This is a genomic window from Devosia sp. FKR38 (assembly GCF_005222805.1).
Taxonomy (GTDB): Bacteria; Pseudomonadota; Alphaproteobacteria; order Rhizobiales; family Devosiaceae; genus Devosia.
Genome location: NZ_STGC01000005.1, coordinates 1,946,033 through 2,059,558, shown reverse-complemented (window position 1 = coordinate 2,059,558; position 113,526 = coordinate 1,946,033). Strand labels below are relative to the sequence as shown.

General features: G+C 64.5%; 106 protein-coding genes, 1 pseudogene and 1 other annotated feature (2 of these 108 only partly in view). Of the genes and pseudogenes, 34 read left to right on the top strand and 73 right to left on the bottom strand.

The annotated features are described in order from the left end of the window. The 5 genes from E8M79_RS14910 to ugpC all read left to right on the top strand — a co-directional run. Nucleotides 1-145 carry the end of a LacI family DNA-binding transcriptional regulator gene (locus E8M79_RS14910; protein ID WP_137152650.1) on the top strand. 911 nt of this gene lie to the left of the window's left edge, so only the last 145 of its 1,056 coding nucleotides appear in the window; the start codon falls outside the window, past its left edge; it ends in the stop codon at nt 143-145. A 111-nt stretch (nt 146-256) separates the two neighbouring features. Further along, complete coding sequence (locus E8M79_RS14905) at nt 257-1,483, top strand: sugar ABC transporter substrate-binding protein (RefSeq protein ID WP_137152649.1); 1,227 nt, start codon at nt 257-259, stop codon at nt 1,481-1,483. Nucleotides 1,484-1,553: 70 nt separating this feature from the next. Continuing rightward, the gene (locus E8M79_RS14900; RefSeq protein ID WP_137152648.1) at nt 1,554-2,456 is read left to right on the top strand and encodes a sugar ABC transporter permease; all 903 of its coding nucleotides are present in this window, start codon (nt 1,554-1,556) and stop codon (nt 2,454-2,456) included. Next, the gene (locus E8M79_RS14895) at nt 2,453-3,280 is read left to right on the top strand and encodes a carbohydrate ABC transporter permease (protein WP_137152647.1); all 828 of its coding nucleotides are present in this window, start codon (nt 2,453-2,455) and stop codon (nt 3,278-3,280) included. Before E8M79_RS14900 ends, E8M79_RS14895 begins: the two co-directional genes overlap by 4 nt. Further along, complete coding sequence (gene ugpC, locus E8M79_RS14890) at nt 3,277-4,344, top strand: sn-glycerol-3-phosphate ABC transporter ATP-binding protein UgpC (RefSeq protein WP_137152646.1); 1,068 nt, start codon at nt 3,277-3,279, stop codon at nt 4,342-4,344. Before E8M79_RS14895 ends, ugpC begins: the two co-directional genes overlap by 4 nt. A gap of 62 nt (nt 4,345-4,406) precedes the next feature. Here the strand turns inward: ugpC and E8M79_RS14885 are convergent, their stop codons facing one another. Further along, the gene (locus tag E8M79_RS14885; protein WP_137152645.1) at nt 4,407-5,018 is read right to left on the bottom strand and encodes a LysE family translocator; all 612 of its coding nucleotides are present in this window, start codon (nt 5,016-5,018) and stop codon (nt 4,407-4,409) included. Between the two features lie 80 nt (nt 5,019-5,098). Continuing rightward, nucleotides 5,099-6,040 (bottom strand): nucleoside hydrolase, encoded by a 942-nt coding sequence (locus E8M79_RS14880; protein WP_137152644.1) that lies wholly within the window; start codon nt 6,038-6,040, stop codon nt 5,099-5,101. Between the two features lie 142 nt (nt 6,041-6,182). Here E8M79_RS14880 and E8M79_RS14875 point away from each other — a divergent pair, with 142 nt between their 5' ends. The 9 genes from E8M79_RS14875 (at nt 6,183) to E8M79_RS14835 (ending at nt 21,417) form a co-directional block, all read left to right on the top strand. After that, on the top strand, nt 6,183-7,439 hold the full coding sequence (locus E8M79_RS14875) for an AI-2E family transporter (RefSeq protein WP_137152643.1): 1,257 nt from the start codon (nt 6,183-6,185) through the stop codon (nt 7,437-7,439). An 80-nt stretch (nt 7,440-7,519) separates the two neighbouring features. Beyond that, nucleotides 7,520-9,385: a monovalent cation:proton antiporter-2 (CPA2) family protein gene (locus E8M79_RS14870; RefSeq protein ID WP_137152642.1), complete on the top strand. Its 1,866-nt coding sequence runs from the start codon at nt 7,520-7,522 to the stop codon at nt 9,383-9,385. 96 nt (nt 9,386-9,481) lie between these two features. Continuing rightward, the gene (locus E8M79_RS14865; protein WP_137152641.1) at nt 9,482-11,959 is read left to right on the top strand and encodes a glycogen/starch/alpha-glucan phosphorylase; all 2,478 of its coding nucleotides are present in this window, start codon (nt 9,482-9,484) and stop codon (nt 11,957-11,959) included. A gap of 100 nt (nt 11,960-12,059) precedes the next feature. Continuing rightward, nucleotides 12,060-14,255 carry a 1,4-alpha-glucan branching protein GlgB gene (gene glgB, locus E8M79_RS14860; protein WP_248305009.1) on the top strand — a complete coding sequence of 732 codons (2,196 nt, stop codon included), beginning with the start codon at nt 12,060-12,062 and terminating at the stop codon, nt 14,253-14,255. A 54-nt stretch (nt 14,256-14,309) separates the two neighbouring features. Then, nucleotides 14,310-15,581 (top strand): glucose-1-phosphate adenylyltransferase, encoded by a 1,272-nt coding sequence (glgC, locus tag E8M79_RS14855; RefSeq protein ID WP_137152639.1) that lies wholly within the window; start codon nt 14,310-14,312, stop codon nt 15,579-15,581. Further along, a complete protein-coding gene (gene glgA / locus E8M79_RS14850; RefSeq protein ID WP_205747952.1) occupies nt 15,581-17,041 on the top strand; it encodes a glycogen synthase GlgA in 1,461 nt (486 codons plus the stop codon). The genes glgC and glgA overlap by 1 nt, the downstream gene beginning before the upstream one ends. After that, nucleotides 17,022-18,656 (top strand): alpha-D-glucose phosphate-specific phosphoglucomutase, encoded by a 1,635-nt coding sequence (locus tag E8M79_RS14845; protein ID WP_137152637.1) that lies wholly within the window; start codon nt 17,022-17,024, stop codon nt 18,654-18,656. Before glgA ends, E8M79_RS14845 begins: the two co-directional genes overlap by 20 nt. Nucleotides 18,657-18,672: 16 nt before the next feature. Next, a complete protein-coding gene (gene glgX / locus E8M79_RS14840) occupies nt 18,673-20,676 on the top strand; it encodes a glycogen debranching protein GlgX (protein ID WP_248305008.1) in 2,004 nt (667 codons plus the stop codon). A gap of 3 nt (nt 20,677-20,679) precedes the next feature. Continuing rightward, nucleotides 20,680-21,417 carry a metallophosphoesterase gene (locus E8M79_RS14835; protein WP_137152636.1) on the top strand — a complete coding sequence of 246 codons (738 nt, stop codon included), beginning with the start codon at nt 20,680-20,682 and terminating at the stop codon, nt 21,415-21,417. A 21-nt stretch (nt 21,418-21,438) separates the two neighbouring features. On the opposite strand, the gene ureG is transcribed toward E8M79_RS14835, so the two are convergent. The 19 genes from ureG to urtA form a co-directional block, all read right to left on the bottom strand. Continuing rightward, nucleotides 21,439-22,071 (bottom strand): urease accessory protein UreG, encoded by a 633-nt coding sequence (ureG, locus tag E8M79_RS14830; RefSeq protein ID WP_137152635.1) that lies wholly within the window; start codon nt 22,069-22,071, stop codon nt 21,439-21,441. Further along, nucleotides 22,068-22,499: a DUF3995 domain-containing protein gene (locus E8M79_RS14825; protein WP_137152634.1), complete on the bottom strand. Its 432-nt coding sequence runs from the start codon at nt 22,497-22,499 to the stop codon at nt 22,068-22,070. Before E8M79_RS14825 ends, ureG begins: the two co-directional genes overlap by 4 nt. After that, on the bottom strand, nt 22,496-23,158 hold the full coding sequence (locus tag E8M79_RS14820) for an urease accessory UreF family protein (RefSeq protein WP_137152633.1): 663 nt from the start codon (nt 23,156-23,158) through the stop codon (nt 22,496-22,498). The genes E8M79_RS14825 and E8M79_RS14820 overlap by 4 nt, the downstream gene beginning before the upstream one ends. Next, complete coding sequence (locus tag E8M79_RS14815; protein WP_137152632.1) at nt 23,155-23,625, bottom strand: urease accessory protein UreE; 471 nt, start codon at nt 23,623-23,625, stop codon at nt 23,155-23,157. The genes E8M79_RS14820 and E8M79_RS14815 overlap by 4 nt, the downstream gene beginning before the upstream one ends. 21 nt (nt 23,626-23,646) lie before the next feature. Then, a complete protein-coding gene (locus tag E8M79_RS14810) occupies nt 23,647-24,234 on the bottom strand; it encodes a hypothetical protein (RefSeq protein ID WP_137152631.1) in 588 nt (195 codons plus the stop codon). Nucleotides 24,235-24,239: 5 nt separating this feature from the next. Then, a complete protein-coding gene (locus E8M79_RS14805) occupies nt 24,240-24,620 on the bottom strand; it encodes an MliC family protein (RefSeq protein WP_137152630.1) in 381 nt (126 codons plus the stop codon). Nucleotides 24,621-24,669: 49 nt separating this feature from the next. Beyond that, the gene (locus E8M79_RS14800) at nt 24,670-24,966 is read right to left on the bottom strand and encodes a putative quinol monooxygenase (protein WP_137152629.1); all 297 of its coding nucleotides are present in this window, start codon (nt 24,964-24,966) and stop codon (nt 24,670-24,672) included. Between the two features lie 136 nt (nt 24,967-25,102). Further along, nucleotides 25,103-25,987, bottom strand: coding sequence for a methyltransferase (locus E8M79_RS14795; RefSeq protein WP_137152628.1), 885 nt, complete (start codon nt 25,985-25,987; stop codon nt 25,103-25,105). A 54-nt stretch (nt 25,988-26,041) separates the two neighbouring features. Beyond that, nucleotides 26,042-27,751, bottom strand: coding sequence for an urease subunit alpha (gene ureC, locus E8M79_RS14790; RefSeq protein ID WP_137152627.1), 1,710 nt, complete (start codon nt 27,749-27,751; stop codon nt 26,042-26,044). A 16-nt stretch (nt 27,752-27,767) separates the two neighbouring features. Beyond that, a complete protein-coding gene (locus E8M79_RS14785; RefSeq protein WP_137152626.1) occupies nt 27,768-28,166 on the bottom strand; it encodes a hypothetical protein in 399 nt (132 codons plus the stop codon). A 60-nt stretch (nt 28,167-28,226) separates the two neighbouring features. After that, nucleotides 28,227-28,535: an urease subunit beta gene (locus E8M79_RS14780; RefSeq protein ID WP_137152625.1), complete on the bottom strand. Its 309-nt coding sequence runs from the start codon at nt 28,533-28,535 to the stop codon at nt 28,227-28,229. 51 nt (nt 28,536-28,586) lie between these two features. After that, nucleotides 28,587-28,889 (bottom strand): urease subunit gamma, encoded by a 303-nt coding sequence (locus tag E8M79_RS14775; RefSeq protein WP_015314510.1) that lies wholly within the window; start codon nt 28,887-28,889, stop codon nt 28,587-28,589. An 8-nt stretch (nt 28,890-28,897) separates the two neighbouring features. Further along, nucleotides 28,898-29,701, bottom strand: coding sequence for an urease accessory protein UreD (locus E8M79_RS14770; protein WP_248305007.1), 804 nt, complete (start codon nt 29,699-29,701; stop codon nt 28,898-28,900). Nucleotides 29,702-29,844: 143 nt separating this feature from the next. Continuing rightward, on the bottom strand, nt 29,845-30,546 hold the full coding sequence (urtE, locus tag E8M79_RS14765) for an urea ABC transporter ATP-binding subunit UrtE (RefSeq protein ID WP_137152623.1): 702 nt from the start codon (nt 30,544-30,546) through the stop codon (nt 29,845-29,847). Then, nucleotides 30,543-31,616 (bottom strand): alpha/beta hydrolase, encoded by a 1,074-nt coding sequence (locus tag E8M79_RS14760; RefSeq protein ID WP_137152622.1) that lies wholly within the window; start codon nt 31,614-31,616, stop codon nt 30,543-30,545. Before E8M79_RS14760 ends, urtE begins: the two co-directional genes overlap by 4 nt. 4 nt (nt 31,617-31,620) lie before the next feature. Continuing rightward, nucleotides 31,621-32,370 carry an urea ABC transporter ATP-binding protein UrtD gene (gene urtD, locus E8M79_RS14755; RefSeq protein ID WP_137152621.1) on the bottom strand — a complete coding sequence of 250 codons (750 nt, stop codon included), beginning with the start codon at nt 32,368-32,370 and terminating at the stop codon, nt 31,621-31,623. Between the two features lie 4 nt (nt 32,371-32,374). Next, complete coding sequence (gene urtC / locus E8M79_RS14750; protein WP_137152620.1) at nt 32,375-33,550, bottom strand: urea ABC transporter permease subunit UrtC; 1,176 nt, start codon at nt 33,548-33,550, stop codon at nt 32,375-32,377. Beyond that, nucleotides 33,547-35,181: an urea ABC transporter permease subunit UrtB gene (gene urtB / locus E8M79_RS14745; protein ID WP_171015878.1), complete on the bottom strand. Its 1,635-nt coding sequence runs from the start codon at nt 35,179-35,181 to the stop codon at nt 33,547-33,549. Before urtB ends, urtC begins: the two co-directional genes overlap by 4 nt. Nucleotides 35,182-35,256: 75 nt before the next feature. Then, nucleotides 35,257-36,513 (bottom strand): urea ABC transporter substrate-binding protein, encoded by a 1,257-nt coding sequence (urtA, locus tag E8M79_RS14740; RefSeq protein WP_137153396.1) that lies wholly within the window; start codon nt 36,511-36,513, stop codon nt 35,257-35,259. Between the two features lie 281 nt (nt 36,514-36,794). Between urtA and E8M79_RS14735 the strand changes: the two genes are divergently transcribed. Both E8M79_RS14735 and E8M79_RS14730 read left to right on the top strand, forming a co-directional pair. Then, on the top strand, nt 36,795-40,169 hold the full coding sequence (locus E8M79_RS14735; protein WP_137152619.1) for an ATP-binding protein: 3,375 nt from the start codon (nt 36,795-36,797) through the stop codon (nt 40,167-40,169). Further along, the gene (locus tag E8M79_RS14730; protein WP_137152618.1) at nt 40,156-41,085 is read left to right on the top strand and encodes a response regulator; all 930 of its coding nucleotides are present in this window, start codon (nt 40,156-40,158) and stop codon (nt 41,083-41,085) included. The genes E8M79_RS14735 and E8M79_RS14730 overlap by 14 nt, the downstream gene beginning before the upstream one ends. 15 nt (nt 41,086-41,100) lie before the next feature. Here the strand turns inward: E8M79_RS14730 and E8M79_RS14725 are convergent, their stop codons facing one another. Further along, complete coding sequence (locus E8M79_RS14725) at nt 41,101-41,619, bottom strand: MarR family transcriptional regulator (protein WP_248305006.1); 519 nt, start codon at nt 41,617-41,619, stop codon at nt 41,101-41,103. A 135-nt stretch (nt 41,620-41,754) separates the two neighbouring features. Here E8M79_RS14725 and E8M79_RS14720 point away from each other — a divergent pair, with 135 nt between their 5' ends. Next, on the top strand, nt 41,755-42,645 hold the full coding sequence (locus tag E8M79_RS14720; RefSeq protein ID WP_137152617.1) for a branched-chain amino acid aminotransferase: 891 nt from the start codon (nt 41,755-41,757) through the stop codon (nt 42,643-42,645). Between the two features lie 70 nt (nt 42,646-42,715). On the opposite strand, the gene E8M79_RS14715 is transcribed toward E8M79_RS14720, so the two are convergent. The 13 genes from E8M79_RS14715 to E8M79_RS14655 all read right to left on the bottom strand — a co-directional run bounded on the left by E8M79_RS14715 (nt 42,716) and on the right by E8M79_RS14655 (nt 54,068). Beyond that, on the bottom strand, nt 42,716-43,306 hold the full coding sequence (locus E8M79_RS14715; protein WP_137152616.1) for an ABC-type transport auxiliary lipoprotein family protein: 591 nt from the start codon (nt 43,304-43,306) through the stop codon (nt 42,716-42,718). Between the two features lie 9 nt (nt 43,307-43,315). Then, nucleotides 43,316-44,911 (bottom strand): MlaD family protein, encoded by a 1,596-nt coding sequence (locus E8M79_RS14710; RefSeq protein WP_137152615.1) that lies wholly within the window; start codon nt 44,909-44,911, stop codon nt 43,316-43,318. A 3-nt stretch (nt 44,912-44,914) separates the two neighbouring features. Beyond that, the gene (locus E8M79_RS14705; protein ID WP_137152614.1) at nt 44,915-45,679 is read right to left on the bottom strand and encodes an ATP-binding cassette domain-containing protein; all 765 of its coding nucleotides are present in this window, start codon (nt 45,677-45,679) and stop codon (nt 44,915-44,917) included. A 2-nt stretch (nt 45,680-45,681) separates the two neighbouring features. After that, a complete protein-coding gene (locus E8M79_RS14700) occupies nt 45,682-46,809 on the bottom strand; it encodes an ABC transporter permease (protein ID WP_137152613.1) in 1,128 nt (375 codons plus the stop codon). Nucleotides 46,810-46,926: 117 nt separating this feature from the next. Next, the gene (locus E8M79_RS14695) at nt 46,927-47,373 is read right to left on the bottom strand and encodes a molybdenum cofactor biosynthesis protein MoaE (protein ID WP_137152612.1); all 447 of its coding nucleotides are present in this window, start codon (nt 47,371-47,373) and stop codon (nt 46,927-46,929) included. A gap of 2 nt (nt 47,374-47,375) precedes the next feature. Next, nucleotides 47,376-47,627, bottom strand: a complete 252-nt coding sequence (moaD, locus tag E8M79_RS14690) for a molybdopterin converting factor subunit 1 (protein ID WP_137152611.1) — start codon at nt 47,625-47,627, stop codon at nt 47,376-47,378. Beyond that, nucleotides 47,624-48,190, bottom strand: a complete 567-nt coding sequence (pgsA, locus tag E8M79_RS14685) for a CDP-diacylglycerol--glycerol-3-phosphate 3-phosphatidyltransferase (RefSeq protein WP_137152610.1) — start codon at nt 48,188-48,190, stop codon at nt 47,624-47,626. Before pgsA ends, moaD begins: the two co-directional genes overlap by 4 nt. A 63-nt stretch (nt 48,191-48,253) precedes the next feature. Further along, the gene (locus E8M79_RS14680; RefSeq protein WP_171015876.1) at nt 48,254-48,628 is read right to left on the bottom strand and encodes a nuclear transport factor 2 family protein; all 375 of its coding nucleotides are present in this window, start codon (nt 48,626-48,628) and stop codon (nt 48,254-48,256) included. Nucleotides 48,629-48,632: 4 nt separating this feature from the next. Next, on the bottom strand, nt 48,633-49,706 hold the full coding sequence (locus tag E8M79_RS14675) for a 3-deoxy-7-phosphoheptulonate synthase (RefSeq protein ID WP_137152608.1): 1,074 nt from the start codon (nt 49,704-49,706) through the stop codon (nt 48,633-48,635). A 223-nt stretch (nt 49,707-49,929) separates the two neighbouring features. Beyond that, nucleotides 49,930-50,730 carry an ABC-2 family transporter protein gene (locus E8M79_RS14670; protein WP_137152607.1) on the bottom strand — a complete coding sequence of 267 codons (801 nt, stop codon included), beginning with the start codon at nt 50,728-50,730 and terminating at the stop codon, nt 49,930-49,932. A gap of 2 nt (nt 50,731-50,732) precedes the next feature. Then, complete coding sequence (locus E8M79_RS14665; protein WP_137152606.1) at nt 50,733-51,539, bottom strand: ABC-2 family transporter protein; 807 nt, start codon at nt 51,537-51,539, stop codon at nt 50,733-50,735. Then, nucleotides 51,536-52,540: an ATP-binding cassette domain-containing protein gene (locus E8M79_RS14660; RefSeq protein WP_137152605.1), complete on the bottom strand. Its 1,005-nt coding sequence runs from the start codon at nt 52,538-52,540 to the stop codon at nt 51,536-51,538. Before E8M79_RS14660 ends, E8M79_RS14665 begins: the two co-directional genes overlap by 4 nt. A gap of 511 nt (nt 52,541-53,051) precedes the next feature. After that, nucleotides 53,052-54,068: a helix-turn-helix domain-containing protein gene (locus E8M79_RS14655; RefSeq protein ID WP_137152604.1), complete on the bottom strand. Its 1,017-nt coding sequence runs from the start codon at nt 54,066-54,068 to the stop codon at nt 53,052-53,054. 149 nt (nt 54,069-54,217) lie between these two features. Here E8M79_RS14655 and E8M79_RS14650 point away from each other — a divergent pair, with 149 nt between their 5' ends. Beyond that, nucleotides 54,218-57,031, top strand: coding sequence for an autotransporter serine protease (locus E8M79_RS14650; RefSeq protein WP_137152603.1), 2,814 nt, complete (start codon nt 54,218-54,220; stop codon nt 57,029-57,031). A gap of 58 nt (nt 57,032-57,089) precedes the next feature. Here the strand turns inward: E8M79_RS14650 and uvrC are convergent, their stop codons facing one another. Next, the gene (uvrC, locus tag E8M79_RS14645) at nt 57,090-58,976 is read right to left on the bottom strand and encodes an excinuclease ABC subunit UvrC (RefSeq protein WP_137152602.1); all 1,887 of its coding nucleotides are present in this window, start codon (nt 58,974-58,976) and stop codon (nt 57,090-57,092) included. Continuing rightward, nucleotides 58,973-59,755, bottom strand: coding sequence for an SDR family oxidoreductase (locus E8M79_RS14640; RefSeq protein ID WP_137152601.1), 783 nt, complete (start codon nt 59,753-59,755; stop codon nt 58,973-58,975). Before E8M79_RS14640 ends, uvrC begins: the two co-directional genes overlap by 4 nt. A gap of 244 nt (nt 59,756-59,999) precedes the next feature. Between E8M79_RS14640 and E8M79_RS14635 the strand changes: the two genes are divergently transcribed. Beyond that, nucleotides 60,000-60,923 (top strand): DMT family transporter, encoded by a 924-nt coding sequence (locus E8M79_RS14635; protein WP_137152600.1) that lies wholly within the window; start codon nt 60,000-60,002, stop codon nt 60,921-60,923. On the opposite strand, the gene E8M79_RS14630 is transcribed toward E8M79_RS14635, so the two are convergent. From E8M79_RS14630 to E8M79_RS14620, 3 genes are all read right to left on the bottom strand, one after another. Then, on the bottom strand, nt 60,924-61,319 hold the full coding sequence (locus E8M79_RS14630; RefSeq protein WP_137152599.1) for a DUF2177 family protein: 396 nt from the start codon (nt 61,317-61,319) through the stop codon (nt 60,924-60,926). 133 nt (nt 61,320-61,452) lie between these two features. Beyond that, nucleotides 61,453-61,902 carry an SH3 domain-containing protein gene (locus tag E8M79_RS14625; protein WP_171015875.1) on the bottom strand — a complete coding sequence of 150 codons (450 nt, stop codon included), beginning with the start codon at nt 61,900-61,902 and terminating at the stop codon, nt 61,453-61,455. Between the two features lie 95 nt (nt 61,903-61,997). Beyond that, nucleotides 61,998-62,420, bottom strand: coding sequence for a MarR family transcriptional regulator (locus E8M79_RS14620; RefSeq protein ID WP_137152597.1), 423 nt, complete (start codon nt 62,418-62,420; stop codon nt 61,998-62,000). A 144-nt stretch (nt 62,421-62,564) separates the two neighbouring features. Between E8M79_RS14620 and E8M79_RS14615 the strand changes: the two genes are divergently transcribed. The 3 genes from E8M79_RS14615 (at nt 62,565) to hemH (ending at nt 66,295) form a co-directional block, all read left to right on the top strand. After that, nucleotides 62,565-63,464, top strand: a complete 900-nt coding sequence (locus tag E8M79_RS14615) for a LysR family transcriptional regulator (protein WP_137152596.1) — start codon at nt 62,565-62,567, stop codon at nt 63,462-63,464. Between the two features lie 14 nt (nt 63,465-63,478). Continuing rightward, nucleotides 63,479-65,173 carry a DUF1007 family protein gene (locus E8M79_RS14610; protein ID WP_137152595.1) on the top strand — a complete coding sequence of 565 codons (1,695 nt, stop codon included), beginning with the start codon at nt 63,479-63,481 and terminating at the stop codon, nt 65,171-65,173. Between the two features lie 96 nt (nt 65,174-65,269). Further along, nucleotides 65,270-66,295, top strand: coding sequence for a ferrochelatase (gene hemH, locus E8M79_RS14605; protein WP_137152594.1), 1,026 nt, complete (start codon nt 65,270-65,272; stop codon nt 66,293-66,295). Between the two features lie 37 nt (nt 66,296-66,332). Here hemH and E8M79_RS14600 read toward each other — a convergent pair whose 3' ends face one another. The 7 genes from E8M79_RS14600 to E8M79_RS14570 form a co-directional block, all read right to left on the bottom strand. Then, entirely contained in the window at nt 66,333-67,061 is a 729-nt protein-coding gene (locus E8M79_RS14600; protein ID WP_137152593.1) for an FCD domain-containing protein, read from the bottom strand. Nucleotides 67,062-67,130: 69 nt separating this feature from the next. Then, a complete protein-coding gene (locus E8M79_RS14595) occupies nt 67,131-68,330 on the bottom strand; it encodes an aminotransferase class V-fold PLP-dependent enzyme (RefSeq protein ID WP_137152592.1) in 1,200 nt (399 codons plus the stop codon). 1 nt (nt 68,331) lies between these two features. Next, a complete protein-coding gene (locus E8M79_RS14590; RefSeq protein WP_137152591.1) occupies nt 68,332-69,234 on the bottom strand; it encodes an ABC transporter permease in 903 nt (300 codons plus the stop codon). After that, nucleotides 69,231-70,160 (bottom strand): ABC transporter permease, encoded by a 930-nt coding sequence (locus E8M79_RS14585; protein WP_137152590.1) that lies wholly within the window; start codon nt 70,158-70,160, stop codon nt 69,231-69,233. Before E8M79_RS14585 ends, E8M79_RS14590 begins: the two co-directional genes overlap by 4 nt. A gap of 70 nt (nt 70,161-70,230) precedes the next feature. Further along, nucleotides 70,231-71,988, bottom strand: a complete 1,758-nt coding sequence (locus E8M79_RS14580) for an ABC transporter ATP-binding protein (protein ID WP_137152589.1) — start codon at nt 71,986-71,988, stop codon at nt 70,231-70,233. A 70-nt stretch (nt 71,989-72,058) separates the two neighbouring features. Further along, complete coding sequence (locus E8M79_RS14575; protein WP_171015874.1) at nt 72,059-73,663, bottom strand: peptide ABC transporter substrate-binding protein; 1,605 nt, start codon at nt 73,661-73,663, stop codon at nt 72,059-72,061. A gap of 236 nt (nt 73,664-73,899) precedes the next feature. Then, nucleotides 73,900-76,260 (bottom strand): transketolase, encoded by a 2,361-nt coding sequence (locus E8M79_RS14570; protein ID WP_248305005.1) that lies wholly within the window; start codon nt 76,258-76,260, stop codon nt 73,900-73,902. Between the two features lie 130 nt (nt 76,261-76,390). On the opposite strand from E8M79_RS14570, the gene E8M79_RS14565 reads away from it, so the two are divergent. Further along, a complete protein-coding gene (locus tag E8M79_RS14565; RefSeq protein ID WP_137153393.1) occupies nt 76,391-76,849 on the top strand; it encodes an Lrp/AsnC family transcriptional regulator in 459 nt (152 codons plus the stop codon). Nucleotides 76,850-76,860: 11 nt separating this feature from the next. Here the strand turns inward: E8M79_RS14565 and E8M79_RS14560 are convergent, their stop codons facing one another. The 5 genes from E8M79_RS14560 to E8M79_RS14540 all read right to left on the bottom strand — a co-directional run bounded on the left by E8M79_RS14560 (nt 76,861) and on the right by E8M79_RS14540 (nt 79,697). Continuing rightward, complete coding sequence (locus E8M79_RS14560) at nt 76,861-77,157, bottom strand: SH3 domain-containing protein (protein ID WP_137152587.1); 297 nt, start codon at nt 77,155-77,157, stop codon at nt 76,861-76,863. A gap of 63 nt (nt 77,158-77,220) precedes the next feature. Further along, nucleotides 77,221-77,727, bottom strand: a complete 507-nt coding sequence (locus tag E8M79_RS14555) for a pyridoxamine 5'-phosphate oxidase family protein (protein WP_137152586.1) — start codon at nt 77,725-77,727, stop codon at nt 77,221-77,223. A gap of 176 nt (nt 77,728-77,903) precedes the next feature. Continuing rightward, the gene (locus E8M79_RS14550; protein ID WP_137152585.1) at nt 77,904-78,326 is read right to left on the bottom strand and encodes a hypothetical protein; all 423 of its coding nucleotides are present in this window, start codon (nt 78,324-78,326) and stop codon (nt 77,904-77,906) included. A gap of 48 nt (nt 78,327-78,374) precedes the next feature. Then, nucleotides 78,375-78,686, bottom strand: a complete 312-nt coding sequence (locus E8M79_RS14545; protein ID WP_137152584.1) for a hypothetical protein — start codon at nt 78,684-78,686, stop codon at nt 78,375-78,377. Between the two features lie 621 nt (nt 78,687-79,307). Next, on the bottom strand, nt 79,308-79,697 hold the full coding sequence (locus tag E8M79_RS14540) for a hypothetical protein (RefSeq protein ID WP_137152583.1): 390 nt from the start codon (nt 79,695-79,697) through the stop codon (nt 79,308-79,310). A 667-nt stretch (nt 79,698-80,364) separates the two neighbouring features. Between E8M79_RS14540 and E8M79_RS14535 the strand changes: the two genes are divergently transcribed. After that, nucleotides 80,365-80,574, top strand: coding sequence for a hypothetical protein (locus E8M79_RS14535; protein ID WP_171015873.1), 210 nt, complete (start codon nt 80,365-80,367; stop codon nt 80,572-80,574). Between the two features lie 158 nt (nt 80,575-80,732). After that, nucleotides 80,733-81,311 carry an SH3 domain-containing protein gene (locus E8M79_RS18425; RefSeq protein ID WP_171015872.1) on the top strand — a complete coding sequence of 193 codons (579 nt, stop codon included), beginning with the start codon at nt 80,733-80,735 and terminating at the stop codon, nt 81,309-81,311. Between the two features lie 55 nt (nt 81,312-81,366). On the opposite strand, the gene E8M79_RS14525 is transcribed toward E8M79_RS18425, so the two are convergent. Then, nucleotides 81,367-82,833, bottom strand: a complete 1,467-nt coding sequence (locus E8M79_RS14525; protein WP_137152581.1) for a hypothetical protein — start codon at nt 82,831-82,833, stop codon at nt 81,367-81,369. After that, nucleotides 82,805-83,776 carry a winged helix-turn-helix domain-containing protein gene (locus tag E8M79_RS14520; protein WP_137152580.1) on the bottom strand — a complete coding sequence of 324 codons (972 nt, stop codon included), beginning with the start codon at nt 83,774-83,776 and terminating at the stop codon, nt 82,805-82,807. The genes E8M79_RS14525 and E8M79_RS14520 overlap by 29 nt, the downstream gene beginning before the upstream one ends. 996 nt (nt 83,777-84,772) lie before the next feature. On the opposite strand from E8M79_RS14520, the gene E8M79_RS14515 reads away from it, so the two are divergent. Next, on the top strand, nt 84,773-84,979 hold the full coding sequence (locus tag E8M79_RS14515) for a hypothetical protein (protein ID WP_137152579.1): 207 nt from the start codon (nt 84,773-84,775) through the stop codon (nt 84,977-84,979). A gap of 47 nt (nt 84,980-85,026) precedes the next feature. Next, nucleotides 85,027-85,725: a ceramidase domain-containing protein gene (locus E8M79_RS14510; protein ID WP_171015871.1), complete on the top strand. Its 699-nt coding sequence runs from the start codon at nt 85,027-85,029 to the stop codon at nt 85,723-85,725. 202 nt (nt 85,726-85,927) lie between these two features. Here the strand turns inward: E8M79_RS14510 and uvrB are convergent. From uvrB to E8M79_RS14490, 4 genes and pseudogenes are all read right to left on the bottom strand, one after another. Then, nucleotides 85,928-88,462 (bottom strand): annotated as a pseudogene (uvrB, locus tag E8M79_RS14505) (excinuclease ABC subunit UvrB); the annotation flags it as partial. Between the two features lie 367 nt (nt 88,463-88,829). Then, nucleotides 88,830-89,393, bottom strand: a complete 564-nt coding sequence (locus E8M79_RS14500; RefSeq protein WP_137152577.1) for a GNAT family N-acetyltransferase — start codon at nt 89,391-89,393, stop codon at nt 88,830-88,832. 52 nt (nt 89,394-89,445) lie between these two features. Continuing rightward, nucleotides 89,446-89,820 carry a hypothetical protein gene (locus E8M79_RS14495; RefSeq protein ID WP_137152576.1) on the bottom strand — a complete coding sequence of 125 codons (375 nt, stop codon included), beginning with the start codon at nt 89,818-89,820 and terminating at the stop codon, nt 89,446-89,448. Nucleotides 89,821-90,091: 271 nt separating this feature from the next. Further along, nucleotides 90,092-93,673: a DNA methyltransferase gene (locus tag E8M79_RS14490; RefSeq protein ID WP_137152575.1), complete on the bottom strand. Its 3,582-nt coding sequence runs from the start codon at nt 93,671-93,673 to the stop codon at nt 90,092-90,094. Between the two features lie 276 nt (nt 93,674-93,949). On the opposite strand from E8M79_RS14490, the gene E8M79_RS14485 reads away from it, so the two are divergent. Beyond that, nucleotides 93,950-94,162, top strand: coding sequence for a cold-shock protein (locus E8M79_RS14485; RefSeq protein ID WP_137152574.1), 213 nt, complete (start codon nt 93,950-93,952; stop codon nt 94,160-94,162). A gap of 641 nt (nt 94,163-94,803) precedes the next feature. Here the strand turns inward: E8M79_RS14485 and E8M79_RS14480 are convergent. The 3 genes from E8M79_RS14480 to E8M79_RS14470 all read right to left on the bottom strand — a co-directional run bounded on the left by E8M79_RS14480 (nt 94,804) and on the right by E8M79_RS14470 (nt 96,629). Continuing rightward, nucleotides 94,804-95,457: an SH3 domain-containing protein gene (locus tag E8M79_RS14480; protein ID WP_171015870.1), complete on the bottom strand. Its 654-nt coding sequence runs from the start codon at nt 95,455-95,457 to the stop codon at nt 94,804-94,806. A gap of 180 nt (nt 95,458-95,637) precedes the next feature. Further along, complete coding sequence (locus tag E8M79_RS14475; protein ID WP_137152572.1) at nt 95,638-96,033, bottom strand: acyl-CoA thioesterase; 396 nt, start codon at nt 96,031-96,033, stop codon at nt 95,638-95,640. Then, the gene (locus tag E8M79_RS14470; protein ID WP_137152571.1) at nt 96,030-96,629 is read right to left on the bottom strand and encodes a thymidine kinase; all 600 of its coding nucleotides are present in this window, start codon (nt 96,627-96,629) and stop codon (nt 96,030-96,032) included. Before E8M79_RS14470 ends, E8M79_RS14475 begins: the two co-directional genes overlap by 4 nt. A 111-nt stretch (nt 96,630-96,740) precedes the next feature. Here E8M79_RS14470 and E8M79_RS14465 point away from each other — a divergent pair, with 111 nt between their 5' ends. The 3 genes from E8M79_RS14465 (at nt 96,741) to E8M79_RS14455 (ending at nt 98,244) form a co-directional block, all read left to right on the top strand. Then, on the top strand, nt 96,741-97,190 hold the full coding sequence (locus tag E8M79_RS14465) for a GNAT family N-acetyltransferase (RefSeq protein WP_137152570.1): 450 nt from the start codon (nt 96,741-96,743) through the stop codon (nt 97,188-97,190). A gap of 191 nt (nt 97,191-97,381) precedes the next feature. After that, a complete protein-coding gene (locus E8M79_RS14460; protein ID WP_171015869.1) occupies nt 97,382-97,855 on the top strand; it encodes a DUF2147 domain-containing protein in 474 nt (157 codons plus the stop codon). After that, nucleotides 97,852-98,244 carry a DUF2147 domain-containing protein gene (locus E8M79_RS14455; protein WP_137152568.1) on the top strand — a complete coding sequence of 131 codons (393 nt, stop codon included), beginning with the start codon at nt 97,852-97,854 and terminating at the stop codon, nt 98,242-98,244. The genes E8M79_RS14460 and E8M79_RS14455 overlap by 4 nt, the downstream gene beginning before the upstream one ends. A 6-nt stretch (nt 98,245-98,250) precedes the next feature. Here the strand turns inward: E8M79_RS14455 and E8M79_RS14450 are convergent, their stop codons facing one another. From E8M79_RS14450 to E8M79_RS14440, 3 genes are all read right to left on the bottom strand, one after another. After that, nucleotides 98,251-99,156: a DMT family transporter gene (locus tag E8M79_RS14450; RefSeq protein WP_137152567.1), complete on the bottom strand. Its 906-nt coding sequence runs from the start codon at nt 99,154-99,156 to the stop codon at nt 98,251-98,253. Between the two features lie 177 nt (nt 99,157-99,333). Then, nucleotides 99,334-100,581: an aminotransferase class V-fold PLP-dependent enzyme gene (locus E8M79_RS14445; protein ID WP_137152566.1), complete on the bottom strand. Its 1,248-nt coding sequence runs from the start codon at nt 100,579-100,581 to the stop codon at nt 99,334-99,336. 177 nt (nt 100,582-100,758) lie between these two features. After that, a complete protein-coding gene (locus tag E8M79_RS14440; protein ID WP_171015868.1) occupies nt 100,759-101,439 on the bottom strand; it encodes a Spy/CpxP family protein refolding chaperone in 681 nt (226 codons plus the stop codon). Between the two features lie 165 nt (nt 101,440-101,604). On the opposite strand from E8M79_RS14440, the gene E8M79_RS14435 reads away from it, so the two are divergent. Further along, nucleotides 101,605-101,949 carry a GNAT family N-acetyltransferase gene (locus E8M79_RS14435; protein ID WP_248305068.1) on the top strand — a complete coding sequence of 115 codons (345 nt, stop codon included), beginning with the start codon at nt 101,605-101,607 and terminating at the stop codon, nt 101,947-101,949. Here E8M79_RS14435 and E8M79_RS14430 read toward each other — a convergent pair. Then, nucleotides 101,946-104,156 (bottom strand): heavy metal translocating P-type ATPase, encoded by a 2,211-nt coding sequence (locus E8M79_RS14430; RefSeq protein WP_137152564.1) that lies wholly within the window; start codon nt 104,154-104,156, stop codon nt 101,946-101,948. The genes E8M79_RS14435 and E8M79_RS14430 overlap by 4 nt on opposite strands. Before the next feature lie 70 nt (nt 104,157-104,226). Between E8M79_RS14430 and E8M79_RS14425 the strand changes: the two genes are divergently transcribed. Beyond that, on the top strand, nt 104,227-104,643 hold the full coding sequence (locus E8M79_RS14425; protein WP_137152563.1) for a helix-turn-helix domain-containing protein: 417 nt from the start codon (nt 104,227-104,229) through the stop codon (nt 104,641-104,643). 1 nt (nt 104,644) lies between these two features. Here the strand turns inward: E8M79_RS14425 and E8M79_RS14420 are convergent, their stop codons facing one another. The 4 genes from E8M79_RS14420 to E8M79_RS14405 all read right to left on the bottom strand — a co-directional run bounded on the left by E8M79_RS14420 (nt 104,645) and on the right by E8M79_RS14405 (nt 108,554). Then, nucleotides 104,645-105,325, bottom strand: a complete 681-nt coding sequence (locus E8M79_RS14420; RefSeq protein ID WP_137152562.1) for a class I SAM-dependent methyltransferase — start codon at nt 105,323-105,325, stop codon at nt 104,645-104,647. Nucleotides 105,326-105,407: 82 nt separating this feature from the next. Next, nucleotides 105,408-106,436 carry a betaine/proline/choline family ABC transporter ATP-binding protein gene (locus E8M79_RS14415; protein ID WP_248305067.1) on the bottom strand — a complete coding sequence of 343 codons (1,029 nt, stop codon included), beginning with the start codon at nt 106,434-106,436 and terminating at the stop codon, nt 105,408-105,410. Nucleotides 106,437-106,516: 80 nt separating this feature from the next. Next, entirely contained in the window at nt 106,517-107,386 is an 870-nt protein-coding gene (locus E8M79_RS14410; protein ID WP_137152560.1) for a proline/glycine betaine ABC transporter permease, read from the bottom strand. A 136-nt stretch (nt 107,387-107,522) separates the two neighbouring features. Next, complete coding sequence (locus E8M79_RS14405) at nt 107,523-108,554, bottom strand: glycine betaine ABC transporter substrate-binding protein (protein WP_137152559.1); 1,032 nt, start codon at nt 108,552-108,554, stop codon at nt 107,523-107,525. A gap of 427 nt (nt 108,555-108,981) precedes the next feature. Next, nucleotides 108,982-109,037: a sequence feature (sul1 is cis-regulatory element that is thought to sense ions involved in sulfur or methionine metabolism; They are found in Alphaproteobacteria), on the top strand. 69 nt (nt 109,038-109,106) lie between these two features. Between E8M79_RS14405 and E8M79_RS14400 the strand changes: the two genes are divergently transcribed. Beyond that, the gene (locus E8M79_RS14400; RefSeq protein WP_137152558.1) at nt 109,107-110,591 is read left to right on the top strand and encodes a SulP family inorganic anion transporter; all 1,485 of its coding nucleotides are present in this window, start codon (nt 109,107-109,109) and stop codon (nt 110,589-110,591) included. A 2-nt stretch (nt 110,592-110,593) separates the two neighbouring features. On the opposite strand, the gene E8M79_RS14395 is transcribed toward E8M79_RS14400, so the two are convergent. The 4 genes in view from E8M79_RS14395 to E8M79_RS14380 are tightly spaced (at most 1 nt apart) and all read right to left on the bottom strand, a layout consistent with a single transcriptional unit that may run on beyond the window. Continuing rightward, the gene (locus tag E8M79_RS14395; protein WP_137152557.1) at nt 110,594-111,334 is read right to left on the bottom strand and encodes a FadR/GntR family transcriptional regulator; all 741 of its coding nucleotides are present in this window, start codon (nt 111,332-111,334) and stop codon (nt 110,594-110,596) included. 1 nt (nt 111,335) lies between these two features. Then, nucleotides 111,336-112,313 (bottom strand): galactofuranose ABC transporter, permease protein YjfF, encoded by a 978-nt coding sequence (gene yjfF / locus E8M79_RS14390; RefSeq protein WP_137152556.1) that lies wholly within the window; start codon nt 112,311-112,313, stop codon nt 111,336-111,338. Then, on the bottom strand, nt 112,310-113,314 hold the full coding sequence (locus E8M79_RS14385) for an ABC transporter permease (RefSeq protein WP_137152555.1): 1,005 nt from the start codon (nt 113,312-113,314) through the stop codon (nt 112,310-112,312). Before E8M79_RS14385 ends, yjfF begins: the two co-directional genes overlap by 4 nt. Continuing rightward, nucleotides 113,311-113,526, bottom strand: the end of a protein-coding gene (locus tag E8M79_RS14380) for a sugar ABC transporter ATP-binding protein (RefSeq protein WP_137152554.1). The gene runs 1,302 nt beyond the window's last position; 216 of the gene's 1,518 nt are visible here — the last part of the coding sequence; its start codon lies off the right edge, out of view — the gene reads right to left on this strand; its stop codon occupies nt 113,311-113,313. Before E8M79_RS14380 ends, E8M79_RS14385 begins: the two co-directional genes overlap by 4 nt.

Here is a 113,526-nt window from a genome sequence, read left to right as displayed (position 1 = left end):
CGGACGACTGATTTTGCAGCTGGCGGAGGGCAAGGCTGTACCAGCCGGCATCCGTAAGCTGCCATGCAAGCTCCTGGTTCGCCAATCCTGTGGCAGCGCGCTGCGCGCCAGTCACAGCAATGGGGAGGCGCGCCTGGGGATATGAGCAAGCGCCACCGTGAACGTTGCAGCGTTCACGATGGCTTTGGTGGGCCGCGCGGGAAGAGGAAACCCCAGCGGCTTGGATCGCGGCGCTACGCCGCAAAGGGAGGATATAATGCAGTTTACCAAACTCGGTCTATTGGCTGGCCTGGCGCTCGGCGCTTTGGTCGCAGCCACGCCGGCCATGGCTCAGACCGTCGTCAAGGTCTGGTCGATCGACGGCATCGACCGTCCGGGCATCGCGGACACCTTCTCCAAGGAGTTCAACGAGCAGAACACGGACATCCAGATCGAATACCGGGCCATTCCGTTCGATGATCTGGTCAACGAAACCCTGCGTGCCTTTGCCACCGGCAATGCGCCCGACATCGTGTCGTTCGACAATCCCGACTTCGCCCTGTTCTCGTCGCGTGGCGCGATGCTCGACATCACCGACCGCGTCAAGGCGTCGGAGATCATCGGCAAGGCCCAGTATTTCGAAGGCCCGCTGAATTCGGTGAGTTGGGATGGCAAGCTGTTCGGCGTGCCGAAGTACACCGACACCATCGGCGTGTTCTACAACAAGGACATGTTTGCCAAGGCCGGCATCACCGAGCCGCCGCAGACCTGGGCGCAGTTCGCCGAATATGCTGAAAAGCTGACCGACACCGCCAACAAGGTCTATGGCGCCACCTTCTCGGCCAAGGCCGGCGAAGAAGGCACCTTCCAGTTCCTGCCCATCATCCAGGCTTCGGGCGGCGGCTATAAGGAAGTCAACACGGCCGGCGCCGCCGAAGTGCTCGACCTGTGGAAGAAGATGGTCGACAATGGCTGGGCGTCCAAGGACGTGCTGACCATGGGTCAGTGGGATTCGACCGGTACGTTCAACTCCGGCAATGCCGCCATGGCCGTGTCCGGTCCGTGGGAAATCGACCGCATGGTCGAAGACGCCAAGTTCGATTGGGGCGTGACCCTGCTGCCCACCATCACCGAGGGTGGCGAACGCTCCTCGGCTCTGGGCGGTTTCGACTGGGGTATCATGTCGACCACCCAGCATCCGGACGAGGCCTTCAAGGTCCTCGAATATTACGTGAGCCAGGATAACCGCCTGTTCCCCGAGTTCGGCAATCTGCCGGCCCGTGGCGATATCGAGCTGCCGGTCACCGGCGTCGAGAAGAAGGACGCTGCGCTCAAGGTGTTCCAGGAACAGCTCCAGTATGCCCAGCCGCGTGGTCCGCACCCGGAATGGCAGAAGATCTCGAAAGCAATCTACGATGCCATGCAGGCAGCCATGACCGGCCAGATGTCGGCCAAGGACGCGCTTGATCAGGCCCAGGCCACCATCAAGGGCATCGTCGGCTAAGGTCCTCCCTGACCTGGACCGGCCGGAGCAATCTGGCCGGTTCTTTTATTGAATATGTGCGGAGGGGCCCATGGCCAGATTTTTCAACAGCATGCGGGACGGGATCGGCTTCGACCTGATCCTGGTCGGCGCCGCCATGGTCTTCCTGCTGGCGCTGGCCGGACTGCCACTGGTCTATAACATCCTGATGAGCTTTCAGCAGGTGGACATGTTCACGCTCGGTGACCTGTTCCGGCCGCTGGCGGGCCTCACCAATTATGTGGCTGTGGTCAACGCGCCAGAGTTCTGGCTGGTGACCAAGAACACGCTGATCTTTGTGTTTACTTCAATGGCCGGCCAATTCGTGCTCGGCTTTTCACTGGCGCTGTTCTTCGCGCAGAACTTCCCTGGAGCGGCAACGATCCGCGGGCTGTTCCTGGTGTCCTGGGTTATGCCGGGCCTGGTGGTCGGCGCGATCTGGAGCTGGATCCTGGCCGGCGACTTTGGCGTGCTCAACACGATCCTGAAGGCGATGGGGATCATTGAGGCGCCGATCTTTTGGAAATCGGACCCGAATTTTTCCATCTGGGCCGTGGTGATCGCCAATATCTGGCTGGGCCTGGCCTTCAACATGCTGCTGCTCTCTGTGGGGCTGGCGGCCATTCCGCGCGACCTCTACGAGGCCGCCGAACTGGACGGCGCCAATGCCTTCCAGCGCTTCTGGACCATCACGCTGCCCATGATGCGCTCGACCATCGGCGCAGTGCTGTCGCTGGGCCTGATCGGCACGCTGCAGCAGTTCGACCTGTTCCCGGCGCTGACCGAGGGCGGACCGGCCAACACGTCCAACGTGGCCGGCTACTGGGCCTGGCAGATGAGCTTCAAGCTCTATGACTTTGCCAAGGGGGCGACCATTTCGGTGATGATGTTCGTGCTGGTGCTGATTGCATCGGTTGTCTATGTCCGCTCGACCCGCCATGAGGTGCGCGGATGACCCGGCCCTATGTTCCCTGGTTCCTGCTGGCCATCGCGTTGACGCTGGCGGCAGTCTATCTGTTCCCGCTGTACTGGATGTATGTGACGAGCCTGAAGTCAGGTTCGGAGATCTTCGCCAATCCACCGACCTTCTGGCCGGTGGAGCCGGACCTGAGCATCTATCCGTCGGTGTGGTTCCGCCGCACCATGCAGACCTTCATGTGGAACTCGGTGCTGATCGCCTCGGGCGTCACCGCCATCACGGTGCTGCTGGGCACGGGCTGCGCCTATGTGCTGGCCCGCTATCGCAGCGGCTGGATCGACTTTGGCCTGTTCATGATCCTGATGCTGCAGGTGCTGCCCGCATCGGTGATGATCACGCCGCTGTTCGTGGGCTTCAACCAGCTGGGCCTGCTCAACTATCCGCGGACAGCCGTTGTGCTGGCGGCGGCGGCCAAAGCCATGCCGTTCTTTGTGGTTCTGGTGCGGGCCACTTTCATGAGTGTGCCGCGCGAACTGGAAGAAGCCGCCCTGGTGGATGGCAATTCCCGCATCGGCGCCTTCTTCAACATCGTGCTGCCGCTGGCCCGCAACGGCATCCTGGTCTGCGCGATCCTGACTTTCATGAGTTCATTCGGCGAATATATCTACTCCAAGTCGATCATCCAGAACGGCGCGATGCAGCCGGCCAGCGTGGGCCTCTCCGGCTTCCTGGGCCCCAATTCGAGCGACTGGAATTCCATCATGGCCTATTCGGCGATCTATGTGACCCCGATCCTGGCTGTCTTCGTCCTTCTGCAGCGCCGTATCGTTTCCGGCCTTACTTCGGGAGCCCTCAAATGAGTGCCCAGATAGAACTGAGCAATATCGACAAGCACTATGGTGCCTTCCACGCCCTCAAGGACGTGAGCCTGAGCATCGAGAAGGGAAGCTTCGTGGCGCTGGTGGGGCCGTCGGGCTGTGGCAAGTCCACGCTGCTGCGGTCCATCGCCGGGCTCGAGACTATCACCTCGGGCACGCTCAAGATCGCCGGGCAGACCATGAATGGCGTGCCGCCACGCAAGCGCGACGTGGCCATGGTGTTCCAGAGCTATGCGCTCTATCCGCATATGACGGTGGAGGAAAACCTCACCTATTCGCTGCGGCTGCATGGCGTGGGCAAGGCGGAAGCCAAGGTGAAGGCGGCCGAAGTCGCGGCGACGACGGGGCTGTCGGCTCTGCTCAAGCGCTACCCGCGCGAGCTCTCGGGCGGGCAGCGGCAGCGCGTGGCCATGGGCCGTGCCATTATCCGCAACCCCAAGGCCTTCCTGTTCGACGAACCGCTGTCGAACCTGGATGCGGCGCTGCGCGTGCATATGCGCAAGGAAATCCGCGCGCTGCATGACCGGCTGGGCGCGACCTCGGTCTATGTGACGCACGACCAGATCGAGGCCATGACCATGGCCGACCATGTGGTGGTGATGCGCGATGGCGTGATCGAGCAGCAGGGCTCGCCGCTTGAGCTCTATGACCGGCCCGTGAGCAAGTTCGTGGCGGGCTTTATCGGTTCGCCGGCGATGAACTTCGTGCCGGGCACGATCGGTCCGGACGGCATGACCGTGGCGCTCGAGATCGCCCAGAGCCTGTCGCTGCCGCTGGCCAGGCACCAGGAGCCGGGCCGCAAGGTGCTGGTGGGCCTGCGCCCAGAGCATCTGGTGATCGGCGAGCCGGAACAGGCAACGCTGCGCCTGCCGGTAGCGGTGGTGGAATCAACGGGGTCGATGACCTTTGTCACCACCAGCACAGAGCCGGAGATGACGGTGGTGGAGACGCGGCGCACCACGGTGCGGCCGGGCGACACCATCGGGGTGAGCATTGCGCCAAACCAGGTGCATCTGTTCGATCCGGCGACCGAGAAGGCTATCTAGGCGATCGATAGCAAGACGACCCAGGCCCGGTGCAGCATGCTGCGCCGGGCTTTTTGCCGGGCTCAGTGCTGGAACAGCACCAGGCCGGCGGCGGTGGCCATCATGGCGCCGGCGGTCTTGTTGAGGCGGCCGAGGGCCTTTTCGCTGCGGAACATCTCGCGCGCCGCCGAGGCCAGCCAGGCATAGCCGCAGCCGATGATGAGCAGCACGGTGACCACGATAATGGTCAGCTCGGTGAAGGCGACGGCATTCATCTGGTCGAGCGGAATGACGGTGGGCAGGATGGCGAGGTAGAAGACGATGGTCTTGGGATTGCCCAGGGTCAGCGAAAAGCCGGCGAGGAAGGTCTTGAAGGCGTCTTCGTTTCTGGGCTTCATCTGTTCGGCGCCGGGGCGGGCCGTCCAGAACCTGTAGGCGATATAAAGCAGATAGGCCGCACCGGCCCAGCGGACCACGACAAAGACCGCGCCAAACCAGGTGGCGATGGCGGCAAGGCCGAAGACGGCAAAGACGAAATAGACAAGATCGCCGGCCAGAATGCCCAGCACCATGGGGAAGGCGCCCTTGAAGCCGCCGCCCAGAGCGCGGGCCACCACTGCCGCGACGCCGGGGCCCGGCACCAGAACGGCAATGGCATAGGCAATGGTGAAAGTGGTGAGGGTGATCGGGTCCATGGTGTCCGCCTGAAGAAGGTGGCGGACACTACGCCGGACACGGAAAGAGGGCAATTGCCCGCGCGCGGCGGGCAATCGGATCAGGGCAGGCGGGCGAGCCGCTCGGTGAGCAGCTTGAAGAAGCCGTCGGCATTGCCATTGCGCAGATAGGTGGCGTTGCGGACGCGGCCGGTGACATGCCAATAGTCCACCACGGTCATGCCGATGGTCAGCTCGCTCGCCGTCTCGATGACCACGTTGCAGTGGCGACCCTCGAAGAGCTCGGGCTGCAGCAAGTAGGCGATGACGGTGGGATCATGCAGCGGGGCGCCGGACCAGCCATACTTGGCCAGATCGAAGGTCTCCGAGAACGTCAGCATGTCATAGACGGCCTTGCCCGACTTGTTGCCCAGGCCACGGATGGCGGCGAGGCGTTCGGGCGTCGACTGGATCTGGTGCGTGACATCGAGCGGCAGGATGGTGATCGGCACACCGCTGCGCATGACCACGTCGGCCGCCTCGGGATCAACATAGATGTTGAATTCGGCCGCTGGGGTGATGTTGCCGACCTCGAAATAGGCGCCGCCCATCATGACGATCTCGGCGATGCGCTCGGCAATGGCGGGCTGCTTGACCAGGGCCATGCCGATATTGGTCAGCGGACCCAGGGTGCACAGGGTAATGGTGCCCGGTTCAGCCGCCATGATGGTATCGATGATATAGTCGACGCCATGCTGGGGCTGGAGGGCGATGGAGGGCTCGGGCAGGTCGGGGCCGTCAAGGCCGGTGGGACCATGCACATGTTCGGCAGTGACCAGATGGCGGCGCATGGGACGCGAGCAGCCGGCATAGACCGGAATGTCCGGCCGACCGGCCAGTTCAACCACCTTGCGGGCATTGGTGGCATTGTGCTCGAGGCCGACATTGCCGGCGACGGCCACAATGCCCAGGACCTCGAGTTCTGCGGGGGAGGCCAGCGCCAGCAGAATGGCGACGGCGTCGTCCTGCCCGGGATCGGTATCGATAATAATCTTGCGTGCCATAGGTGACTCGGCTGGGTGTTGATCTTGGCGCGACACTATCGAAAGGCTTTGATACGGTCGACACGCAACGGCGATTTCGCAGTGAGACATTTGGGCGCCGCAATCGTTTGCGATAGGGGCCCAATCGACAACAGGAACCGCAATGGCCCGTACTCCCCCTGCGCCGAACCCCAAGGATATGAGCGAGAGCCAGTTCGAGCGGATCACCGCGACGGCGGCCCGCATGGCGACGGTGCTGGTGGGCTTTCTGGCTTTGCTGGTGGCACTCAAGGTGGGCGAGGTTTTCCTGGCCCCCATTACGCTGGCCATTGTGGTGGGCCTGATGTTCGGGCCGGTCGCTGATCGCGTGGAGCGCTTCGGCGTGCCGCCGGCGCTGTCGGCCGGCGTGGTAGTGCTGATGCTGCTGTGCCTGATCGGGGGCGGCATGGCGCTGTTTGCCGTGCCGCTGTCGGAATGGGTGGCACGGGCGCCGCTGATCTGGGACAAGCTGCAGCAGCAACTGATCAATCTGCAGGGCTCGATCGAGGCGCTGGGCGCCTTCCAGGAGCAGATCGCCTCGATCTTTGCCAATAGCAATGCCATGGCTGTGACGGTTGAAGACGGCGGGCAGGTGATGGGCGTAGCGATGATCGCGCCGGCCATCCTGGCGCAGATGCTGATCTTCCTGGCGAGCCTTTATTTCTATGTCGCCACGCGCGAGCATATTCGCATCTCGGTGCTGTCGCTGTGCGTGAGCCGACGGGTGCGCTGGCGCACGGCGCATGTATTCCGCGATGTGGAGAATCGGGTCAGCCGTTTTCTGCTGTCGATTTCGCTGATCAATCTGTGCGTGGGCGCAGCGGTGTCGCTGGTGATGTGGATCATCGGCATGCCGACGCCCCTGCTGTGGGGCGCCATGGCGGCTGTGCTCAACTATATCCCCTATGTCGGCCAGGGCGTGATGCTGCTGGTGCTGCTGTCGGTGGGGCTGGGCACGCAGACGGGGCTGGAGAGCATCCTGCTGCCGGCAGGGTGCTACCTGGCCATCAATTTCATCGAAGGCCAGGTGCTGACGCCACATCTGATCGGGCGGACAATGACGCTCAACCCCTTCGTCATCTTCCTGTCCATCACCTATTGGCTGTGGGCCTGGGGGCCGGTGGGCGGGCTGGTGGCGGTGCCGACGCTACTGGTCGTGACCTCTATCCTCGAACATCTGCTGCCCAGAAAGCCGCTGGTGCCCAACAAGCCCGTGCGGCGTACGGCGCGCATGACGGCGCGCGAGGAATTGCTGGCCAATGCCGCTCAGGCCATTCGCGAGCAGTCCGAGGAGGCCGGGACGGACAACGGCAAGCGCAAGGACGAACGCTTCGAGCCGCCCGAGGGCACGGCGCCGAGCGGGGTGGAGACCTCGCGGTAGGGCTCCCATGCCGGCGCCCGGCTTGACGAGGCGCGCCGCTTTCGCGGACAGTCCTGGCGGATTCGAACCGGGGGCTGTTTGTGGCAGGTGATGTAGTCGGACACGCAGCAGAGGCAGCTGCGCATGGCGTTGACCTGATCCCGGTGGTGGCGCTGCTGGGCGCCGCGGTGATCGGCGTGCCGCTGTTCAAGCGGCTGGGCCTGGGCTCGGTGCTGGGCTATCTCGCCGCCGGGCTGTTGCTGGGGCCCTCGGGCATCGGGCTGATCAATGACCCGGAATCAGTGCTGACCACGGCCGAGCTGGGCGTGGTGATGTTCCTGTTCATCATCGGGCTCGAAATGGAGCCATCGCGCCTGTGGGCGCTGCGCAAGCAGATCTTCGGGCTGGGCGTGCTGCAGGTCGCCGTATGCGGCCTGCTGCTGACCGGGGTGGGCGTGCTGCTGGGCTTTGCGCCGGCGGTGGCCTTCATCTTCGGCATGGGCTTTGTGCTGACCTCGACGGCTATCGTCATGCAGATCCTGGGTGAACGGGGCGAGCTGAGCAGCGAGAGCGGCCAGCGCATCGTCTCGATCCTGCTGCTGGAGGATCTCGCCATCGTGCCGCTTCTGGCCGTGGTTGCCTTTCTCGCGCCTTCAACGGGCGGCGAGGTGGCGCTGACGACGCGGCTGGTCGGCATTGCGCTGCCCATCGGGGTGGTGGCGCTGCTGATATTCCTCGGCCAGCGCATCATGAACCCGTTCTTTGCCGTTTTGGCTTCGGCCAAGCTGCGCGAGGTGATGACCGCAGCAGCGCTGCTGGTGGTGCTGGGGGCGGCGCTGCTGTTCCATGCGGTGGGCCTGTCGATGGCCATGGGCGCGTTCCTGGCCGGCGTGCTGCTGTCGACCTCGACCTTCCGGCATCAGCTGGAAGCCGATGTGGAGCCGTTCCGCGGCATCCTCTTGGGGCTGTTCTTCCTCGCCGTGGGCATGTCGCTCAACCTGGACACGGTGTTGGGCAGCTGGCAGATCATCGCGCTGAGCGTGGTGGCCTATATGGCGGTCAAGGCCTTGGCGATCTATGCGATTGCCCGGGCGCTGCGCGCGAGCCATGCCGAGGCGCTGGAGCGGGCGGTGCTGATGGGGCAGGGCGGCGAATTCGCCTTCGTGCTCTATACCACTGCGGCCGCGGCCGGGATTATCGACGGACCGACCAATGCGGTGTTCACTGCCACGGTGATCGTCTCGATGGTGCTAACGCCGTTCCTGCTGATCGGGATGCGGCGCCTGATGCCCCAGGCTGAACAGTCCATGGATGGCATCGAGACGGTCACGGGGTTGCATGAGCGCATCCTGGTGATCGGCTTCGGGCGGTTCGGGCAGATCGCAACGCAGACCCTCTTGGGCCAGGGACACCGGCTGTCGATCATCGACAATGACACCGACATGATCCGGGCGGCGGCCCAGTTCGGCTTCAAGGTCTATTATGGCGATGGCACCCGGCTGGACATCCTGCATGCGGCAGGTGCTGGCAATGTCGACCTGGTGCTGATCTGCGTCAACGACAAGGCCGCCGCCACCATGATCGCCGAGCTGTTCCGCGACGAGTTCCCGCTGGTCAAGGTCATGGCGCGCGCCTTTGACCGCGTGCATGCCATCGAGCTGATCAAGGTCGGGGTGGACTATCAGCTGCGCGAGATGTTCGAATCTGCGCTGACCTTCGGTGCACAGGCCATCCGCGAGCTTGGCGCCAGCGAGGACGAGGTGGCCCAGACCATCGAGGGCGTGCGCGACCGCGATGCGCAGCGCTTCAAGATGCAGCTGATGGATGACGTGAGCGCAGTGGATGCGGCGCGCAACCTGCTGCTCAAGAACGCCGCCGAGCAGGCGCGCGAGGGCGGCGTCGATATTGCTGAAGAGGCCGTCGAGGAGGAAGTGGCCAAGAGTACGCAGTCGGCACCGCCGGCCTAGGATCGGGCATGCGCAAGAGGGCTTTCCCCTGCCGAAATTAAGTGCAAGACTGCATTATCTGAGGGGATAACATCGTCATGAAATCTGGATTGCGAAATGCCGCAAAAGCCGATCGTTTACGACGCCCCTACGCCGGAACCGCGCGCCACCTCAGTTGAAGCCATTCAGTCTGAAATCCTTGAAAGGCTGATCTATTCGGTCGGCAAGGATCCCATTGTCGCACGGCCGCACGACTGGCTGGCGGCAACGATCATGGCGGTGCGCGACCGCGTGATGGACCGCTGGATGGAGTCCTCGCGCGAGACGTGGCGGACATCGAACAAGCGGGTCTATTACCTGAGCCTCGAGTTCCTGATCGGCCGGCTCATGCGCGACGCCATGAGCAATGTCGGGCTGATCGAACCGGTGCGCGACGCGCTCAAGAATCTCAATGTCGACCTGGGCGATCTGATCAACCTGGAGCCCGATGCGGCGCTGGGCAATGGCGGCCTCGGGCGTCTGGCGGCGTGCTTTCTGGAATCGATGTCCTCGATCAAGATCCCGGCCTATGGCTATGGCATCCGCTATGTGCATGGCCTGTTCCGCCAGGAAATGAGCGAAGGCTGGCAGGTTGAACTGCCCGAAGACTGGCTGGCGCATGGCAATCCCTGGGAGTTCGAGCGCCGCGAGAGTGCGTACGAAGTCGGCTTCGGCGGGCATGTCGAGCCGGTGACCGATCCCGATGGCACGGTGCGGCAGGAGTGGCGTCCCAATGACCATCTGCTGGCCGTGGCCTATGACACCCCGATCGTGGGCTGGCGCGGCGCGCGGGTGAACACGCTGCGGCTGTGGAGCGCGCAGCCGATCGACCCGATCCTGCTCGACAAGTTCAATGCCGGTGACCATATCGGCGCGCTGCAGGAAAGCGCGCGGGCCGAGGCGATCACGCGCGTGCTCTATCCGGCCGATTCGACGGCTGCGGGGCAGGAGCTGCGGCTGCGTCAGGAGTTCTTCTTCTCCTCCGCTTCACTGCAGGACATCGTGCGGCGTCATCTGCAGCAGTATGGCGATCTGGGCTCGCTGCCCGACAAGGTGGCCATCCAGCTCAATGATACGCATCCGGCTATTTCGATTGCCGAGTTGATGCGCATCCTGGTCGATATCAACGGGATGAAATGGGCCCAGGCCTGGAAGCTGTGCCGTGGCACCTTCGGCTATACCAACCACACGCTGCTGCCCGAGGCGCTGGAAAGCTGGCCGGTGGCCCTGCTGGAGCGGCTGCTGCCGCGCCATATGCAGATCATCTACCAGATCAACGCCGATGTGCTGACCGATGCGCGGCAGCGGGCCAAGTTCAACGATGCCCAGATCGCCAATGTGTCGCTGATCGACGAGGCCGGCGGCCGCCGCGTGCGCATGGGCCAGCTGGCCTTTGTGGGCTCGCACTCGATCAATGGCGTTTCGGCGCTGCATACCGAGCTGATGAAGCAGACGGTGTTCTCGGACCTGCACAAGCTCTATCCGGACCGCATCAACAACAAGACCAATGGCATTACGCCACGGCGCTGGCTGATGCAGTGCAATCCGGGCCTGACCAAGCTGATCACTGACCGCATCGGTCCAGACTTTCTCGACAATATCGACCTGCTGCAGGGGCTCAATGCCCATGCCGAGGACCCGACATTCCAGGGGCAGTTTGCTGAGGTGAAGCTGGAGAACAAGCGCCGGCTGGCCAAGCTGATCAAGGACCGGCTCAATATCGTGGTGTCGCCCGATGCGCTGTTCGACGTGCAGATCAAGCGCATCCACGAATACAAGCGGCAGCTGCTCAACGTCATCCAGGCGGTGGCGCTGTATGACGAGATCCGCGCGCATCCCGAGCGCGACTGGGTGCCGCGCGTCAAGATTTTCGCCGGCAAGGCAGCGCCGGGCTATTGGAACGCCAAGCTGATCATCAAGCTGATCAATGACGTGGCCAAGGTGATCAACAATGATCCGGCGGTGCGCGGCCTGCTCAAGGTGGTGTTCCTGCCCAATTACAATGTGAGCCTGGCCGAAGTGATCGTGCCTGCGGCCGATCTGAGCGAACAGATCTCGACGGCGGGCATGGAAGCCTCAGGCACGGGCAACATGAAGTTCATGGCCAATGGCGCCATCACCATTGGCACCATGGATGGCGCCAATGTGGAAATGCACAAGGAAGTGGGTGCGGACAATATCGTCATCTTCGGATTGAGCACCGAAGAGGTCGGCGAGAAGCGCAGTAGCGGCGACAAGCCGGCTGCAACCATTGCGGCTTCGCCCCGGCTGAACGAGGCGCTGGAGTCGATCGCCAGCGGCGTGTTCTCGCCCGATGACCCGGGCCGCTATCGCGACCTGATCGGCGGCCTGCGCGAGCACGACTGGTTCATGGTGGCGCGCGACTTCGACGCCTATGCAGCAGCGCAGGCCCAGGTGGACGAGATCTGGCTGGACAAGGCCCGCTGGAACGCCATGGCCATCCGTAACACTGCGCGCGTGGGCTTCTTCTCGTCCGACCGGACGATCGCCCAGTATGCCCAGGACATCTGGGGAGTCACGGTGCCAACCACATGAGTGGCCATGGCGGGGCCAAGCTGACAGCAATAGTCAGACCCGCCGGGCCTTTGGATTTTCGACGGGACGGCGCAACGCAATGCGCCCGGGGAGAGCAGGCGTGAACAAAGAAGTCTGGCAGGCCGATTCGCAGGACGTTGAGGCGGTCGTCGAAGGCCGGCACGCCAATCCGTTCGCCTTTCTGGGACTGCAGCAGGTTGGCGAGCACTGGGTGCTGCGGGCGTTCATTCCGCATGCCGAGCTGGTGACCGCCTATACGCTGGACGGCGCCGAGCTGGGCCACCTGATTCCGCGGCATGCCGCCGGGTTCTTTGAAGGCAAGGTGAGCATTTCGGCACGGCAGCCGATCCGCTATCGCGCCAAGAATGCCGGCGGGGAATGGGATGTCTATGACCCCTATTCCTTCGGGCCTGTGTTGGGGCCGATGGACGACTATTACATCGGCGAGGGCAGCCATCTCCGGCTGTTCGACAAGCTGGGCGCCCATGAAATGGAATTCGAGGGCATCCATGGCACCCATTTTGCCGTCTGGGCCCCCAATGCCAAGCGCGTAAGCGTGGTCGGCCCTTTCAACGAGTGGGACGGGCGGCGCCATCCGATGCGCAACCGCTTCGAGAACGGCATCTGGGAAGTGTTCATCCCGGTGCTGGGCACGGGGACGCTCTACAAGTTCGAGATTGTTGGCGCTGACGGGGTGACGCAGCCACTCAAGGCGGACCCCTTTGCCCGCCAGTCGGAAATGCGGCCCAAGACGGCATCGGTGGTGCCGGACCCGACGGCGTTCACCTGGACGGACAGCCGTTATATCGAAGAGCGCGCCAGCCACGACTGGCGGCGGACGCCGATGTCGATCTATGAGGTTCACCTGGGCAGCTGGCGCAAGCGGCCCGATGGCGGCTTCATGAGCTATGACCAGCTCGCCGAGCAGCTGGTGCCCTATGCGGCCGACATGGGCTACACCCATATCGAGCTGTTGCCGATTACCGAGCATCCCTATGATCCGAGCTGGGGCTACCAGCCGACGGGCATGTATTCCCCCACGGCGCGCTTTGGCGATCCCGCCGGCTTTGCCCGCTTCGTCAACGCGGCGCATGAGGCCGGGCTGGGGGTGATCCTGGACTGGGTGCCGGCGCATTTCCCCACCGATGCGCATGGGCTGGCGCATTTCGACGGCACGGCGCTCTACGAACATGCCGATCCGCGCCAGGGGTTCCATCCGGACTGGAACACGGCGATCTATAATTTCGGCCGCCGCGAAGTGGTGAGCTTCCTGGTCAACAATGCGCTCTATTGGCTGGAGAAGTTCCACATCGACGGGCTGCGCGTGGATGCCGTGGCGTCCATGCTGTACCTCGATTACTCGCGCCAGAGCGGGCAGTGGGTGCCCAACAAATTCGGCGGCAACGAGAACCTGGAGGCCGTCGACTTCCTCAAGCGGGTCAATACCGAGACCTATCGGCTGCATCCGGGCACGTTCATGATCGCCGAGGAAAGCACCTCCTGGCCGGGGGTCAGCAAGCCGGTCGACGTGGGCGGGCTGGGGTTCGGGTTCAAGTGGAACATGGGCTTCATGAACGACACGCTGCGCTTCATGAGCCGCGAGCCGGTGCATCGCAAGTTCCACCACAACGACATGACCTTCGGGTCGGTCTATGCCTTCAGCGAGAATTTCGTGCTGCCGCTCAGCCACGACGAAGTGGTGCATGGCAAGGGCTCGATGCTTGAAAAGATGCCGGGCGACGACTGGCAGAAGTTCGCCAATCTGCGGGCCTATTACGCCTTCATGTGGGGCCACCCGGGCAAGAAGCTGCTGTTCATGGGCCAGGAATTCGCCCAGCGCGAGGAATGGGCCGATGGACGGGCGCTGGACTGGCATCTGCTCGACGCGGGCATGCACGAGGGCGTGCGGCGGCTGATCGCCGACCTCAATCTGGCCTATCGCGAGCTGCCGGCGCTGCATGAGCGCGATTGTGAGCCGGACGGCTTTGAGTGGGTGATCGGCAATGACCACGGCAATTCGGTGTTTGCCTGGCTGCGCAAGGCGCCGGGCCATGCGCCGATCCTGGTGGTGAGCAATTTCACACCGGTGCCACGGTCTGGCTACAAGATACCCATGCCGCTGGCCGGAAAATGGGTCGAACGTATCAATACTGACGCCGAATGGTATGCCGGGTCCAACACCGGCAACCAGGGTGCGGTAACCGCCTATGCCGTTGAGGGACGGCATTGGCCGGCGGAGGCGGAACTCTATCTGCCGCCGCTGTCGACATTGTTTCTCAAGTTCGAACCGGCGTGAACCGACGGGTCAGGATACGTCCCGGGAACCGGGCACTAGTGGAGGGTTAGAAGAATGGCAGACTACAGAGTACCATCACCGCTGGCCCGCGAGGCCATGGCTTATGTGCTGGCCGGGGGGCGCGGTACGCGACTGATGGAGCTGACGGACCGGCGCGCCAAGCCGGCCGTGTATTTCGGCGGCAAGTCGCGCATCATCGACTTCGCGCTGAGCAATGCCATCAATTCGGGCATTCGCCGCATTTCGGTGGCGACGCAGTATCAGGCGCACAGCCTGATCCGGCATCTGTCGCGCGGCTGGAACTTCCTGCGGCCGGAGCGCAATGAGAGCTTTGACGTGCTGCCGGCCAGCCAGCGGGTGCGCGAAGACATGTGGTATGCCGGCACGGCGGACGCTGTGTACCAGAACATGGACATCATCGAGGATTCGGGCGCGCGCTATATCGTGATCCTGGCGGGCGACCATATCTACAAGATGGACTATGAAATCATGCTGCGCCAGCATGTGGACACCGGGGCCGATGTGACCATCGGCTGCCTGGAAGTGCCGCGCATGGAAGCCACCGGCTTTGGCGTGATGCATGTGGACGGGCGCGACCGCGTGGTCAATTTCGTCGAGAAGCCCAAGGATCCGCCGGGCATGCCCGACAAGCCGGACATGGCGCTGGCCTCGATGGGCATCTATGTGTTCGAGACGCGCTTTTTGATGGAACAGCTGCGTCGCGACGCCGCCACCGAAGGCTCCAGCCGCGACTTCGGCAAGGACATCATTCCCTATATCGTCAAGAACGGCACGGCCTGGGCGCATCGCTTCCCGCGCTCCTGCGTGCGCTCGAGCAATGAAGAGGTCAGCTACTGGCGCGACGTCGGCACGATCGACGCCTATTGGAAGGCCTCGATCGACCTGACCGACATCAAGCCGCAGCTCGATCTTTATGACCGCGACTGGCCGATCTGGACCTATGCGGAAATCACCCCGCCTGCCAAGTTCGTGCATGATTTCGACGGTCGGCGCGGCTCGGCGGTCAATTCGCTGGTCTCGGGCGACTGTATCGTCTCGGGCGGGCATCTGCAGAAGACGCTGCTGTCCACGGGTTCACGCGTGCATTCCTATTCGGTGCTCAACGAGGCGGTGGTGCTGCCCTATTGCGATATCGGGCGCAATGCGCGGCTGACCAAGGTGGTGATCGACCGCGGCGTCAACATCCCCGAGGGGCTGGTGGTGGGCGAGGACCCCGAGTTCGACGCCAAGTGGTTCCGCCGCAGCGATGAGGGCGTCACCCTGGTGACGCAGGCGATGGTCAACAAATATCTGGCGGGACGATGATCGAAGTTCTCTCGGTCGCATCCGAGGTCTATCCACTGATCAAAACCGGGGGGCTCGCCGATGTGGCGGGCGCCCTGCCTGGGGCATTGGCGAGCCATGGCGTGACCATGCGCACGCTGGTGCCCGGCTATCCTTCGGTGATGGCCAAGCTCAGCGGCGGCCGCGTGGTCAAGGAGCTGGACGATCTGTTCGGCGTGCCGGCCAAGCTGATCGCGGCGCGTGTGGAGGGGCTTGATGTCATCGTCATCGAGGCCCCGGCGCTCTATGACCGCCCGGGCAATCCCTATGTCAGCCCCGATGGCTGGGACTGGCCAGACAATTGGAAGCGCTTTGCGGCGCTCGGCTGGGTGGCAGCGGAGCTGGCGCTCGGCATGGTCTATGGCTACCACCCGCAGGTGATCCACTGCCACGACTGGCAGGCGGGGCTGGCGCCGGCTTATCTGAAGTTCGGTCCGCCCAATACGGTCAAGACCGTGATGACCATCCACAACATGGCGTTCAAAGGCTTTTTCAACGCCGAGGTGTTTGGCCAGCTGCGGCTGCCGCCGGCGGCGTTCGGCGTGGGCGGGGTGGAGTATTACGGCGGCGTGTCGTTCCTCAAGGCCGGCATGGAATGCGCGGATTATGTGACGACCGTCAGCCCCAATTATGCCGACGAAATCCGCACGCCGCAGTTTGGCATGGGGCTCGAAGGCCTGCTCAATGGCCGTGCCGATACGGTGAGCGGCGTGCTCAACGGCATTGATACCGATGCCTGGGACCCGACGATCGACAAGGCGCTGGTGCAGAATTTCTCGGCCAATACGATCAATCTGCGTCAGACCAACAAGCAGGCGCTGGTGGAGAAATTTGGCCTCGATGGCGCCGATGGCCCGCTGTTCTGCGTGATCAGCCGGCTGACCGACCAGAAGGGCATGGACCTGTTGCTGCAGGTGATCCCGGGTCTGGTGGACCTGGGCGGGCGGCTGGCCGTGCTGGGGTCGGGCGAGGCCTATCTCGAGGATGGTTTCCGCCACCAGGCGATGCTGCATCCCGGCAAGGTCAGCATGGCCAGCGGCTACAATGAGGCACTCTCGCATCTGATGCAGGGCGGGTGTGACGCGATCCTGATCCCGTCGCGCTTTGAGCCCTGCGGGCTGACCCAGCTCTATGGACTGCGCTATGGCTGCGTGCCGGTGGTGAGCCGCATCGGCGGGCTGGCCGATACGGTGATCGATGCCAATCCGGCGGCGCTGGCGGCCGAGGTGGCCACGGGGATCGTGTTCGACCCCAATAGCGCGCAGGCGCTTTATGAAGCCATCCGCAAGACCGTGCGGCTCTACAATGACGACAAGGTCTGGAAGAAAATCCAGCGGCGGGGAATGAAGTCGGACGTGTCCTGGGAAACCAGTGCGGCGCGTTATGCCGACCTCTACGCCAAAATCAGCGGGCTCGACAGCAATGACAATCCAGACAATTAAGACCACTCCCTATGCTGACCAGAAGCCGGGCACCTCGGGCCTGCGCAAGCGCGTGAGCGTCTATCAGCAGCCGAACTATGTCGAAAACTATGTGCAGGCGATCTTTGACAGCCTGGACGGTTTCGCCGGCCAGACGCTGGTGATCGGCGGCGACGGGCGCTTCTACAATGATGTGGCGATCCAGAAGGCGATCCGCCTGGCGGCGGCCAATGGCTTTGGCCGGGTGCTGGTGGGGCAGAACGGGCTGCTGTCGACGCCGGCGGCCAGCCATGTGATCCGCCACTACAAGGCCTATGGCGGGCTGGTGCTGTCGGCGAGCCACAATCCGGGCGGTCCGGATGGCGATTTCGGCATCAAATACAATGTGGGCAATGGCGGGCCGGCGCCCGAGAAGATCACCGACGCGGTCTATGCCCGCACCAAGGTGATCGATAGCTACAAGACGATCGACGCGCCCGATGTGGCGCTCGATCGTATCGGCACGCAAAAGTCTGGCGACATGGTGGTCGAGGTGATCGACCCGGTGGCCGACTATGCGGCGCTGATGGAAAGCCTGTTCGACTTCCCGGCGATCCGGGGCCTGTTCGCCTCGGGCTTCACCATGATGTTCGACGCCATGCATGCCATCACCGGCCCATATGCCCATGCGATCCTGGAAGGCATGCTGGGGGCGCCCAAGGGCACGGTGCGCAATGGCGTGCCGCTGCCCGATTTCGGCGCGGGGCATCCCGATCCAAACTTGGTCTATTGCAAGGACATGTTCGACCTGCTGATGACACCCGAGGGACCCGATTTCGGCGCCGCCTCGGATGGCGATGGCGACCGCAATCTGATCATCGGCAAGAACCGCTTCGTGACGCCGTCGGATTCGCTGGCCCTGCTGGCGGCCAATGCGCATCTGGCGCCGGCCTATAAGCGCGGCATTGCCGGCATTGCCCGCTCGATGCCGACCAGCGCCGCGGCCGACCGCGTGGCGGAAAAGCTCGGCATCGAGATGCACGAGACGCCCACGGGCTGGAAGTTCTTCGGCAATCTGCTTGACGCGGGCCGGGTGACGATCTGCGGCGAGGAGAGCGCCGGCACGGGTTCGAACCATGTGCGGGAAAAGGATGGCCTCTGGGCCGTGCTGCTGTGGCTCAATATCCTGGCTGTGCGCAAGCAGGGCGTGGACGCCATCGTGCGCGAGCATTGGGCCACCTATGGCCGCAACTATTATACGCGCCACGACTATGAAGAGGTCGATGCTGCTATCGCCGGCAAGCTGGTGGATGACCTGCGGGCACAACTGCCGTCGCTGCCGGGCAAGAGCTTCGGCGAGGATTTGCAGGTCGCCTATGCCGACGATTTCACCTATCATGACCCGGTGGACGGTTCGACCAGCGCCAAGCAGGGTGTGCGGATCGGCTTCACGGACGGGTCGCGCATCGTGCTGCGCCTGTCGGGCACGGGGACAGTGGGGGCGACGCTGCGCCTTTATCTGGAACGCTATGAGGCAGCGGACGGTCGCCACGACCTGGATACCCAGGTTGCCCTCGAACCCCTGATTGCGCTTTCGGAGACCTTGGCCGGGATCCAGCAGCGCACCGGACGCAGCGAACCTTCTGTCATCACCTGAGAATTTTGGATACTCTATGAAACCCATGCTGGTCCCCAATGGGGGCAGTATCGAGCACCTTGGCGCCACTCTGACCGAAGAGGGCGTCAATTTCGCGGTCTATTCCGAAAGCGCGAGCGCGATCTGGGTCTCCATCTTTGACGAGCAGGACCAGGAGACCGACCGGTTCGAACTGGATGTGCACCAGGACAATATCCGGGCCGGACTGGTTGCCGGCCTGGGCGCCGGCACGCGCTATGGCCTGCGCGCCGACGGCGAATACAATCCCGACCAGGGGCTGTTCTTCGACCCGATGAAATTGCTGGTCGACCCCTATGCCAAGCGGCTCGACCGGGTGTTCGTGCGTTCGCCCCGGCTGCGGCTGGATCGCAGCGAGGCGGTGGACACCGCGCCGCTGATCCCCAAGGCCATTGTCGGGGACATGGGCAATGAGGACCTGTTGCCGCGCAAGAAGGCGCCCGGCCTGTTCTATGAAATGAATGTGCGCGGCTACACCATGCGCCATCCCAGCGTGCAGGGGCCGCTGCGGGGCACCATCGCCGGGCTGACGACGCAGCGGGTGATCGACCATCTGAAATATATCGGCGTAGATACGCTGCAGCTGATGCCGACGGCGGCCTGGATCGATGAGGGCCATCTGCCGGTGCTGGGGCTGACCAATGCCTGGGGCTATAATCCGGTGGCCTATTCGGCGATCGATCCGCGGCTGGCGCCGCGCGGGCCGCAGGAACTGCGGAACATGACCGATCTGTACCGCAAGAACGGCATCTCGGTGATCCTGGACGTGGTCTATAACCACACCGGGGAGAGCGACGCCAATGGGCCGATGCTCAGCCTGATGGGGCTGGACGCCAAGACCTATTACCGCTTCGTGGAAGTGGACGGCAAACAGCACCTGGTCAATGACACGGGCACGGGCAATACGCTGCGCTGTGACCATCCGGCGACGCAGCGGCTGGTGATCGACAGCCTGCGCTACTGGGTGCAGGAAATGGGCGTCTCCGGCTTCCGCTTCGACCTGGCGACCGTGCTGGGGCGCGATCCCGGGTTCAACCCCAATGCGGTGATGCTCGAAAAGATCAAGGCCGATCCGATCCTGAGCCAATGCATCCTGGTGGCCGAGCCCTGGGATCCGGGTCCGGGCGGCTATGCGCTGGGCCAGTTCGGCAAGGAATTCAAGGAACACAACGACACCTATCGCGACGAAATCCGCGAGTTCTGGCGCGGCGAGGACGGCAAGATCGGCGCGCTGGCGGGCAAGGTGGCCGGCTCGGCAGAAATCTTCGACTTCGCCGGGCGCAAGCCCAGCCATGGCGTCAACATGCTGGCGGTGCACGACGGCTTCACCCTGCGCGACCTGGTCAGCTACAGCGACAAGCATAATGAGGCCAATGGCGAGAACAATCGCGACGGCCATAATCACAATGCGTCGTGGAACTGCGGCGTCGAAGGCGAGACGGACGACCAAGCCATCAATGCCGCCCGCAAGCGCGACGTGCGGGCCATGCTGGCGACGCTGTTCCTGTCGCGCGGCGTACCGCTGCTGCAGCAGGGTGACGAGCTCTATCGCACCCAGCAGGGCAACAACAATGCCTATGCTCAGGACAATGAGATCACCTGGCTCGACTGGGAAAACGCCGATGGAGCGCTGGTGGATTTCGTGGCCGCGCTCAGCAAGTTCCGCAAGGCGCATTCGGCGCTGACGCATGATCATTTCCTGACCGGGCTCGACCGCAACGGCGTGCGCGACGTGGTGTGGCTGCACCCCGAGGGGCATGAGATGCGCGAAGACGACTGGCGCGCCTCGGGCGCCTCGGTGCTGGGCATGCATCTGCGCAACAAGGACGATGATGTGTTGGTGTGGTTCAACCGGCGCAACGAACCGGTGGTTGCGCATCTGCCGCAGGGCGACTGGGCGGTGGCGCTGGTGTCTGACCATCTGTCCCAGGTGCCAATCGCGGCAGGTACGGCGACGCTGACGCCGCGCTCGGTGGTGGCCCTGGTGCGACCGGCGGTTTAAGCGATGATCATTGCCCAGCTCAGCGATATCCATGCCGATGGCAGCAAAGAGCGCCTGGATCGGCTCGACGACGTGCTGGCCTGGCTTCGACCGATGCGACCGGACGCCATCATCGTCAGCGGTGACCTGGCCGAGGAGGACTTCGGCGAGAGCTATCGGGCCATCCTGAAACGGTTGCGGGACATGGACACACTGTTCCGCGTCGTGCCGGGCAATGTGGACGACCATGAGCGGCTAGCGGACGTGTTCGGCCCCGACATGGGCTGGACGGCGACGCGGCCGCTGCACAGCATGGGCGTGGTCGGCGGGGCACTCAAGCTGATCGGGCTCGATGTCACCTTGGCCGGCCATCACCATGGCGATGCGACGCCGGCGCTGGATTGGCTGGCGGCGGAGCTGGAGCGGGATGGGCTACCCGTGCTGGTGTTTCAGCATCAGCACCCGTTTCTGTGCGGCATCGACGGCAAGGACCAGAACCGCTGCCGCGGCGCCGAGGGGTTGGGCCGTGTGCTGGCCGGGGCCGGCGGGCGCGTGCTGGGCATCACCTGCGGGCATGTGCACCGGCCGATGTTCGCCCGGCTGGGCAACATACCGGCCAGCATGGCGCCGTCGGTGACACGGGCCAACCGGCTGTCGCTTGATGGCAAAGCATCCGACATTGTCGATCCGCCGGGACTGTTGCTGCACCATGTGCAGAATGGCCGGCTGGTGAGCCATGTGGTGATGGTGGGCAAGCGCTAGAGGCCGCCCACCCACAAGCGCTTATTCGGCCGCCTGGGCACTCGAGAGGCCGCCGGCCTTTTCGATGAAGGCGATGATCTGGTCCAGGCTCTCGCGGCGCAGCAGATCGGTGAAGACATAGGGCCGCCCGTCGCGCACCTTCTGGGTGTCGCTTTCCATCACCTCGAGGCTGGCACCGACATATTGGGCCAGGTCGGTATGGGTGATGACCAGCAGGTCCGAGCGGGAAATGGCCGGGCCGCCCTTGCGGGGGATTTTTTCGCCCTGGGCGACCGAGATGACATAGATGGTGATGTCAGCCAGATCGGGCGAGAAGGTTGCTGCCAGATTGTCGCCGCCGCTCTCGATCAGGATGATGTCGAGATCGGGGAACTTGCGGTTCAGATCATCAATGGCCGCCAGGTTGAGCGAGGCATCCTCTCGGATGGCGGTATGCGGGCAGCCGCCGGTTTCGACGCCCACAATGCGATCCTCGGAAATGGCCTGCACGCGGGCCAGGATCAGCGCGTCCTCGCGGGTGTAGATGTCATTGGTGACCACGGCCATGGAATAGCGGTCGCGCATGGCCTTGAGCAGCATTTCGCACAGCGTGGTCTTGCCCGAGCCGACGGGGCCGCCGATGCCGATGCGCAGGGGACCGTTCACAGATTTCATAGCAACCTCATGATGACGAGAGCGGCAAAGCCGGCGCCGAGCAGCAGGCAGAGCGGGGAATAGACGCGGCGGTCGTTGAGCCGGAAATTGGGTTCGGGCGTGCGGGCGGCCCAGCCGGGCGTGTAGCCGATGATGCCGCGGGCGAGGAACACCAGTGCCAGCAGCACGCCCACAACGTCGAGCGGAATGCCGCCGCTGTCATGGTCGGCCAAGGCCAGGGCGAGCACCCCCGCCATGCCCAGCGCCAGGCCAACGCCGAAGCTGGCGATGCGGGGCGGCATATGTTCGATGCCGGCCGTGCCAACGACCGTCTGGGCCAGGAGCTTTTCATTGCGGATCGGCCAGGTGCGCCCGATCGACCAGAGCAGATGGGCGATGGAGGCTGCCAATAGGGCAACAAACATGAAGGCGGCGATCGGCATGCTCATGAGCGGAAGATTCTCGTGGTCAGGGTCTCGTGCGACATTTGCGCAATATCGGCGGCATAGGCAACAGCGCCAATGTCGTCGCGGGTGGCGGTGCGACACTGTTGCGCCAGATCGGCGATGCGGGGCTCCAGCGCGGCCATGATAGCGAGGCCATCGGTCTGGCCGATGGGCACCAGGCGCACCGCCACCGAGACCTGAGCATGCACAGTGGCGGTGAGGAAGGCGAGCAGCGTGGCATCGAGCGCCATGGCGTGGCCGGCGGCGATGGCGCCCACGGCGATGGGATAGGGGCAGGGGTGGGGCAGGTTGGCACTGACCGGGGTGGGCCAGGCCTGGGCGGCGCTGATGAAGGCGGCGCCGGTGATGGTGGTTTCCTCATGCCGCTCGCGGGCGGGCGTCAGGGCAAGGCAGAGATCGGCCAGCGCTTGCAGCTCGGCAGGGTCCTGCGCGGCGGCGTGGGCCTGGGCGAGGAGGATCGCGTCGGTGCGCAGGCTGCCATGGGCGAGGACGCCCTCGACCCATTGGCTTGTGCTGGCACGGTCATGCACTGCGCGGCTGGCGATGGCGGCCTCAAGCCCGGCCGACCAGGCGAAGGCGCCCACCGGAAAGGCGGGGGACAGCCAGGTCAGGAGGCGTTGCAGATCGGACTGGGTGGTCATCGGGCGAGCAGGGCGTGCCCCTGGTCGCCATGGCTATGATAGGCGCCGTGTTCGGCATTGAAGGGCTCGGACACATTGACCACGGCAGCGCCCAGGCCTTCCAGCATGGTCTTGAGCACATGGTCGCGCTTGATCAGGATGCGCTCGGCCTCCAGCTGCGCGGAGGTGTGGCGATTGCCGATATGCCAGGCCAGGCGCACCAGATGCTCGGGCGTGCTGGCGCGCACTTCATAGAGCAGTTCCTCGGCGGCGATGACTTCCACGAGGCGCCCATCTTCGAGCTGGAGCGCGCTGCGGTCGGCCAGGGTCACGGTCTGGGGGAAATCGACCATGACCTCGTCACCATGCTGCAGCACGAGCAGCTTGCGGCGCAGGCGACGGGCGTCGTGTTCGAGCACGATCACATCAAAAGGGGTGCCCTGGCCATGGTCGGGCGGCAGGACGGCGGTAACGCGAAGGGTAGGCATGAAGACCTTTCGAGGAGCGGTTCAGCTGACGCTATAGAAAAATGTGGTGATCCAATAGGCTTGGTAGACCAGATGCAGCAGCACCAGTGCCAGATGGACGCGTCGATCGCCGGAGGCAATGGCAATGCCGCACAGGATCAGGCCGAGCGGAATCTGGATGGCATAGGCGGCGCCGAAGCGATCCCAGTATTGGGCGCCCTTGATGAGCGTATCGACGGAGTCAAAGAAGAAGGTTGCCGCGAACAGGCCGAAGAACCAGCGGCGGCGCTTGATGAAGAAATCCTCGTAGCCGTCATATTCGGCGATGCTGTCGGCCGAGAGCAGGGCAGCGAGAAGGAACAGGGTCACCGCATAGGCGACCAGAAACAGGATGATGCCAAAGGTCCAGTGTTCGAGCTTGTAGAGCGCAAACTCCCACCACCAGAACAGAATCAGCTCGACCAGGATCGAGAAGACCCAGAGCAGGTGGATCAGCGATGGCCGGGCGCGATTGGGGTGCTGGATCAGGCCAGCGACGGTCATCAGCAGGCGGGTGATGGCCAGACCGATGACCGTGCCCATGACGATGCGGACATGGGGGAAAAGTTCGACCGGACTATGTGGATCCATCGCGCCTAGGGGGTGTTGTTGATCTCGGTGCAGGTAAGCACGGGTTCGGCATTGTCGCCAAGGGTGGCATCAAACAGGTTGGCGTCGGCACTCTTGGTCCACCAGATCCATTTGCCGGCGGCATAGCGGGCGCCAGAGCCTGACTGGACCGAGGCAAAGACCAGGGGCCCAGTTTCTTCGGGGGCAGCGAGAATGGCCAGGAAATTGGGGGCCGCGTTAACATAGGTCACGGCGAGCGGAGACTCGGTACCACAGTCATATTGGGTGATCTGCTGCTCAAACGCGCCCGATGGCGTTGTGAGCGTGATGGTGACTGCAGTGTCCACGGCCATAGCCGGGAAGGCGATCAGCAGGGCGGTGGCGGTGATGGCGACTCTTGCAAACATTGTGGGCTCCCTTGGCCAGGACAGGAGGCACGCTAGCAGACAAGGATGATCACACAATGTCCAGTTTGGCGCCGTCGATCACCTCGATGCGCGACGACAGGACATAAGGCGCCACGGCGGCAGAGAACCCCAGCACGGCGGCGCCAAGCCGATGCTGTTCGAAGCTGGGTCGATTGTCCCACTGCTCAAGGGCGACCAGGCGATCGGGGTCGGTGACGCTGGCGTGCAGATCGTAGAGGCGGCAGCCCGATTCGCGCCGTGTGGTGTCGATAAGGGCATAGGCGGCAGCAACGAAGGCCTCGATGGTGCCGGGGCGGATGCGGAAGGTTTCGGCAACGTAGATCAAACCAGGCCCTCAAATAGCGCGGCCGCGCGCTGCGGTGTCATGTTCGTCTCGGTCAGGCGCGACAGAGCGCAGTCTGCGTCCCGCTTGGTGACCTTCTGGCGATAGTGGTCCTTTCCACAGGTGCCAACAAGGCCGATCAATTGCGTTTGAGCCGGTAAAGCATGCCGGGGATGGGATTGTCCCGCTCATTGCGGATGGGGTGGGGATGGCGCGCCGCGATGGTAAAGCCGAAGTGCGCGGCGAGCTGGTCGATATAGGCGTCGGGATGGGCGAAGCGGCCGCTGGAGCGCAGTGCGGGGCCGGTGCCCTCGGCGGTCTCGACGGAGAAGATGAAGAGGCCATCGGGGGCGAGGACACTGGCGACGGCAGCGAAGATGGGTTCGAGCGCGCCGAGATAGACAAAGACATCGGCGGCGATGGCCAGATCATAGGGGCCGCAGAGGGCTTGGTCTGAACCCAGGATGGCAGCGGCGTCGCCGGTGCGCAGATGGCGATAGATGCCGCGCTCCAGCGCCTTGCGCGTCATGCGGGGCGCGATATCGATGCCGTCCATGGCCGTGACCCGGTCGGCGAGCGCCGCGCCGACAAGGCCGGTGCCGCAGCCGATGTCGATGAGGGCAGCGAAGGGCGGGTGATCAGCGAGCACGGCGCGGATCACCTGCGGGATGCGGTAGCCCAGGGCGCCAGTCAGGTGATCGTCAAAGCTCTCGGCATAGGTGTCGAATAGGTCGGGCACATAGCCATTGGCGCGCGCATTGGATTCGCCGGTGAGCGAGGCCAGCATGTGGGCGGCATAGAGATCATAGGGCACGATGGCGAGGGCCTGGCGGAAGCTCGCGGTGGCACCGGCGGTGTCACCGAGGTCAAGCTGGGCCTTGCCCAGGCCGCGCAGCGCTGCCCCGTCGCGCGGGCGTTGGGCGAGAGCTTGAGTGAAGGCGTCGCGGGCCTCGACCAGCGCGCCCTCGGCCAGAAGGGCCTCGCCGCGTTGGAGCAGGGCCTGGGGCGTTGGCGTATCGGGCATCAGCTTGTCCTTGTGGCGGCCACCGGGTGGGCGGCCGCCGATTCAGGACGGTGTCTAGAACAGGAAATAGCGCTGCGCCATGGGCAGGACCGTCGCCGGTTCGCAGGTGAGCAGTTCGCCATCGGCGCGCACTTCATAGGTCTCGGGATCAACGGAGATCTCGGGCGTGGCCGCATTGTGCACCATGGCGGCCTTGCCGATGCCGCCGCGCGTATTGGTGACGGGTAGCAGCTGCTTGTCGACGCCCAGCTTGTCGCGCAGGCCATCGTCATAGGCGGCCTGGGAAATGAAGGTGACCGAGGAGCGGGTCAGCAGCTTGCCGAAGCTGGCGAACATGGGGCGGTAGTGCATCGGCTGCGGCGTGGGGATGGAGGCATTGGGGTCGCCCATCGGGGCAGCCGCAATGGAGCCGCCGAGCAGGATCATCTCGGGTTTGACGCCGAAGAAGGCCGGGTGCCAGAGCACGAGATCGGCGCGCTTGCCAACGGCGATGGAGCCGATGTGCTGGCTCATGCCATGGGCGATGGCGGGGTTGATGGTGTATTTGGCGATGTAGCGCTTGACGCGGAAATTGTCGTTGTCGCCGGTCTCTTCCGGCAGGCGCCCGCGCTGGCGCTTCATCTTGTCGGCGGTCTGCCAGCAGCGGATCAGCACCTCGCCGACGCGGCCCATGGCCTGGCTGTCCGAGGAGATGATCGAGAGGGCGCCCATGTCGTGCAGGATGTCCTCTGCGGCAATGGTCTCCTTGCGGATGCGGCTTTCGGCAAAGGCCACGTCTTCGGGAATGGACGGGGAGAGGTGGTGGCACACCATGAGCATGTCGAGATGCTCGGCAATGGTGTTGACGGTGTAGGGCCGCGTCGGATTGGTCGACGAGGGGATGACATTGGGCAGGCCAGCGACGCGCAGAATGTCGGGGGCATGGCCGCCGCCGGCGCCTTCGGTGTGGAAGGCGTGGATGGTGCGGCCCTTGAAGGCGGCGATGGTGTCTTCCACGAAGCCGGATTCGTTGAGCGTGTCGGTATGGATCATCACCTGCACGTCATAGTCGTCGGCGACCGACAGGCAATTGTCGATGGCGGCTGGGGTGGTGCCCCAGTCCTCATGCAGCTTGAGGCAGGAGGCGCCGGCCAGGATCATTTCGGCCAGCGGGGCCGGACGCGAGGCATTGCCCTTGCCGGCCAGGGCCAGGTTCATGGGGAAGCCGTCAAAGCTCTCGATCATGCGCTGGATGTGCCAGGCGCCCGTGCAGGTGGTGGCCAGCGTGCCATGGGCAGGGCCAGAGCCGCCGCCCAGCATGGTGGTGACCCCGCTCATCAGGGCCTCCTCGATCTGCTGGGGCGCGATGAAATGGATATGGGCATCCATGCCGCCGGCGGTGAGGATGCGGCCTTCGCCGGCAATGGCCTCGGTGGAGGGGCCGATGATAATGTTGACGCCCGGCTGGGTGTCGGGATTGCCGGCCTTGCCGATGGCGCAAATGACGCCGTCCTTGAGGCCGACATCGGCCTTGTAGATGCCTGTGCTGTCCACGATCAGCGCATTGGTAATGACGGTATCGACCGCGCCCTCAGCCCGCGTCCGCTGGCTCTGCCCCATGCCGTCGCGGATCACCTTGCCGCCGCCGAATTTGACCTCTTCGCCATAGGTGGTGAAATCGTGCTCCACCTCGATGAACAGTTCAGTATCGGCTAGGCGAACCCGATCGCCGGTGGTCGGGCCATACATATCGGCATAGGTGGCGCGCGAGATACGAGCGGGCATGGGGTCCTCGTGGAGTTCAGCCTAGGGCGGGCTTGGCGTGGGTGCGGAAATTGGAGAGGGCGGATTCGATGACCTGATCGAGCAGGGCAGCGCCGGCGCGAACGGTGTCCAGCTCAGCGTCCTTGGCAGCAAGCGACAGGGCCAGGGCCTGCAGGGCATAGGCCTGGCGGCCCTTTTCCTCGCGCAGAGCGGTGTTGCCCTCGGCATCGATGTGCTGGAGCAGTTCGATGGTGTCGGCCGGGGTCAGCGCGGCCTTGAAATGGGACCAGTTGTTGTGGGCGCGGATGGAGACCAGCCGGTCCGCTCCGGCGCCGAGCATGAACATGGCCTGGCCATCCTGCATGCCGCCGTCGTGCAGATTGGCGACTACTTCGGCGAGCTGGGCGAGAAGTTCGGTTTCGGCTTGGGTATTCATGATCGGCTCCGCTGAAAGGTTTGGCGCCCTTCTAGTGAGATTTGCGGCATCCGCCCAGTGCTAGTCGAGGCTGCCCATGACCTGCTGGCGGAAACCGAACACGGTGCGGTCGCCGCTGAGCGGAATGAGGCGGACCTCGCGGGTCTGGCCGGGCTCGAAGCGCACGGCGGTGCCGGCGGCAATATCGAGGCGCATGCCGCGGGCCGCAGTGCGGTCGAAGGAGAGGCCGGCATTGGTCTCGAAGAAGTGGTAGTGCGAGCCGACCTGGATGGGGCGGTCACCGGTGTTGGCGACCTCGATGGTGATCTGCGGCGCGCCGACATTGAGCTCGATATCGCCGGACTTGGGGATGATTTCGCCTGGGATCATGATGTCCTCGCGGGAATTGGGCGGGTGAAGCGGCAGGATTGATGGGGCGGCTCAGCGGATCGGTTCGTGAACGGTGACCAGCTTGGTGCCATCGGGGAAGGTGGCCTCGACCTGCACGTCGTGGATCATCTCGGCGATGCCTTCCATGACCTGGGCGCGGCTGACGACATGGGCGCCGGCTTCCATCAGCTCGGCCACCGGGCGACCGTCGCGGGCGCCTTCGACCACAAAATCGGTGATCAGGGCGATGGCCTCGGGATGGTTGAGCTTGACGCCGCGCTCGAGGCGCTTGCGGGCCACGATGGCGGCCATGGCGATCAGCAGTTTGTCTTTTTCACGCGGGGTCAGGTTCATGGCTGGTCCTATAGATGCCAGAGGCGCGGGAGCGTGCCTGCGCCGGAAAGCTCAGCAAGAATTGGAACGATCAGGCGGCGAAGTGCAAGCCCTGTTTGTGCAAGGGCCCTGACCACCAGACGCTCACCATTGGCACTGGCGGCGATGCGGCCATCGTCGGGCAGCATGCTGCGCAGAGTGGCGAGGCGGCGGGCGCAGGCGTCGGCATCGGGCGCAACATGGAGCACGGTGGCAAAGGCGCGCTTGCCGGCCAGCAGGGAGAGGCCATCGCGCTCGGCCAGGGTACCATCGAGGCGGGTGGCTTCGGCATGCAGCAGGCGGCCATTGCGGCGGATGCGCCAGTTGTCGCGCAGGCGGGCGTCGAGCGCCGTCTCGCCCATGGCATCGCGGCCGAGCAGAAAGGCTTCGACGGCGGTGAGGCTGGCGCCGGGGGCAAGATCGATGTCGATGCGGCGGTCGAGCTGGCTGGCCGCGAACATGATGGTTTCCTGCGGCAGCCAGTCGAGATGGGCATTGGCGCCAACAGTGAGCCGGGTTTCGACGCGGGCCGGGCCGCCGATGGAGCGATAGATGCGCTCGCAGGCCTGGGTGGTCAGCACGGCGCGGCCGCCGGGGGCAATCTCAGCGTTCCATTGCATATGGTCATCGCCGGTGAGGCCGCCGGCGGTGTTGATCAGCACGGCCTCAAGGGCGCTGGAATGGGTGTGGGGCAGGCGAATCTTGGCGCAGCCGTCCTGATAGAGCTGGTCGAGGCGGGTGACGCCATCGCGCTGCTGGGTGACAAGCCCACCGACGCCGCGGGCGCGTTGCATGCGGGGCGCGGGCCCCTGTGCAGGTGACAGCTGTGGGGCGTCGATCAGCATGGAGTCAGTCCCGTGCCGGACAGGCAATGGCAGCGCAGGCGGGCAATCGACATCGGCATTGCAGCGCCTGGCAGAGCGGGCGCCGTCCTCAACTAGACCATCAGATGGCGGCGAACCTCGGGCAGGTCCAGATCGCTGGCGGGGCCGGCATGCTGGATTTCGCCGCGATCCATCACATAGATATCGTCGGCGATCTCGCGGCAGAAGTCGAGGAACTGTTCGACCAACAGAATGGTCATGCCCTTTTCGTCGCGCAGGAACTGCAGGGCGCGGCCGATGTCCTTGATGATGGAGGGCTGGATGCCCTCGGTGGGTTCATCGAGCACCAGGACCTTGGGTCGGGTGACCAGGGCACGCCCGATGGCGAGCTGCTGCTGCTGGCCACCCGAGAGGTCACCGCCGCGCCGGCCCAGCATGGACTTGAGCACGGGGAAGAGCTCGAAGATGTAGTCGGGTATGTTGCGTTCGCTGCGCGGCAGGCCGGCGTAACCGGTTTCAAGGTTCTCCTTGACCGTGAGCAGCGGGAAGATTTCGCGGCCCTGCGGCACATAGCCGATGCCCATGCGGGCGCGCTTGTAGGGCGGGGCCTTGCGCAGCAGCTCGTCGCCGAAGCGGATGTCGCCGGCCGAAATGCCGTGCACGCCGGTGACGGCGCGCAGGGTCGATGACTTGCCCACGCCATTGCGGCCAAGCACGGCGGTGATGCGGCCGGGCTGGCAGCTGATGGACACCGATTTCAGCGCCTGGGCAGCGCCATAGTGCAGGTCGATGGCATTGATGGTGAGGGCGGTCATGCGTATCCAATCCTTCGGAAAAACAGGTCCATCTGGTCGGTCATATCGTTGTCATGGCCCAAAAAGATGTGGCCGCCGGAGGGAAACATGACGAGGTTGGCGTGCTTGATCGTCGCCGCAATATGGCGTGCGGCCAGGGCCGTGCCGAAGCGGTCGTCCTCGACGGAAATGGTCAGGACCGGGGCGGTGATCTCGGTCAGAGCGGCCGGTGCAGGATGGCCGGCCAGGCGAGCATCGTTGGCCATGCCATCGACCCGGCGGCTGACGGGCAGCAGGGACCACAGGACGGCCTCGGCACGTGCCGCCTCGGCGGGCGAGACCGTGGCCAGCAGGGCCGGATCGGTGGCAAGCAGGGTGCCGACCAGCAAATCGGGCACCGTGCGGATGGCAGCCCAGAACAGGAAGTCCGAGCGGAACAGCTGCATGGCGGCTTCGACCCCCGCGGGCGCGTTGTCGGCGGTCACCGCATCGCGGCTGGGGACATAGGTGGCCGGAACGATCGGGACCAGCGCGGCGCAGCGGTCGGGGTGGCGGATGGCAAAGTCGATGGCCGACAGCGCGCCGGCCGAGCCGCCGGCGATGGCGATCTTGTCGATGCCCAGATGATCGAGCAGGTCCACGAAGACATCTGCCTGGTTGGCACTGGACGGATCGGCGGGCAGGCTCGAGCGCAGATACCCAAAGCGGGACGGGGCGATGACGCGGTAGCCCCGCTCGACCAGCCCGTGGGCGAACATCAGCCCCTGGTCAAAGCCGCCGCCGGTGCCATGGACCATCAGAAGCGGCGTGCCGGTGCCGCGCTCGGCATATTCCAGCCGGCCCAGGCGGGTATCGACGAGGCTCGACAGACCCGGGTCGATGGCAGCGTTGGCCGTGCGCATCGCTGCGGCATAGCTGTTGGCCGCCACCGCGCCGCCCAGGGCCGCCCCCCCTGCCACCACACCCATCGCCAGAAGTGTCCGTCGCGTCACCAATTGCCAGCCCTCCGGGGTCAGGCCCGCAAACCATAGCGGGTCGTCCAGCCCGGGAGCATGATAGGGGACGGCGCTGCGACGAAGGTTGATATCCATCAAGTCAGCGCCCGAGATAGCGTTCGATCACGACGGGATTGGCGCTGACCTGGTCGAGCGTGCCCTCGGCCAAGACGGAGCCTTCGGCGAGGCAGGTGACGCGCGAACCCAGTTCGCGCACAAAGCTCATGTCGTGCTCGACAACGACCACAGAGCGGGTCTTGGCGATTTCGCGCAGCAGCTTGGCGGTCTCGACGGTTTCAGCGTCGGTCATGCCGGCCACGGGTTCGTCGACCAGCAGCAGCTTGGGGTCCTGGGCCAAGAGCATGCCGATCTCGAGCCATTGCTTCTGACCATGGCTGAGGTCGGCGGCCAGCTCGTGCTTGCGGTTGAGCAGGCGGACGGTTTCGAGGATTTCGCTGATGCGGGCGTTGTCGGCTGTGCTGGCGGCATAGAACAGCGTCGCGAACACGCCGCGGGGTTTCTTGAGCGCCATCTCGATATTGTCCCAGACGGTATGGCTCTCAAAGACGGTGGGTTTCTGGAACTTGCGGCCTATGCCCAGATTGGCAATGGCGGCTTCGTCGAGCTTGGTGAGGTCGGTGCGGCCATCGAACAGCACCTGGCCATCGTCAGGGCGGGTCTTGCCGGTGATGATATCCATCATGGTGGTCTTGCCGGCGCCATTGGGGCCGATGATGGCCAGCATTTCGGCCGGATGGACGATGATGGACAGGTTGTTGATGGCCTTGAAGCCGTCGAAGGCCACCGAGACGCCGTCCAGATAGAGCATGGTGCCTGTCTTGTCGGTCATGGCTCTACTCCGCCGGCTTGGGTTGGTTGGTCGGCTCAATGCCGGCCTCGGCTTCGGCAGAGGCCGTGCGGTCATGCTGCTCGCGCTTGGTGGTGGCGCGACGATACTGGCCGATGAGGCCGACAATGCCCTTGGGCATGAACAGGGTGACAACGACGAAGAGCGCGCCGAGGGCAAAGAGCCAGTATTCGGGGAAGGCGCCGGTGAAATAGGATTTGCCCACATTGACCAGGATGCCGCCGATGATGGGCCCCACGATGGTGCCGCGGCCGCCCACGGCCGTCCAGATCACCACTTCGATGGAGTTGGCGGGATCGAATTCTGACGGGTTGATGATGCCCACCTGGGGCACATAGAGCGCGCCGGCAATGCCTGCGATGACGGCCGAGACCACAAAGGCAAACAGCTTCACATATTCAACGCGATAGCCCAGGAAGCGCGTGCGGCTCTCGGCGTCGCGCACGGCCACCATGACCTTGCCCAGCTTGGAGTTGACGATCATCGAACAGGCCAGCACCGCCAGCGCCAGGGCAATCGCCGAGGCGGCAAACAGGGCTGCGCGCGTGGTGGGGGCAGAGATGGACTGGCCCAGGATGTCCTTGAAGTCGGTCAGGCCATTGTTGCCGCCAAAGCCCATGTCGTTGCGGAAGAAGGCCAGCAGCAGCGCATAGGTCATGGCCTGGGTGATGATGGAGAGATAGACGCCGGTGACACGGCTGCGGAAGGCGAGGAAGCCGAAGACGAAAGCCAGCAGGCCCGGCACCAGGACCACCATCAGCATGGCGATCCAGAAATTATCCATGCCGTACCAGTACCAGGGCAGTTCCTTCCAGTTCAGGAAGACCATGAAGTCGGGCAGGACGGGATTGGCATAGACGCCGCGGGTGCCGATCTGGCGCATGAGGTACATGCCCATGGCATAGCCGCCGATGGCAAAGAAGGCGCCGTGGCCGAGCGAGAGGATGCCGCAATAGCCCCAGACCAGATCCAGTGCCAGGGCCAGCATGGCAAAGGTCAGATATTTGCCGAACAGTGGTACGGCATAGTTGGGCAGTCGCAGCGGATGGCCATCGGGCAACATCAAATTGGACAGCGGCACGGCGATGGCGACGGCCAGGAGGATGGCGACGATCCAGATCGCTTTCTTGTCGAGGGCGCGGAAGAGGGCCTGTGTAATCATGCTTCGATGGACCTTCCCTTGAGCGCGAAGAGGCCGCGGGGACGGCGCTGGATGAAGAGGATGATGAGAACGAGAATGATGATCTTGCCCAGCACCGCGCCGAAATAGGGCTCGATGAACTTGTTGGCGACGCCCAGCGTCAGCGCGCCGACCAGGGTGCCCCAGAGATTGCCCACGCCGCCGAAGACCACGACCATGAAGCTGTCGATGATGTAGCCTTGGCCGAGGTTGGGCGAGACATTGCCGATCTGGCTCAGCGCCACGCCGGCCAGGCCGGCGATGCCGGAGCCAAGGCCAAAGGTCATGGCATCGACCAGCGGGGTGCGGATGCCCATGGCGGAGGCCATGCGGCGGTTCTGGGTCACGGCGCGCATGTGCAGCCCGATGGCGGTATATTTGAGCACCAGCAACAGGGCCACGAAGACCATCATCGCAAAGATGACGATGTAGAAGCGGTTCCAGGTGATGGCCAGGCCGCCCAAATCAAACGAGCCGGACATCCAGGTGGGGTTGCCCACTTCGCGGATATTGGCGGTGAAGATGCGTTGCACCGCCTGCTGGATGATCAGCGACAGGCCCCATGTGGCCAGCAGGGTCTCGAGCGGGCGGCCGTAGAGGAAGCGGATGATGCCGCGTTCGATGGCGACCCCGACCAGGGCCGTGACAGCAAAGGCCAGCGGCAGGGCGATGGCCAGAGACCAGTCGAACAGGCCCGGTGCATTCTGGCGGATGACCTCCTGCACGACAAAGGTGGTGTAGGCGCCGAGCATGACCATTTCGCCATGGGCCATGTTGATCACGCCCATCACGCCAAAGGTGATGGCCAGGCCGATCGCCGCCAGCAGCAGCACCGAACCCAGCGAGATGCCAAACCAGATGTTCTGGGCCACATCCCAGACGGCACGGTCACGCGAGAGGCCCTGCAACGCGGTCTCGATGAGCGGCTTGACCTCGGCGGGCGCGGTGTTGAGGGCTGTTGTCAGGGCGTTGATGGCATCGCGGCCCCCGATGGCCTGTACCACTGGCACGGCAGCCTGCCAGTCGGCCAGGGCGGCGTCGGGCGAGCGCAGCACGATGGCGGCACGGGCCTGTTCCATGACACGGCGGATGGCTGCGTCGGTTTCGGCGGCGATGGCGCTGTCGAGCAGTTTGCTCTGGGCCGGATCGGCATCGCGCAGGATCGACTGCGCGGCAAGGAGCCGAACGTCAGCATCCGGGCTGAGCAGGGTCATCTGGCCGATGGCGGTGCGCAGCACGCGGCGCAGGCCGTTGTTGACCTTGACCTTGTCGAGCCCGGCCGTTGTCAGCGCCGGCAGTTCGGCGCCCGTCACCGGATCGGTAATCGCGCCCTTGCCGCCGGGTTCGGCGGTCATGACCACCTTGCCGCTGGCCTCGTCGACATAAAGCTCGCCTTCGAGCAGAACTTCGAGAACGGGCACGGCGCGCTGGTCGCCGGTCGCCGCGAGTGTGCCGATAGCGGCTTCGCGGTCCTTGAAATTGCCCGGTGCCAGCGCGTCGACCAGCACGGTGAGTTCGGCGTCCGCGACCTGGGCCTGGGCGGCCGGAGTGGCGCCGAGCATCAGGGCAAGGAAGAGCGCGATGGTCCGGAACAGATTGATTGCGTTCATCATTGGCCTCATGCGTCTATCATCAACAAGACGAGGGCGGCCGGGGCCGTCCTCGTCCAGGTCTGGTCAGGCGTCGGCTTACATTGCCGTTCCGCCGCAGGCCTTGGTCTCGGTGTTGTAGTTGCCGCAGGAGATCGGCGCGGTCCAATCGGCCTCGATCATCTTGGATTCGGGCAGGAAGTCGGACCAGGCGTCGCCGGGGACCAGTTCGGATTCGGACACGACTTCGAACTGGCCGTCGGCCTGGATTTCACCGATCAGCACCGGCTTGGTGATGTGGTGGTTGGGGAGCATCTTGGCGACGCCGCCAGTCAGGTTCGGGGTTTCGAGGCCGATGATGGCATCCAGCACGGCGTCGGTGTCGGTGGTGCCGGCCTTCTCGACGGCCTGGACCCACAGGTTGAAGCCAATGACGGTGGCTTCCATCGGATCGTTGGTCACCTTGTCGGGATTGCCCATGAAGGTCTGCCAGGCGCTGATGAATTCGGCGTTGGCGGGGACATCGACGGACTGGAAGTAGTTCCAGGCAGCCAGGTGGCCGACCAGCGGGGTGGTGTCAAAGCCAGCGAGCTCTTCTTCGCCGACCGAGAAGGCCACCACGGGGATGTCTTCGGCCTTGATGCCCTGGTTGGCCAGTTCCTTGTAGAACGGCACGTTGGCATCGCCATTGATGGTGGAGACGACGGCCGTCTTCTTGCCGGTGGAGCCAAAGGTCTTGATGTCGGAGACGATCGTCTGCCAATCGGAATGACCGAAGGGCGTGTAGTTGATCATGATGTCTTCCTTGGCGACACCCTTGTCCATCAGGTATTGCTCAAGGATCTTGTTGGTCGTCTGGGGATAGACATAGTCGGTGCCGGCGAGAACCCAGCGCTCGACGCCTTCGTTTTCCATCAGATAGTCAACGGCCGGAATGGCCTGCTGGTTGGGAGCGGCGCCGGTGTAGAACACGTTGCGCTGGCTTTCTTCACCCTCGTACTGGACGGGGTAGAACAGGATCGAGTTCAGTTCCTCGAACACCGGCAGCACCGATTTGCGCGACGAGGACGTCCAGCAGCCGAACACGGCGGCAACGCCGTTGACTTCGATCAGCTCGCGGGCCTTTTCGGCGAACAGCGGCCAGTCGGAGGCCGGGTCGACGACAACAGCTTCAAGCTGCTTGCCCAGGACGCCGCCCTTCTTGTTCTGCTGGTCGATCAGGAACAGCATGGTGTCCTTGAGCGTGGTTTCGGAAATGGCCATCGTGCCCGACAGCGAATGCAGGACACCGACCTTGATGGTCTCGTCCTGAGCAAACGCGGGAACCATGGTGGTCATGGCAAGGCCGCCGGCCATGGCCGCGGCAAGCAAAGCGCTCTTGGCGCCGAAAGTGTTCATCTGTTCGTCCCTCTGCTGCAATTGAGCCCCAAGACACCAAGGGAGGCGCTTGTTGGGGGGACTGTGGGACAGTTTGTTAATCGAGCCCTATACGTCGATTGACGTAACCGGGCGGTGGGACCGCAGCAGCGGGGGCGGCAGAGGGTTCAGAATCCTAGTGTTTCCGAGCCAATCCATGCTAACAAGGCGCTGGCGAATTATTGTGCAGCCATCGGATTTGGTTAACATCTAGACGGTTCATGGCGCGACAACGCATCATTCCCATACGGCGCGAGTATAACCGCTGGGTCGCCAACCAGACTTTGGAAGACTATGCGCTGCGTTTCACAGCCAAGTCGGCCCGGCGCTTTTCCAACGATCGAATCTCGCAGACGGCGATCGGCGCGATTTCCTTTCTGGCGCTGGAGGCGATCGGCGGCGCCATCACGCTGAGCTATGGCACGACCAATGCCATCGCCGCCATTGTCGTGGCGTCGCTGGCGATCCTGTTCATCGGTCTGCCCATCGCCCGCTATGCCACGCGCCATGGCGTGGATGTGGACCTGCTGACGCGCGGCGCCAGCTTTGGCTATATCGGCTCGACGATCACCTCGCTGATCTATGCCAGCTTCACGTTTATCCTGTTCGCCATCGAGGCCTCGATCATGTCGAGTGCGCTGCTTCTGGCGTTCGGCATTCCGCTGTGGATCGGCTATATAATCAGCGCGCTGGTGGTGATCCCGCTGGTGACCCATGGCGTGCAGATGATCAGCCGCTTCCAGCTGCTGACCCAGCCGATCTGGCTGGTGCTCAACATCGTGCCCTTCATCTTCATTGCCTTTCTCGACTGGGACAAGTTTGACCTGTGGCGCGGCTTTGCCGGGCTGGGCGCGCCCGAGGCAGCCGCAGGGTCCATTGCGCCGTTCGAGCTGGCCAAGTTCGGCGCGGCCTCGGCCGTGATCCTGGCGCTGATGACCCAGATCGGCGAGCAGGTGGACTTTCTGCGCTTCTTGCCGGCCCAGGGCGCGAGCAAGTGGCGGCATCGGCTGGCGATCTTCCTGGCGGGAGCGGGCTGGGTCGTGGTGGGCGCGCCAAAGCTGCTGGCCGGCTCGTTCCTGGCCTATCTGGCGCTGTCGAGCGGAGTGCCGGCCGAGCATGCGTCCGAGCCGGGCTACATGTATGCAGTGGCCTTTGGCTACATGATCCCCAACCAGTTCCTGGCGCTGATGCTGATGGCCGTGTTCGTGGTGATCAGCCAGCTCAAGATCAATGTGATGAACGCCTATGCCGGCTCGCTGGCCTGGTCGAACTTCTTCTCGCGCCTGACGCACAGCCATCCCGGGCGCGTGGTGTGGCTGCTGTTTAATGTGGCTATTGCGCTGCTGCTGATGGAGCTGGGCATCTATCGGCTGCTCGAAGAGACGCTGGGCATCTTCTCGATCATCGCCATGGCCTGGCTGTGCTCGATCTCGGCGGATCTGTTCGTCAACAAGCCGCTGGGACTGGCGCCGCCGGGCATCGAGTTCAAGCGGGCGCATCTGTATGACATCAACCCGGTGGGCGTCGGCTCGATGCTGCTGTCGACGGTGATTGCGCTGAGTGCGCATTTCGGGCTGTTCGGCGAGATGGCGGCGGCGCTGTCGCCCTATATCGCGCTGGTGGTGGCCTTTATCGCCTCGCCGGCCATCGCCTGGGCGACCAAGGGCCGGTATTACCTGGCTCGCAAGCCGCGCAAGCAGTGGCAGACGCGGGCCTCGGTGACCTGCTCGATCTGCGAACATCCCTTTGAGCCCGAGGACATGGCCTGGTGCCCGGCCTATGCGGCGCCGATCTGTTCGCTGTGCTGCTCGCTGGACGCCCGCTGCCATGACATGTGCAAGCCGCATGCGCATTTCCGGGCACAGACCCATGCGGTGGCGGCGAGCATTCTGCCGGCCTGGGCGATTGCCAAGCTGCAGACGCGGCTGGGGCGCTATGGCATTTCCATGGCGATCGCCATCAGCCTGCTGGGCGGCACGCTGTGGCTGATCGATTATTTTGCCATCAGTTCGGCGCCGCACACGGCCGATGTGGTTGGTGGCACGCTGGCGGTGGTGTTCTTCGTGTTCGCTGTGACGGCGGGCATCATCACCTGGTTCCTCGTGCTGGCGCATGACAGCCGGCTGGTTGCCGAAGAGGAGAGCTCGCGGCAGAACACGCTGTTGCTCAAGGAGATCGATGCGCACTCGCGCACTGATGCCGAGCTGCAGCGGGCTAAGGAGAAGGCCGAGGCGGCCAACCATGCCAAGAGCCGCTATGTGGTGGGGCTCAGCCATGAGCTGCGCACGCCGCTCAATGCAGTGATGGGCTATGCCCAGGTGCTGGAGCGCGACGCTGGCCTGCCGGAGAACCGGCGCGGCTCGGTGCAGATCATCCGGCGCAGTGCCGAGCATCTCTCCGGGCTGATCGACGGGCTGCTCGATATTTCCAAGATCGAGGCGGGGCGGCTGCAGGTCTATTCCAACGAGATCAATATCCAGGACTTCCTCGACCAGATCGTGGATATGTTCCGGCTGCAGGCGCAGGCCAAGGGGCTGGAGTTCCGGCACAGTCGCGCCAAGGGGTTGCCGCGGCATGTGCGGACCGACGAGAAGCGGCTGCGGCAGATCCTGGTCAATCTGCTGTCCAATGCGATCAAGTTCACCAGTGCGGGCTATGTCAGCTTTGATGTCGAGTATCGCAACCAGGTGGCCAGTTTCGTGGTGGCCGATAGTGGCAGCGGCATCGCCGCCGATGACATCGAGCATGTGTTCGAGCCCTTTGTGCGCGGCGCGGCGGAGCACAACCGCTTTGTGCCGGGGCTGGGCCTGGGGCTGACGATTACCAAGCTGTTGACCGAGACGCTGGGCGGGGAGATCACGCTGACCAGCACGCCCGGCGTGGGCACGCGGTTCCAGGCGCGGCTGATGCTGGCCAAGGTGGAGCGGCCCCGCGCTGCGCGGGAAGATATTCGCCGGGTGGTGGGCTATGTCGGCGCGTTGCGCACGGTGATGGTGGTGGACGACAATGCCGACCATCGCGAGCTGATGCGGGAGATGCTGACGCCGTTGGGCTTTGTGGTGCTGACGGCCAAGGATGGGCCGTCGTGCCTGGAGACGCTGGAAGCCCAGCAGGCGGACCTGTATTTCCTCGACATCCGCATGCCGGGCATGAGCGGCTGGGAATTGCTGCAGGCGCTGCGCGACCGGGGCATTGCGGCGCCGGTGGTGATGCTGTCGGCCAATATCGGCGACGGCGCGGCGCCCGATGGCGGCGAGGCGGTGCATTCCGATACGCTGGCCAAGCCGTTCGAGCTCAACCAGCTGCTCGAGAAGCTGGCGACCCATCTCGATCTCGAATGGGACTATGCCACCCCGGTTGCCGATGACGCTGCGGCCAAGCCGGCAGTGCTGCGCTCGCCGGGGGCGGAGCATCTGCGCGAGCTTGTCAGCCTGGGCCAGATCGGGCATGTCCGCGGCATCGAGGCCAAGCTGGTGGAACTGGCTGGAGTGCCGGGCAACCAGCCGCTGGTCGATGCGCTGCGCAAGCATATCGAGGCGTTTGATTTCGACGGTTATGCGGAACTCATAGAGCGGGTGGGCCATGAGTCGGCTTGAGAAGGACCAGGACATTGTGCTGCTGGTCGATGATTCCCCGGAGTCGCTAGGGTTTCTGACGACGGCGCTGGAAGATGCCGGGGTGACGGTGCTGGTGGCGCGTAGCGGCGAGGCGGCGCTGGGCATTGCGCAGAGGGTTGCGCCCGATGTGGTGCTGATGGATGCGGTGATGCCGGGGCTGGACGGGTTCGAGACCTGCCGGCGCCTGAAAGCCATGGCGACGCTGACGCATGTGCCGGTCATCTTCATGACCGGGCTGACCGAGACCGAGCATATCGTGCACGCCCTTGAGAGCGGCGGCGTCGATTATCTGAGCAAGCCGATCAATGTCGACGAGCTGCGGGCCCGCATCAGGGTGCATCTGGCCAATGCAAGGCGGGCGCAGAGTGCCCGGATTGCGCTCGATGCGGCAGGGCGCCATCTAGTGGCCTTTGGCGCTGCCGGGCAGGTGTTGTGGTCGACGCCGCAGTGCAACCGGCTGCTCGAGCGGTCGGGCGTGGATGTGCAGGGCCAGGGGGCGATGACGCAGCGCTTCGTTGACTGGCTGGGCGCGCAGCGGGGCGAGCCAACGCAGGGCAGCGGCTTCGAGCTGGCGCTGCCGGGTGCGCCGGGGTTGCAGTATTCCTTCCTCGGTCTCGTCGGGGGCGATGAATATCTGTTCCGCCTGTCCCGGGCGCAGGAGGAGGGGCAGGAGGAAGTGCTCCGCCAGCAGTTCGGCCTGACGCTGCGCGAGAGCGATGTGCTGCTGTGGATCGCGCGCGGCAAGTCCAACCGCGATATCGGCGAGATCCTGGGCTTAAGCCCGCGCACGGTGAACAAGCATCTCGAGCAGGTCTATACCAAGCTGGGCGTCGAGAACCGCGCTTCGGCTGCCATCAAGGCCATCCAGTCGCTGCAGGCGCCGTTCGAGCTCTAGAGTACGGGATGGGGCTCAGGCGCTGGAGGTGAGGTTGAGCCGATCGAGCGTGGTCTTGTCGGCCGGATCGACCATGCCGATCAGGAAGCGGGCGATGATCTTGCGCGACTCAGGCGGCAGGCTGTCGATGGCGCTGTTGATGCGGCTCGCCTGGGTGGTGGAGAGCGTGGAGAAGAACTGGCGGCCCTTGTCGGTGGCATAGAGCAGGCGCTGGCGGCGGTCGGAATGGCCGGTGCGCTGCTCGATATAGCCATGGTCGATCAGCTGGCGCAGCACCCGGGCCAGGCTCTGCTTGGTGATCTTGAGGATGTCGAGCAGATCGGCTACCGGCATGCCGGGGCGCAGATTGACGAAATAGAGCACGCGGTGGTGGGCGCGGCCGAAATTCTGTCGGTCGAGCAGGGCGTCTGCATCGCCAGTGAAGTCCCGGTAGGCAAAGAAGAACAGGCCCATGATGTCCAGCGGCAGCGCTTCGCCGTCTGGACCAGCGTAATTTATGTCAGCTATGTTGACATTCTTTTGGTGCGCTGCCATTGTGTTCCTATCAGGACGCCGTTCTGTCTTATCCCTCAGCCTATGTGGTTTGCCAAGACCTTGGAGCTCGGGCATGATCGGCGCCAAACGCGGGGCCGAACCGGCGCCGGCAATTGAAAAGTTCGGGAGAGGATCATGGCAGGCGTGCCCATGGACCAGCGCGAAGGCTGGATCTGGTTTGACGGCGAGTTCAAACCCTGGAAGGACGCGAAAATTCACGTGCTCACGCACGGGCTGCATTATGCCAGCTCGGTGTTCGAGGGCGAACGCGCCTATGGCGGGGAAATCTTCAAGTCCCGCGAGCACAGCGAGCGGCTGATCCGTTCGGCCAAGACGCTGGACATGACCATGCCCTGGTCGGTCGAGCAGATCGAGGAAGCCAAGCGTGCCGTGCTGGAAAAGAACGGCCTGACCGACGCCTATGTGCGTCCGGTGGCCTGGCGCGGCTCGGAAGAGCTCAGCGTGCCGGCGCGCAACAATACGGTGCATCTGGCGATCGCTGCCTGGGTGTGGCCGAGCTATTTCTCGGTTGAGGAAAAGCTCAAGGGCATTCGCCTGGAGTGGAGCAAGTGGAAGCGCCCGTCGCCGGAGACGATCCCGTCCTCGGCCAAGGCTGCCGGTCTCTACATGATCTGCACGCTGAGCAAGGACGCGGCCATGGCCAATGGCTTTGCCGATGCGCTGATGCTGGACTACCGCGGCTATGTGGCCGAGGCCACTGGCGCGAACGTGTTCTTCATCAAGGGCAAGAACATCACCACGCCCACGCCCGACTGCTTCCTCAATGGCATTACGCGCCAGACGCTGATCGAGCTGGCCAAGCGCAATGGTTTTACGGTGACGGAACGTCATATCCTCCCCGAAGAGCTGAGCCAGTTCGACGAGTGCTTCCTGACCGGCACTGCTGCCGAGGTTACACCCGTCAGCCAGATCGGGGATTACCGGTTTACGCCTGGCGAAGGCTGCCGCACGCTGATCGACGCCTATAGCGCCGAAGTGCAGCCCAAGCGCGCCGCCGCCGAATAGGCGCTGGCGGAGAGATGACAAAGCCGGGCCATGTGCCCGGCTTTTTTGTTATCTGCTGTACCCTTCGGGATCAGGCGGTGCGGGCCGTCCACTGCAGGATGTCGCTCATGACCAGCTTGAGCGCGCCGTCGAGGCCGGCGATGGCGGTGGCGGCGGGGCTGGTCGCGGCCGGCTGGGTGGCCGAGAAGGACTTGCTCGCAAAGATCATGCCGCGCTGCTCGTCGACCAGCTTGGCATTGATGGTGACGGTGGCCAGATTGCCGCTGGCCACGTCGATCTCGAAGGCCTGCAGCTCGGTGGCCAGGGTGACGTCGACGCGCAACTGGTCGTCGGGGCGGCCGATATTGGGGAAATTGGAGGCCTCGAAGGTCTGCAGTAGCCGGGTCTGCACCAGGCGGGGCAGGGTGTCGGAGAGCTGGGCTTCGGGCAGGTAGCTCAGCACATTGCCGGCCTCGCGCACCACGACGCGCTGGGAATCATAGGTCTGCACCGTCTTGGGCAGGGTGATGACCACGACGCGAGAGGAGCGGCGACGCATCGGCGCGCCGCTGGCGCTGGTGAGGTCGAAGGTCACCGGCGGGGTGGCGCCGAGGCAACCGGCCAGGCCCAGGGAGAGGGCAGAGGCTCCGAGCACCATGAAACTGCGTCGCGTGGTGAGCATGGGTAAGTCCTACCTCTTGTTGTATTCGCGCACGGTGTCGCCGCCGAAAATCAGTCCCTGGGGATTGTTTTCGAGGTTTCTGACCACGCGATCAAGTCGCGCCAGCGTGGTGCGGGCGTCCTGCGCCAGGGCCGTGAAATTGGGCAGACCCTGCGACGTGAAATTGTTGAGCCCGACGGCAATATTGGCGGTGCTGGCATTGAGCTGGTCGGCCAGGCTGCGGATCGAATCGGCCGCATCGCCGATCTGGGTGAACAAGCCTTGGTCGTCGGCGCCGGCGACGGATTTGTCGACTTTGGCCAGGATCTCATCGACCTTGGCGACCGAGCCGACCAGCGAATTGGAGATGTCGGTGAGGTTGGCAACGATGGTGTCGACGTTTTCCGAATTGCTGCCCAGCTTGGTGGCGAAGCTATCGACATTGGCGACAGCGCGGCCGACCACGGCGGGATCGATCTGGGCGGCGATCTCGTTGACCTTGGTGACGGCCGGATCGAGCTGGGCCACCATGTCGGTGATGCCCTTGGACAGCGCGTCGGCGGCCTCAAAGAAGCTGTCGACCTGAGCGGAATTGCGCGCCAGGCTATCAGAGAAGGTGGCCAGATCGGTGACAACGGCGCTGACCTTTTCGGGCGGTGCGGCAGCGAGCAGCGCCTTGACGTCGGTGCTCAGGCCACTGAGATCGCCCGAGAAAGCATCGACATTGGCCATGACGCGGCTGACGGCGGCGGGATCGACGGCGGCGGTGACCGCGTCAATGCGGGCGACGCTGGTCGAGAGCGTGGCGCTCATCTCGTTCAAGGTGTCCGAAAGGGTCGAGGCCGAGGCGAAGAATTCGTCGACCTTGCCAGAATTGCGCGACAGCGTGTCGCTGAAGGTGGCGACGTTGTCGACCACCTGGGTGACGCGTTCGGGCGGGATGGCGTCGGCGAGCTCGCCCAGCTTGGCCGAGAGCGTGCTGATCTGTTCGGCCATGGGGCCGACCTGCTTGCCGGCATCGGCAATGGTGGCCAGGGCATCCTTGACGCCATCGGCATTGGCCGCCAGGGCGTCGCTGAAGGTGGCGACATTGGCGATGGTCTCGTTGAGCTTCTCGTCATTGGTGTCGAGGAAGCCATTGAGGCGATCGACCGCCGTTGCGGTGCCGTTGATGGTGGTCGAGAGGCCATCCAGGATCGACTGGAAGTCGGAGACCTTGGCGTAAAGCGTGGGAACGTCGCGGCCCGGCTCGGTGGGCGGCGGGCCAGCAGCCTGGGTGCCACCCGAAAGCTGCAGCGAGCCGACGCCAGTCAGGCCCTGGAAGCCCATCAATGCCTTGGTGTCGGCTTTGACCGGGATAGCAGCATCGATCTCGATGCGGGCGATGACGCGGCTGATATCGGTGGGGTCCAGCCCCACCGCGCGGACCTGGCCGATCTTGATGCCGTTGAACTGCACCTCGGTGCCTGGGCCGATGCCAGAAACGGTGCCGGTGAAAATGACCTCGTAGGCGGCGGTCTTGAGATTGCTGGAGGGACCGGCGAACCAGTAGACGAAGCCGAAGAACGCAATCAACACTGCAGTGGCCAGAGCCCCGACGGTTGCGTAATTTGCCTTGTTTTCCATGGTCTAGCCTTCGAGGTTGTGGGCGCGGGGGCCGTGGAAATAGTCCCTGAGCCAGGGGTCGTCCGCTGCGCGCATCTCGCTGAGCGTGCCAGCCTTGAGCAGTTTGCCACCGGCCAGGGCGACGATGCGGTCGCAGGCAGCCTCCAGGCTGTCCAGATCATGGGTCACCATTAGCACGGAAAGACCCAGCGTCTCACTCAAGGTAACGATCAGCTCGTCAAATTTGCCAGCGCCAATGGGGTCCAGACCCGCCGTGGGTTCGTCGAGGAACAAGAGCCTGGGATCGAGCGCCAGGGCGCGCGCGAGGGCGGCGCGCTTGATCATGCCGCCCGACAGCTGGGCGGGATAGGAAGACCCTGCCTCGGGCGGCAGGCCGACCAGATCGAGCTTCATACGCGCCAATTCCCGGCGCAGGCGCGGCGTGAGGTCGAGATGCTCGCGCATGGGGAACTCGATGTTCTCGATGACATTGAGCGAAGAGAACAGCGCACCCTGCTGGAACAGCACGCCCCAGTCGCGGCGAACCTCGGTCTGCTGCTGGGTGGTGAGGTCGGAATAGGTGTGGCCGGCGAAATTGACGGTGCCGCCGCGGGTGGCGATGAGGCCAACGATGGCGCGCAGCGTCACTGACTTGCCGGAGCCTGAGGGGCCAATCAGCCCAAGGATTTCGCCATCGCGCAGGTCAAAGCTCAGGCCGTCGATGACCGTGGTGGTGCCGAAGCCGACCTTGAGGTCGCTGACCGTCATGATGGGAGAGGACTGGGTCATGGTCAGAACTTTATCGCGGCAAAGAAGATGGCGAACAGGCCATCGGCCACGATGACTACGAAGATGGATTTGACCACCGAGGAGGTGGTGCGGCGGCCCAGCGATTCCGAGGAGCCCTGCACCTTCATGCCCTCCAGCGAAGCGAGGAGGCCGATGAGGAAGCCCATGAATGGCGCCTTGAGCAGGCCCACAGCGACGCTGGTGATGGTCATGGAATCGCGCAAGCGCAGGATGAAGGTCTCGACCGGAATGCCGCCATAGGCCTGGCCAACCAGGATGGCGCCGAGCAGGCCTGCCATGGAACCAACGAAGGCCAGCAGCGGCAGGCCGATGACCAGCGCGACGACGCGCGGCAGCAGCAGGGCCTGGAAGGGATCAACGCCCATGACGCGCAGGGCATCGAATTCCTCGCGGATGCGCATGGAGCCGATTTCGGCGGTGATGGCCGAGCCCGAGCGACCGGCGACCATGATGGCGGCCAGCAGCACGCCGATCTCGCGGAACATCAGGATGGCCGCCAGATCGACGACCAGAATGGCAGCGCCGAAATTGCGCAGCTGCAGGATGGTCTGCTGGGTGATAATGGCGCCCACGACCAGCGAGATCAGCGCGACGATGGGGATCGCCTTGAGGATGATCTGTTCGAACTGGTTGATGAAGCTGGCCAGGCGCAGCGGGGCGCGGAAGGTGGCGGTCTGGGCCAGGGCGCCCAGGATGCGGCCCTGGGTTTCATTGACCGAGACGATATCGCGCAGCGCCCCCATGACCGTGCGGCCCAGGGCGATGAAGGGCACGAGCAGGGGATTGTCGTGCGGACGGGCCAGGGTCGCCTTGGGATTGTAGGTAGCGATTCGGGCGAGCAGGGTGGCATGCTTGGGCGAGGCGCCCAGGAAGCCTGCGGCGGCATGGGCGCGATCGCGGCCGAGCTGGGTGAGCAGCCAGGCGCCAGCGGTGTCGAGGCGGTCGAGGCGGGAAATATCGATGCTGACTTGGCTGCGCTCGGCCGGGGACAGGCTCAGCTCGGCGATGGCGTGCTCAAGCTGACGGGCATTGGCCGCTGTCCAATCGCCCGAACACAGGATCGTCCGCCCCGTACCCTGTGCTGCGCCGAGCTCGACAAATCGCGCCATAGAACTTTCTGTGCCAATCGTTGTTGCCATTGCAATAACATGTTCTGGCCGGTTTTGCAGAAGTATACGTGTCGGCAGTCCGTTGAGGATCAATAGTTGTTGCCAGGCAGTGACGGTTCAGGACCAGCGCGCCCTGGCGCTGTCGTCTTCCTCGCGGGGGGCGACCCAAATGGTGCCCTCTGGCCCGGACTCCTGCTTCCAGAACGGCGCATCGGTCTTGAGATAGTCCATGAGGAATTCGGCACCCCGGAAGGCTGCGGCCCGGTGGGGCGAGAGGGTCATGACCTGGACGATGGGCTCGCCGGGGGCGAGCTTGCCATAGCGATGGATGACGCTGGCGGCAACGAGCTCGAAGCGGGCGATGGCCTCGGCCAGGATGGCCTCGAGCTGGTTGATGGCCAGTTCGGGGTAGCATTCGAGCGTCAGGCTGGTGACGGGATCTTCGGCGGTGGAGCGGACGACGCCGGTGAAGGTGACGGCAGCGCCGGCGCCCTGGCCGGCAGCGAGGAAGGCATTGGTTTCGGCGCCGGGATCGAAGGGCGCGGTGGTGACGCGGACGGGCATGGTCAGCCCCCGGTCATGGGTGGGAAGAGGGCGACGACTTTGGCGCCGGCAATGGCAGCATCGTGCGGCACGAGCCGGGCATCGACGGCGGCGCGGATCAGGCTGCGCTTGGCGACGGCATGAGCAAAGGCTTCGTCGCGGGATGCGAGCCAGTCAATGAGGTCGCTAATGGTGACGACCTCCGCGGGCGGGGAGACCTCTTCCTCGCCGCGGTTGAGGCGTTCGCGCAGCCAGGCGAAGTAAAGGATCTTCACGGCGTGTCCGCCGACAGATGCGGCCAGCTGGCGCGCAGATATTGCCAGCCTGTCCAGACGGTCATGGCGCCGGCCAGCCAGAGCAGCAGGCTGGTGGGAATATCGAGCGCGGGCAGCAGCGGGCGGACCAGCACGAAGGCCAGAGCGATAAGCTGGACGGTGGTCTTCCACTTGGCAAGCTGGGTGACGGGCAGGACGACCTTGGCATTGCCGAGGAATTCGCGCAGGCCGGAGATGAAGATCTCGCGGAAGAGGATGGCACAGGCCGGGATCAGTTCGAGCGCCGAAAGGCTGTGATCCCAAGCGAGGGCGACGAGAAGCACCCCGACGAGGAGCTTGTCGGCGATGGGGTCGAGCATACGGCCGAGCGGGGAATACTGGCCCCAGGCGCGGGCGAGATAGCCGTCGAGCCAATCACTGGCGGCGGCCAGGATATAGAGCACTAGCGCCAGCACGCGCAGGGTGGGATCGCCAGCCAGCGCCAGCCAGACGATGGGAATGATCGCCGCGATGCGGGCAATGGTGATCTGGTTGGGGACGAGCAGCAGCGGATTCTTGGTCATGAGCGGAGAGAACAGGAAGGGTAGGGTGGGGTCAAGCCTGCCTGACCTTCCTGCCCAGGACCATCAGCTCTGGTCGACGATTTCCACGATTTGCCCAGACCTGATGCGAAACAGGGACGCCCCCACAAAGGCGAGGCTTTGTCCGGCTTTCCAGCCATTGGGGAGATCGGCCGCCACCGTGGCGGTGTAGTCGATCTCGACCAGGGTGGTGTCGGCCACAGTGATAGCTTGCCTTACTGCCTGCCGCCGCGTGCTGAACGCGGCGGCCCCTGCGTGGGCCATCTGGGCAAATGACGGCTTGCCGATTGCCTCTGCTGTCACCTGGCCAGCGGACAGATTGCGGAACACGACTTCCTCGGCCAGACAGTCCAGCATCCCGTCGACGTCGCGGGCATTATAGGCCGCGATATAGGCCGCAATGACTGCAGGTATCACCATCGCTTCAAGCCACCTGCTGATTGGTGGCAGCCCGACGGGCGGTGACGGCGTCGGCCAGAGCGGTAAGAGCGGTGACCGTGGTGTCCCAATCAATGCAGCCATCGGTGATGGACTGGCCATAGACGAGGGGCTGACCGGGGATCAGATCCTGGCGACCGGCCACAAGGTTGGATTCGACCATGACGCCGATGATGCGACGATCGCCATTGGCGAGCTGGTCGCCGATGTCGGCGAGAACCGCGGGCTGGTTCTCGGGCTTCTTGGAGGAATTGGCATGGCTGGCGTCGACCATGATGGTGGCGGGCAGGCCAGCTTTTTCGGCAGCCTGGGCTGCGGCTTCAACGCTGGCGGCGTCGTAATTGGGCGTCTTGCCGCCGCGCAGGATGATGTGGCAGTCGGCATTGCCGGTGGTGGCGGCAATGGCGGAGCGCCCCGATTTGGTGACGGCGAGGAAATGGTGCGGCTGGCTCGCCGAGGCTACGGCATCGAGGGCGATCTTGACGTTGCCGTCGGTGCCGTTCTTGAAGCCGACCGGGCAGGAGAGGCCCGAGGCGAGTTCGCGGTGGATCTGGCTTTCGGTGGTGCGGGCGCCGATGGCGGCCCAGCTGACGAGATCGGCAATGTATTGCGGGGTGGTCATGTCGAGGAATTCGCAGGCTGCAGGCACGCCGAGGTTGGCGATGTCGAGCAGCAGGGCGCGGGCAGTGTGCAGGCCGGTGTCGATGTCGAAGCTGCCATCGAGATTGGGGTCGTTGATCAGCCCCTTCCAGCCCACCGTGGTGCGCGGCTTTTCGAAATAGACGCGCATGATGATCTCAAGGCGGTCGCCCAGGGTGTCGCGCAGGGCGGAGAGGCGCTTGGCATAGTCGATGGCGGCGGCGGGATCGTGGATGGAGCAGGGGCCTACCACGACGGTGAGACGATCATCGGTGCCGGCGAGAATGTTGTGCACGGCATGGCGGGCGCTGATGACGGTGCGCGTGGCGGCATCGGTTCGCGGATGCTGGCGCATCACCTCGATGGGGGTGGTCAGTTCCTTGATGGCACTGATGCGCAGATCGTCGGTGGACTTTAACACGGCTGGTCTCCTCGGGGATATCTGGGGTGAGGCGGCCAACAAAAAAGCCGCCTCGAGTGGGGGCGGCTGGCTTCGGGTTTGTTCGTAATCCTGGGGGATCAGATCAAGCGCGCGGTAGCCTCCGCCGGGAGCGGATAGCTAAAATACCAAAACGAGATGGTGGCGACTGAACGGATCATGGCCAGAGATGTAGCGCGGCGTTTGACATTTGTCGACTCCGACTTTAGCCGCCTGCGCCCTGATAATTGCGCAGGCACCAGCGCCAGTGCAGCATGGCGAGACCGGCCATGACAGGCCCGGCGAGCAGGCAGGCCAGGCCTGCGAAATCGCCCAGCAGCGGCACGGGCTTGCCGAGCAGCACGGCGACCGGGACGGTGCTGATGAAGCCCATGGGCACGACGGCGAGCAGCAGGACCTGAATGGGTAGCGGGAAGATGGTGATGGGATAGCGGGCCAGCTCCCAGAAGCCGAAGAAGATTGAATAGAGATGGCGCGACCGCACCCAGACCAGGGCGGTGGCGCCGATCATGGTCATCAGGGCACAGACCACCATGGCGCCGCTGACCAGGGTGGCGACAAGGAAGAGTACGGTGGGCAGCGACCAGGCGACATCGACCTGGGTGATGGCCCAGGCCATCAGGCCAACGGCCAGGACGACGTGGCCGGCATAGCCGATGTTGAAGCCGGAAAAGACCATATAGAGCCAGGTGCCGATCGGCTTGACCAGGATGGCGTCCATTGTGCCCTGGCGAACCAGATCCTCCATCTCGCGAAACTGGGTGAAGCTGAAGCTGGCGCCAACCGAGTAGGTGAGGAGGTGGACGCTGAGCAGCATGGCCATATCCGACCAGGTCCAGCCGCCGAGCATGCCAAAGCGCGCGATGATGAGGGCAATGGCGGTATAGACCGCGCCATAGGACACGAACTGGGAGACCCAGCCGAGCACCATGGCGCCGGGATATTCCACCTTGGTGCGGATATACATGCGCACCAGTTCGCGCATCAGGATGACGGTTCGCAGCATGGTCAGCCCCCCTGCACGATCAGGCGATCGCGGGCCCGCGACCAGAGCCAGGCCAGGCTGGCCAGCAGCACGGCCAGCCAGACGAGGCCGATGCCGAAGTAGAGCAGCGTCTGGCCGGGCTCGAGCTTGCCCAGATAGACGGCGGCCGGATAGTAGGAAATCCAGGCAAAGGGCAGGTGGCCGGCGATGGCGGCCAGCCAGCCCGGGAAGAACCACAGGGGCACCATGCCGCCCGACAGCAGCGTCATGATGGCGTTGAAGAACCAGTCGAGCGACTGCACGGTCATCAGCCAGAAGGCTGCCAGCCCCAGGAGGGTGGCGAGCGTGAACAGGATCATGAACGACAGCGGCCAATAGGCGAGGAAAGCCAGGCCGTGAAACAGGCTCGCCGGCGGCTGCAGGCCAAAGACCAGCAGGATGATCACCGCGACAGGCACTGTGCTGGCGGCCAGTTCGAACAGGAAATGGCCAAGATGGCTGGCGGCCAGATAGGCCGGATAGTGCAAGGGCTTGAGCAGATAGACTGCCACATCGCCCGAGCGAATGGCCGTGCCGACGTCAGCGAGCAGGCGCGAATAATCCCAATAGAGCAGCGGGCCGGCCAGGAGGCTGTAGGTGATCATCTCCGGCAGCGTGACGCCGTTCGCCGCGCTGGCGGCGCCCGCCGCGCCATAGACCGAAACCCAGATGGCGATGCGAGCGAAGATGAACACGAGATCGCCGAAGGCGCCCGCCCAGATGGTGTGCCGATAGGTCAGGCGCGTCTGCAGGGCATTGACGGTGAAGGCCGCGTAGGCGCGGGCTTTCATGGCGTCGTCGCCGCGAGCTGGGGCTTGGACTGGTAAAAGGTGCGGATCACCTCTTCGATTGCCGGTTCCTCGAGGGTCACGTCCTTGAGGTCATAGCCATTGCCCAGTTCGGTCAGCACATCGAGGATGGAGGTGTCCTCGCTGTCGAGCAGGAAGTGCTTGGCGGCGCCGTCGTCGGTGACAAGGCGGGCGGTGGTGAGATTGATAGGGCCGGGATCGGTGCCGAATTCGAGACGCAGGCGACGGCGCGAGCCGAGGGCGGAGCGCAGGCGGGGTAGTTCGCCATCGAACAGCAATTTGCCATCGTCGACCATGATCAGGCGCGGGCAAATCTCCTCGATATCCTGCAGGTCATGGGTGGTGAGGATGATGGTGGTGCCGCGCTCGCGGTTGATGCGCGCGAGGAATTTGCGCACGGCATCCTTGGCCACGACGTCCAGACCAATCGTGGGTTCATCGAGGAACAGGATCTTGGGATCGTGCAGCAGCGCCATGGCGATTTCGGCGCGCATGCGCTGGCCGAGGCTGAGCTGGCGCACGGGGCGATCGAGATAGTCGGCCATGCCCAGCATGGAGGTGAGGAAGGCCAGGTTCTCGGCGAAGCGCGCCTCGGGCACCTCATAGATGTGGCGGTGCAGATCGAAGCTGTCACGCACCGGCAGATCCCACCAGAGCTGGCTGCGCTGGCCGAAGACCACGCCGATCTCGGCGGCATTGGTCATGCGGTGGGCATGGGGCTCGCGGCCAAGCACGCTCAGCGTGCCGGCGCTGGGCACCAGAATGCCGGTCATCATCTTGATCATGGTGGACTTGCCGGCGCCATTGGGGCCGAGATAGCCGACGGCCTCGCCGGGCGCGATGGTGAAGGAGACATCCTGCACAGCGCGCACTTCGGTGAACTGGCGGCTGAACAGGCTGCGCAGGGCGCCGCCCATGCCGGGCAGGCGCTTGGGCTGGCGGAACGTCTTGGCGACGCCGCTGACTTCGATAATGGCCGACATGATGGACCCCCAGACCAGAACGATAGCCGATTCTTGAGGCTCGGCAATCCTTTGACAGGGCGCGAAAGAGCGCCGCCTGGAACGCGGTTGTCAGGAGTTGGACGGACCCCGGGGCGGATGTCGCCTCAGGTGAGTTTAAAAATGAGACGACAACCGCCCCGGGGGTGCCGGTTTTTGGAGCCGAACGAGCGGCAGAGGTCGCTCGCCCCTACACTGGCAACTCGCCCGCAAACCTGTGCGAGAGGCAAAGCCCGCACCCGGCTCACCCCAGCACTGTTCGCCTGCAGGCCGTCCGTGCGGGGTGATGGGGGGGAGTATAGGGCTGGACGGTGGGGGTGGGGAGAAGGGGGACAGGCCTCGGCATCGTGGCTCCCGACACCCCCACCTAGCCTCCCCCATCAAGGGGGAGGTATCTCTCCACTCTTGGGGCAACATCGCGTTCAACCCACAGGGTTACACCTCCCCCTTGATGGGGGAGGTTGGGAGGGGGTGACGGTTGGCCCACAAGACGTCAGGTGACGTCGACGATCCAGGGGCGGAGGTCAAAGGACTCGTCATTGTCTTCGGGGCGGGCGTGGCGGCCGAGGGCGCGCAGTTCGGCCGGGGTCTGGCCATAGCGGCGCTTGAAGATGCGGCTGAAATTGGAATGATCGTCGAAGCCAAAGGCGGCGGCAATGGTGCCGATGCGGCGGGTGTCGCTCTCGTCGCTCAGAGCGCGGCGCACATGGGCAAGGCGGCGCTCGGTGATATAGGCTTCAACGCCTTTTTGCGGCTCGAACAGGCGATAGAGCGTTGAGCGTGAGACACCCAGATCGGCGGCGAGGCTGGCGATGTCGATCTTGCCGGTGGTGATGCGGGCATCGATCAGCCGGCGGACACGCTGGAACAGCAGGTCGCGCTGCGGTTCGGCGGCGGCCTCCAGCATTTCCTCTATGGGATCGAGCGCGGCTTCGTAGAGCGCCAGGGTGGCCACGGCAGCGGCGGCGCCGGTGCTCAGCGGCATGGTGGGGAGGCGCCGGCTGAGGCCGACGAGATGGTCAGCCAGCATGCCGCCTAGAACCGCGCCACGCGGCCCCCGCGTCATCACGCCATGGGGCAGCTGGCGGGCCTTCACCAGGTCGCGGGGCACCAGCACGGTGATGTTGCTGGAGGGGAGGGAGACCGTGCGAGTCTGACGCGTCATGTCGAGCGTGACCAGTTCGCCGGAACGGACGGTGACCGGGCGGTCATCAAGGTGCCCGTCATAGCCGCCGGCGGTATAGACCTGGATCAACGCGTAATCGAGGCCATCGCGCTGCGCCTTGTCGTGGCTGCGGCTGAACATGGTGGCATCAAAGGTGCCCAGCCCGATCAGGATGTCGCCCAAATGGTAGCTGACATAGGAGGCCGCGAAGGGGCGATCGGGATAGACTGGCGCAATGTCAAAAACCGGCGCTATCGCAGCCTGCCAACCGGCAAAGGCCTGGGCAGGATCGGAATCGGCAGAGTTGAAGGCCTGGCGCGGCAGGCCTGGTTCGGCTTGAGTCATGATGTGGGGTTGCCACAGTTTTCCGGTGCAGCGACCTGGTTGAGACGGTCAAACCATAATTGGAATTTTGCTCTCATCACCGATCCAGCAAGCCCTGCTATCGAAGCGGCCACAGTTGACAACCGGTGTATAGTAGGGGCGAAAACTTAATGACAATACGGCGTATCTGGCCGGTGATGGTGCTGGCGCTCGGCCTGGTGAGTGGCGGTGCCCAGGCGCAGACGACATCGAGCAGTCCGGAGTATTGGAAGACAGCGGAATATCTGTCGGCCTATCAGCTCAATGCCATCGACGCAGCCAAGGCCTATGCGCTGGGGATCACCGGCAAGGGCGTGGTGGTGGGCGTGCTGGACACCGGCATTGACACGCGCAACCCCGAGTTCAACGGGCGGCTGCTGCCCGGCTTTGACCTCAACACTGGCGTCATCATCACCGGCTCGGGCAATTTCGAGGGGGTTGACACTGACCAGCCCAGCGGGCGGGCCAATCACGGCACGCATGTGAGCGGCATCATTGCCGCCAATCGCGACGGCTTGGGCATGCATGGCGTGGCCTTTGACGCCCAGATCATCAATGGCGTCTATGACACCCGGTCGGGCAATTCGGACGGCTGGTTCCATGAGAGCTGGCGCCGCATGGTGGACCGCGGCGTGTCGATCATCAACAACTCGAGCGGCGTCAATGACTGCGCGCAGGCAGTTAATCCGCCGTGCAATGTGACCGACTATACTGCTACCTCCTATGCTGCGGCGCTGCCGCAGACCATCGAAGCGGCGAAATATGCCGCTGAAAAAGACGTGCTGATGGTGTTCGCCACGGGCAATGAGAGCCAGCCCTCGCCGGATGGGCTGGGCGCCATGCCCTATTGGGTGCCCGAGCTGCGCAATAATTTCCTGGCCGTGGCCGCAGTGGACGCCAATGGCAATCTGGCCAGCTTCAGCAATCAGTGCGGCGTGGCCGCGGACTGGTGCCTGTCGGCGCCGGGCGTGGCCGTGCCCTCGACCCTGCCGCTCGGCACGGGCGCCAATGGAAGCAATTACGGGCCGATGGACGGCACGTCGATGGCCACGCCGGTGGTGACGGGCGTGGCGGCGCTGATCAAGCAGGCGTTCCCGTTCTTCTCCGCCCATGACATCCAGCAGGTGATCCTAACCACGGCGACGTCGATGGGTGACCGGCAGAAGTTCGGCTGGGGCATGGTCAATGTGGGCCGGGCGCTGCAGGGCTATGGCCAGTTCACCAGCACGACGGTGGTCGATACGGCCGGGTCGAACTCGACGCTGGCCAATTCAATCTCGGGCAGCGGCGGGCTCAACAAGCAGGGCTCGGGCACGCTGACGCTGACTGGCGCCAACACCTATACCGGCGACACTACGATCAACGGCGGGCAGCTGTCGATCAATGGCTCGGTGACCTCCAAGGTGACGATTGCCCAGAACGGCGTGCTGCGCGGCGTGGGCAAGATCGACTCGTCGCTGTATTCGGCAGGCCGGCTGGCGCCGGGCAATTCGCCGGGCACGCTGACTGTCAATGGTCCGGTGACGATTGCGGCCGGGGCGACGACCTCGTTTGATATCGACGGCACGGGCACGGGCAATGGCGCGGGCAATTACTCGCGGCTGATCACCACGGGCGCCAATGGCAGCATCAGCGTCAATGGTGTGATCGTGCCGGTGCTGCGCGGGATCACGGGCTCGGCCAGCAACACCTATGTGGCGCCGCTGGGGACGCAGTATAATGTGATCCAGGCCAGCACCAGCGTCACCGGCGGGTTTACGTCGCTGACGCAGCCGACGACGGGCGGCCTGCCCAACAGCACGCGCATGGACACGCTCTACAGCAGCCGCAGCATTGCGCTGGTGGTGACGCCGCTGGTCTATGGCAATCTGGCGGCCAATGGGCTGGCGGCGGGGCCGAACCAGAATGCGGTGGGTGCGGCGCTGGACGCGGTGCGCCCGGCCGCGGGGCCGCGCAGCAATGAGGTGTTCTCGGCGCTCTATGCCACGACACCGGAGGCGCTGGTGCCGGCGCTGAGTCAAGTGGCGGGCGAAGTGCATGCCTCGGGCGCAACGCTGATCCTCGAACATGGCGGTCTGCTGCGCGATGCCCTGCACAACCGCTTCGCGCCGGGCGTGGCCAGCCAGACGGCGCAGGGCTGGACCTCGCTGCAGGCGACGGGCGGCTGGGCGGCCGGTGGCGGCGCGGCGACGCTGAACTGGAACGAGCAGGCGTTGTTTGCCGGTGCCGATGGCATTGCGGTGGGCAATTGGACGGTGGGCATTGCCGGTGGCATTAGCCGCTCGGGCGGCAAGATCGACGGCCAGAATGCGACGGCACGCAGCACCAATGGCGACGTGGCCGTCTACGGCCGGACTGAACTGGGGCCGATCGTGGCGAGCCTGGGCGCGGGCGTGACACTGTCGGGCGTCGACACTACCCGTGCCATCAGCTTTGGCGGCGTCGACAGCACGATCAGCACGTCTTATGGGCGGCTGTCGGGCCAGGTGTTCGGCGAGCTGGGCTATGCGCTCAAGGCGGGCAGCGTTGATGTGACACCGTTTGTGTCGGGCACGGTGATGGGCCTATCGGGCGCCAATTACAGCGAAAGCGGCTCGCCGTTTGCGTTGAGCGGCTCGGTGGCGGGGCAGACGCTGGGCATCTCGGTGGCCGGCGTGCGCGTCGTCACCGAAATCCCGGTTGGCGCGGCGGCGCTGTCGGCGAGCGCCATGGTGGGCTGGCAGCATGTCTATGGTGAGATGCTGGGCAGCGCCAGCCAGTCACTGGCCGGCGGCCCGGCGTTCCGCACCACGGGTTCAGGCCTGTCGCGCGACGCGCTGGTGGTCGACCTGGGGCTCAATTACGACATGGGCAAGGGCGTGGCGGCGGGGCTCAATGGTTCGGGCCGGCTGGGCACGGAGTCCAGTTCTGGCACGATCAAGGGCTCGCTCAAGGTGGCGTTCTAGCCAATAGCCAAGAGTTCATGCACGGAGGGCGCGGGCGCAGGCTTGCGCCCTTTGCATCTCATCCCGCGCGGTTGAAGTGATCGTAGATCAGCTGGGCCATGGCGCTGGAAATGCCGGGGACGGCTTGCAGGTCGTTGAGGCCCGCGCGGCCGACGGCTTTGGCGGAGCCGAAGTGGTTGAGCAGGGCGCGCTTGCGGGTGGGGCCGATGCCGTCGATCTCGTCGAGCGGATTGCTGACCTGTTCCTTCTTGCGCTTGGCGCGATGGGTGCCGATGGCGAAGCGGTGGGCTTCGTCGCGCAGGCGCTGGACGTAATAGAGCACCGGGTCACGATGGGGCAGCATGAAGGCCTCGCGGCCCTCCATGAAGAATTTCTCGCGGCCGGCGTCGCGGTCCTCGCCCTTGGCGATGCCGATGAAGGTGACTTCGCGCGGCAGGTTGAGCTCGGCGATGACGCCGCGCACGGCGCTCATCTGGCCGGCGCCGCCGTCGATGAAGACCACATCGGGCCAGTCGGGCATGCCGGAATTGTCGTCCTCGGCGTCGTTTTCGCTCTCATTGGCCAGGCGGGTGAAGCGGCGGGTCAGCACTTCGCGCATCATGCCGAAGTCGTCGCCGGCGGCGATGTCGGATTTGATGTTGAAGGTTCGGTAGTGCTTTTTGGAAAAGCCCTCCTCGCCGGCCACGACCATGGCGCCCACCATATTGGTGCCCGAGATGTGGGAATTGTCATAGGTCTCGATGCGGCGCGGCACCTCTTCGAGGCCGAAGGTTTCGGCGACGCCTTCGAGCAGGGTGCGATTGGTGGCGCCTTCGGCGAGCTGGCGGCCAAGCGCCTCGCGGGCATTGGTCAGCGCATGGTTGACCAGATCGCGCTTGTCGCCGCGCTTGGGCACTTCGATGGTGACCTTGCGACCGGCGCGGCTGGACAGCGCCTCTTCCATCAGGGCCGGTTCGGCGAGGTCATGGCTGACCAGCACGAGGCGCGCCGGCGTGCGGTTTTCATAGAACTGGCCGATGAAGGCCTCGAGCACTTCGGCATCAGAAAGGCTGGCGTCGGCGCGCGGGCGATAGGGGTAATTGCCCCAGTTCTGGAAGGCGCGGAAGAAGAAGACCTGGACGCAGAACTGGCCGCCTTCGTGGTGGATGGCAAAGACATCGGCCTCTTCGACCGATTTGGCGGTTGCATCGCCCTGCGACTGGATGAGGGCCAGGGCCGAGAGACGGTCGCGGATGAGGGCGGCGCGCTCGAAATCGAGGGTTTCGGCGGCCTGGTTCATATCGGCCTGCAGATGATCCTGCACGCTGCGCGACTTGCCGGAGAGGAACTGGCGCGCGTCCTCGACCAGCTCGGCATAGCCCTCAAGGCTGATCTCGCCGGTGCAGGGGGCGGCGCAGCGCTTGATCTGATGCTGCAGGCAGGGACGGGTGCGGGCGGCATAGAAGCTGTCGGTGCAATTGCGCAAAAGGAAGGCCTTTTGCAGGCTCGCAATGGTGCGGCCGACGGCGGTGGCGGAGGCGAAGGGGCCGAAGTAGTGGCCCGGACGGCGGCGGGTGCCGCGATGCTTGGTGAGCTCGGGCGCCTCATGATCGGTGGCGATCAGGATATAGGGGAAGCTCTTGTCGTCGCGCAGCAGCACGTTGAAGCGCGGCTTGAGCCGCTTGATCATATTGGCTTCAAGCAGCAGGGCTTCGGACTCGGTCTCGGTGCGCACGAATTCCATGCTGACCGTGGCCGCGATCATGCGCTGCAGGCGGATCTCGAGGCCATCGGGGCGCGTGTAATTGGTGACGCGGGCCTTCAGGTTCCGTGCCTTGCCCACATACATGACGGCGCCTTCGGCATCGAGCATGCGATAGACGCCGGGGGCAGCCGGGAGGGTGCGCACAAAGGCGCGGATTACTTCGGGGCCGCTGGGCGGAGGCGTTGGGCTGTCGTCAGTCATGAGCGAGGGGTTGGACCACGTCGGGCGGGATAGTCAAGATGTTGGCCGCCGTCGAGCGCCAGCATCTGGCCGGTCATGGCGCGGGAGGCCAGCAGCATGAGCACACCCTGGGCTATATCGTCGGGGTCGGCATGGCGTTCAAGAGGCAGGCTGCGGACATGGGCGTCAAAGGCGGCCTGGTCTTGCCGCGCATGGGGCAGCACGGGACCGGGGCCGATGGCATTGACGCGAATGGCGGGCGCCAGCGACTGGGCCAGGGTGCGGGTGGCGGTCCAGAGCACGGCCTTGGAGAGCGTATAGCTGGTATAGGCCGGGGAGAGATGGAGCACGCGCTCGTCGATGATGTTGACGATATTGCCCTCGGCTCCGGCGGGGAGCTGGGCGGCAAAGTCGCGGGCGAGAAAGAGCGGCGCCTCGGCATGGATGGCGAAATGCTCATCCCAGAGCGCTTCGTCGAGATCCCTGGCGCTATCGGGGTAAAACACCGAGGCATTGTTGACCAGGGTGGTGAGCGGGCCGAAGGCCGCGGCGGCGCGGGCGATCAGCGTGCGGCGCTGGGCGCGGTCGGCGAGATCAGCCTGGACGATGGCGGCGCTGCCGCCGGACACTTTGATGCCGTCGCAGACCGTCTGGGCGCCCGCTTGGTCGGACCGGTAGTGAATGACTACGGCATGGCCATTGGCCGCGAGATGGCGGGCGATGGCGGCGCCGATGCGATTGCCGGCGCCGGTGACTAGCGCGACAGACCGTGTGGGCGAGAGATCGGAATGATTCGTCATGGAAGGACTGTGCACCTGATGGGTCGAGCTTAGGCCGCTTTGGCGGGAGGGTTCAATGTCTGGCGGGCGTAGTGCCCAGGGTGGCGCGCGGGGAGACTGGCCCATGCCTGCTGCCAGGGATCGTCAGCAGGCGCGCTTTGTTACCATAAGGCGCATGGCCAAGCCGGGCGGTTTGCGCTAGCCCTAGCCGGGCGCGGCCCGCTGTTGGCGCCGGGCGCCATCGGGTCGAGGTTTCAGTCGCGTCATGTCGCTTTCTGCCGTATCCAGCCGCACTGACAATGTGGGGCGCGCCATTGCGCTGACGCTGTTCACCGTTGCGGTCTTTGGCGCGCAGGACGCCATTTCCAAGACACTGGTGCAGAGCTATTCGCCGTTCCAGATCACCATGATGCGCTATTGGGGCTATGGGCTGTTCTCGATCTGGCTGGTGATGCGCCAGGCGCCGCTGCGGCAGGCGCTGACCTCGCGCGTGCCGGTGCTGCAGGTGTTGCGCGGGGCGCTGCTGATCGTTGAAATCTGGTGCTTCGCCATGGCGCTCAAGAGCGTGCCGCTGGGCGAGCTGCAGGCCATTTCGCTGGTCTATCCGCTGCTGGTGACGCTGTTTGCCATTCCGCTGCTGGGCGAAAAGGTCGGGGTGTTCCGCTTTGTGGCGGTGGGCGCGGGCTTTGCCGGCGCGCTGATCATCGTGCGGCCGGGCGGGTTGCCGCTCGACTGGGGCGTGGGCTTTGCCATGGCGTCGGCGACGCTGTACGCGCTTTATATCGTGATCACCCGCAAGGTGAGCCAATATGACAGTGCGGCCACCAGCATGGCCTATAGCGGGGTGATCGGCGTGCTGCTGTCGAGCGCGGTGGGCGTGTTCTTCTGGCAGAACATGGGCTGGACCGAGCTGCTGATGGTGACGGCGATGATGGTGACCACGTGCCTGGGGCATGGTGTGATGATCTTCGCATTGTCCATGGCGCCGGCCAGCACCGTGCAGCCGTTCAACTATTTCTCGCTGCCCTGGGCTATCTTCCTCAGCGCAGCGATCTTTGGCGAATGGATCGACCCGATCTCGCTGGTCGGTGCCGGCGTGGTGGTGGCCGCGGGCCTGGTGGTGATGGCACGCGAACGCATCAAGCGCGTCCGCGTTGTCGATGAACCGCTGCTGCCCGGCCGCGAATAATCAGGCGAAATGGCGGGCAATCCACACGCCACCGGCGGCGCTAACGCCGGTGAGCACGGTGCCCCAAGCCATGTCGACTGCGGCCACTAGCGGCGTGAAGCCCTTGACGGTGGAGAGATTGGTCAGATCGTAGGTGCCATAGGCGACAAAGCCGAGCACGGCGCCAAAGACCAGGGCCTTGACCACATCGCCTTCAGCGGGGGCGGCGACGAGCAGGACCACGCCCACCAAATAGGCGAGGTAGAAGAGCGCGGCGATGAGCAGATTGGGATTGGGCAGCAGGAGCTCGCCGATCTCGCGCTGATAGAAGCTCTTGCCCATGGTGGAGAGCCAGACGAAATCGAGCGGGAAGAAGATCAGCGCACAGGCCCCATAAAGGATCAGATATTTGGTCATGCTGGCGGCTCCCCGTGTGTGATGCAGCTGTTACGCGCAAAGGCGGCTGGGGGATCACAACAAAAGGCGGGGCGCAGGGTGCATGACAACGCCGCCCCTTGTGGGGGCGGCGCGGAACGTCCGGGAGGACGGGTTAGTTGCCGACGCAGAAGTAGCCGTTGGGGCCGTCAATGCAGACGCTGGCGCCGGGGCGGCTGGGATAGGCCGGGTAGGTCGGATAGACCGGATAGGGACGCGGATTCCAGTGCGGCGGGCGGCTCGGACCGGGGTTCCAATGGGGCGGGCGGCCCCAGTTGTCGCCATCGTCCCAATCGTCATAGCCACCGCCACGCGAGAGATAGTTGGCCGAGACCCAGCCATCGGGGCCACGCTTTTCGACATAGCACCAGCTGCCGCGGCACTGCTGTACATCGACGCGTTCACCACGGCGCAGCGTGTCGACAACCCCGTAATAGGTGCCCGGGCCGGAGCGGACATTGACGTTGTTGGTGGCATAGGCGGTGGCGGCAAAGGCGGAGCCGGCGGTTGCCAGAAGCGCCAGGGCTGCCAGGCCGCTTGCGGCGAGAGTCTTGCTCAAAGCCATTTTCGATCTCCTGTAGCTGTGTGGCATCGCTGCCAATGGCTGCAGAAAACACCTTTGCGCCTGAACCCAAGCTGAATGATGCAGGCAGGCAGAATTCAGAAGCTGAGCAGGTCCACGAAGCGCTTGAGGCGCTCGCCGAGCTTCTTGCGCTGCTTGGGCTTGAGCTCGCCCATCAGGGCCTCCTCAAGCTGGGTCCAGTGATCGGCCAGGCCATTGCGGATGCGCACGCCGCGTTCGGAAAGGGCAATGCCATCGGCCAGCTCGGGGCCGACGGCCTGGCGGGTGACGAGGCCGCGATCGATCAGGCGCGAGAGACGGGTGGCGAGGGCGACTTCGGGCAGGCCCAGTTCGGCCGCCAGCTCCATCTCGGTGGTGCCGGAGCGGCCCAGCTCGAACAGGATCGCGTCATCGCCGGGCTCCAGACCCCGCTCAGACAAGGGCAACAGCAGGGCGCGATGCGCAAGCTGTCCCGCTTCAATCAGCCGGTAGAGTGTGGAGCGGGATGAGGGTCTGGACATGGGGGGGAAAATAGTCCGAACTCCGGGTGCGCGTCGATTGGGCTTCCAGTCTATCGTTAATCGTGGAACGGCCAAGGCCTGTTATTGTTCGGCGATCACAGATGAGTTATGCGTGGATTACATTGATCCAGCGAACAGGACGCCATGACGCAGGACCTCGCACGCATAAGGGCATTCGTTCAAGTCTTTGATTCTGGCGGGTTTTCAGCGGCGGCGCGGCAGCATGGCCGGTCCAAGGCGCTGCTGAGCAAGTATGTGACGGATCTGGAAGATTACCTGGGCGTCCGGTTGATGAACCGGACCACCCGCAAGCTCAGCCTGACCGAGGCGGGCGAGGGCTATTACCGCGAGGCCAGCGCGCTGCTGCAGCAGCTGGACGATCTGGATGCCACCATCACCGACCAGACGGCCGAACCGCGCGGGTTGCTGCGCATTTCGGCGCCGCGCAATTTCGGCGAGCGCACCCTGGCGCCGGCTATCTTCCAGTATCTGCTCAAGCACCCCAAGGTGGTGCTCGATCTGCGGCTGGAGGATCGCTATGTCGACCTTGTCGACGAGGGGATCGACGTGGCGCTGCGCATTTCGACGATGCAGGATTCTTCGCTGATCGCGCGCAAGATCGCCGACATGCATGTGATCGTGGGCGGGTCGCCGGCGCTGCTGGCCAAGACGGGCGTGCCCAAGCATCCCGAAGACCTGCGGCATGCGCCCTGTATCGTGGACGTGAACCTGCAGGGGCAATCGAACTGGCGCTTTATCGAGGATGGCAAGACCATCTCGGTGCCGGTGACCGGGCCGGTGCGGGTGAATTCGCCGCTCGCGGCGCGCGAGGCGGCCATTCTGGGCCTCGGATTTGTCGTATTGCCGTCGTACCTGGCCGATTCAGCGGTGGCCAGTGGCGAGCTGGTGCCGGTGCTGGCCGACTTTCTGCCGACCGGGCAGACGCTGCAGGCGGTGTATCCGCACCGGCGTCACCTGGCGGGCAAGGTGCGGGCCCTGATCGACCATCTGGTTGACTGGTTTCAGAAGCATCCAGTCAGCTAACAGCGGGGTTTGGCGTGAATTTTCGTGGTCTGGGCAAGTCGCTTGCCGGCGCTGGAGTGACTCTGCTTGGGCTGACGCTGCCGGCGCTGGCGCATCCGCATATCTTCATCGACGCCAAGGTGACCATCACCTTTGACGACAGCGGCGCGGTGGTGGGGCTGCACCACGACTGGAGCTTTGACACGGCGTTTTCGTCCTGGGTGATCCAGGGGCTGGACAGCAATGGCGACCGCGAGACCTCGCCCGACGAGCTGCAGAGCCTGGCCGACGAGAATACCGCCGGGCTGGCCGATTATGGCTATTACACCTTTGCCGGCGACATGGACGCGCCGCTCAAATTCACGCCGGCGGGCGACCAGCGCATGGTCTATGCCGACGGGCACACGACGCTGAGCTATTCGCTGACCACCGAGCAGCCGCATCCGCTGGGCAAGCGCTTCGAGCTGGGCGTCTATGACCCGGAATACTATGTGGCGATCACCTTTGCCGATGCGAGCGCTGTGACGCTGGTCAATGCGCCGGCCGGCTGTGGCGTGGTGCTCGAGCCCCCCAAGGAGATGTCGGACGATCTGCAGAAGCGGCTCTATGCGCTGGGGCCGGATGTGACCGAGCTGCCGCCGGACCTGGCGGCGGCGATGCGCGGCACGCAGGGCATGATCGTGGTGAGCTGCGATGGCGCGCCGGCTGCGGCGGCGCCGACCACGGCGCTGGATGCGGCGACCACCATGGCGCAGGCCAAGCCGAGCATTCCCTTTGGCGGGCCACCGCCGGAGCCGGGGTTGAACCTGCCGCGCACCGGGTTTTTCGGCTGGTTGCAGACGCAGCAGCGGGAGTTTTATGGCGCCATCACCAAGTCGCTCGATGCGCTGCGGACGGACTGGACGGCGTTCTGGGTGCTGGGCGGGCTCAGCTTTATCTATGGCATTCTGCATGCCGCCGGGCCGGGGCATGGCAAGGTGGTGATCTCCTCCTACGTGCTGGCCAATGAGACGCAACTGCGGCGCGGCGTGCTGCTCAGCGTGGTCTCGGCGATGATCCAGTCGGGCGTGGCGGTGGTGTTCGTGCTGATCGCGGCGGGGCTGTTGGGCATGACCAGCTATGCCATGGGCGACGCGGCCAACTGGATCGGCATTGTGTCCTATGGGATGGTGGCGCTGCTGGGGCTTTGGCTGATCGTGCGCAAGGTGTTTGGCCTGGGGCACAGCCATGGGCATGCAGACAAGCCGGACATGGTGCAGACGGCGCGGGCGCATCTGCACGATCACGATCACGATCACCATGGCCATGAGCACCATGATCATCACGGGCATGACCACCACGATCACGAACATGGAGATCATGGGGATCATGATCATGCCGGCCACGTGCATATCGTGACACCGGCAGCGACGAGCGGGAATTGGCGCGAGCAATTGAGCGTGGCGCTGGCGGTGGGGCTGCGGCCCTGTTCGGGTGCGCTGGTGGTGCTGGTGTTCGCTCTGTCGCAAGGGTTGCTGGCGGCCGGCATTGCTGCGGTGTTCCTGATGGGCGCGGGCACGGCGATCACGGTGGCCGCGCTGGCGACGCTGGCGGTTACGGCCAAGGGCATGGCCCGGCGCATCGGCGGCATCGACAATCCGCTGACCGGGGCCATCATGTGGTGGCTGGAACTGGGCGGGGCGGTTGCGGTGCTGATGTTCGGCGTGCTGCTGGTGATTGCCAGCCTCTGAGTGGATCACCGGGGGCAGCGCGACCCATAGCCGCCTTGATCGTTTGGTTTTTGCCGCTATGGTCGCGCCAGCCGCAATCCAGATCGACAGGCATCCATGTCCGCTCACCTGCCTCCCGCCCATCCGCCTGTCCTGCCCGAGAAAATCGGCGTGCTGCTGCTCAACCTGGGGACGCCGGACGCGACGGACTATTGGAGCGTGCGCCGCTATCTCAAGGAATTCCTGAGCGACAAGCGCGTGATCGAGACGCCGCGCTGGCTGTGGTGGCCGCTGCTGAACCTGGTGATCCTGTCGGTGCGGCCGCAAAAGAGCGGGCGCACCTATGCCTCGATCTGGGACAAGGAACACAATGCCAGCCCGCTGCTGGTGATCACTCGCAAGCAGACCGCGGCGCTGGCCGAGCGCATGGCGGGGCATGACAATGTGATGGTCGATTTTGCCATGCGCTATGGCAATCCTTCGACCAAGAGCGTGCTGGAAAAGATGCAGGCGGCGGGATGCACCAAGATCCTCTTGGTCCCGCTCTATCCGCAGAATTCGGCGACCACCACCGCCACGGCCAATGACAAGGCCTTTGACGTGCTCAAGACCATGCGGCGCCAGCCGGCGGTGCGCACGGTGCCGGCCTATTTCGAAGATCCGAAGTACATCGAGACGCTGGGCAACTCGATCCGCGATGGCGTGGCGGCGCTGGATTTCGAGCCCGACGTGGTGCTGACCAGCTATCACGGCATGCCGGTGACCTATCTGGAACGCGGCGATATCTACCATTGCCAGTGCTACAAGACGACACGCCTCGTCCGTGAATACCTTGGCTGGCCCAAGGAAAAGCTGATGGTGACCTTCCAGAGCCGCTTCGGGCCCACCAAGTGGCTGGAGCCCTATACCGACAAGACGCTCGAAGCGTTGCCGGGGCAGGGCAAGAAGAAGGTGGCGATCCTGGCGCCGGCCTTTGCGGCGGACTGTATCGAGACGCTGGAAGAAATCGCCATGGAGGGCAAGGAAAGCTTCATGCACGCCGGGGGCGAGAAATTCGCCTATATCCCGTGCCTGAACGACAGCCCGGCCGGCATGGACATGATCGAGGCGATGGTGCGGCGCGAGCTGAGCGGCTGGCTCTGACCGGTCGCAATTCAGCTGAGGCTGGCCTGCACATGCCCTAGCTCAGCATGTTGCCGTCGATGATGGCCTGGACTTCGTCGACGACAATGTCGAGCAGCTGGTTGATGATCTCCACGGCGCGGACGGGGTCGGCGGCGACGATGGCGTCGGCGAGGTCGCGGTGGATGGGGAACGAGTCGAGGCCAAAATTGTCGGCGCCGAAGGGCGATGCGGTGCCGCGCTCCAGCGCGTGATCGAGATTGGCCAGGATCTGGCCATACATGGGATTGCCCGAGGCGTCGTAGATGGCGGCGTGGAACTCATGGTCGGCCTTGCGCCAGGGGCGGCCGGCGTTGACCTCGATAAGCAGAATATCGCAGAGGCTGGAAATCTGCCGGCGCTGCTTGGGCGAGGCATTGATGGTGGCCTTGCGCACCACGTCGTTTTCCAGGGTCCGGCGGATTTCCAGCAGGCGCAGCAGGGCTTCGCCTTCGAGCCGCACCATGGTGGGGACCAGGCCGCGCGAGGTCTGCACACGGGCCGAGAGATAGGTGCCGTCGCCGCGGCGGCGGCGGATTATGCCCAGGCCTTCCCAGCGGTTGAGGGCCTCCCGAATGGTGGAGCGACCAACGCCGAGCGTGGTGGCCAGGGAGACTTCGGGCGGCAGGCGATCGCCAATGGTCAGCCCCGAGCGCTCGACCATGTCGGCAAGCGCATCCAAAACCGCCACCCCACGCGTGCGGGTTTCGAGCGGCTCGAGATAGTCCAGGGCACTGTCCGGTCTCACGCGACTGATCCTTCTGGCGGGTCTTGTCTGCCCCACACATCACAGTTCGCGTGATTTGTCAGCCTCTGGCTAAGAGGCTTGTCGAACAGACCCCGCTTTCAGGCCGAGCAGTTGCGTTAGTGCCGCGATCAGCAAATCCATCTGCGGCTTGGAATTATAGCCCTGCACCGACAGACGAACGATGCAGGTGTCCTGCCATTTAAACACGGGGATTTCGATATTGTACTTGTCGATGAGGTCGATCTTGAGCTGATCGACATCGCATTCGGGCACCGGCATGGCCACCATCTGGGGGGCGCAGAACTCGGGCGCGCTGAGCGGGGCGAGACCGGTCAATTCGCCGAGCCGCCGGGCGGTGTCCTGCGCCAGGGCGTGGCAATGGGCGGCTACGGCGTCCCAGTCATTGTCGCGGCGATAGGCCAGCGCGGCGGGGACGGTGAGCCAGGCAGAGGGATCGCGCGTGCCCTGCACCTCGAGCTCGTCGATGAAGGGCGAATTGCCAAAGGCGCCCTTGGCACCGGGCTCCTTGGACTGGGCCGTCCAGCCATGGCTGATGACGAGGGGATTGAGCAGCGGCTGCAGTTCGCGCCGGGCATGCAGGAACGCGGAGCCCTTGGGGGCCATCATCCATTTGTGGCAATTGCCGGAATAGAAATCGGCGCCCAGGGCATCGAGATCGAGCTTGATGTGGCCGGGGGTATGGGCCCCGTCGATGACGCTCCAGATGCCGCGGCGGCGGGCTTCGGCAATGGACCGCTCGATGGGAAAGAGCAGAGCGGTGGGCGAGGTGATGTGGCTGAGAAACAGCACACGGGTACGCTCGGTCATGCCGGCGATGATGGTATCGGTGAACTGCGCTTCGGTGAGCAGGGGGATGGGCACCTTGACCACGACGATCTCTGCACCAGTGCGGCGCGCGACATAGGCCCAGGTCTTTTCGAGCGCCGAATATTCGTGGTCGGTGGTCAGGATCTGGTCGCCCGGCTTGAGATCGAGCGACTGGGCGACGATGTTGAGGCCGAGCGTGGCATTGGTGAGGCCGACGACATCCTCAGGCGAAGCCCCCAGTTCGGCGGCCAGAGCCTCGCGCGCGGTGCGCATGTGGTCAGGGACCTTGCGGCCGAGGAACTCGACGGGCTGGCCCTCAAGCTCAAGCTGCCAGTTTTGATAGGCGGCAAAGACCGGGCGGGGGCAGGCACCAAACGAGCCGTGATTGAGGAAGACGACATCCTCGCGGAGGAGGAACTGCCGGGCAAGATTTTCGGACACGTCAGCGGCCTTTCAGGGTCGGATCGAGGGCATCGCGCAGGCCATCGCCAAACAGTGTGGTGGCCAGCACGGTGATGGCAAGAGCGGCGGTGGGGAACACCGCCAGATGCCAGTAGAAGAACATGAAGTCGATGCCCTCATTGATCATCTGGCCCCAGGTGGGCGTGGGCGGGGGCACGCCGATACCCAGAAAGCTCAGGCTGGCCTCGAGCATCATGGCCAGGGGAATGGCCAGCACGAAGCCGACGATGATGGGGCTGATGGAATTGGGGATCAGATGGCGGCGGATGACATACCAGGGCGAGGCGCCCAGGGCATGGGCGGCGCGCACGAATTCCTTTTCGCGGAAGGCCTTCACCTGGGCGCGGACGAGCAGGCACACCTGGACCCAGCCAAAGAGCGCGGCGATGAGAATGATGGTGAAATAGCCACCGCGGGTGACGGCGCCCAGCAGCATGGCGGCCAGCAGGGGCGGCACCACCGAGAAGAGCTCGATGATGCGCATGATGATCCAATCGACCTTGCCGCCATAATAGCCGGCCAGCGCGCCCAGCGGGATGCCGATGAGCACGCTGAACAGCGCTGCGGCAAAGCCGATGCTGAGCGAGATGCGGGCGCCATAGACGATGCGGGTGTAGAAATCGCGGCCCAGGCTATCGATGCCGAACCAATGCTGCGACGAGGGGAAGGCCAGCGACTCGGTGAGGAAGAGCTGAGCCTCGGGCGGCACGGGCGTGATGAGCGGAGCAAAGATGGCCATCAGGATCAGAATGGCCAGCACGACGCCGGCGGCAATGGCAGCCTTGTTGCCCGAGAAGCGCTGCCAGGCAAACCACATCGGGCTGCGCTGGCGATAGGCCTGGGGCGCGGTGGGCGCGACGGGGGCGATATCGGGCGTGGTCATTGGCCGCCTCCCACGCGGATCCGGGGATTGATCAGAGCATAAACGATGTCGCTGAGCAGATAGGCGATGCAGTACATGAAGGTGATCATCAGCATCAGCGCCATTTCGAGCGGGTAGTCGCGCGTCTCGATGGAGGAGACGAAATAGGCGCCCAGGCCTGGCACGCGGAACATGGCTTCGACAAAGATCGAGCCGGTGGCTGTGCCGATGAACATGGGCAGAAAGACCGTGACCAGCGGAATGGCCGAGTTGCGCAGCACATGCTGGAAGACAATGCGGCGCTCGGTGAGACCCTTGGCGCGCAGCACGGTGACGAAGGGGCGGTTGAGCGTGTCGAGCATGGCCGAGCGGGTGTAGCGGGCATAGGTGGCCAGCGGAATCAGCGCATAGGCGGTGATGGGCAGGATCCAGCGCTCGGGCTTGCCCCAGCCGCTGGCCGGCAGCCAGTTGAGCCAGACGGCAAAGACCAGGATGAGCAGCATGGAAGTGACAAAGACCGGAATGGTGAGGCCCAGCGTCGCCAGGGTCGAGGCGAGATAGTCGATCCAGGAGTTGCGGTTGAGCGCGGCGGCCATGCCCAAGAGGATGCCGAGCGGGGCGCCGATGAGCACGCCCAGACCGCCGAGCACCAGGCTGGGCACCCAGGCGCGGGAGAGCAGCTGGGTGACGGTTTCGCCGGGGCTCTGATAGGGCACGCCGAAATCGAAATGCAGCACGCCCCACATGTAGCGGAAATATTGGACATAGAGCGGCTGATCGAGGCCGAGATTGGCCATCAGCTTGGCGCGCACGGCTTCCGAGACCGGCATGTCATTGGCATCGAAGGGCCCGCCGGGGATGGAATGCATCATGAAGAAGATGATGAGCGAGACGATGATGAAAGTGGCGGCGACCGAGACCAGGCGACGGAGGATGAAGCTCAGCATGGGGTGTCTCCTGGCATGGGGGCCAATGCCGGCATCAGGGCCAAGTTCGGATGCTGCATGATGATCGCCCTCATGTCGTCACGATCGCTTCGACGCGGTGGTCGGGCGCGATGGTGATCAGCTGAGGCGTGGCATTGGGGGCAAGCCCGGTCTGGATGGTGGTGTAGCGCGGGGTGGCGGCGGCCAGCTCGTCGGCGGAGAGGAAGGTGCGGGCGCGGCGCTTGGCCGGGTTGTCGGCCGGAATGGCATCAAGCAAAGCGCGGGTATAGGGGTGCTGTGGATCGGAGAAGATGGCCTCGGTGGGCGCCTGTTCGACGACGCGGCCGCGATACATGACCACCACGGTATCGGTGAGCGATTTGACCGTGGAGAGGTCATGGCTGATGAAGAGCATGGAAAGGCCCATTTCAGCCTGGAGTTGCTTGAGCAGGCCAATGATCTGGGCCTTGACGGTGACGTCGAGCGCTGAGGTGGGTTCATCGGCCACCAGAACGGTGGGGCCCAGGATCAGGGCGCGGGCAATGGCGACGCGCTGGCGCTGGCCGCCCGAGAGCTCATGGGCATAGCGGCCGCCGAAATTGCGCGGCAGGCCGACGCGTTCGAGCCAGTCGAGCGCGATTTCGGTCTGCTCGCGGGCTGTGCCGATGCCATGGATATGCAGCGGCTCGGCGATGATCTGGCTCAGCGTCATCATGGGATCGAGCGCGGAATAGCTGTCCTGAAAGACGATCTGCATGGAGCGGCGGAAGGATTTGAGCTCGGCCGGGCCCATGGTGGAGATGTCGGTGCCATTGACCAGGATCTGGCCGCCGCTGGGTTCGGTCAGGCGCATGGCCATCATGCCGGTGGTGGTCTTGCCCGAACCGGATTCGCCGACGAGGCCGACAATGCGATTGCGCGGCACGACGAGATCGACCGGGCGGACGGCATGGAATTCGCTGTGATTGGTGAACAGGCCCGCGCGGCGGCCGACGCGATAGGTCTTGGAGAGACCGCGCAGCTCGAGCGCCGGAGTGGCGGTGCGGTCTTCATCGGCGGAGGGGTCAAAGCCGGTCTTGAGGCTGGCCAGCAGGGCCTTGGTATAATCGTGCTGGGGGGCATCAAAGATCTGCTGCACGGGGCCCTGTTCCATGACCTCGCCGCCATACATGACCAGCACGCGGTCAACGGTTTCGGCGATGACGCCCAGATCATGGGTGATCATGATCAGGGCCATGCCGAACTCGGCCTGCACTTTCTTGATCAGCTGCAGGATCTGGGCCTGGATGGTGACGTCGAGCGCGGTGGTGGGCTCGTCGGCGATCAGCACCTTGGGGCGGCAGGAGAGGGCCATGGCGATCATGGCGCGCTGCAGCATGCCGCCGGACAATTGATGGGGGTAGTAGCCCAGCACGTCGCGCGCGTTCTTGATCTCGACGCGCAGCAGGAGCTGCTCGGCTTCGGCCAGGGCATCGCGCTTGTTCAGCGGGCGATGGGCCTGGATGGTTTCGACAATCTGGTGGCCGATGGTGAAGACCGGATCGAAGGCCGTCATGGGATCCTGAAAGATCATGGCGGCGGCGCGGCCCCGCAGGCGCACCAGATCGTCCTTATTGGCCTTGAGCACATCGATGCCGTCGAGGCGGATGGCCTTGGCGGAGATGCGGGCGGTGGCGGGCAGGAGGCGCAGCAGGGCGCTGCAGCTGACCGATTTGCCGGAGCCGGATTCGCCGACAATGCCCAGGCTTTCGCCTTCGTTGACCGTGAAGCTGACGCCACGGACTGCGTCGACCTGGCCGCCATACTGGCTGAAACTGACCTTGAGGTCTTCGATCTCGACAAGTGGCATGAACTGGCCCTGTGGTGGAATGGGCGCTCCCTGGCCTTGGGGTGCCAGGGAGCGCTTGGCTCGAAAGGGATTACTGCTTGGTCAGGTGGGTGAAGAAGTAGTGACCCAGGCGATCGAGCGAGGTGAAGCCCAGCTTGTTGGGCGTCGAGGCATCGCCACCGAGTGTGTCGGAGATGACGGCGATGGTGATCGGATGCACCAGCGGCACGATCAGGCCCTGGTCGATCATGATCTGCTCGGCTTCAGCATAGAGCTTGTAGCGCGTGTCCCAATCGCTCTCGGAGTCCGCCTTGGCGACCAGGGCATCATATTCAGCGATATGGTAGCCGTGGCGGCCGCCATTGAAGAAGATGCCGTAGAAATTGGACGGATCGAGATAGTCGTACTCATAGGGCGCGATGAAGATGTTGTTCTTCTTGTTGCGCAGGCCATCCATCCAATCTGCACCGGGCAGGACGCGGATGTTCATGGTGATGCCCAGGACATCCTTGAACTGGGCCTGGAGATACTGGGCCATGGGCGGGACGATGGCGCCGTTGTAGCCGCCTTCCTCACGATACCAGATCTCGATCTCCGGGAAGCCTTCGCCATTGGGGAAGCCGGCGTCGGCCATGAACTGCTTGGCCTTTTCCGGATCGAAGACGGCTTCGGCAGCGATGTCCGGATTGTAGCCAGGATAGCCGGGCGGCAGGATGGAACCGGCCGGGATGGCGATGTCCTTGAGGACCGTTGAGGTCAGCTCGGCGCGATTGACGGCGTAGTAGAAGGCACGACGGACATTGACGTCGTTGAAGGGCGCCGAATCCAGATCGTAGGAGATGTAGGAGGTGGCAAAGACGGCGTTCTTGCGGATGCCATCGGGATAGCGCTGGGTCGCGACCGGCACCTGGCCGGTGTTGAGGAAGGAATAGTCTGCATCGCCAGCCAGGAAGGCGGGCAGGCCGACTTCGGGCGCGCCGAGGCTCGGATCAACCTCGAGACGGTCGATCTGGGCCTGCCAGGGACCGGTGTAGGTGTCCGACTTGGTCAGCACGACCGCGTTGTTGGACTTCTCCCAGCTTTCCAGATCAAAGGGGCCGGAGGTGACAACGGTGTCGACATTGAGCGCCCAGTCGTCGCCGAGCTTGTCGACCACATGCTTGGGCACGGGGTACCAGAGGCTGGTGACGGAGGGCAGATAGGGCTTGGGCGCGACGGTGGTGACTTCGATGGTGAGATCATCAACGGCCTTGAGGCCCAGGGTCGAGACGTCGGCCGTGCCTTCGGTGACTTCCTTCCAGCCCTTGATGCCGCCGGCAAAATCCCAATACCAGGCGAAGTCATAGCCGCCGGTGGCGGCGCGCTGCAGGGCAAAGACATAGTCGGTTGCCGTCAGCGGCTCGCCATCGGACCAGACCAGGCCCGGACGCAGCTTGAAGGTCCAGGTCAGGCCGTCTGCGGACTGAGACCAGCTTTCGGCCGCCATGGGGGTGAGCTCGAATTCCTTGTCGAAGGTGGCAATCGGCACCTGCAGGAGTTCGGCAAAGGTGGCACGGTCATAGACCGTCTTCATATAGTCCATATAGGTGCCGGTGGTGGACGAGCCAGGGGCCACGATGGTGGTCTGGGCCAGCGCCGGAATGGTCAGCGCTGTTGCGACTGCCAGCGCCCCGACGAATGTGTTGAATGCCTTCATGTTCGACTCCCTCCTTGCAGAGCCAGGTATTGGACGTTCCCGCATCTCGCGGCCGCCAGCGGCGACCGGTCGTTCTTGCGCAGCACGCATGCTGCGATCGACAGCTGACTTCCCTCGAAATCTGCCCAATGACATATGTCTGACAAATACGTTCCGGGTTGGCAAGGCGCTCCGTGGGTTAAGTGCACAATATGTGTGCCGGGTTGGCTGAAGGCTAGAAACTGGGCAGGCCGGGGTCAGAACCGCCCCGGCATGAGGCTGCGCGCGGCGGTGGCAATAGCCGCCGCGTCGATGCCGAAATGGGCGTAGAGATCGTTGACGGTGCCGGTCTGGCCGAAGTGCTCGACGCCCAGGGTGATGGTGCGGTGGCCGAGCACGCTGCCCAGCCAGCCCAGGGTGGCGGGATGGGCATCGATGGCGGTGACGAGGCCGGCGCGATGGGGGACGGCGCCCAGCAGGGTTTCGATATGGCTGCGGGCATCGGCGTCGCCATGCAGGCGTGCACGCTGGGCGCCATGCCAGCCGGCGTTGAGGCGATCGGCCGAGGTGATGGCGAGCACGGCGACATTGCGCCGGTCGCCACCGATGGCGGCGGCAGCAGCGATGGCTTCGCTGGCCAGCACGCCCTGATAGGCAATGACCACCTCGCATTGCGGGGTGGGGGGATTGAGCCAATAGGCGCCGCGGATGATGCTGTCGGTGAGAGCGGCGTCGGGGGTGCGCGGCGGTTGCTCGATGGTGCGGGTGGACAGCCGCAGATAGACCGAGCCGCCGGTGACGTCGCGCGGCCAATCGGCGAGATCGGGCCGGGCGTCGCCGGAGCGCTGCATATAGTCGAAGGCCCAATCCATGATGATGGACAGCTCATCGGCAAAGGCGGGCTCGAAGCTGGCGAGGCCATCCTGCGACAGGCCGATCAACGGGGAGGCGATGGACTGGTGGGCGCCGCCTTCGCCGGCCAGCGAAACGCCCGAGGGCGTGGCGACCAAGAGGAACCGCGCATCCTGATAGCAGGCATAGTTGAGCGCATCGAGCCCGCGCGAAATGAAAGGATCATAGAGCGTGCCGATGGGCAGCAGGCGCTCGCCAAACAGGGAATGGCTCAGGCCGGCGGCACCCAGGGCGAGGAAGAGGTTCATCTCGGCAATGCCGAGTTCAAGATGTTGCCCCTCGGGGGTGAAGCGCCACTTCTGCGCGCTGGGGATGGATTCCTTTTGGAACACATCGACCATGTCGCGCTTGGCGTAGAGATTGCGCCGATTGACCCAGGTGCCCAGATTGGTCGAGACGGTGACGTCGGGCGAGGTGGTGATGATGCGGCGCGCGAGATCGCTGTCGGTCTTGGCGATGGCGTCGAGGATCTTGCCGAAGGCGGTCTGGGTCGAGGTGGCCCCGGTGCCGACGAACTGCGGACCGATGGTGGCGACGGCGGGCGAGGTGAGGCGGCGGCTCGCTGAGGTGTTGAAGGGGACGGCGGCGAGGAAGCGCTCGACGTCGGCGGGATTGGCGAGGCCCTCGAACTTGTCCCACTCGTGGCCGGGGCGCACGTTCATCGACTGGCGCAGGCTATCGATCTGGGCCGTGGTCATCTGACCGGCGTGATTGTCCTTGTGGCCGGCCAGCGGCGTGGCCCAGCCCTTGACGGTGTAGGCGATAAAGACGGTGGGGCGATCGCTGCCGGCGGCCTCGAACTGTTCGAGCAGGGACTGCGTGCAATGGCCGCCCAGATTGGCCATCAGCTCGGCCAGCTCGGCATCGCTGCGGCGGGCGAGAAGGGCTGTGACATCGCCCTGATCGCCGATCTCGTCATTGAGGCGCTCGCGCCAGGCGGCGCCGCCGCGGAACATCAGCGCCGAATAGATGGCATTGGGGGCGGCATCGATCCAGGCCTTGAGGCGTTCGCCGCCCGGCTCGGCAAAGGCGGCGCGCTGCAGGGCGCCATATTTGAGGGTGACCACCTGCCAGTCGAAGGCGCGGAAAATGGCCTCGATGCGATCATAGAGGCCTTCGCGGACGACGCCATCGAGGCTCTGGCGATTGTAGTCGATGATCCACCAGGTGTTGCGCAGGCCATGCTTCCAGCCTTCGAGCAGGCATTCATAGATATTGCCTTCGTCGAGCTCGGCGTCGCCGACCAAGGCGACCATGCGGCCCTCGGGGCTGGATTTGTCGGCCCAGGGCTTGGCGCGGACATAGTCCTGAATGAGGCTGGCAAAGGCGGTGAAGGCGACGCCCAGACCCACCGAGCCAGTGGAGATGTCGACGTCATCGGTGTCCTTGGTGCGGCTGGGATAGGACTGGGCGCCGCCGAAGGCGCGGAAGTTCTCGAGCTTGTCGAGGCTCTGCTTGCCGAACAGATATTGGATGGCGTGGAACACCGGGGCGGCATGCGGCTTGACCGCGACACGATCCTGCGGCCGCAGCACGCCGAAATAGAGCGCGGCCATGATGGCGGCTATGGAGGCGGAGCTGGCCTGGTGACCACCGACTTTGACGCCATCGGTATTGGGCCGGATGTGGTTGGCGTGGTGGATCATCCAATTGGAAAGCCAGAGCGCCTTGCGCGTCAGCGCCGCGATGGTGGTCGTCCGGTCCATTGAGCCCTCCCTGCAGTTGTCTGACATTGCGCCTTGCCAAGCGGTGGTTCTTGCCTATTCTGTGCCAAAAACCCGATGCGTGCGCAGGAAACGCGCAGATGGAGCGGCAAAATTGGCAGAAACCACCGTGATGGCGCTCAGCCCGATTGACCGGCGCATCCTTGCGGCGCTGCAGGCGGATGGGCGGATGACCATCCAGGCGCTGGCCGACCGGGTGGGGCTATCGGCCTCGCCCTGCCTGCGCAGGATACGCCAGATGGAAGAGGCGGGGATAATTGCCGGCTATAGCGCCACAGTGGACCAGAAGGCCGTTGGCCTGCCGGTGTCGGTGTTTGTGCAGATCAAGCTGGAGCGGCAGCGGGCGCAGGAGCTGGACGCCTTTGGCGCCGCCATCGCGCGCTGGCCGGAGGTGATGGAATGTTACCTGATGACCGGGCAATTCGATTTTCTGCTGCGCGTGGTCTGCGCCGATCTGGCGGCCTATGAGCAGTTCTTGCGCAGCAAGCTGACCCAGGTGGCGGGGGTGGCCTCAATCGAGAGCAGCTTCTCGCTGGGGCAGGTGAAATATTCGCGGGTGCTGCCCCTCTAGGGGGGAGGGGGCTACCAGCCCTGGAAGGTGGGCGGGGTGACTTCGAGCTTGGCGGCGGCGCCGACCAGATAGGAGGCCAGCACCCAGCCGGTATCGGTGACCTGGCACCAGACGCCATTGCGCGTGCAATATTCCAAAGTTACCTCCGTGCCGTCGGGCAAATTGCCGATGGTGGCGTAATTATAGCCCGGGCCAGCATAGACGGGGATATCGCCGCCTTTGACGCGGGCTGTGGACTCCGCCAACGCGGGCGCGGCGGCGAGCAGAGACAGGGCAAGGGCGAGGCTGAGGGCAGCGGGCTTGAACATGATCGAATCCGGTTGGCGGCGCCGGGAGACTGCCGCAGCCCGAGGGCTGCGGCAAGGCACTGGCTAGAGCTTGACCTTGGCATTGTCGCCCATATCGGGCGTCTGGCCGGTGACGGCGGCAAAGGCCATCTTGGCGGTGGACACCAGCACATTGGGGCTGTCCCACAGCTCGCCATCCTCGGGCGTGATGGTGAGCAGGCGAATGGCGGGATCGCTGGCATCGGCCCACCAGGCCTTGTCCCAATCGCTCCACAGATCGGCAATCCTGGCGCGATCATTGCTGAGCTTGGCGCGGCCGGAGATCACCGCATATTTGTGGCCGGCGCTATCGACAAAGGCCAGCGAGACAAAGGGGAAGGCCTCGACCTGCTCGTTCTTGTGGCCCGCTTCATCGACCAGGAAATAGATGGCGTGCTCATTGCGGAAGACGCGGGCCGAGAGCGGACGGCTGCGCTGGCGCTCGCCATCCCAGGTGGTGAACATGCAGATGTCGATCTTTTTGGCGAGTTCCCAGATGCGGTCCTGGACTTCGGCAGGGGTGAGATCGGTCGAATGATGCGGCTTGACCATGGCGGTCTCCTCAAAAGGGCTGGATGGGCAAAAGGGCGGGCCGCAGACGGCGCGGACAGGGCGCACAGGGCGGCCTGGCAAAAGGCTGCGCGGGGCGGCGTCGCCGGATGAATGACGTCATTCAACCAGAGCGGGGCGGCGACAATGGGGCGCAGGCGTGTTGCCGATGGGGCAGGCTATTGGCTGTCGTCGGTGGAGAGATCGTCCCAGCTCGGCTTGGGCGTCTTGAGGGGATCGAACAGGCTATCGCCATCCAGCAGCGCTGCGGGATCGGCGGAGATATTGCCCAGGCTTTTGGCATCGACCCAGCCCAGTCCGCGCAGCAGGCAGAAGGCGCCGGGCGGCGGCGGCGTCAGCGCGGCGGTGGCCCCGGGGCTGGACGCGACTGCGCCAAAAGGCGCAGCGCTGACGTCGCTGGTGCATTGCTCGAGGGTGACAGTGACGCCGGCGGGCAGGGTGCTGATGACGGCGGCATCGGCCGCGGGGCGATCATGGATCGGGGCCTCGCCCAGCGCGGTGGCGGTGCGCGCGGCCAGCGCCGGGCCGGCGGCAGCCAGCAGCGGCAGGGCGATCAGCAGGGCGGGACGAATCAGGCGCATGGCGGCTCCGGGCTCGTCTTGGATTAGCACGGAGTGGGTTGGCCGGCCTCAGTAGCGCACGGCGCGGCGGGCGATGATCTCGGCGATGCGCTGGCTGTCCCCGGCGTTGAGATAGCGGCCGCGTTCGAGGATTTCGAGCGTGTATTCCTCATAGGTGAGCCCGATCATGGCGGCGCGGCGGGCGCGGAGTTTTGCAATGTCCATGGGGGCATCGAAGGCGCGTTTCTTGGCGGCGGCCCATTCGAAATAGCGGCCAATGCCGTTGCGGCCCCAGGGCGGCACATACTCGTCGGGATCATCGAGCGGCGGGCCGCCATTGTGATTGTGCGGCGCGGGGGCGGAGGGGAGTGGCTTGGTCATGCGGCCAGCCTGGCGCGGGCGGCGCACGGCGGCAATGCGGTGTTTGGCGTAGGCGTTGTCATGCCGATCAGTGTGGCGCGGGGTGGTGGGGGCGTCCAACGAAGGGTTTTTATGGGTTCGATTGGGCGGGGTTATGGGGGGATCTCGGCGCCGGACCGCGACATTGCTTTGCATGCGCAAAGCAATGCGCTGGGCGCCCTGCAGACAATGCAATGCATCGCAGCGCCGACAACGCTGGGCGTTGCGGCGCCGACGATGCTGCGCATCGCAGCGTACACGATGTAAAGCGGCTTTCGCCCCGGACGGCTTGTGCCGCCTGATTGATTGTTGAAGAGGCGAAAGCCGCTTCACACGAGCTGGTATTCCTGCGCACGCATCGAGCGGCCGCCCTTTCGGGTGCTATCGCGTCTGCGCCGCGAGGGGGCCTGCCATGCGGGCCGCGCCCCCATGGTTTCCAGCCGCAATCTCTCCCCTGGGGAGACATCTGCCCTGCGGGCCGGCGCGAGGCCGGTGGTCAGCATACACGCATCGGCCTGGGCGACCCCATGCAGCCAGTCTCCCCGCCCGATGCTTCGTCGGCACCGCGTGCATGGCGGGGATGGGCCCAGTATGCGCCCGGCGTCAGGGGCGGGGATAACTTTCCCTGTCCTCACACAAGGCCTCGATGCCCTCGATGGTGAGCCAGTCATCGCCCGTGTCGCCATCGTGGTCGCTATGGGCGTCCTGGAACAGCGCGAGCTTGAGATCGGCATCGGCCAGCATGCCGGCGAGCTGCTGATGCGTCACGGCCTGGCGCGGATCGAGCCGGGGCAGGGTGCGCGCGCCCGGTTCGCGCGAAATCAGGCGATAGATGTCGGCCAAGAGGGTTGCGGCGGCCGCAACCAGCGTGGGGCTGGCGACCGGGCCGCTGCCTTGGCTGCCCGTCGGGCCCAGCCGCCGGCGCAAAACGCCCAGCCGCGCCCTGAGCCGGTCATGCTCGATGACTTTGAGAAATGAAATGATCTCGACCATCGCGGTCTCCTTTCGCCCCCAGCATGCGCGCAGCAGGGGCGCGGGGGATAAGTGTTTTTGGAAAGGGAGGGGAGCGCGGCGCTGGGGGCGCGGGCGTGATCGCGGGAGTGGGCGTCGTGCGGTGTTAGTTTGCAAATAGGACCGATTTGTAAAACGAGGGGCATCGGCTGGGGAGGGGGAGGTGCTTTCGCTTGGGGGGGCGGGGGGAGCTTTGGGGAGGCGGGGCGCTGAGGGGGAGGGAGGGCGCGCGGGGCGGGTGGTGCGTTTCGGGTGCCAGAGGCATCGGGTGTCGAGGGCGACGGGGAGACCTTGGGGGGCAGGGATACCGGGCGTGGGGTGGCCGCGGCGTGTGGGATGCATTTCGGGTGCGAGGGGCCGGGGGTGAGGCGGGACGATATGGGCGGGTGCCGTGCGCCTATCAGATGCAAATAGGACCGATTTGCAAAACGAGGGGCATCGGCTGGGAGGGGGAGGCGGGAGGGCGGGGGAGGGGTTTTGTGGGGAGGCGGGGCGTGAGGCGTGAGGGGGGCGCGGGGCATAGGGGGCGGAGGCCGGCGGGCTGTGGGCGGCGCGGGCAGCGGGGTGTGCGGGGTGATCCCTACGCAGTCCTGCGGCTCCGACTCTGGCGCCGTTCTGCTTGGCTCATGGCTTTCAGCAGGAGGATGCGATGGCCGACAGCTACTATGTCAACAACACGGCGCAGCCCAATGGCGACCATGAGGTGCACAAGGCGGGCTGCTATTGGTTGAACCAGGCGCGGGACACGACGTATTTGGGCGAGTTCAGCCACTGTCGGGACGCGGTGGCGGCGGCCAAGCGGCGGCACTGGCAGAGCAATGGTTGCGCGACGTGTTCGCCGGCGTGTCATACGGGGTGAGGGTGTCTGGCCGGCATAGTTCGGGACGCGCCAAGGCTGAATTGAAGGCCTGGAGATTGCTGCTGCGTTGATCTGTGCGGTGCCGGGTTTGGGGGCGCGGCGCAGCTCAAAATGCTTGTGCGACAGGGACTTCTCGGCGATGTTTGCATGGGGGAGCGATGCGCAAGCGATACTGGTTTGTTTTCGGCATCATGGCGCTGGCGGCGCTGGGCAATATCATCGGCGGGACCGATACGCCCGGGCGGGCCGCTGTCGATCCGGCGGGCGGGGCGGGTGTGGTGCCGGCCAATGTCGCGGCGGTGCCGGGGTTCGAGGCGAGCCTCTATGTCACCGCCAATAGTCTCAATCTGCGCGAGGGGCCGTCCACCTCGGCACGTGTGCTCCGCAGTCTATCGCGCAATAGCGTGGTGCGCGTCGGCGAACGGCGCGGTGGCTGGGTCAATGTATCGATTGATGGCCTGGTGGGCTGGGTGAGCGCCGACTATCTGGGCGCCGATCCGGTGGTGTCTGCACCCATTGCGCCGCAGCGCCCGGCCGCTGTCTATACCGCCCCGGCGCAAGCCCAGTCGCGCCAGCCGGTGGCCCAGCGCGGCAATGATGCGTCCTGTCCGCGCCGGCAATATTGCACGCGGATCGGCACCTGCGCGGAGGCGCGCTGGTACCTGGCGAACTGCAGCTGGGGCGCGCTGTTGGACAGCGATAGTGACGGGGTGCCGTGTGAGGCGATTTGTCGGTAGCTGGCTATGTATTGCTGGTCCAGTCACACTTGATTGGTGCCTCGCCCCTCGAGAGCTATGCTAGGCCTGCGATGAGCGCAAAATAGCCGGCTATAGCTGCGATGTGCGCGGCCCCGCCAGCAACTGAACCTAGCGATTCCTCAAGACCCTTTAGCGCTGCCCTGACTGAGTTTAACCGTTCCTTGGTGGGGTTGCTCTTGGCCTCGGTAATCGCTTGCCTCGTTGGCGCCTTTGTTTCCTCCTTCAAAGGGAGCGAAGCAAGTACGGGCCCAAGTTCTTCGAGGATTCGAAGGGCATCCTGCGTTCCTGCCTCAGAAAGGAAATTGCTCACGTCGCCATTATTGGAGGCATCTCCCTTTAGAGAGACAGAGCCGCCTTGAATGTTTCCCGTCGAAAAATTGTCGCCCATTACAATAGTTGCTCCTTTTAGGTCGCTGAAAAGTGGTGCCCCCGTTTCCTGAACAATCTCTTGGAATCGTGAGTACATTGAAGTACGAGCCGCCGCCGCATCCATTCGGTGACGCGCGGGCGACCCAGGTGACTCCGCAGCATACAGGGTCGTCACAATAGGCTGGTATCCAGGGAACTGTTCTGCTTGGCGCACCATGTGGTCAATTAGTGCGTCACGCACATCTTTCTCTGCCTCAACGTCAAACCAGTCAAATGTAACCTCTTCCAAACCGTCGTAGAAGCTGTCGCGCAGACCTGTTGCTAAGGCAAGCCTAACTTCACTATTTGGGTCTATCGAGCCTTGGAATATAAGGTCATGCCGTCTCGTACTCAGTTCTGGGGCGGCCGCGAACAACCTGTATATCCAGCCCCGTACATTTTCTGGCAATGATTCCATATCGCCCGTTGCGATGCCAAGATCGTCCACACCAAGCTTGTTGTTTTCTGATATTGCCCAAACGGAATACTGTGAAACAACTGGGTCTTGATGCCCCCCAAGGGCCTTCACAATTGCTGGGTTTGCATGACGTGGGTCAAAGATGTGCTCTGGTGCTCGATCTAGCCCCACAGTCAGGAGTGCGAGCTTTAGTATTTGAGGGTCTGCCGTATCGATATTAATCGACAGTTGGCTGGTGTCCAACTCCTGCGGGCCGGCCGTGCGAAGTCCGCCTAGTAGCACTAGCTCACGGGGGTAGCGATCCGAGGTGGCAATGTGCGCAAATTGCTCGGGATCTAGTCGAACAATTGCAGATATCGCTGAGCCAAAGATGTCTGGATCGGCGACAAATTTCTCGATAGCGAAGCGAACCGCGGCGACGGCCAAATCTTTCGATCCAATTAGTGCAAGTGCATTAAGACACCATCGGGTAACCTTCGCGTTGGTGCTTCCGCCCATTACGAGGCCTGCCATGAATACTTCTAGAGAATAGCGGGCAGCCGGCGGAATGCGAAATCCAAGCTTATGCAAACTGCATAGTCGTTGCAGTATTCTCTTTTGTTGAACCGGGTCGTTTAGCTCAAGTTGATGCCTAATGTAGTTGCATTCAGCCGCTGTAAGGGTGCGGGAGATCATCTCGCTGCCTCTGTGTGAGCCTCTGAGATGCATGACCGGACAAGTGCTTCCAGATCAACACCGACCACGGGTCGAGGTCATCAGTATTATTTCGTGGAGACAGTAAGCTGACCCAGCGCACTTCATTCAGGGACAATCGCCTCGTTGTAGGTTCGAACCACTGGGGACACTCGACAACTACCACACCTATGATTGAATTAAAGAATGCTGGATGGGTTCCCCTCATAAAAGTCATTAATTCACAGGGGATCTCGCTATCATTTGAGATCTCCGATCTCAGCGGAATATCTAGGTCCATTACCACGGATTTTAGCGCCGTCTCTCTGATGCCTAGGCTATCTTCGTCAAATAGCGATCTTGCGTTCTCTTGAACCAGCGACGAGAACGCAAATGTTTGCTTCCTTGCAAACGCATCGCGGTCATCACGGTACTTTCCCGCTCGGTAGGTCAGGATGTCATGGCCGCGTACGACCACGCAGACCGCCCATATCAAAAGTCGGTCATCAGGAACGTTTTTGGGGTCTATATATGCGAATGCTCGATCATGCAGTTCCCCGCATATTGTTTTTGGTAGTACGGCGTCGGTATGTGCAAACACATCACCCACCGCTGATTTTGCAACCGACAGCGCCGGTCCAAGTAGCAAGTCGCGAATGCGACGACGCGCAGCAATTGGACGACGGTATTCTTCACTAATCGTTTCATCGTCGAGAAATTTTCGGAGAAAAAAAGTCCCCGGCTTCGGCCTAAAGAAGGCGCTATGATCGCGCTTTGAGAGTATATCTTCACTTAGGCGAGCCTGCATTGTTTTGTACTGTGTGGCGCCGTGCAGATGCCGAGGCACTGCCTTTGTCGCGTGCGCTTTAGCCAAAATTTGTCGGGCACTAAGCGGCTTGCGCTCAGCCTCCAGAATTCGTTCTGCAATATCTAGATACGAATTCATAATCTTTGTCTTATTCGTTGGCAACGAACCGTAATATTTCTGACATGGCGAAATCTCGTTCGCCTTGCTTTTCTAAGTCATACGCGACTAGCAGCCACTGCTCTTTGGGGTGCCAGTCAGACGCTCGATATTCCATTCGAATTGGTCGTACATGCCGCACGCCGACCTCACCTCGGTGATTGAGGTATACGAAGCTCATCGTCTGCGTAGAATTTGACATAGCACCATCCGACTCAAGAGCCAATTGAGAGTATTGTGGCAGATGAAAACGGCATGGATTTGAAGAAATTGCAGGTATCTGCCACGTGATTGGCTCACGCCTTCCGACCAAGTACCTAATTCCATAACCCGCGGCCGTTTGAACTCATCCCACAGTGTGCCTGCCCTACGCGCGTAGGCCTCAGTGCCTTCTCACCTTAAGTCGCTCCACCGGAGCGATTTCCCGGTCTGCGGCCGGGCTGTTCGAAGCCCCCCGAAACACCCCCTCCCAGCCTCCCCCATCTAGGGGGAGGTGCGGTCCTGTGGTTGCGGCGCGACCGGGGACCAGGGGCGGACGGCGCGAAGAGTGCAGAGCCCTCGGGTCCTCGGGTCAGGCCCGAGGATGCCCGAGGGTGACGTGGGGGGGGGGGGCGGTCGCGCCCAGCCGCGAGGGCGTGGTTGGTTCTTCGACACTTTCGGAATGCGCAGCACCATGGCTGCGGACGCTATGACCCGGCTGGGCGGTTGCGCGTCCAATGCGCGCTGCAAGCGATCCCCAGGATGGGTGGTTCGGCCTGTCTTAGCTATGCTAAATCGCTCCACGGTAGCGATTTTCTGGGTTGCGTGGGCGTGCATTGACGCCATGCGGTAGGGGGTATTGGCTGGGGGCATTCAGGCCGAATTGTCCTGAAGGACGGCGGCGCCGGGGCCTTGTGACGCTGGTGCTATCGCCGTCGGGCTTGCCGATGGTTTGAGCCTGCGGCAGGCTTGGGCTCAGGCTGACAGGAGTGCGTGATGATGCGGTGGGTGTTGCGGATCGGGGGCAGTGTTGCGGGGCTGCTGGGGCTGTTGTGGCTGGTGCAGGGGCTGGGGCTGCTGACGATCCCGCCCATCCTGTGCGTGGCCGAATGCGAGACGCTGGCCGGGCCGTCGACGGGCTGGGCGATTGCCGGGCTGGTGTTGCTGCTGGCGGGCGTGGCGGCGGTGATGGCGTCGCGGCGGTAGCGGCGACATGTGACTGGAGGGGGGCATCTGGGGATGCGCGGCTGACCATGACCCTGCCTGAGTATATTGACCTTTATTGCGAGCGCACGGCGGCGGGGTTCTGGAACGAGCCGATCAACGCGCTCAGCAATGTCGCGTTTCTGGTCGCCGCCTGGTTGGCATGGCGCGTCTATGCCAGAAGGGGCAGGGCCGATGCGCTGGATCTGGTGCTGATCCTGCTGGCCGCCGGCATCGGACTTGGCTCGTTCCTGTTCCACACCCTGGCCAACGGGTGGTCGGAGCTGGCGGATGTGATCCCGATCTGGACCTTCGTGGCGCTCTTTGTGCTGGTGACCATCTATCGCCTGACGGACGAGAATGTGTGGGCGACCACCCGCATCGCGCTGATCGTGGCCGGAAGCATTGGCGCGGTGTTCTGGTTCACCTCGGGCGATGTCACAACCGATGACGCGGCAGGTCCGGGCGTGCTGAACGGGTCGCTGCAATATCTGCCGGCCCTGCTGGCCTTGGCGGGTTTTGCGGCGGTGACCCTGATACGGCGCCATCCGGCGCGCTGGTATGTGACCGGCGCGGCGATCACTTTTTTGCTGTCGCTGGGGTTTCGCAGCATCGACCTGACGACCTGCGCGGCAAGCGGAATTGGCACGCATTTCATGTGGCATATCCTCAACGGCGCCATGGTCGGGCTGCTGCTGCAGAGCCTGCTACGCTATCTCCCCGGCAGGGCGGACGGTTCGAAGTCCTGAAACACCCCCACCTGGCCGGCCACTCGAGCATAGCTCTCGTGGCCTTCTCCCCTCAAATCGCTCCACTGGAGCGATTTTCGGTCGGAGGCGGGCGGGTCGAAGTCCCCGAAACACCCCCTCCCAGCCTCCCCCATCTAGGGGGAGGTGCGGTCTTGTGGTTGCGGCGCGACCGGGGACCAGTGGCGGACGGCAGGGTCTGTTAGTCCACCTCGCCGGACAAAGTATCCAGTTCCATCTCCCTAAGCCGTTTGACTTCATCCCGGAGCCTTGCCGCTTTCTCAAACTCAAGGTTCGTCGCCGCCTCGCGCATCTGGGCTTCGATGTCTTTGATGACCGCGGCGAGGTTGGCGCCGACGTGGGTGGCTTCCTTGCCGTCCTTGCCTTTGCCGATGCTGACGGTGACGTGGTCGCGCTCATAGACGCTGTCGACGATGTCGTGGATGTTGGAGCGCACCGAGGCGGGGGTGATGCCGTGTTCGGTGTTGTAGGCGATCTGCTTCTCACGACGCCGGTTGGTTTCGGCCAGGGCGCGTTCCATGGAGCCGGTGATGCGGTCGGCATAGAGCACGACCTTGCCGTCGACGTTGCGGGCGGCGCGGCCGATGGTCTGGATGAGGGAGGTTTCGGAGCGCAGGAAGCCTTCCTTGTCGGCGTCGAGAATGGCGACGAAGCCGCATTCGGGGATGTCGAGGCCTTCGCGCAAAAGGTTGATGCCGACGAGGACGTCGAAGGCGCCCAGGCGCAGGTCGCGGATGATTTCGATGCGCTCGATGGTGTCGACGTCAGAGTGCATGTAGCGCACGCGAATGCCCTGCTCGTGCAGATATTCGGTGAGGTCTTCGGCCATCTTCTTGGTGAGGACGGTGAGCAGCGTGCGGTAGCCGGCCTTGTTGACCTGGCGGATCTCGTCGACCACGTCATCGACCTGGTTCTTGGCCGGGCGGATTTCGACCGGGGGATCGATGAGGCCGGTGGGGCGAATGACCTGTTCGGCGAAGACGCCGCCGGTCTGTTCCATCTCCCAGGAGCCGGGCGTGGCCGAGACATAGACCGACTGCGGCCGCATGGCGTTCCATTCCTCGAAGCGCAGCGGGCGATTGTCCATGCAGCTTGGCAGGCGGAAGCCATATTCGGCCAGGGTGGCCTTGCGGCGCAGGTCGCCGCGATACATGGCGCCGAGCTGGCCGATGGTGACGTGGCTTTCGTCGACAAAGACCAGGGCATTGTCGGGGAGGTATTCGAACAGGGTCGGCGGCGGCTCGCCGGGGCGGCGGCCGGAGAAGTAGCGCGAATAATTCTCGATGCCGGCGCAGGAGCCGGTGGCTTCCATCATTTCGAGGTCAAACAGCGTGCGCTGTTCGAGGCGCTGGGCCTCGAGGAAGCGGCCGGCGCCATTGAGCTCCTGCAGGCGGGCATTGAGCTCGCTGCGGATGGCCTTGACGGCCTGGTTCATGGTGGTGCGCGGCGTCACATGGTGGGAATTGGCGAAGACGCGGATGAAGGTGAGGTCGGCGGATTTTTTGCCGGTGAGGGGATCGAACTCGGTGATGGATTCGATCTCGTTGCCGAACAGCGTGACGCGCCAGGCGGCGGCTTCATAGTGGGCGGGGAAGATCTCGACGGTATCGCCGCGCACGCGGAAGGTGCCGCGGACAAAGCCGGTGTCGCCGCGCTTGTATTGCAGGGCCACCAGCTTGGCCAGCAGCTCGCGCTGGTCGATCTTTTGACCCTTCTGCACGTCGATGGTCATGGCGGTGTAGTCTTCCACCGAGCCGATACCGTAGATGCAGCTCACCGAGGCGACGATGATGACGTCGTCGCGTTCGAGGATCGCGCGCGTCGCCGAGTGGCGCATGCGGTCGATCTGCTCGTTGATGGTGGATTCCTTCTCGATATAGGTGTCCGTCCGCGGCACATAGGCCTCGGGCTGGTAGTAGTCGTAATAAGAGACGAAATACTCCACCGCATTGTCGGGGAAGAAGGTCTTGAACTCGCCATAGAGCTGGGCGGCCAGGGTCTTGTTGGGGGCCAGGATCAGGGCGGGGCGATTGGTGCGGGCGATGACCTGGGCGGCGGTGAAGGTCTTGCCCGAACCGGTGACGCCGAGCAGCACCTGATCGGTTTCGCCATTGTTGATGCCTTCGACCAGCTCGGCAATGGCGGTGGGCTGATCGCCGGCGGGCTGATAGGGCGTGACCATGCGGAAGGGCTGGCCGGCGAGGCGCTTGAGGTTGGACTGGGCCTTGTGCGGCACCCAGGGGGAGGAGCCCTCCACCTCCTTGCGGCCATGCAGGATAATCTGTTCGAGGGCCTTGACCGTGGCGGTGATGCCCACGGTCTGGGCGTTTTCCAGGCTCTCCCCCTTGCGCGCCTTGTTCTTTTTCACCGCGGCGTCGAGCGCCTCGCGCAGGGCGGCCTGGGCGGCCGGATCGGTGGCGGCGGCGCGAGAGATGTCGCGGGCGGTGGGCGCGGATGCGGGGACATGGCCGAAGCCGGCCTGGGCCGGTTCGCCCATGCCGTCGAAGTCAATGCGGTCGACCGAATTGATCTTGGTCTTGCCGGTCTTGGCGGCCATGCCGGTGGCGGTGTCATTGGAGGATTTGGTGGTGCGGCGCTTTTCCAGCGCGGTCTTTTTCTTGGCGGCGGTGGCCAGGGCCTTTTCGGCATCGAGGCGCGCCTGATCGGCGTCGGCGGCAGCCTTCTGGTCGGCGCGATCAAGGGCGCGCTTGTTCTTCATCCGCTCGGCATAGAGCGGCTTGGACGCGGCCATATCCTCGGCCTTCTCGATCTCGCCGAGGAAGTCGTCGATGGAAAAGGACGCTTTGCCCGGGCGGGCAGGGGATTTGTCGGCCATGGGGAACACCGTGGGTGGGCGGCAGCAAGCCTCGAAAAGATGGGGAGTCGGGCAGGCGCCTGCAATGCTGGCGACAATCTAGCCGCTCAGCGCGCGCGAGGGAACAGGGCGTGCTGACATGGGGTGTCAGCAGGGTGCGTTGTCGACGGTGCGGCGGCGACGCCCGAGGGCGACGGGCATCGGGTGGCGGGCCATGTCCCGGTCAGTCCGGCGGTGCTGGCCTATGACTTCGCCCTGGTGGATGGGGCGATCACAGGGCTGTCGATTGGCCAGGCCCGATGGCGGCGCGGAGCGCCTGCGGACTGGGCCAGTGGTAATAGACGCTGGCCAGGGCATGACCATCGAAATCGATGGTCTTTTGCAGCACCACCGTGCCGCCCAGCCGGGCATAGAAGCCGCGATAGGGATTGTCGGCATAGGCCGCGAGCACCACGGCGCCACTGGTGCGGGCGGCGAGCCAGTCGGCGGCGGCGGCCATCAGGGCTTTGCCGATGCCACGCCCGAAGCGGGCGGGATCGACATAGAGCAGGTTGATATGGGCGGCGGCGCCCAACCCCGCCTTGTCCGCGCGCACGATGTGGACAAAGCCGGCGACGGTGCCGGGGGTGGATTCGGCGACGAGCAAATGTTCGATCTCTGTGTCGAAATCATCGAGCCAGGCGGCGATTTCGGCGCGGCGGCGCAGGGGATCGATGCGCGGGGCCAACAGCGCCTGCGGCATGAAGCCGGCATAGGCCGCCTGCCAGCCGGCGGCGAGAATGTCGGCGACGGCGACGGCATCGCTGCGGATATGGGGGCGGATCATAATGCTCATGGGCGTGGGCAGCCGGAGAGGACCGATGTCCTCCCCGGCCGGTTGGCTTGTTTCAGGGACGCGCCGGGGTCCAGACGATCCAGGCGAAGATGAGCACGCCCAGGAAGGTGACTAGGGAACTGGCGGCGACCACGGGCTCGACGGCGGGATTGCCGGCCAGCAGCAGGTAGAGCGAGACGCCCATGACGGCGACGCCCAGGGTGAAGATGGCATATTGGATCATGGGCAGGCGGCCGCCGGCCTTGGCCGGATTGAGCGCAAAATAGCCGCCGAACAGGGCGCTGGTGACCCAGCCGAGCAGATTGATATGGGCATGGGCGCCGATGACGGTGTGATTGCCCGAAATGGACATGTGCAGGCCCAGGGCAATACCGGCGATCAGGAAGATGATGGCGGTGCGGAAGTAGTATTCTGAAATCTTCGGCATGAAATGGTTCCCTCCAGCACGGCCCCGCCAAAGTCCCCCGATGGCCCTGACGCCGTGCGGCGGGGAGATTATTGTGGAACGGGGCGTTGCACCAGTGGGGAGACTGGGGGCGGGCGTCGGGGCTCTCGTCACCCCCTCCCAGCCTCCCCCATCGAGGGGGAGGTGCCGTGCGGTGGGTGGGATGAATTGTGCTACTGCCCCGTCAGTCGACACCCTCCCCCCCTGTGGGGAGGGATCAAGGGTGGGGGGCTGGGCCAGCGCCGACCGTCGGTCACCGCGGGATGAAGTAGCGAGTCTGGCCGTCGAGCTGGCCGGTGCGAGCGAGGCCGATGGTGGTGAGCGTATCGAGCAGGCTCGCAATGCGGTCGCGGCGCTTGGGCGTGTTGCGGCCATCAAAGGCCGTGGCGAGGGCCTCGGGCGGCAGGGGGGCGGGGGCCTTGCGCAGCACATCGACGAGCACGGAAATCTGCGCATCGCTGTCGGCGGGCCAGGCCGGCTTGTCGCTGCCGGGCAGGATGGCGAGATCGGCCTCGGCCTGGACGCCGTCGGGATGGGCGATCTTGTGGCCGAGTTTGGCGATCTGGTAGTCGGGGCGCAGCCAGCGGACGAGGCCACGGGCCTCCTCGGCGGCGCGGGCCTGGTTGAGGGCGACGAGGCGGGTGAGCAGTTCCTCCTCGGCGGCGAGCTGATCGGCGGTCTTATAGGGGCTGGGCGTGGTGGCGCCGGGGCGACCGACGAGGCGCGGGGCGAGGTCGGACCAGCCATAGGCGGCAAAGACCAGGGTATCGATCTCGTCGTGGATGTCTTTGAGGATAGCGATATGGCCGGCGTCATAGGCGTCGCGCTCTTTCTGGCTGAGCGGCTCGATGAGCGCGGCGCTGTCCTCGGCGCGGCCGGGGCCGGCTTTCCACTCGAGTTCGCGGACCCGTTCGAGGCTATTGTAGAGCCCGGTCATGGTCAGGAATTCATGGGCGGCGAGGCGGGCTTTGCGGAAGGCATCGAGCCGCTCACCGAGGGCGGCGAGGCGGGATTGCAGCTCCGGGTTGACGGAGAGGTCGGGGAAGGGGAAGGGGTCAAAGGTGCGCGACTTGCTGTAGCGCGGACGGTCTTCCAGTGTGCCGCCTGCGGCGAGTGCCCAGCTGACGTGTTGGCGGGAACATAGAACTGCAATCAAGTCTGACTTATCGATAGCCGTAGCCACAATCATGTGATCGGGAATAGTGTTTCTGTGCAGGAACTGGAAAACCCGGTGCTTGCTCGTTTCAGTGGTGGCAACGTATCGCTGGACCCCTGCCAGAGCACTCCGCAGGACAGGGCGATCCCAGCCATACAGCCACCAGCTTTCCCGAATGCTGTCGCGAGCGTTCTCATCCCGTTCTGGCTTTACCGTCTCAAGCAACCGCTGAAAGTGCCAAGGAAAGGCCAACTGAGCGGCATCGGACGTAAGGCCTGAGAAATCTATGACATATTGTTTGGGACCTCTATCAAGAAGGTCTTTGCCCTTCGCATATGGCTTTGCAACAGAAGCTGCATGCGCTGCGGCTTCTCGCGGGGAAAGGACGAAGCCCTGACCATGAAGTGCCATCCCGAAGCTACAGATTGCCTCGTTTGCAAAGAGGCCCCTAGCTGAAAAAACTTCCGCACCAAGGACTAGGTTAGCTTTGATGCGGCCGGTCACAGTGTCCGTGCGAACGATAGGCGCATCAGAGTTGAGCCCTGTCTCTTTGGTCACTGTTGCTAACACACCTTCTGTTTCGCCGGCCTCGGCCACGGTCATGGCAATGCGAACAGCGGCCTTGTCGGCCGCTTTCATCCAGGGATGGTCGGCGACAGCAAAGACCAGCGAAAGCGGCAGCTTGGCCGCCATGTGGCGCTCGATAACGCGGCGGGAGAAGGTCTGGGTGATCGAATTGGTGGTTATGAAGCCAAAGCGGCGCAGCACATTGGGATGGGCTTTGGTGGACTTGCGCGTCAAACGCTCGGCGGCCACATCCCAGAAGTGCATAACGAAATCGGCGCCGCCGGGCACCTTGGGGCGGGCTTTCCAGACGGCTTCGGCATAGCCATCGCCCAGCTCGGCGCGCATAGACTTCGACCCTATAAAGGGCGGGTTGCCGACGATGAATTCGACCTCGGGCCAGTCGGCGGGGCGGGGATTCTTATAAGAATGGAGCTCGATGCGGGCCTGCGGGTCGGGCACGAGTTCGCCGGTGATGGGATGGGGCATGCGGGTAATGCCGTCCCAGCGGGTGACGGGGGCGCCATGGTCGTCGCGGACGAGGTCGCGGCTGTCATAGTCGAGAATGGCATCCTGCTGGCGGATGGTGCCATAGGCATGCAGCACGGGCTCGGAAATGGCGCTCAGGCCTGCCGTGCGCAGTTGCCATTTGAGATAGCCGATCCACAGCACCAGATCGGCAATGGGCACGGCGCGGGGATTGAGTTCGAGGCCGTAGAACTGTCTGGGATTGACGGTTTCGCCCTCCATCATCAGGCGGGACTGATCCTCGCCCAATTGGTCGATGGCGGCGAGGACTTCGCCTTCGAGCTTTTTCATCAGCTCAAGCGAGACATACAAAAAGTTGCCGGTGCCGCAGGCGGGATCGAGCACGCGTACGGTGCAGAGCTCGTGGTGAAAGGCCTTGGCATCGGCCAGGGCCTTGGCGGCATTGCCGAGGCGCAGGGCCTCTTCGATTTTGGCCTGAGCCTCGATCCACTGCTCGCGCAGCGGCTCGATGATGGTGGGGACGACGAGGCGCTCGACATAGGCGCGGGGCGTGTAATGGGCACCCAGCTTGGAGCGTTCGCGGGGGTCCAGCGCGCGTTCGAGCAGGGTGCCAAAAATGGCGGGCTCGACATCGCGCCAATCCTGCCGGGCGGCGACGAGCAGTTCGTGAATATCCTCAGGCGCCAGGGGCAGCGCCTTGGGATGGGCGAAGAGGCCGCCGTTGAAATGCTTGAGATCGGCCATGGAATGGGGCTCGAAGCCGCCCTTGTCCATGGTGGTCCACAGGCTCTGCATGGCGGGCACGAAGCGCTCGGGATGATCAACCAGCTTTTCGAGCAGATCGACCATCAGATTGTCGGGCAAGAGGCCGACATCCTCGGCGAACATGGTGAAGAGGCACCGCATGAGGAATTCGGCGACGTCGCGCGGATCGTGCTTGCCCTCAAGGTTCTTGGCAATGCGGGCGAGGCGCCCGGCGATGTCGCGGGTGACTTCGGCGGATTTCTTGGCGGGGTCGAGGCTGTGCGGATCGGTCCAGACGGCTTTGAGCCGGGCCTGGATGGCGGGATCGCGCAGATCGTCCATGGCGATGCGGAAGCTCTGCGCATCGGGGAACTGGGCGTAGTTTTTGCCCTGGCCGGAGAAATCGGCATAGAGCTCAATGACATTGCCGACGTCGACCAGGATGACGAAGGGCGGATAGCCGTGCTCGACGGGCAGATGGCGGGTGTAGTCGACGGCCTGGCGATAGGCGGCGCGCATGACGCGATCCCAGCCGGCGCTGCCGCGGCGGGCATGGCCGAGGCGGCGGCTGTGGCCCTCGGAGCCGAACATGTCGGCCTGATGGGCATCGAGCGCCTGGCGGCGGGCGGACTGCTTGGCTTCGAGCACGAAGCTGCCGCGCTTGTAGCAATCGATGAAGCCGGGGGTCACCGTGCCGTCGGGATGGCGGAAATCGACCTTGCGCTCATAGACATAGTCGTTGCGATGATTGAACTCGCTGCTCATGACGGGCGCAGGCAGGCCCAGCGCGTGGCAGAGGCCGGAAATGAAGAGCTGATAATTGGCGCGTTCGGAGCCGCCGGAGTCGATGGCTTCGGCGATCAGTTCATCAAGTGTCTGCAAGAGTTTGCGTCTCCCCTGGTGGCACTATTGCCGCAATCGGGGCGGCAGGGGAAGGGGGCTGCGGGGGCCCTTCGGGGCGGTATCGGGATTGTGCCTTGCATGTTGGGGGAATAGCTGCGACAAGGGGTAACGTTTTCAGCCTAAGTCGGCTGCCCTGATCCCGGCTCGCCGGTCGTGGCTACCCTCTCTCTCGTGCGAACGTGCTTTCCGGATGGCATTCTGCCACCGGACAACCGCTCGTCCGCATGCGACACGAGCCACTATCAGGATAAACACATGTCCACCATCACCGGTACCGTCAAGTTCTTCAACGCCACCAAGGGCTTCGGCTTCATCTCGCCCGAAGACGGCGGCAAGGACGCTTTCGTGCACGTTTCGGCTGTGCAGCGTTCGGGCCTCCAGGGCCTGTATGAGAACGACAAGGTCACCTACGAGCTCGAGACCGGCCGCGACGGCAAGGTTTCGGCAACGAACCTGACCCTGCTCTAGTCTTTTTAAGACTGAAGAGTTTTCGGGGGCCATCGTGAGAGATCACGGTGGCCCCTGGCTTTTGTGGGTTTGCGCGCCGCTCCTTTGGGGGCGGCGTTGGTGTTTTTTGGGGGGCCGGATATCGGGGCTCCCCATCACCCCCTCCTTCCTCCCCCATCAAGGGGGAGGTACCGCTCCACTCTTGAGGCAACATCGCGTTCAACCCACCGAACGGCACCTCCCCCTTGATGGGGGAGGTTGGGAGGGGGTGGGTACCAGCCGCTCATGGGCTCTCGTCCCCCCACCCCAGCTTCGCTACGGCCTTTCGGCTGAGCGACGTTCCGCCACTCGACCATAGGTCTCGTGGCCTTCTTGGCTTGCGCAGCGCCACTGGCGCTGCTTGTCCTGCGGACACGCCGCGAAGTCTCGTGGCCTTCTCCCTTCAAATCGCGCCACTGGCGCGATTTGCCCTGCGGGACAGGTCGAAGCCCATCAAGGGGGAGGTGAAACCCGGTGCGTTGGACGCGACCGTGCCCCAAGAGTGGAGCCACACCTCCCCCTTAATGGGGGAGGTTGGGAGGGGGTGTGCGGCAGGAATCGCGGCAAACAAAAAGGCGCCCGCGGGGGGCGGGCGCCTGGTGGATTGCTGCGATCGCTCGGGATTAGCGGACGCGGACCGAGGCGATGTAGTCGTCGAAATCGCCCAGCGAGGAGGCGCTGGTGGTGTAGGTGCGGCAATCGCGATAGTTGGTCTCGGCGCAGACCTGGACTTCCAGACCATCGGGATTGGAGATCGAGGAGATGCGGTCGGTCCAGTTGCCCAGATTGCGGGTGCTGTCGCCGGCTTCCAGGCAGAAGCTGTCGCCGCGCTGGCGGGTGCGGTCAAAGAAGCAGACTTCGCCATAGCTGGGCTCGACGATGACCGGCGGACGCTGCGGAGCGGGCTGGTTGCCGACGCCAATGCTGACCGAGGGGCCATTGCCGCCGCCGATGTTGAAGCCGAAGGAAATGCTGGGCTGGCCCGGGTTCACCGGCGAACCGCCGGCGCTGAGATAGCTGGCCGAGACCCAGCCATCGGGGCCGGATTTGACGATATAGCACCAGGAGCCCTGGCACTGCTGCACATCGACCTGCTCGCCGCGGCGCACGGTGCCGATGACATCATAGCCGGTGCCCGGGCCGGAGCGCAGGTTGACATTGCTGGTGACCACGCCCGGGGCAGCATTGGCTGCGGGCAGGAAGACAACAGCGGCGGTGACCGCCACGGCAAGGCCGGTGGCGATGTTGATCAGCGTCTTGCGCGTGTTGCGATTCATCGTGAGATCTCCGTTTATGCGCATCATCGCCCGGCGCCATGGCGGGGCCGCGACAGATGCGTGATTATTGTTAGCCGAAGTAACGTGCCGGGCCGGAGCAAGTTTCCGCCCGTCTCCTGCTGATACCCTGTTTGACCACAGGCTAGCTGAACGGGGTCTGAACGGGAAGGGCGGGCGTGATCACGGTTGGATCGGGCGCTTGCTGCCATCGTCGGTGAGGGCGACATAGACGAAGCGCCCATCGGTGACCTTGACCCGGTCGGAAATGCGATTGCGCCGGGCCCAGGCTTCCATGGAAATGGTGATCGAGGTGGTGCCGACGCGCTCGACGGTGGTGTAGATGCACAGGATATCGCCGACCTTGACCGGGGCGATGAAGGTCATGGCTTCCACCGCGACGGTGACCACGCGGCCGCGGCTGCGCTCGACGGCGGCAATGGCGCCGGCAATATCCATCTGGCTCATCACCCAGCCGCCGAAGATGTCGCCGGCCGGATTGGTATCGGCGGGCATGGCCAGGGTGCGGATGGTCAGGCTGCCCTTGGGCTCGGTGTTGGGGGCGGCAGGGGTTGTCATGGAGTGGGTCCTTTCGCGGGCCAGCGGCCAAAGGCCTCTTCCCAATGCTTGCGACACAGCGAGATATAGTCGGCCTTTTCAGGCGCGACTGTATTGCCCGAGGTCTGTACCCGTCCATTGGCATCGCGGCGGACCACCATGGTGGCCTTGGCGCCGCAATGGCAGATGGTGCGGATCTCGCGCAGCACATCGGCAATGGCCAGCAGTTCGGCCGAGGCCTCGAAGGGACGGCCAAGGAAGTCGGTGCGCAGGCCATAGCACATGACGGGGATGTGGAGCCGGTCGGCGACGCGGGCGAGCTGCCAGACCTGTTCGCGCGTCAGGCACTGCACCTCGTCGAGGAAGACGCAATCGACCTTGGCCTCGTCGGTATGGTCGCGGATGCGATGGAACAGGTCATCACCCTCGTCATAGAGCTCGGCCGATTCGGAAATGCCCAGACGCGAGCTGATAATGCCGGGACCACCGCCGGCATAGGCGGCGCAGGTATAGAGCAGCGGGCGCATGCCGCGCTCACGATAGTTATAGGCCGCCTGCAGCAACAAGGTGGACTTGCCGGCATTCATCGCCGCATAGGAAAAATAGAGCTTGGCCATGGGTGGACGCGGATCTCGCGGGTTGCGGCAATGTGCATCTAGGCAATAGACCGGGACGCTGCCCGCCAAAAGCGCGCAGGGCAAACATCAACAGTTCATTGCGAGGCCTCAATGACCGAGATCACCATCCGCCCGGCGCAGCTGGCCGATGCCGAAGCACTCAAGCACCTGCTGGACCGGTCGTGGCGGACGCATTGGGCGCCGCATGTGGATGCCGGCGCCGTGGCTCGATACGAGGCCGAGCAGCCGGTGGTCGGTTATGTGGATGGTTTTGTCAGCCAGCTCACCGTGGCCGAACGCGGCGGCGTAGTGGTGGGCATGTATCACCTGGACGGCGCCTGGCTGCATGCCATTCACGTTGACAGCTGGGCCATTGGCTCGGGAGTGGGCCGGGCGCTGATGGAGGCGGCCGAGGCGGCGGGCGCGCGGCAGCTGGAGGTGCGGGCGTTCAATGTGCGGGCGCGCGATTTCTACGCGGCAAGGGGCTGGGTTGAGATCGATGAGCATGACGATAGCGAGATGGGCATGCTGGTGCGCACCATTGTGATGGAACGGGACTGAGAGCGCGCCGGGCCAAAAAAGAGGCCGCCCCTGCGGGCGGCCAGATGCCGATTGAACGGCGGAAAAGCCGGGGTTGGCGGCCGGGCTCTTCCCAATGGCCGGGCGCTACGTTGGGGACGCCGTGCGCGGCAAGTGTCCAGGGCGTGCGGGGCCGGGACACCAGGACTTTAGGGGGCGCAGATGACGCGCGCGTGACGGCGCGTTCAGACACGGTTCAGGTCATCGGCGGCAGGGTGGCAGCAGAATTGATGCGGCGGATTTGGAGTGTGATCGTGGTGCGCAAGATGCTTGGCCTGGCGATGGGTATGGTGATGCTGGCAGGCAGCGCCGGGGCGGCGCTGGCCGGGCCGGACGGCGTGTGGGAGCTCGAAAGCCGCGACACCCGCCTGCAGCTGGCGCTGTGCGGCGATGGCACACAATTGTGTGGTGCGCTGGTGTGGCTGTCGGACGCCGACTACAACACGCAGTACCAGCCGTATCTGAATGCCCCGGTGACCAACGGGCTCAAGGCGGATGGCAGCAACCGCTGGAAGGGCGCCATGAAACTGTTCGGGCAGAATATCACCGGCACGATCACCCAGCAGAGCGAGACGCAGATGACGCTGCAGGCCTGCGCGTTCCTGGTCGTGTGCAAGACCTATGGCATGTTCCGGTACGCGCCATGAGGCTGGGGCGGCTGGCAGGCGGGCTGATCGGTGTGCTGCTGACGGCGAGCGCCGTTGCGGCGGCCACGCCCGAAGGGCTGTGGGAAATCGAGATGAAGGATTCCCGCTATAAGGTCGAGCTGTGCGGGGCCGACGGGCGGGCGCTGTGCGGCACGCTGATCTGGCTGGGCAATGGCGCGGACAGCCCGGAGAACCTGCCTTATCTCAATACGCTGCTGATCGACCATGCGGCGCCGACCGGGCCCAACCAGTGGAAGGGCGATCTGCATATCTATGGGCAGACGGCGGCGGGGACGATCACCCAGGTCAGCGATGACCAGATCACGCTGCGGGGCTGCGCGTTCCTGGTGGTCTGCAAGACCTATCAGCTGTTCCGCATGGCGCCCTGAGGGGCGTCAGTTGGTGGTGCGGGGCACGTGGACGCGGCGCCGGCTCCACAGCGGGGGCAGGGCCTCGACGGCGAGGATGGCGACAAAGATCAGCGTTGCGCCGGCATAGCCGACGAGCGGCAGGCGCTCACCCAATAGAATGGCGCCGCCGAGCGCGGCAAACAGGCTCTCGGCCGACAGGATGATCGCGGCATTGGCGGGCGGCACATATTGCTGGCCGATGGCCTGGAAGGTGAAGGCCACGGCGGTCGACATCAGGCCAGTATAGGCCAGCTCGACCCAGCCGGACTGCACGGCCGCCAGATTGGGCTGCTCGAAGACAAAGGCGAGGCTGGTGGCAAAGGCGCCGGCGATGAGGAAGCTGATGGACGAGACGAAAATGGGTAGGCCGGTGGCCTGAGCGGTGCGGCCGAGCAGGATGACGTGCAACGCCCAGAACACGGCGCTGCCCACCACGATCAGATCGCCGGCATTAAAGCTCGCCAGCCCGCCGCCATTGAGGAAATAGATGCCCAAGAGGGCCAGCGGCACGCAGGCATAGATGATGGGATGCGGACGGGTGCGGAAGAGCAGGAAGCCGAGGAAGGGCACGAAGAAGACATAGAGCCCGGTGAGGAAGCCGGCATTGGTGACGCTGGTGGTGATGAGGCCAACTTGCTGCATCCAGGAGCCGAGGAAGAAGACGAGACTGACCGCGCCGATGAGTGCCCAATGGCGCGGGGTGATGGGGGCGGGGCGGCGGCGCCGCTCCAGCAGCGCCAGCGGCAGCACGGCAAGGCCCCCCAGCAGATAGCGCAGGCCGGAAAAGGTGAGCGGGCCCATCGAATCCATGGCCGACTTCTGCGCGATGAAGGCCAGACCCCACAGCATGGTGCAGACCAGGAGCAACAGGGTGGCGAGGGGGCGGGACATGGGATGGGGGACTCGGGGTTGTGGCGGCCGGATCGCGGCCGCGGTTGGATTGGGTGGCGCTTGTGGGCTTTGGCGCTGGCTTGACGGCTAAAATCGGGGCTCTCTCAGCCCCACCTAGCCGGCCATTCGGGCACAGCCCTCATGGCCTTGCTCGCTTAATCGCTCCACCGGAGCGATTTATCCCTGCGGGCCGCTCTCAAGCTCAGCATCCAGCGCCGCGATGAGCTGGGTGATCTCTTCGGGCGTGGTGTAGTGCACGAAGGAGAGGCGGAGGACGCCGTGGTTGGGGTCGATGCCGACGGCTTCGAGCAGGCGCTGGGCGTAGAAATTGCCGCCGCTGGCCATGATGCCGTGGCGGGCAAGGCGCGCGGCGACAACGGCGCCAGGTTCGGAGAGGGCTACGGAGACGGTGGGGGCGCGCAGGTTGGGATCATCGGGGCCGATGAGGCGGACGCTGTTTTTGGCACGGAGATAGTCGAGCAGCGGGGTGATCAGCGCAATTTCCTGCGCGCGCATGGCGGCATGGGCGCGGCGGAAGGGATTGGCGCCGGTGATCGAGGCGGGGGCGAGATCGGCGACGATTTCGAGGTAGTCGACAACGCCGGAGGATGCGGCGATCTGGGCATGGTCGGGACCGGCCGGCGTCAGGCGGTAGCGCGGCTTGGTGTCATTGAAGTAATGGCCCTGGTTGGGCAGGGACAGCGCCAGCTCGGGGCGAATGGCCAGCACGCCCTGATGCGGGCCATAGACCTTGTAGGCGGAGAAGAAATAGATGTCGGCGCCCAGGGCGGCGAGGTCGGGCAGGCCATGGGGGGCATAGCTGACGCCATCGATGGCGGTGACGGCGCCCACGGCATGGGCGCGGGCAGAGATGGCGGCGACATCGTTGATCTCGCCGGCAATATTGGAGCAATGCGGCGCCGCCACGAGGCGCACCTTGGCATCGAGCAGATTGTCGAGGCCAGCGAGGGCGAGGCGCCCAGTCTGGGGATCAACGCCCCATTCACGCACCTCGATGCCCAGGCGGGCGAGGCGGCGCCAATTGCCGGAATTGGCCTCGTGATCCTGATTGGTGACGATGATGGCGTCGCCGGGCTTGAGCCAGCCGCCGAAGGCCTGGGCCAGCACATAGGTGTTGGCGGAAGCCGAGGGGCCGAAATGGATCCAGTCCGACGAGACATTGAGCGCCTGGGCCATGCGATCAAAGCTCAGGTTCATGGCGTCGCCGGCGGCCTGGGAGGCGGGATAGACGCCATAGGGCTGCACCTTGGTGGCGCGATAGTAGTGGTCGAGCTTGTCGATCACCGGGCGGGCGGTATAGGCGCCGCCGGCATTCTCGAAAAAGGCCTGGCCCTGCAGCGTCGGCTCGGAAAAGGCAGGGAAATGCGCGCGGATGCGGGCCGGATCGAGAGGCAGGGCGGTCATGGCAGGCCTTGGGGGTGTCGAGAGAAAAGGTCGCCGATTGGTAGAGCAAGGCCACACAAAAGCAAACCCCGGCTGTTGAGAGCCGGGGTTTGCGCGGTATCGCTCACGTTACAAAGGCACCGATACCGCTGAGGTCGGTCGCGCCGCCGCCGAAGAGTGGCGACGCGGCCGATCAGGTTAACCGTTGGTGGGCGCAGGCGCGTCCGTCGGAGCGCCGGCAGGGGCGCCCATGGGGCCGTGGCCCTGGCGCATGCCCTGGCCACCGTTCTGGCCACCATGCTGGTTGCCCTGGCCCATCTTGCCCTGCATGTTGCCACGATCAGGACGGGCCGGCATCAGCTCAGCCTTCTGCTCATCGGTGAGGCTATCAAAGAAGGCTTTGGCCGCGGGCTGGACGGACTTGAGTGCGTCGAGCTGGGCAGTTTCGATGGCAATGCGGGCGTCGAGGCGCTCGGTGATGGACGGGCGCTCAGCCGTCGTGCCATCGGCGGGCTTGGCCGGGCGCAGGCCTTCGACAGCCTTGGAGAAGGTGTCGGCCGCGGCCAGCGCATCGGTCTTGAGCGTATCGAACAGCGCCTGCTGCTCGGCGGTCATCTCGATGGCGTGGCTGAGGCGGACCAGGGCGATCTCAACACCCTCGGTGCCGCGCTCGAAATTGAGGAAGCCGGCGCCGCCACCCTGGCGGGGGCCCTGATTGTGCTGGCCGGGGCCATTGCCGCGCGGGCCATTGGCATCAGCCATCTGCTGCTGCGGCGCCGGGGTGGCGGCAGCCTCCTGGGCAGTGGCGGGGAGAATGGCGGAGAGGCCGACAGCTGCTGTCATCAGCGCCGCAATGGCGGTCGTCTTCAACGTCTTCATGGGGTCGTATCCTTTGCATGGGAACCGGAACGTCCGGCATGAACAGGACACTAGCGGGGCCAACCTCTTCACGACCTTGCGAGCGCATGAAGAGTTTGTCACGTTGGTAAGGTGAGCAGTCCGGACATCAGAATCGTGATCGACCCGTTTCCGCCCGATGCCGCATTGCGCCGGCTGTGGCAGGGGGCGTGGGGCGATGACGGGGCGGCGTCGTTCCAGCCGATCCTGCAGCGCAGCCTGACGCATATCGGCGCTTTTGACGGGCCGCTTCTGGTGGGCTTTGTCAATGTCGCCTGGGATGGCGGCATTCACGCGTTCATTCTCGATACCTGTGTCGATCCGGATTACCAGCGGCAGGGAATCGCGCTGGCGCTGCTGGCGCAGGCGGCCGAGACCGCGCGGACGCGCGGCACGGTCTGGCTGCATGTCGATTTCGAGCCGCGGCTCGAGGGGCTCTATCGCCGGGCCGGGTTCGGGCACACCGCCGCCGGGCTGATGCGGCTGGGTTAGCGTGGACGCCAGCCCAGGAGGCGCATGGCATTGAGCGTGACCAGGACCGTGGCGCCGGTATCGGCGAGAATGGCCGGCCAGAGGCCAGTGATGCCCAGAATGGTGGTGACGAGGAAGACGGCCTTGAGCCCGAGCGCCACGGCGATGTTCTGCCAGATGTTGGCCATGGCCGCCTGCGACAGGCCGATCATGCCGGCGATGTCGGCGAGGCGACCATGCAGGATCGCCGCATCGGCGGTTTCGAGCGCCACATCGGTGCCGCCACCCATGGCAATGCCGATATCGGCAGCGGCCAGGGCCGGGGCGTCATTGATGCCGTCGCCGACCTTGGCGACGATCTGGCCCTGAGACTGCAGTTCGCGGACGATGGCCTGCTTGTCGGCGGGAAGGAGGCCGGCGCGCACCTCAAGGCCGAGATCGGCGCCGATGGCTTGGGCAGTGCGGGCATTGTCGCCGGTGAGCATGATGGTCTTGAGGCCCAGGGCGCGCAGGGCATCAAGGCCCGCCCTGGCATCGGGCCGGGGTTCGTCGCGCAGGGCGAGGGCGCCGATGAGCTGATCGTCGGCCAGGAGCACCGAGACCGATTTGCCGGCGGCGGCAAAGCCGTCGAGGCGCGCGGCAAAATCGGGCGGCAGCGCGATGCGTTCGGCCGCGGCGGCGGGGGAGAGCAGCAGGATGGACTGGCCCGCGACCTGACCGGCGACGCCCTTGCCGGGGATGGCTGCCGCGTCGGTGGCGGCGGGAATGGTGACGCCATCGGCCTTGGCGCGGCTGAGAATGGCGAGGGCCAGGGGATGGCTGGAGCCGGTTTCGAGCGCGGCGGCGAGGCGCAGGACGTCGGCCTCGGCGCCGGTGGTGGCGAGGATGTCGGTGACCAGGGGCTTGCCGAGAGTGAGCGTGCCGGTCTTGTCGAGGGCGACGGTGGTGATGTCGCGCAGGCGTTCAAGCACGGCGCCGCCCTTGAGCAGCAGGCCGCGGCGGGCGCCGGCGGAGAGCGCGGCGGCAATGGCGGCCGGGGTGGAGATGACCAAAGCGCAGGGGCAACCGATGAGCAGGATGGCGAGACCCTTATAGACCCATTCGCTCCAGGCCTGACCCAGCAGCAACGGCGGCAGAATGGCGACGAGGGCGCCGACGACCAGTACGCCGGGCGTGTACCAGGCCGAGAAGCGGTCGATGAAGCGGGCGGTGGGGGCCTTGCTTTCCTGGGCTTCCTCGACGAGGCGGACGATGCGGGCAATGGTGTTGTCGGCGGCAGCGGCAGTGACGCGCAGGGTGAGCACGGCGCTGGTGTTGATGGTGCCGGCAAAGACCGCATCGCCGGGCTGACGGGTGACGGGCAGGCTCTCGCCGGTGACCGGGGATTCATCGATGGCGCTGCTGCCGGTGACGATCTGGCCATCGGCGGGGATGCGGTCGCCGGGGCGGACCATGACTATGGCGCCGATGGTGAGGCTGGTGGCAGGCACTTCGCGCGTGGTGTCGCCGGTGACCAGCAGGGCGGTCTTGGGGACGAGGGCCGAGAGGCCCTGGATGGAGGCGCGGGCGCGGCTGGCGGCGACGCCTTCGAGCAGTTCGCCCACGAGGAAGAGCAGGACGACGGTGGCCGCCTCCTCGGTGGCGCCGATGATGACGGCGCCGACGGCCGCGATGGTCATCAGGGTTTCGATGGAAAAGGGCGTGCCGGCGAAGGCGCCGGCAAGGGCGCGGCGGGCAATGGGGATCAGGCCAACCAGCAGCGCACCCAGGAAGGCCCAATGGCCAAGCACGGGGGCGACGAGGCCCAGGCTATAGGCGGCGAGCAGGGCCAGGCCGCAGGCGAGGGCGAGGCGGGCCTTGGCGGTCTGCCACCAGGGGCCGGTGCCGAGATCGAAGTGATTGTCGGCGGGGGCGTGATTGTGGTCGCCGTGGTCATGGCCGGCGTGGTCGTGATCATGGTCATGATCGGGATCATGATCGTGATCATGGTCGTGATGTGCGACTGGGGCGGCGTCGGCGGGGGCGACGGTGTAGCCGAGGGGGCGCAGGGCCTGTTCGATGGTGCCCAGGGGGACGTCGATATGGTCGACGCGCAGCGTGCCGGCGGTGGCGCTGGCACTGGCACCGCTGACGCCGGGGATGCGGCGGACAGCGGTTTCGATCTTGCCGGCACAGGCCGCACAGTCCATGCCGCCGATGCGATAGCGCGTCTGGGTCTGCTGGGTCATATGGCGTCCTTTCCGATTCAGTGGTGCCATGCTAACTTCTCTAGTGACTAGAGGAGCAAGAGGTATCGACATGGCTTTTCCGATCGGCGAACTGGCGCGGCAGACGGCGGTGAAAGTGCCGACGATCCGCTATTACGAGCAGATTGGATTGTTGCCGGCCGCGCCGCGCAGCGAGGGCAATCGGCGGCTCTATGGCAGCACGGAAGTGGAACGGCTCAACTTCATCCGCCATGCGCGCGACCTGGGCTTTGAGATCGAGGACATCCGCGAATTGCTGGCCATGGCGGCGCAGCCGCAGTCGTCCTGTCACCAGGTCGACAGCATTGCCAACAACCATCTGGCCGAGATCGAGCGGCGGATTGCCAGCCTGACGGCGCTCAAGCGCGAGCTATCGCGGATGATCGAGGAATGCGGGCATGGCCGGGTGTGCGATTGCCGCATCATCGAGGCGCTGGCCGACCACAGCCAGTGCCTGGCGGAGCATTAGGTCACGTATAACACACCCAGCCGCGGAAGCTGAGGCCGGCGTAGAAGAGGCTGACGCCGGAAAAGCCAGCCTGGGACAGCATGGCTTCGTCGTCTTCGGGCGAGAGGACGGAGAGCCGGGTGGCGATGGCGTGACGGGCGCTTTCGGTATTGGCGGCGGGGCCATCGCCGAAGGTGAGATGGCGGCCGATCCATTGCGAGCGCTCGGGCTCGGTCTGGGCAAAGCTGATATGGGCGACGACGAAGGGCGCGCCGGGGGCGAGGCGGCGGCGCAGCTGCTGCAGCGTGGCGATGCGTTCCTCGCGCGGCACGAAGTGCAGGGTGAGCAGGCAGACGGCGCCGTCGAACGGGCCTTCGGGGGCAGCGTCGATATAGCCCTCATGCAAGGTGATGCGGCCCAGATGGGGCGCGGCGATGATCTCGGCGGTGCGCAGCATGTCGGCCGAGGGATCGACGCCATCAAAGGTCCAGCCGGCATGGTCGCTGGCGAGGGCATTGAGCTCCAGCCCGCCACCGGCGCCGAGGACGAGAATGCGCGCATCCTGCGGCGCGCGTTCGGCCAAGAGCATGGAGGTCATGCGATGGAGGCCGGCGAGACCGGGCACCTTGCGGGGCGGACCCTCGGCATAGTTCTGCGCATGGGCGCCGGAAAAGGCAGTGTGCGGCGGGGTGGGGTGTTTCATGTAACGTTTGATGTTACAATTATGGGGTGTTGTCAAGCGACACGCCAGGCGGGGCAGGCCGGCGGGCCTGCCCTCCAGGAGATCAGCCCAGGGTGGGCGGGGTCTCGGCTGGCTGGGGCGTGTAGCGGGCCAGGGCCTTGATGACCTGCTTGAGGGTGACGCGGCCGATCTGTCGGCCATCGGCATCGAGCACGCCGACCCATTGATGCTCGGCGAACATGGGCAGCACGTCTTCGCAGCGCGAATCCTTGGAGACGCTGGCCGCGCAGGGATCGAACTCGCCCCGGTCCATGATGGAGCGGACATGGATGGCGCGGGCCTTGTTCACCTCGCGCACGAATTCCTCGATATGCTCATTGGCCGGACGCAGCACGATATCCTCGGGCTTGCCCTCCTGCTGCAGGGCGCCATCCTTGAGCACGGCGATACGGTCGCCGATCTTGAGGGCCTCGTCGAAATCGTGGGTGATGAACAGGATGGTCTTGCCCAGCGATTTCTGCAGCTCGATGAGCTGGTCCTGCATGCCGGAACGGATCAGGGGATCGAGGGCGGAGAAGGCCTCGTCCATCAGGATGATGTCGGTATCCATGGCCAGGGCGCGGGCGAGGCCGACGCGCTGCTGCTGGCCGCCCGAGAGCTGGCGCGGCTGGCTCTGCTCATAGCCGGAGAGGCCAACGATCTCGATCCACTTGGCGGCTTCCCGCAGCCGGGTCTTGGTGTCGACGCCGCGGACCTCCAGGCCATAGGCGACATTGTCGATCACCGAGCGGTGCGGCAGCAGGCCGAACTTCTGGAACACCATGGCCACCTGGGTGCGGCGATAGGTGCGCAGCTCGTCCAGGCTCATCTTGAGCACGTCGCTGCCGTTGACGATGATCTCGCCGGCGGTGGGCTCGATCAGGCGGTTGACGTGGCGGATCAGGGTGGATTTGCCCGAGCCCGACAGGCCCATGACCACGAAGATCTGGCCCTTGGCGATATCGAGCGAGACATTATTGAGACCGACGACGTGATTGGTTTCGGCTTGCACTTCAGACTTGGACTTGCCCGACTGCAGCAGCGCCAGGGTGGTTTGCGGATCGTCGCCAAAGATCTTGGTGACGCCGCGCATGGCGATGGCGAGCTCGGGGGCAGGAACCGGCGTGGCGGGACGGTTGGCGACGGGCGCCGGACGGGTTTGAACTTCAGACATTAGCGTGCCTCCGCCAGGCCGATGCGGGCCTGCAATTGTTTGCCGAATGACTGGGTGACGCGGTCAAAGATGATGGCGAGGGCAACGATGCCCAAGCCGGCAAAGAGGCCGCGGCTGACTTCGAGGCGCCCGATGCCCTGCAGCACCTGATAGCCCAGGCCGCCGGCGCCGATCATCGAGGCGATGACGACCATGGAAAGCGCCATCATGGTGGTCTGGTTGACGCCGGCCAGGATGGTGGGCAGGGCGAGCGGGATCTGCACGCCCAGCAGGCGCTGGCGCGGATTGGTGCCGAAGGCGCGGCTGGCCTCCATGACGGCGGGATCGACCGAGCGCAGGCCGAGGTCGGTGAGGCGGACCAGCGGCGGGGAGGCATAGACAATGGTGGCGATCAGCGCCGGGATCTTGCCGGGGCCGAAGATCATCACCGTGGGGATGAGATAGACGAAGCTGGGCAGGGTCTGCATCAGATCGAGAATGGGGGTGATGGCCTTGCGCACGTTGAGCGAGCGGCTCATCCAGACCCCGACGGGGATGGAGAGGACGATGGCGGTGAGAGTGGCGGCGATCATCAGGGCCATGGTGGTCATGGCGTCGTCCCAGAGGTCCATGACGCCCAGGAAGATGAGCGCGACAAAGACCACGGCTGGGAGCTTCCAGCTGCGGGTGGCCAGCCAGGCGATGCCCACGAGAATGGCGGTGATGAACCACCAGGGGGTGGCGATCAGCAGGTTCTCGATGGATTTGAGCAGCATGAGCAGGGGATGGGCGGCGGCCTCGAAGGCGCCACCCCAGTGGCGGACAACCCAGTTGAGGCCATCGTCGACGGCGCGGCGCAGCGGACGGGTATCGATAATGTCAGGGAACACGGCAGTTCTCCTTTGTGCGGAGGGCTGGCGCGGGATGCCGAAAGGCGTGCCGCAACGGGCTGGCGCGTTCGGGCATCACGCGGAAAACGGCCAGGGGTGAACCCGGCCGTATCGGCTTGTTGGCGGATCTGGCCATTCAGCTCAGGCTGGCGCGGACCTTGTCGGCGATCTCGGGGGAGACCCAGCCAGTCCAGACATCTTCCTTGGTCTTGAGGAAGTTGACGGCCGTGGCTTCGGCATCGGCCTGATTTTCGTCGCCATAGACCAGCAGTTCGCTGATCTCGGCATTGGTGAGGCCAACCTTGGCGAAGTAGTCCGCCACAGCCGGGGCTTCTTCCTTGATCCAGGCTGCCGCGCCAACGATGGCTGGCGAGGACGGATAGGCGGTGACGCCAGGCTCGTCCGTGCAATCGGGATTGGTGTTGCAGGCATAGACCGCGGGCTTGCTTTCGCCCATGTCGAGCGCGACAGCGTCATATTTGCCCAGGATGGCCGTGGGACCCCAGTAGTAGAACAGGATGGGCTCTTCACGGGTGAAGGCGCGGGCAATGGAGGCATCCAGAGCGCCGCCCGAGCCGGGGGAGAACAGGTTCCAGGCGCCGCTCATGTTATAGGCCTTGAACAGGGCGCTGGTGGAGAGCTCGCAACCCCAGCCCGGCGGGCAGGAATAGAGGCGGCCTTTGCTCGAGTCCTCGGGATCGGGGAAGACCTGCGGATTGGCAATGGCGGTTTCCGCCGAGAGGATCTCGGGATGGGCTTCCTGCGTGTAGCGGGGAATGAACCAGCCTTCGATGGTGCCATCGCTGATGGCATCGCCCAGGGCGAGGACGGTGCCGTCGGCGAGGGCGTCGTCCCACTGTTCCTGCACGGTGCTGGTCCACAGTTCGGGCGCAACGGCCGGAGAGCCGCGCGTCACCATGGAACTGGTGGTGGGGACGGTATCGCCCGTGACGATCTCGACACTGCAGCCGAAGCCGGCGTCGAGGATGCGGGCATGGATCTGGGCCAAGGCGGCCGCGGAGGGCCAGGTCATCTCGGCAATTTCAATAGTGCGGTCGGTACCGCAGCTGGCCGCATCAGCGGTATCCTGGGCAAGGGCGGGGGCGGCAGTGGTCACCATGAAGGCAACAGACATCGCGGCGGCAAAGCCACCGGTTTTCAGCATCATGAGGATAGTCTCCGTGTTTCGGATGTTCTTTAGGCTAGCGGCGCAATAGAGCTGTGTCAAATTTCAGATTACTTGGGCTAATCATGTAGTAATCAAGAAACGACGCTCAATCTTGTTTCGGTTGGCCGTGTTGGTGGACTGGCTTTTGTGTCGAAATGGCTCCGCTTTTGTTGATGGCGCGCGCCCGTGTATCTGAAGCCAAGAAAAAATAAATTGCCGCGCCATAGCTATGTCATGCAATCGCCTGATTTCCGCTGGTTTGCGGCGCTGAACGCAGTGCGCCGGGGCGCCTTGGCTAGACTTGGCGCACTGCCCGAGTGGCGTCCGAGCGCAACGGGCCCGGGCCGGGCAAGGGGGCGCTTAAGGCTGCAAAGCGGGCAAAACCCTTGCATGGACGCGCCGGGCCGTGCAGAAAGCGGGCAGTCAAATCGGACCCGGTGCAAATCCGGGTGGCTCTTCCGGCCGCCAATCCGCCGGACACTCCAGTGAACGCAATCATGGTCGACCGCGTGCCCACGGGCATTGCAGCACCGTTACGCCTGGATATTCTCCATGACCTTTATCGAGACTTTTCGCCGTGACTGGCTGAGCAATGTGCGCGGCGATATATTGGCCGGCATCGTGGTCGCCCTGGCGCTGATCCCGGAAGCCATCGGCTTTTCCATCATTGCCGGCGTGGACCCCAAGGTGGGGCTCTATGCCTCGTTCCTGATCGCCATGATCATTTCGGTGACCGGGGGGCGACCGGCGATGATCTCGGCCGCGACGGCGGCCACGGCGGTGCTGATGGGGTCGCTCGTGCGCGAGCACGGGCTGGACTATCTGCTGGCGGCGACCATTCTGGCCGGCGTGATCCAGGTCGCCGCGGGCTATGCGCGGGTGGGCTACATCATGCGCTTTGTGTCGCGCTCGGTGATGACGGGCTTTGTCAATGCGCTGGCCATCCTGATCTTCATGGCGCAATTGCCCGAACTGATCGGCGTGTCCTGGCAGACCTATGTGATGATCGCGGGCGGGCTGGCGATCATCTATCTGTTTCCGCGCGTGACACGGGTGATCCCCTCGCCGCTGGTGTGCATCATTGTGCTGAGCATCATCACCATTGTGCTGCAGGTGGATGTGCGGGCGGTGGGTGATCTGGGCGAATTGCCGACAACGCTGCCCAGCCTGCTGATCCCCAATGTGCCGTTCACGCTGGAAACGCTGTGGATCATCCTGCCCTATTCGATCGGGGTGGCGGCGGTGGGGCTGCTGGAGAGCCTGCTGACGGCCTCGATCGTGGACCAGATGACCGACACGGGCAGCGACAAGAACCGGGAATCGATCGGGCAGGGCATTGCCAATTTCATTACCGGCTTTTTCGGTGGCATGGCGGGTTGCGCCATGATCGGGCAATCGGTGATCAATGTGCGCTCGGGCGGGCGCGGGCGGCTGTCGACCTTCACGGCCGGGGCGTTCCTGCTGTTCCTGCTGGTGGTGCTGGGCGACATTGTCGGCCTGATCCCGATGCCGGCGCTGGTGGCCATCATGATCATGGTGTCGATCGGCACGTTCAGCTGGAGCTCGCTCAATGATCTGCGCAAGCATCCGCGCCGCTCGAGCCTGGTGATGCTGGCGACCGTGATCACGGTGGTGGGCACGCATAATCTGGCGCTGGGTGTCGGGGTGGGCGTGCTGCTGTCGGGGATCTTCTTTGCCTGGAAAGTGGCGCAGATTTTCCGCGTTACCTCGGTGCTGACCGATGACGGGCGCGAGCGCGACTATGTGGTGGAGGGACAGCTGTTCTTTGCCTCAGCCGAGGATTTCCTCAAGGCCATGGACTTCAAGGAAAAGCTCGCGCGCGTGCGCATCGATGTCAGCAAGGCCCATATCTGGGACCTGACCGGGGTCAATGCGGTGGATATGGCGGTGCTCAAATTCCGGCGGGCGGGCATGGTGGTGGAACTGGTGGGCATGAACGAGGCGAGCGCCACGATCATGGACGAGCTGTCGGTGCATGATCAGCCCGGCGCCATGGAGCGCATGCTGGGGCACTAGGCTCACAAGAGCGTGGCGGCGCGGGTGTTGTCGAGCTCGATGAGGTTGATGACGGCGGCTTCTGCCTGGTCGCAGCCGCCGGCCTCGATGGCATGGACCAGGGCGGTGTGGGCTTCAAAACCGGCGCCGAGATAGGCCGAGGTGACGGCGTCATCGGTGAGGGATTTGAGCGCCAGGGCCAGGGTCAGCTCGACAATGCCTGTGACCGAGCGGAGCAGGGCGCTGCCCGAGCTTTCGGCAATGGCGCGGTGGATTTCCAGGCCCGACAGGCCATGGGCCTCCAGATTGCCCTCGGCCAGTTCCATCTGGTGCAGCCAGTATTTCATCAGGCGCACGTTTTCGGCGGTGCGGCGTTCGCTGGCGAGCCGCACGGCTCGGGTTTCGAGCGCCCGGCGGGTGTCGAACAGGCTTTCGTAAAAGCGCGGATCGGGCTTGGCATAGAAATGCCAGGACAGCACCTGGGGGTCAAAAAAGCTCCAGCGGCTGGTGGGGGAGACGCGGGTGCCCACCTTGGGGCGCGCCTCGACCATGCCCTTGGCCTCCAACGTCTTGAGCGCCTCGCGCAGCACGGTGCGGGAGACGCCATAGGTTTCCATCATCACGGCATCGCTGGCCAGGATCGAGCCAACCGGAAACCGGCCGGTGACAATGCCATGGCCGATCTCGTTGATGACGAATGTGTGGAAGTTTCGTGCAGCGGGCCGCCCGGACAGGGAGCGAATAAGGCTGCCAGCTTCGATCATGCTAGACTTTCTCGGGCGACTTCTCTCCGGGGGCGGAGGCGGCAAATATGACGCGCTGCAAGACGATGAACAAGAAGAGCAGCACACCGATGACGATCTTGGTCCACCAGCTCGACAGCGTGCCGTCGAAGATGATGTAGGTCTGCACCAGACCCAGCAGCATCACGCCGACAAAGGTGCCCAGCACAAAGCCATAGCCGCCGGTGAGCAGGGTGCCGCCGATGACGACAGCGCTGATCGCATCGAGCTCAACCCCCACCGCAGCCAGCGGATAGCCTGCCGAGGTGTAGAGCGAAAACACTATGCCTGCCAAGGCCGCCAATGTGCTGGAAAGCATATAGATCTGCACCGTGGTGCGGGCCACCGGCACGCCCATGAGCGAGGCCGAAACGGAATTTCCGCCCAGCGCATAGACGTAGGATCCGAATTTGGTGCGATGGGCCAGCAGGGCGCCGCCGAGGAAGATCAGGATCATCAGCATGCCGATGAAGCTGAGCTTGCCGCCGCCGGGCAGGCGGATCATCAGATCGCCCAGGGTGGCGTAGAACTCGTGTTTGATGGGCACCGAATCCTGGGTGATGATGGAGGCGCCGCCGCGGGCCAGGAACATGCCCGCCAGGGTGACGATGAAGGACGGCACCTGCAGGAAATGGATGGTGAAGCCCATGGCGGCGCCAAACAGCGCGGCCACGCCCAGGGCGATGGCAAAGGCCACCAGGGGATGGATGCCCAGCCAGCTGGTGAGCACGGCGATGAGCACGCCGGTGAAGCCGATGACCGCGCCGACCGACAGATCAATGCCGCCCGAGATGATGACAAAGGTCATGCCGACCGCAGCAATGCCCAAAAAGGCATTGTCGGTGAGGAAATTGCCCAGCACGCGGGTGGACAGCATGTTGGGGAACTGCAGGACCGCCAGACCATAGGCGATGATAAAGATGACGGCGGTGGCCGCCAGGGGGCGCAGACTGCGTTTCATGACGAGGCCGTCTTGTTGGAGGCCGCCGGGCGGCGCTTGAACGGCAGGGCCGCATAGGGAGACTGGAGCAGCAGGATCAGGATGATCATGCCGGCCTTGACCACCAGGTTGAACTCGGGCGGGAAGCCGGAGACCAGGATGCCGGTGTTCATGGCCTGGATGATGAGCGCACCGACCACGGCCATGGGGATGGAGAAGCGGCCGCCGAGCAGGGAGGTGCCGCCGATGACTACGGCCAGGATGGCGTCGAGTTCGAGCCAGAGGCCGGAATTGTTGGCGTCGGCGCCGCGGATGTCAGCGGCCACGACAATGCCGGCGATGGCGGCGCAGAGGCCTGAGAGGGCATAGACCAGCATGAGCAGCATGCGGCTATGGATGCCGGCAAGGGAGGCGGCGGCGCGGTTGACGCCGATGGCCTGGATGAACAGGCCTATCGCGGTGCGCCGCACCAGAAGCGTGACCAGCACCATGAGCACAACGGCAATGACGGCAGCCATGGGGAAGCCCAGGAACGAGCCGGTGCCGACAAAGATCAGGCTGGGATCGTTGAAGGTGACGATGGAGCCTTCGGTGATGAGCTGGGCAATGCCGCGACCGGCGACCATGAGCACGAGGGTGGCGACGATGGGCTGGATATCGAGCACGGCGACGAGAAAGCCATTCCAGAGGCCGCAGGCGAGGCCGACGGCGAGAGCGGCGATGATGGCGATGGGGGCGGGATAGCCGGCGACCACCATGGTGGCGGCGACGGCGCCGCAGACGGCCATGATGGCGCCCACCGAGAGGTCCACGCCCTTGGTGGCGATGACCCCGGTCATGCCGATGGCGAGAATGGCCACCGGGGCGCCGCGGTTGAGCACGTCAATGAAGCTGCCGAAGAAGCGCCCATCCTGCCAGGTGACATGAAAGAAGCTAGGGAAGAGCAGCCAGTTGATGGCCAGCACGCCCACCAAAGCGAGCAGTTGCGGATTGGCCAGGCGATCCAGGCGCAGGCGTCTCATGGGGTGGCCTCGTCGGGGTTGTTGGCGATGGCCTGAACGATCACGCCGGGATTGATATTCTTGCCGCGCAGTTCGGCGACCATCTTGCGGTCGCGCATGACGACGATGCGGGAGCTATAGGCCACCACTTCGTCGAGCTCGGAGGAGATGACGACCATGGCCATGCCATCGTCGCGCAGGCGATTGATGGTGCGGACAATTTCGGCATGGGC

Bases quoted from the DNA above. Each gene is read 5' to 3' on its own strand.
- pgsA (WP_137152610.1), bottom strand. From the start codon at position 48,190: ATGACCAAGAATCCGCTGCTGCTCGTCCCCAACCAGATCACCATTGCC.
- E8M79_RS14770 (WP_248305007.1), bottom strand. From the start codon at position 29,701: ATGCAACGCGCCCGCGGCGTCGGTGGGCTTGTCACCCAGCAGCGCGAT.
- E8M79_RS14730 (WP_137152618.1), top strand. From the start codon at position 40,156: ATGAGTCGGCTTGAGAAGGACCAGGACATTGTGCTGCTGGTCGATGAT.
- E8M79_RS14625 (WP_171015875.1), bottom strand. From the start codon at position 61,902: ATGGCTTTGAGCAAGACTCTCGCCGCAAGCGGCCTGGCAGCCCTGGCG.
- E8M79_RS14385 (WP_137152555.1), bottom strand. From the start codon at position 113,314: ATGAGACGCCTGCGCCTGGATCGCCTGGCCAATCCGCAACTGCTCGCT.
- E8M79_RS14400 (WP_137152558.1), top strand. From the start codon at position 109,107: ATGACCTTTATCGAGACTTTTCGCCGTGACTGGCTGAGCAATGTGCGC.
- E8M79_RS14845 (WP_137152637.1), top strand. From the start codon at position 17,022: ATGACAATCCAGACAATTAAGACCACTCCCTATGCTGACCAGAAGCCG.
- E8M79_RS14430 (WP_137152564.1), bottom strand. From the start codon at position 104,156: ATGACCCAGCAGACCCAGACGCGCTATCGCATCGGCGGCATGGACTGT.
- E8M79_RS14540 (WP_137152583.1), bottom strand. From the start codon at position 79,697: ATGGTCGAGATCATTTCATTTCTCAAAGTCATCGAGCATGACCGGCTC.
- E8M79_RS14705 (WP_137152614.1), bottom strand. From the start codon at position 45,679: ATGACCCAGTCCTCTCCCATCATGACGGTCAGCGACCTCAAGGTCGGC.
- E8M79_RS14405 (WP_137152559.1), bottom strand. From the start codon at position 108,554: ATGATGCTGAAAACCGGTGGCTTTGCCGCCGCGATGTCTGTTGCCTTC.
- E8M79_RS14560 (WP_137152587.1), bottom strand. From the start codon at position 77,157: ATGTTCAAGCCCGCTGCCCTCAGCCTCGCCCTTGCCCTGTCTCTGCTC.
- E8M79_RS14725 (WP_248305006.1), bottom strand. From the start codon at position 41,619: ATGGCAGCGCACCAAAAGAATGTCAACATAGCTGACATAAATTACGCT.
- E8M79_RS14700 (WP_137152613.1), bottom strand. From the start codon at position 46,809: ATGGCGCGATTTGTCGAGCTCGGCGCAGCACAGGGTACGGGGCGGACG.
- E8M79_RS14885 (WP_137152645.1), bottom strand. From the start codon at position 5,018: ATGGACCCGATCACCCTCACCACTTTCACCATTGCCTATGCCATTGCC.
- ugpC (WP_137152646.1), top strand. From the start codon at position 3,277: ATGAGTGCCCAGATAGAACTGAGCAATATCGACAAGCACTATGGTGCC.
- E8M79_RS14580 (WP_137152589.1), bottom strand. From the start codon at position 71,988: ATGCCACTTGTCGAGATCGAAGACCTCAAGGTCAGTTTCAGCCAGTAT.
- E8M79_RS14515 (WP_137152579.1), top strand. From the start codon at position 84,773: ATGCGGTGGGTGTTGCGGATCGGGGGCAGTGTTGCGGGGCTGCTGGGG.
- E8M79_RS18425 (WP_171015872.1), top strand. From the start codon at position 80,733: ATGCGCAAGCGATACTGGTTTGTTTTCGGCATCATGGCGCTGGCGGCG.
- E8M79_RS14590 (WP_137152591.1), bottom strand. From the start codon at position 69,234: ATGACCACGCCCGATATCGCCCCCGTCGCGCCCACCGCGCCCCAGGCC.
- E8M79_RS14620 (WP_137152597.1), bottom strand. From the start codon at position 62,420: ATGTCCAGACCCTCATCCCGCTCCACACTCTACCGGCTGATTGAAGCG.
- E8M79_RS14665 (WP_137152606.1), bottom strand. From the start codon at position 51,539: ATGAAAGCCCGCGCCTACGCGGCCTTCACCGTCAATGCCCTGCAGACG.
- ureC (WP_137152627.1), bottom strand. From the start codon at position 27,751: ATGCCCGCTCGTATCTCGCGCGCCACCTATGCCGATATGTATGGCCCG.
- yjfF (WP_137152556.1), bottom strand. From the start codon at position 112,313: ATGAAACGCAGTCTGCGCCCCCTGGCGGCCACCGCCGTCATCTTTATC.
- glgC (WP_137152639.1), top strand. From the start codon at position 14,310: ATGGCAGACTACAGAGTACCATCACCGCTGGCCCGCGAGGCCATGGCT.
- urtD (WP_137152621.1), bottom strand. From the start codon at position 32,370: ATGACCGACAAGACAGGCACCATGCTCTATCTGGACGGCGTCTCGGTG.
- E8M79_RS14785 (WP_137152626.1), bottom strand. From the start codon at position 28,166: ATGAATACCCAAGCCGAAACCGAACTTCTCGCCCAGCTCGCCGAAGTA.
- E8M79_RS14655 (WP_137152604.1), bottom strand. From the start codon at position 54,068: ATGACTCAAGCCGAACCAGGCCTGCCGCGCCAGGCCTTCAACTCTGCC.
- E8M79_RS14455 (WP_137152568.1), top strand. From the start codon at position 97,852: ATGAGGCTGGGGCGGCTGGCAGGCGGGCTGATCGGTGTGCTGCTGACG.
- E8M79_RS14475 (WP_137152572.1), bottom strand. From the start codon at position 96,033: ATGACAACCCCTGCCGCCCCCAACACCGAGCCCAAGGGCAGCCTGACC.
- urtE (WP_137152623.1), bottom strand. From the start codon at position 30,546: ATGACCGCCCTCACCATCAATGCCATCGACCTGCACTATGGCGCTGCC.
- E8M79_RS14905 (WP_137152649.1), top strand. From the start codon at position 257: ATGCAGTTTACCAAACTCGGTCTATTGGCTGGCCTGGCGCTCGGCGCT.
- E8M79_RS14470 (WP_137152571.1), bottom strand. From the start codon at position 96,629: ATGGCCAAGCTCTATTTTTCCTATGCGGCGATGAATGCCGGCAAGTCC.
- E8M79_RS14420 (WP_137152562.1), bottom strand. From the start codon at position 105,325: ATGAAACACCCCACCCCGCCGCACACTGCCTTTTCCGGCGCCCATGCG.
- E8M79_RS14550 (WP_137152585.1), bottom strand. From the start codon at position 78,326: ATGCGCCTGATTCGTCCCGCCCTGCTGATCGCCCTGCCGCTGCTGGCT.
- E8M79_RS14635 (WP_137152600.1), top strand. From the start codon at position 60,000: ATGTCGCTTTCTGCCGTATCCAGCCGCACTGACAATGTGGGGCGCGCC.
- E8M79_RS14545 (WP_137152584.1), bottom strand. From the start codon at position 78,686: ATGACCAAGCCACTCCCCTCCGCCCCCGCGCCGCACAATCACAATGGC.
- E8M79_RS14520 (WP_137152580.1), bottom strand. From the start codon at position 83,776: ATGAATTCGTATCTAGATATTGCAGAACGAATTCTGGAGGCTGAGCGC.
- E8M79_RS14835 (WP_137152636.1), top strand. From the start codon at position 20,680: ATGATCATTGCCCAGCTCAGCGATATCCATGCCGATGGCAGCAAAGAG.
- E8M79_RS14720 (WP_137152617.1), top strand. From the start codon at position 41,755: ATGGCAGGCGTGCCCATGGACCAGCGCGAAGGCTGGATCTGGTTTGAC.
- E8M79_RS14510 (WP_171015871.1), top strand. From the start codon at position 85,027: ATGACCCTGCCTGAGTATATTGACCTTTATTGCGAGCGCACGGCGGCG.
- E8M79_RS14450 (WP_137152567.1), bottom strand. From the start codon at position 99,156: ATGTCCCGCCCCCTCGCCACCCTGTTGCTCCTGGTCTGCACCATGCTG.
- E8M79_RS14795 (WP_137152628.1), bottom strand. From the start codon at position 25,987: ATGCCCGATACGCCAACGCCCCAGGCCCTGCTCCAACGCGGCGAGGCC.
- E8M79_RS14480 (WP_171015870.1), bottom strand. From the start codon at position 95,457: ATGAATCGCAACACGCGCAAGACGCTGATCAACATCGCCACCGGCCTT.
- E8M79_RS14735 (WP_137152619.1), top strand. From the start codon at position 36,795: ATGGCGCGACAACGCATCATTCCCATACGGCGCGAGTATAACCGCTGG.
- E8M79_RS14465 (WP_137152570.1), top strand. From the start codon at position 96,741: ATGACCGAGATCACCATCCGCCCGGCGCAGCTGGCCGATGCCGAAGCA.
- E8M79_RS14815 (WP_137152632.1), bottom strand. From the start codon at position 23,625: ATGCCTACCCTTCGCGTTACCGCCGTCCTGCCGCCCGACCATGGCCAG.
- E8M79_RS14810 (WP_137152631.1), bottom strand. From the start codon at position 24,234: ATGGATCCACATAGTCCGGTCGAACTTTTCCCCCATGTCCGCATCGTC.
- E8M79_RS14875 (WP_137152643.1), top strand. From the start codon at position 6,183: ATGGCCCGTACTCCCCCTGCGCCGAACCCCAAGGATATGAGCGAGAGC.
- urtC (WP_137152620.1), bottom strand. From the start codon at position 33,550: ATGATTACACAGGCCCTCTTCCGCGCCCTCGACAAGAAAGCGATCTGG.
- E8M79_RS14485 (WP_137152574.1), top strand. From the start codon at position 93,950: ATGTCCACCATCACCGGTACCGTCAAGTTCTTCAACGCCACCAAGGGC.
- E8M79_RS14425 (WP_137152563.1), top strand. From the start codon at position 104,227: ATGGCTTTTCCGATCGGCGAACTGGCGCGGCAGACGGCGGTGAAAGTG.
- ureG (WP_137152635.1), bottom strand. From the start codon at position 22,071: ATGAAATCTGTGAACGGTCCCCTGCGCATCGGCATCGGCGGCCCCGTC.
- E8M79_RS14535 (WP_171015873.1), top strand. From the start codon at position 80,365: ATGGCCGACAGCTACTATGTCAACAACACGGCGCAGCCCAATGGCGAC.
- E8M79_RS14500 (WP_137152577.1), bottom strand. From the start codon at position 89,393: ATGAGCATTATGATCCGCCCCCATATCCGCAGCGATGCCGTCGCCGTC.
- E8M79_RS14555 (WP_137152586.1), bottom strand. From the start codon at position 77,727: ATGGTCAAGCCGCATCATTCGACCGATCTCACCCCTGCCGAAGTCCAG.
- E8M79_RS14650 (WP_137152603.1), top strand. From the start codon at position 54,218: ATGACAATACGGCGTATCTGGCCGGTGATGGTGCTGGCGCTCGGCCTG.
- E8M79_RS14495 (WP_137152576.1), bottom strand. From the start codon at position 89,820: ATGCCGAAGATTTCAGAATACTACTTCCGCACCGCCATCATCTTCCTG.
- urtA (WP_137153396.1), bottom strand. From the start codon at position 36,513: ATGGCCGGCGGCCTTGCCATGACCACCATGGTTCCCGCGTTTGCTCAG.
- E8M79_RS14575 (WP_171015874.1), bottom strand. From the start codon at position 73,663: ATGAAGGCATTCAACACATTCGTCGGGGCGCTGGCAGTCGCAACAGCG.
- E8M79_RS14695 (WP_137152612.1), bottom strand. From the start codon at position 47,373: ATGCCCGTCCGCGTCACCACCGCGCCCTTCGATCCCGGCGCCGAAACC.
- E8M79_RS14670 (WP_137152607.1), bottom strand. From the start codon at position 50,730: ATGCTGCGAACCGTCATCCTGATGCGCGAACTGGTGCGCATGTATATC.
- E8M79_RS14680 (WP_171015876.1), bottom strand. From the start codon at position 48,628: ATGGTGATACCTGCAGTCATTGCGGCCTATATCGCGGCCTATAATGCC.
- E8M79_RS14570 (WP_248305005.1), bottom strand. From the start codon at position 76,260: ATGGACCGGACGACCACCATCGCGGCGCTGACGCGCAAGGCGCTCTGG.
- E8M79_RS14880 (WP_137152644.1), bottom strand. From the start codon at position 6,040: ATGGCACGCAAGATTATTATCGATACCGATCCCGGGCAGGACGACGCC.
- E8M79_RS14585 (WP_137152590.1), bottom strand. From the start codon at position 70,160: ATGCTGAGCTTCATCCTCCGTCGCCTGGTCTCGGTCGCCGCCACTTTC.
- E8M79_RS14615 (WP_137152596.1), top strand. From the start codon at position 62,565: ATGACGCAGGACCTCGCACGCATAAGGGCATTCGTTCAAGTCTTTGAT.
- E8M79_RS14565 (WP_137153393.1), top strand. From the start codon at position 76,391: ATGGCGCTCAGCCCGATTGACCGGCGCATCCTTGCGGCGCTGCAGGCG.
- E8M79_RS14710 (WP_137152615.1), bottom strand. From the start codon at position 44,911: ATGGAAAACAAGGCAAATTACGCAACCGTCGGGGCTCTGGCCACTGCA.
- glgX (WP_248305008.1), top strand. From the start codon at position 18,673: ATGAAACCCATGCTGGTCCCCAATGGGGGCAGTATCGAGCACCTTGGC.
- E8M79_RS14865 (WP_137152641.1), top strand. From the start codon at position 9,482: ATGCCGCAAAAGCCGATCGTTTACGACGCCCCTACGCCGGAACCGCGC.
- E8M79_RS14660 (WP_137152605.1), bottom strand. From the start codon at position 52,540: ATGTCGGCCATTATCGAAGTCAGCGGCGTCGCCAAGACGTTCCGCCAG.
- E8M79_RS14715 (WP_137152616.1), bottom strand. From the start codon at position 43,306: ATGCTCACCACGCGACGCAGTTTCATGGTGCTCGGAGCCTCTGCCCTC.
- E8M79_RS14415 (WP_248305067.1), bottom strand. From the start codon at position 106,436: ATGCGCGGCGTCACCAAGATCTTTGGCGACGATCCGCAAACCACCCTG.
- E8M79_RS14440 (WP_171015868.1), bottom strand. From the start codon at position 101,439: ATGAAGACGTTGAAGACGACCGCCATTGCGGCGCTGATGACAGCAGCT.
- E8M79_RS14805 (WP_137152630.1), bottom strand. From the start codon at position 24,620: ATGTTTGCAAGAGTCGCCATCACCGCCACCGCCCTGCTGATCGCCTTC.
- E8M79_RS14525 (WP_137152581.1), bottom strand. From the start codon at position 82,833: ATGATCTCCCGCACCCTTACAGCGGCTGAATGCAACTACATTAGGCAT.
- E8M79_RS14640 (WP_137152601.1), bottom strand. From the start codon at position 59,755: ATGACGAATCATTCCGATCTCTCGCCCACACGGTCTGTCGCGCTAGTC.
- E8M79_RS14760 (WP_137152622.1), bottom strand. From the start codon at position 31,616: ATGGATATCAACCTTCGTCGCAGCGCCGTCCCCTATCATGCTCCCGGG.
- E8M79_RS14630 (WP_137152599.1), bottom strand. From the start codon at position 61,319: ATGACCAAATATCTGATCCTTTATGGGGCCTGTGCGCTGATCTTCTTC.
- hemH (WP_137152594.1), top strand. From the start codon at position 65,270: ATGTCCGCTCACCTGCCTCCCGCCCATCCGCCTGTCCTGCCCGAGAAA.
- E8M79_RS14780 (WP_137152625.1), bottom strand. From the start codon at position 28,535: ATGATCCCAGGCGAAATCATCCCCAAGTCCGGCGATATCGAGCTCAAT.
- E8M79_RS14775 (WP_015314510.1), bottom strand. From the start codon at position 28,889: ATGAACCTGACCCCGCGTGAAAAAGACAAACTGCTGATCGCCATGGCC.
- E8M79_RS14825 (WP_137152634.1), bottom strand. From the start codon at position 22,499: ATGAGCATGCCGATCGCCGCCTTCATGTTTGTTGCCCTATTGGCAGCC.
- E8M79_RS14820 (WP_137152633.1), bottom strand. From the start codon at position 23,158: ATGACCACCCAGTCCGATCTGCAACGCCTCCTGACCTGGCTGTCCCCC.
- E8M79_RS14445 (WP_137152566.1), bottom strand. From the start codon at position 100,581: ATGACCGCCCTGCCTCTCGATCCGGCCCGCATCCGCGCGCATTTCCCT.
- E8M79_RS14900 (WP_137152648.1), top strand. From the start codon at position 1,554: ATGGCCAGATTTTTCAACAGCATGCGGGACGGGATCGGCTTCGACCTG.
- urtB (WP_171015878.1), bottom strand. From the start codon at position 35,181: ATGATGAACGCAATCAATCTGTTCCGGACCATCGCGCTCTTCCTTGCC.
- uvrC (WP_137152602.1), bottom strand. From the start codon at position 58,976: ATGACTGACGACAGCCCAACGCCTCCGCCCAGCGGCCCCGAAGTAATC.
- E8M79_RS14895 (WP_137152647.1), top strand. From the start codon at position 2,453: ATGACCCGGCCCTATGTTCCCTGGTTCCTGCTGGCCATCGCGTTGACG.
- E8M79_RS14395 (WP_137152557.1), bottom strand. From the start codon at position 111,334: ATGATCGAAGCTGGCAGCCTTATTCGCTCCCTGTCCGGGCGGCCCGCT.